Source organism: Mangrovibacter phragmitis, from assembly GCF_001655675.1.
GTDB classification, from domain to species: Bacteria; Pseudomonadota; Gammaproteobacteria; order Enterobacterales; family Enterobacteriaceae; genus Mangrovibacter; species Mangrovibacter phragmitis.
The window spans coordinates 171,782-276,204 of the sequence record NZ_LYRP01000047.1 but is presented as its reverse complement, the minus strand read 5'-3'; the positions used below and the strand labels follow the sequence as shown (position 1 = coordinate 276,204).

The following is a 104,423-nucleotide window of genomic DNA, read 5'->3' as shown; positions in this document are numbered from 1 at the left end:
GACGACGACGTTGATAGGCCGGGTGTGTAAGCGCAGCGATGCGTTGAGCTAACCGGTACTAATGAACCGTGAGGCTTAACCTTACAACGCCAAAGATGTTTTGGTGTGAGAGAGACGAAATTTTCAGCCTGTTGACGGATTAAGATTCATGGCCGTGAGGCGGTGAATGAAACAGAATCTGCCTGGCGGCAAGAGCGCGGTGGTCCCACCTGACCCCATGCCGAACTCAGAAGTGAAACGCCGTAGCGCCGATGGTAGTGTGGGGTCTCCCCATGCGAGAGTAGGGAACTGCCAGGCTTCAATTAAGAAGAACCCTCAGCGAAAGCTGGGGGTTTTTTGCTTTTGTATTTCAGGCCGTTCAGCTGTTCAGCCACAGTTTCACGCCCGGGAACAGTTCCCGTCAGGTTATTCCGCTGCAGTGCCGGGTTTTTTGCCTGCACACCACCGGGTCGAGCCGACCGAGGCGGCACATCCGCAGACCGTCGCTGTTTCCGCCAGAACCGCTGGTGCTTATTATTGTTGCCAATTTTTCTTACCCATTTAACCGAGTAAAAAATGCCCTGTCACAGGACAGGGCATCAGCAAACGCAATACGGATATTTTAATGAATAACCTGGGAAAGGAAGGCCCGGGTACGATCGGAACGCGGGTTAGAGAAGAATTCCTCAGGTGGTGCTTCTTCTACAATTTCGCCTCTGTCCATGAAAATAACGCGATTAGCAACTGTACGGGCAAACCCCATTTCATGGGTCACACAGAGCATTGTCATTCCATCTTCAGCCAGGCCAATCATGGTATCCAGCACCTCTTTAACCATTTCAGGATCCAGTGCTGAGGTTGGCTCATCAAACAGCATTATTTTAGGCTTCATACATAAGGACCGGGCAATAGCTACACGCTGTTGCTGGCCTCCGGATATTTGGCCGGGGAATTTATTAGCATGTTCAGCAATACGCACACGTTCGAGGTAATGCATGGCCAACGCTTCTGCTTCACGTTTGGGCATTTTTTTCACCCAAATCGGAGCGAGAGTGCAGTTCTGCAAGACGGTAAGATGCGGGAATAAGTTGAAGTGCTGGAATACCATTCCAACTTCGTTACGGACCCGCTCAATATTGCGGATGTCATCATTGAGCTCAATGCCATCAACAACAATGCGCCCTTGCTGATGTTCTTCCAGGTGATTTATACAACGAATCGTTGTTGATTTTCCTGAGCCTGAAGGACCACACAGAACAATACGCTCGCCTTGCTGGACATTAAGGTTAATATCTTTCAAAACATGAAACTGCCCGTACCACTTGTTAACATCTTCCAGCGTAATCATCGCGTCGGCAGGTAGAATAGTATTTTGACTCATGATTTTCCTTAGTGCGGTGTGCGCCCGGTATGGAAGCGCTTTTCCAGATACTGGCTATAGCGCGACATGCTGAAACAGAAGATCCAGTAGACCATTGCGGCGAAGACATAGCCTTCGGTTGACATCCCAAGCCATGCCGGGTCAACGGTGGCCTGCTGAACGCTACTGAACAAATCGAACAGGCCTATAATGATGACCAGGCTGGTGTCTTTGAATAATGCAATGATCGTGTTGACCAGCCCTGGGATCACCAGTTTTAAGGCTTGTGGAAGAATGACTAAAATGTGGGTTTTCCAGTATCCCAGCGCCAGGGATTCCGCAGCTTCGTATTGTCCTTTTGGCAAAGCTTGTAAACCGCCCCTGACTACTTCTGCAACATAGGATGACTGGAAAAGAACCACACCGACCAACGCCCTGATTAGTTTATCTATCGTTGTCCCTTCTGACATAAAGAGCGGCAGCATTACTGAAGACATAAACAGAACAGTGATGAGTGGTACGCCACGCCAGAATTCGATAAAAATAACAGACAGAATTCTGACTACAGGCATACGCGAACGGCGTCCCAATGCCAGAAGAATCCCCAGAGGGAGAGCACCGGCAATACCAATAGACGCAATAATCAAAGTCAGTGTCAGACCACCCCACTGGCGTGTTTCAATGCGGTTTAGCCCGAAGAAGCCACCATACATTAACCACCACACAACGACTGGATAAACAATTACCCATCCGGTGATGTAGCGGCCCCGCTGCGGCATGTTCTTCCAGAACATCGGAAGAATACTCAACAGGCCAATAATCAGTGCCGTATTAATACGCCAGCGCTGTTCATGCGGATAGAGCCCATACATAAACTGCCCGAAACGGGCATGGATAAACACCCAACAGGCACCTTCTTTAGTACAGTCACTACGTGTTGAACCTGCCCAGTTAGCATGAAAAATAGCCCAGTTGAGCAATGGTGGAATTAACTGCCACATTAACCACAGGCAGATAATAGTCAGCAGGCTATTACTCCAGGATGAAAACAGATTCTTACGCATCCATAGTAGTGTACGTCCGGACCAGGAAGCATCAGGACGAGAGTCTTTTGATAAAATAGCTTTACTCATCATGCGTCCTTAACGTTCCACCAGAGCAATGCGGCGGTTATAAATATTCATCAACAACGAAATACTCAGACTGATGATCAAATAGACCGACATTGTGATGGCAATAGTTTCTATAGCTTGTCCCGTCTGGTTGAGTACGGTTCCGGCAAAAAGCGATACCATGTCCGGATAACCAATCGCAGCTGCCAGTGAGGAGTTCTTCACTATATTCAGATACTGGCTGGTCAGTGGAGGGATAATGACACGCAGCGCCTGAGGAATAATGACCTGGCGCAGGGTTATTGGGTTGGGTAACCCAAGGCTACGCGCTGCTTCATGCTGTCCAAACGGAACCGACTGGATACCCGAGCGAATTATTTCCGCAATAAATGCCGATGTATAGACGGATAAAGCCAGAGTAAGTGCGGCCAGTTCAGGGATTAAAACCATCCCTCCGCGGAAATTGAATCCCCGCAATGCAGGAATATCCCAGTGAATTGCTGCACCAAAGATCAAATGAGTTAATAAAGGTAAAAATACTATCAGAACGAGGGCTACAGGCCAGGTGCGGCGAAGTTGCCCTGTTTTGATTTGGCGTGTGCGATTGAACCGGTACAGCCCATAGCTGACAATCAGCGCAACCAGTATAGCCAGCCCTGTGGCGATAAGGCCCTCTCCAATAATTGGGGAAGGCAGGTAAAGGCCACGGTTGCTAAGGAATACCAGATCAAACAGATCAAGTGCCTGGCGAGGACCCGGTAAATTACGTAATACCGCAAAGTACCAGAAGAAAATTTGTAGCAAAGGCGGAATATTACGGAAGGTTTCGATATATATCGTCGAGATCTTCCGTAACAACCAGTTATCTGAAAGGCGGGCAAGGCCAAGGAAAAAACCCAGAAAAGAAGCAAAAATGATACACAGTGCGGAAACCAGCAGTGTGTTGAGCAACCCAACGACAAAGACTCTGCCGTATGTATCCCCCTCTTGATAATCAATAAGATGCTGGACAATACCGAACCCGGCGCTTCTGTCCAGAAAAGCAAATCCGGAAGTGATTCCGCGGTTATTAAGGTTTGTGATGGTGTTGTGTATCAGGTAAATTGCGGCCGTGGCTACCAGAACAATTGCGATAATCTGGTACAGCCAGGCACGCACCGCAGGGTTAGAAAAGGAGAGTTCTCCTTTCGTTTTAAGGCGGCGATGAGACATAAACGAACCTCAGTAATACAATGCGACAGACGTGAGGGCACTACAAATGTAGTGCCCATTACTGCAAAAATTAACGTACTGGCGGGGCGTACTGGATACCGCCATTGTTCCAGAGGTTGTTAAGGCCGCGTTTGATTTTCAGTGGGCTACCTTCACCAACGTTGCGGTCAAATATTTCACCGTAGTTGCCAACCTGTTTAACAATGTTGAATGCCCATTTGTTGTCGAGCTTCAGGTCTTTACCAAAGTCGCCTTCAGCACCTAACAGGTGTGCCATATCCGGGTTGGAAGGATGGGCTGCTTTTTCATCAACGTTTTTGGAGCTGACACCCATTTCTTCTGCATCCAGCATAGCAAACAGTGTCCAGCGAACGATGGCAAACCAGTCGTCATCACCCCGACGAACAACAGGCCCCAGCGGCTCTTTAGAGATAACTTCAGGCAGAACAACCCATTCGCCAGGTTTGCTGAGTTTGATACGCAGCGCATAAAGCTGCGACTGGTCAGAAGCCAGCGTATCGCAGCGGCCAGACTCAAGCGCTTTCGCTGATTCATCAGAACGGTCAAACGTTACTGGTGTGTATTTCATGTTGTTGGCTTTGAAATAGTCAGCAACGTTCAGTTCTGTATCGGTCCCGGCCTGAATGCAGACTGTCGCACCGTCGAGTTCTTTCGCACTTTTTAATCCGGCTTTAGCGTGTGTGAGGAAGCCAATGCCGTCGTAATAGTTAACACCAGCAAAAACCATCCCCATGCCACCATCGCGGGAAGATGTCCAGGTGGTATTACGTGAAAGCAGATCCACTTCGCCAGATTGCAAAGCAGTGAAACGTTCCTTCGCTGTGAGTGGAGTATATTTTACTTTTGAAGCGTCGCCGAACACGGCAGCAGCAATACCACGGCAAATATCCACATCAATACCTGTGAACTTGCCGCTTGCATCAGCATATGAAAAGCCCGGTAAGCCATCACTGATACCGCACTGTACGAATCCTTTCTTTTTAACGGCATCCAGGGTTGCCCCTGCATGTGCCTGGTTGGCGATACCAAACAGCGCTCCTGCTGCTACCAGAGTGGCTAACGTCAATTTTTTCATAGTGGATCCTGTGTGGCTAAATTATCGTTATAAAAAGTGGCATCCATATTGATGCCATCATCCTGTCTGTGGCGATTGCCGAACTTAATAAAGCAAAGGTGATGCCAGGTTTTAAACTATTCAAAATGTGACAAAGCAATCACCCTGCGATGAGTGTAGGCATGAAATATAGGAAATGGCGCCCTGTCATGGTGCAAAAATGAAACTTACGCCACATAATGGCGCAAAAAAGTTTCATCGATGTGATGATATTAACGTAGAGAAACAATTTATAATGAAATGAATATTTGTGGGGAGTTAATATTAATAAGTACTACATTTTATGGTTATTTATCTGCTTCATGTAATCTAAAGTAACTTTATATTCTATTATTAGTTAACTGGTTGAAAGTTTGTCTTATCTATACAAACACCTGATGCATAAAAATGCACCTCCTTAATACAGCTTACCTTTGCATCATCTGTGCTCCATATACCGATAGTCTGCAACAGTCGCATCATCGTGAGTTCTGATTTTTCGTCATCGATATATTTAGTTTTTTGCTGGTGCGGGGAAACTGGCAACTGATGAGAGTTATCTGGCGGTTATATATAAATGAATTGTAATTCAGGTAACTAATAAATCTCACGCTACCGAATGTGTCGCCATGGGGGAATGTATTAAAGGAGTGTGTCAGATTAATAACCTTTATAAAATAATGGTTAATTATCTGGCAAGGGAAAGTATGCAGTTAGGGGATCTTTCTAAGGAGCGGATTTATAAATAAAAAGGTACCACCCCGTGAAGGGTAGTACCTTTTAAAACAACGGATTAACTGATTAAAATCAGTTCATGCCATATTTTTTCAGTTTTTTACGCAAGGTGCCGCGGTTGATACCCATCATCAGTGCTGCACGGGTCTGATTACCACGGGTGTATTGCATCACCATGTCCAACAATGGCTGTTCAACTTCAGCCAGTACCAGCTCATACAGGTCATTAACATCCTGACCATTCAGTTGAGCAAAATAGTTCTTCAGTGCCTGTTTAACCGAGTCACGCAGGGGTTTTTGGGTTACCTGATCCTGAGAGTTAACGGTAGAAACGGTCAGTACGTCAGAATTTACGCGTTGTTCGAACATAGTTCTGTCAGCTCTTTATTTCTGTTTACGCAAAATTTTCGAAGTATGCCTCCAACGCCTCCAGCTGTTCGCTGGCATCCTCTATGGCGTTGAATGTGCGCCGAAACTGGTCATTTGGAGCGTGTTCCTGGAGATACCAGGAAACGTGCTTACGTGCAATTCGGTAACCTTTCACATGGCCATAAAAGCCGTGTAACGCCCGAACATGCTCGCACAACAAGTGCTTTACCTCAGCCAGAGGCAGTGGCGCAAGCAACTCTCCAGTGTCCAGATAATGCTGGATTTCCCGAAAGATCCAGGGTCTTCCCTGAGCAGCCCGGCCTATCATCAGGGCATCAGCCCCTGTATAGTCCAGAACCGCTCTGGCTTTAAGCGGGTTTGTTATGTCACCATTCGCGATAACGGGAATGGAAACTGTCTGCTTAACCAGCCGAATATTGTCGTATTCTGCTTCGCCTTCAAACCTGCAGGCGCGCGTGCGTCCATGTATCGTCAGAGCCTGAACACCACAGTGCTCAGCCAGTTGGGCAATTTCTACACAGTTCTGGTGGTCTTTATCCCACCCAGTACGAATCTTTAACGTTACAGGTACCTCGACCGCATTAACCACTGCGGACAGGATACTTTTAACCAGCTCTGGGTACTGCAGTAGTGCTGAGCCTGCAAGTTTACGATTCACTTTTTTAGCCGGGCATCCCATATTGATATCAATAATCTGGGCACCATTTTGCACGTTAATGCGCGCGGCTTCTGCCATTTCATCAGGCACACTGCCGGCAATCTGTACGGTACGGATGCCGGGTTCATCAATATGAACCATACGTAACCGTGACTTGTCACTTGCCCAAACTTCCGGGTTAGAAGACATCATCTCGGAGACCGTAAGTCCGGCACCCATTTCGTAACACAGCGTTCTGAATGGTCGGTCTGTTATCCCCGCCATTGGTGCGGCGATTAACCGGTTCCGAAGCTGATATTGTCCGATTTGCATGAGTGAAGAAATGACCATACTGTGACTGCAAGGCGGCGTATATTACGCATTTTTTACGCGAGATGAAAGGCCAAACTTTGAACAATCCGCTGTTATAGATCAATGAATCTGTTTCTGGACATGAATGCTGGGTAAATTAGTGATATTAATCATACGATTACATTTTTATGGTTAAATTGTGCGCTTTGAATTTTTCTTAAAACTTCTTAAAAAGAGGGGATAAAAAGCGCTTTTGACCGGGATAATATGCTGGAAAATCGGGTGTGTGAGGCGAATTGGCGCAGAAAAATTGATTGATAATCAAACAGAAAAGCGTGGTGCAAAGCCACCACGCTGAGGGAATTCAAAGGCAGGTTCCTGTAATTCGGCACCACTCTTCTTTTTCAACAACCGGGTCAAGTGCGAACCGGTCGGTGTAGGCAGCGCAAACTGAACTTGCCTGGCTGGCAAGGATACCGGAAAGCCCAAGCACACCGCCTGTAATGGGCAGCACGCCGATAAGCGGGGCCAGTTCACGCAATGGGCCAGCAAGAATGTTTGCGACCACCACATCTGCTTTCAGGCCTTCTGGTTGATCGGCTGGTAAATACAGCGATAACCGGTCAGAAACGCCATTACGTTCAGCGTTGTCCCGGCTGGCCTGAATTGCCTGCGGGTCGATATCGATACCAATCGCTTTTGCAGCGCCCAGTTTGAGTGCGGCAATTGCCAGAATGCCAGAGCCACAACCAAAATCGATAACCGTTTTCCCGACCAGATCCAGTCCATCCAGCCATTGCAGGCACAATGATGTCGTGGGATGAGTACCCGTACCAAATGCCAGTCCCGGGTCCAGCAGTACGTTGACGGCGTCAGGATCCGGAATATCGCGCCAGCTTGGGCAAATCCATAAACGGTTACCAAACTTCATTGGGTGGAAGTTTTCCATCCACTCACGTTCCCAGTCTTTATCTTCCAGTTGTTCAATTTTATGGTGAAAACCGGATGCCAGCAGTGGGTGAACAGACAACTGTGCAATGACATCATTCATATCTGCTTCGGCATCGAACAACCCGATGACATCAGTATCACCCCACAGACGTGTTTCGCCCGGCAGGGGCTCAAAAACCGGGGTATCATGGGTGTCCTGAAAAGTGACCGAGACCGCGCCCGTTTCCATGATGGCGTCACCGAGTTCTTCAGCGGTTTCACCTGTAGCGTTAATCTTTAGTTGAATCCATGGCATGGCGTAACTCTTTATTTTTCCGGGTGGGTGTTCATACTGGCGGTGACTGCAGGGCGCCCAAAGCAATTACCTGCGAGAAAAGCCAGTAAACTTAATAATAGTGACGGGACAATCGGATGAAAGCCCAAGAACTGTATCTTCAGTGTGGCCAGCACAGCGTAAAGCAGGCCACCAACGATCATGGCTGATAAGGCTCCCGCAGAATTGGCCTTTTCCCAGTAAAGCCCAAGCACCAGGGGCCAAAGGAATACCGCTTCCAGCCCGCCAAATGCGAGGAGATTCAGCCAGATGATCATCTCTGGTGGATTCCATGCAGCCAGTAATAGCAGCGCACTGAGTACCAGTGTAATCCCGGTTGAGAGCTTTTTCAGTCGGGATTCGTTTTGTGACTGGTCAGGGCGGGTTCTGAGCCAGAGATCTTTAATGATCGTTGCTGATGACTGGAGGAGTTGAGCATTGATGGTCGACATAATCGCGGCCATTGGTGCTGCCAGAAAGATCCCCGCCAACGCAGGTGGCAGGACGGTAATCATCAATGTGGGGATAACCAGATCAGGTATTGTCAGGTCGGGTAAAATTGCGCGTCCCAGTGCGCCCGCGAGATGCATTCCCAGCATCAGCACCGCGACGACAATCGTGCCGATAATTATCCCACGATGAACGGCCTTGCTGTCTTTGTAAGAAATACAGCGCACCGCGGTATGGGGCAAACCTATAACGCCAAAACAGACCAGCACCCAGAATGAAGCCATAAATGTGGGTGACAGAATATTGTCTGCTCCCTTCGGAGATATAAGCTGCGGATTAATATGCGACAGCTTTTCCACCGCCATATGGAGTCCGCCTGCCTGGTGAACAACACCCACAAGCAACAAGATGGTACCCAGTAGCATCACGACCCCTTGCATCGCGTCATTTAATACACTGGCCCTGAATCCGCCAAATGCGGTATAGAGCGCAATAGTGACGCCAAAGATAAGAAGCCCTGTGTCATAAGGAATGCCTGCGGCGGTTTCCAGTAAGCGGGCACCACCAATAAACTGCACAGTCATTGCGCCTAAAAACGCGACAATCAGGCTGAGGCTTGCCAGCCACACCAGCAGGTGGCTTTGGTAACGGGCGTATAGCATGTCGTTGAGAGTCACGGCGTTGTAGCGGCGTGCGAGAATCGCAAATTTCTTACCGAGAATCCCCAGTGACAACCAGATAGCTGGCAACTGAATCATGGCCAGAAGCACCCAGCCAAGCCCATATTTGTAAGCAGCACCTGGACCCCCGATAAACGAACTGGCGCTGACATAGGTGGTCGTGAGCGTCATTGCGAGGACAAAACCGCCCATAGAGCGTCCTCCCAGGAAAAACTCATTCAAAAAGTTTCCCTGCTTACGCCTGCGGAATGCATAAATAGAAATAGCAAATACCAACACTAAGTAGCCGACAAGCGGGAGCAGAACTTCAGTCTTCATGGTTCTCCTCCAGCGAAATATCGCGGAATATGCGGGTGACCATCATCTTACATAGAAAAATAAATACCACGGGGACCACCAGGCAGGCGGCTTCAAACCAGTGCGGCAATCCCGTCACACCCTGAACGGAGTCGGGTAAATATCCCGCAGCAATCCACGCAGCCAAATAAAGAAGGGTTAGCCAGAGTGCCCAGCGGGCTTCTCTATGAGCCTGAACAAAACGCGCGTCCATCGTTATCCCTTGTAAAAGATCAAAGCCGGAATTGTACCTTATGGACGATGAGAGGAAATAAAAAAAGAAAAGGGCCGGTTTACCGGCCCTTCAGCTTCTTGCAGAGTATTATTTTTCCTGCAGACCGAGTTTTTTCTCCAGATAGTGGATGTTGGTACCACCATGCTGGAAGTTCTCGTCGCTCATAATACGTGATTGCAGATCAACGTTGGTTTTTATGCCATCAATGATCAGTTCCTGCAACGCATTGCGCATACGGGCAATCGCAACATCACGGGTTTCACCGAAGCAGATAAGCTTACCTATCATTGAATCGTAATAGGCTGGAACGGTATAACCTGCGTAAATGTGAGATTCCCAGCGCACCCCAAAACCACCTGGAGCATGAAAACGCGTGATCTTACCCGGGCTTGGCAGGAAGGTATTAGGATCTTCAGCATTAATACGGCATTCAACCGCATGTCCGCGAACCACAACTTCTTCCTGTTTAATGGATAACGGCTGGCCTGCAGCAATACGTAACTGTTCTTTGATCAAATCGACGCCAGTGATCATTTCGGTCACCGGGTGTTCAACCTGAATACGGGTATTCATTTCAATAAAATAGAACTCACCGTTTTCGAACAGGAACTCAAATGTGCCAGCGCCACGATAGCCGATGTCCACACAAGCTTTTGCACAGCGTTCGCCAATATAGCGACGCAGTTCAGGAGTAATGCCTGGTGCCGGAGCTTCTTCCACAACTTTCTGGTGGCGGCGTTGCATGGAGCAGTCGCGCTCAGCCAGATAAATTGCGTTACCCTGCCCATCGGCCAGTACCTGAATTTCCACATGGCGCGGATTTTCCAGGTATTTCTCCATATATACCATGTCGTTATTGAAAGCGGCTTTCGCTTCTGCACGGGTCATGGTGATGGACTGAGATAAGTCAGATTCTTTGCGCACAACACGCATGCCACGACCGCCGCCGCCGCCTGATGCTTTGATAATAACCGGGTAACCAATGCGTTTGGCAATGGCACGGTTTTTATCCATATCGTCGCCCAAAGGACCATCAGAACCGGGTACACAAGGCACGCCAGTTTTTTTCATAGCGGTGATTGCAGAAACTTTATCACCCATCAGACGAATAGTTTCTGCTCTCGGGCCGATGAAGATAAAACCTGACTGCTCAACCTGCTCTGCAAAGTTCGCGTTTTCAGACAGGAAGCCATACCCCGGGTGAATAGCGACTGCGCCGGTGATTTCAGCAGCAGCGATAATTGCCGGGATATTGAGGTAACTTTTAACTGAAGGCGCCGGTCCGATACAAACCGTTTCATCAGCCAGCAGTACGTGTTTTAAATCGCGGTCTGCGGTGGAATGCACAGCAACCGTTTTGATGCCCAACTCTTTGCAGGCACGCAGGATGCGTAATGCAATTTCACCACGGTTGGCGATGACAATTTTATCCAGCATGTTCGCCTCGTTATTCGATGACGACCAGCGGCTCGTCAAATTCAACCGGTTGACCATTTTCGACCAGAATGGCTTTCACAACGCCTGATTTATCGGCTTCGATCTGGTTCATCATTTTCATTGCTTCAACGATACATAATGTATCGCCAGCACTGACTTTCTGACCCACTTCTACGAAGTTTTTTGCATCCGGGCTTGGCGTGCGATAGAACGTCCCAACCATTGGGGAGCGTACGATATGACCACTGATCTCAGCAGAAGCTTCTTTTACTGTTTCAGCAACAGGGGCCACGGCTGATGAAAGTGCAGGTTGAGCGGCGGGCATGGCAACCGGAGCAGCATAAGCTTGCTGCATCATAGGAGCCGGGTTCACCACTGCGCGGCTGATGCGAACAGACTCTTCGCCTTCAGAAATTTCCAGTTCAGCGATGCCAGATTCTTCAACCAGCTCGATCAGTTTTTTAATCTTACGAATATCCATGAGTGCGTTCCGTACTCTTGTTAGTTTAATTGTGACAGACGTTTTACCGCTGTCTGTAGTGCATATGAATAGCCATCGGCGCCTAAACCGCAAATGACGCCAGAGGCAATATCAGATAGATATGAATGATGGCGGAAAGGTTCCCGCGCATGCACATTGCTGAGATGTATTTCTATGAACGGAATGTTCACAGCCAGTAATGCATCACGCAGTGCCACGCTGGTGTGCGTATATGCGGCCGGATTTATCAGGATATAGTCAACAGTATCTTTAGCCTGATGAATCCGCTCAATCAGCACATGTTCAGCGTTAGATTGCAGATGATCCAGTACAGCGCCCAGACTTTCTGCTTCTGCTTCCAAACGGGTCACTATCTCAGGCAACGTTTGTGAACCATACTTCTCAGGCTCACGTGTCCCCAGCATATTGAGATTAGGGCCATTCAAAAGCAAAATGTGAAAATTGTTCGCCATCGTGCTGCTATCTCCAGCAATTTTCCAGGTAATTTACAAAATATACCTTAAGGCTGTTGTTGTCACCCGAGAACGCTAAAATAACGCCCCAGAGTGAACCAAAGTCGCACATTATAATGATTTCGTGGCATTTGGCAGCTAAATACTGGTCTTATCAGGGAAGATAATCAACATACAATGAGTATGGGTACTGATGGGGGCCTGTGGCATCAGGCCCGGCGGGCTTATCGGCGACGAAACCACTGTCGAAATGTTTTGTATCGCCATATTAATAGCAAGAAGGCGGCACCTGCATACAACAAGGGCAGTGGTGATAAAATTTTTACTGACCAGATATAGTGAACCGGGGCAAGAATAGCGACCAGATACACTCCGTTGTGTAGTGTTTGCCATCGCCTTCCCATCCATTGTTGCAGTTTCCGCGTCGACGTTGCGGCCAGTGCCAGCAATATCAGCCAACATGCCATACCCAGTGTCAAATAAGGGCGATGTAGAATTTCCTCGCCAAGTAGTCGATATTGCGTAATACCAAGTTCCAAAAAAAGGTAGCTCAATAAATGCAGTGATGCCCAGGCAAAGCACCACAGGCCGGTTAGTCGCCTTACCCGAATGAGCAGTGGTTGTTTCAAATATTTCGCAAGCGGCGAAATCAGCAATGTAACCAATAAACATTTCAGAGCCATTCGGCCAGTAAAATGCTGAATATCCTTCGCCGCGTCGGCGCTTAGCCAGCCGTAATGTAGTGCAAAAAAAAGCCATATCAGTGGTAAAACAGCCAGCAAATGCAACAGGCCTTTGATGAGACGAATATGCTTAACTGTCAGGCGCACTTAAAAATTCTCCCGCAGATTCAGCCCGCGATAAAGTGAAGCAACCTGGTCCGCATAACCGTTGAACAATAGCGTGGGCTGGCGTTTGACATCCAGAATACCGCCGCTACCAATGAAGCGCTCCGTGGCCTGTGACCAGCGCGGATGGTCAACATGGGGATTTACATTGGCATAAAAGCCATATTCATCGGGTGCAGCCAGGTTCCAGGTGCAGGGCGGTCTTTCACGCGTCAGACGAATACTGACAATCGATTTTATTCCTTTGAAACCGTATTTCCAGGGAACAATCAGGCGAACAGGAGCACCATTTTGCGGCGGTAAGGCTTTGCCATAAACCCCGGTTGTCATTAAGGTCAGAGGATGCATTGCTTCATCAATACGCAACCCTTCCACATAAGGGTATGCCAGACCGCCGCCAATAAATCTGTCTTTTTGACCGGGCATTTGATCGGGAGCGTAGCGAGTGGTGAAGGCAACATACTTTGCATTGCTGGTGGGTTCAGCCAAAGCCAGTAGTTTGGCTAAAGGAAAGCCAATCCAGGGAACTACCATCGACCAGGCTTCCACACAGCGCATACGGTAAATTCGCTCTTCCAGTGGCAGTTTTTTATATAAGTCATCGTGATCAAGTGTGATTTTCTTTGCAACTTCACCGCTTATGGTTAGCGTCCATGGGTCGGTAATCAGTGTTCCGGCATTTGCTGCCGGGTCTGCTTTATCCAGACCAAATTCATAGAAATTATTATAGCCAGTGACTTTATCTTCCGGGGTTAATGTCAATTTTGCTTGCCAGGCCTCAGGGCGGGTAAAGGTTAGCGGTTTGCCTGAAGGCGCGGCTGGTCTGTCGTTACCTTTAAACCACGACAATACATCTGCCTGTGCTTTTGCCTGCAAGCCAGCAGTGGCTACACCAATACCCAACATTTTCAGAACCTGCCGGCGCTGCATAAAAAATACGCTTTCATGTGTAACATCGTTTTCACTGAGGTGTTTTTTCATTTTCATTATTGATTGCCTTTGTTGCCATGCAGGTGGGTTGTTATAAGCATGGCGGGCAGAATCAGATGAAGCCAGTTTCAAATATTCAACTTTCTGTTAAGACTTATTAGGCAGAGAATGTGTCTCTTGGCTGATTTGTCTGCGCCAATACCGAAGGAGTGAGAAAAACCCTGGAGAGAGCAGCGATATTTGCTAGTATGCAGGGTGTTTACGTGCATCTGTTTTCATGGCTGGCGCTCATTTCGAACGAGTTTGCATATTATCCAATTAACGAGGTGCCAGAAGGAGTTCACACAAGGATGCGACTGACAACAAAATTCTCTGCCATTGTGACATTACTGTCCGGGCTGGCGATGCTGGCTGTCCTGATAGGGTGTTCATGGAGTTTCTATACCGCGGTTCAGGTGAAGCTGAATCAGCGGGTGAGGGCGATCGCCACTATAGTTGATAACCGTCTGCTAGAGTATCCACCAGAAACTCAGTCACGCTTTTTCGATGAAATCATGACGCCTGTTGATGTGGTGAGAATGGTTATTCGCCAGGATGGTGTGCCTGTTTTTCTTCATGACCAGCCCGAAGGATATAACCCGGCAGGTCTTCCTCAGCAGTATAAATCTCTGAATGTTCCTCTGGTCAAACACCCTGGTATGACACTGACGCTGGTCTGGATGGATCCAATGGCCAATTACTTTCACTCTATTCTGGCGACCACACCATTATCTATTGCGGTGTTGTTCATCGTGATAATGGCGCTGCTCACGGTCTGGTGGATCAAGCGGCAGTTTCAGGGGCTGGAACATCTTGAAGCCCGGGCTATTCGTATTCTTAAGGGGGAACGCCGGGCAGGGATTCGGGGAACGATGGATGAATGGCCGCATAACCTGAGTAGTGCGCTGGATGTGTTACTGGCTGATATCCAAAATGCTGGTGAACAACAAGGCAGGGTGGAGAACCTGATTCGTGCGTATGCCGCGCAGGATTCCAGAACAGGCCTGAATAATCGCCTGTTTTTTGATAATCAACTGGCAACCTTGCTCGAAGGGCAGGATAACGTTCAGAGCCATGGTGTTGTTATGATGATTCGCCTGCCTGACTTTGAAATGTTACATGAGACCTGGGGAAAAAGTGTTGTTGATGATTATCTCTACAGCCTGGTCAACATGCTTTCAACATTTATTATGCGCTACCCTGGGGCATTACTGGCACGTTATTATCACAGTGATTTTGCTGTACTGTTACCCCACCGTTCACTAAAAGAAGCTGGAAGTATTGCCAGCCAGTTACTCAATGCCGTTGATGCTCTGCCGCCGACTCCCATGTTGGACCGTAACGATATGCTGCACATTGGGATTACCGCGTGGCGTAGCGGGCAAACAACTGAGCAGGTGATGGAACAAGTTGAGGTGGCTACCCGGGAAGCAATGCTTCATGGTGGCAATGGCTGGTCAACCTGGGATGAATCAACACCAGAAAAAGTACGAGGCAATGTGCGTTGGCGTACTTTGCTGGAAGGCGTTTTACAACGGGGTGGGCCACGGATTTACCAGAAACCCGCAGTGATGCAGGATGGTGTGGTGCACCATCGGGAACTGTTGTGCCGGATATTTGATGGGCAGCAGGAAGTGCTTGCGGCTGAATACATGCCAGTAGTGCAACAGTTTGGTCTTGCTGATTCCTGGGACCGGCAAATGATTAGCCGGGGAATTCAGTTGCTCCAGTTTTGGCCAGAAGAAACTTTCGCATTTTCAATTACAGTGGATTCTCTGCTTCGCCCTCCTTTTCAACGTTGGCTGCGTGACACGCTTATGCAATGCGAAAAATCGTTAAGGCGGCGAATTATTTTGGAACTCCCAGAGGCGGATGTGTGTCAACATATCGGTCGTCTGCAATCTGTTATTCGGTTAATCAAAGCCCTGGGTAGCAGAGTTGCCGTCAATCAGGCAGGTCTGACACTGGTCAGTACCACTTATATAAAGGAACTGAATGTGGAGTTAATCAAACTTCACCCCGGTCTGGTACGCAACATTGAAAAGCGCACTGAGAATCAATTGTTGATACGAAGTCTTGTGGAAGCGTGTACCGGCATGCAGACGCGAGTTTTTGCCACTGGTGTCAGGGCTCGCGGTGAGTGGCAAACGTTAGTTGATCGCGGTGTCAGTGGCGCACAAGGGGATTTTATTGCTGCAACACAGGCACTGGATACGAGCGTAAAAAAATATTTGCAAAGATACTCGGTTTAACCTGCCGTTTGTGATGTTTTCACGTAGAATAACGTCCGCTGAATCCTATGGGAGCCTCGGCTTGCCGGACGGAGTATCTCAGTAAACCGGACAATTTATGAACGGCCATGTAACAAAATATAAAGTTGCTTAGTGGCATTTTACTGGTACACCGGGAGCCAGATAGCAACTTTGTAAAGCCGGAAATGAATTGCACTATTTTTCACCGATGCAGAACGTTTTTGCGCCTTGTCGCTGCATCGAGTGGTTGGTAAAGTAAGCGGATTTTGTTTCCGCCCCAGCTTGCAGGATTATCCCTTAGTATGTTGAAAAAATTTCGTGGCATGTTTTCCAACGACCTGTCCATTGACCTGGGTACCGCGAATACCCTTATTTATGTAAAAGGACAGGGCATTGTGTTGAATGAGCCGTCTGTTGTGGCCATTCGCCAGGACCGTGCTGGTTCACCGAAGAGTGTGGCTGCTGTAGGCCATGATGCAAAACAAATGCTTGGCCGTACACCTGGCAACATTGCTGCTATTCGTCCTATGAAAGATGGTGTAATTGCAGATTTTTTCGTGACCGAGAAAATGTTGCAGCACTTTATTAAGCAAGTGCATAGCAATAGCTTTATGCGCCCCAGCCCGCGTGTACTGGTGTGTGTGCCTGTTGGTGCCACTCAGGTCGAACGACGTGCTATCCGTGAATCCGCACAGGGGGCTGGCGCACGTGAAGTATTTCTGATTGAAGAACCAATGGCGGCTGCAATTGGTGCGGGTCTTCCGGTTTCCGAAGCAACCGGTTCTATGGTTGTCGATATCGGTGGTGGTACCACTGAAGTTGCCGTCATCTCTCTGAACGGTGTGGTGTATTCCTCTTCTGTTCGTATTGGCGGTGACCGCTTCGATGAAGCTATCATCAACTATGTTCGTCGTAACTATGGTTCACTGATTGGTGAAGCCACAGCCGAACGTATTAAACATGAAATCGGTTCAGCTTACCCGGGCGATGAAGTTCGTGAGATTGAAGTTCGTGGGCGTAACCTTGCTGAAGGTGTGCCCCGTGGGTTTACGCTGAATTCAAATGAAATTCTTGAAGCCCTGCAGGAGCCTCTGACAGGTATCGTGAGTGCGGTTATGGTTGCGCTGGAACAGTGCCCGCCAGAACTGGCTTCTGATATCTCTGAACGCGGTATGGTATTAACAGGTGGTGGTGCATTGCTGCGCAATCTGGACCGCTTGTTAATGGAAGAAACGGGCATTCCTGTTGTTGTTGCTGAAGATCCTCTGACGTGTGTTGCTCGTGGCGGTGGTAAAGCGCTGGAAATGATCGATATGCACGGCGGTGATTTGTTCAGCGAAGAGTAATTAATGCTGAAAGGGGCAATCGCCAGATTGCCCTTGTTGCCAGCCCAGGAATACGCATAGCCTATGAAGCCTATTTTTAGCCGTGGCCCTTCGCTACAGATTCGCCTTTTTCTGGCCGTAGCGGTGGCGCTGGGCGTCATTGTTGCGGACAGCCGCCTGGGTATGTTTAGTCAGATCCGGGCCTATATGGATACGGCTGTCAGCCCTTTCTATTTTATCTCCAATGGCCCGCGGGCATTGCTGGATAGCGTTTCACAGACTCTGGCATCGCGAGATCAGCTTGAGCTGGAAAACCGTGCTCTGCGTCGGGAATTATTATTAAAGAATAGTGACTTGCTTCTGCTTGGGCAGTACCGGCAGGAAAACGCCCGTTTGCGTGAGTTACTGGGTTCCCCCTTGCGTCAGGATGAGCAGAAAATGGTGACGCAGGTGATTTCGGCGGGGACCGATCCATACAGTGACCAGGTCGTCATTGATAAAGGCAGCGTGAATGGGGTTTATGAAGGCCAGCCGGTTATCAGTGACAAAGGTGTTGTGGGGCAGGTTGTTGCTGTTGCGAAATTTACCAGCCGGGTATTGTTAATTTGTGATGCCACACATGCTTTACCTATTCAGGTATTGCGTAATGACATCCGTGTTATTGCGGCAGGTAATGGTTGCACAGATGATCTCCAGCTTGAACATTTACCTGCTAATACGGATATCAGGGTTGGGGATGTGTTAGTGACATCCGGTCTGGGCGGGCGCTTTCCGGAAGGTTATCCCGTGGCTGTTGTCTCTTCAGTCAAACTGGATACACAGCGGGCTTACACTGTTATTCAGGCACGTCCTACTGCTGGCCTGCAGCGTTTACGCTATTTGTTATTGCTGTGGGGAGCCGATCGCCAGGGGTTACATCCAATGACACCGGATGAAGTCCACCGTGTTGCGAATGAGCGCCTGATGCAAATGATGCCGCAAGTATTGCCAGCACCGGGGCAAATGGGGCCACCTGCGCCAATACCAGCACCAGCAACAGGCCTGTCACAACCACCGGCAGCTACTGAGCCTCAAAACAAGACACCATCCTTGCAGGGAGGCCAGTAGTGGCGAGCTACCGTAGTCAGGGGCGTTGGGTAATTGTTTTATCTTTTATCATTGCGCTGATACTGCAGGTTATGCCATGGCCGGAACAAATCATTGTTTTCCGGCCAGATTGGGTGTTGCTTATCCTTATTTACTGGGTACTGGCGTTGCCGCACCGGGTAAATGTTGGCACCGGATTTATAATGGGAGCCATACTTGATCTTATCAGTGGCTCAACACTGGGTATCCGGGCGCTCTCACTGAGCATTATTGCTTATCTTGTTGCGTTAAAATTCCAGCTGTTGCGCAATCTGGCGTTATGGCAACAAGCGTTAGTGATTGTTGTGCTCTCTCTGGCTGCTGATTTACTTGTCTTCTGGGCGGAGTTTTTGGTCATTGACGTAACATTTCATCCGGAAATTTACTGGAGCAGTGTGGTCAATGGTGTGCTTTGGCCCTGGATCTTTTTACTTATGCGCAAAGTGCGCCAGCAATTTGCCGTGCAGTAGCAGGTAATGATGACTACATTGTATCTCGCTTCAGGTTCACCTCGTCGCCAGGAATTGCTGACGCAACTTGGCGTTTCATTTGAACGCATTGTTACCGGTGTGGATGAAATCCGCCTACCGGGAGAAACTGCGCAACAATACGTGTCACGCCTTGCCCGGGATAAAGCCACTGCCGGGGTTGCCATGGCCTCCCGGGATTTACCGGTTTTAGGCGCAGATACCATTGTGGTATTAAATGGAGAAGTTCTTGAAAAACCGCAGGATCAAGCGCATGCCTGTGCTATGTTACAGTTACTCTCTGGGAAAACACATCAGGTTATGACTGCGGTTGCCATTGCGGATAGCACCAATCTGCTGGATTGTCTGGTAGTGACTGAGGTGACATTTCGCCCATTATCAGAGCGTGATATTGCTGAGTATGTTGCATCCGGTGAGCCAATGGATAAAGCTGGAGCGTATGGAATCCAGGGGCTGGGGGGGCGTTTTGTGATAAAAATTAATGGTAGTTACCACGCGGTGGTTGGCCTGCCTCTGGTTGAAACTGATGCATTAATAGCGACGTTTAGTGCGTTACGCGAAGGAAAAAGCAATCATGACGGCTGAGTTATTAGTCAATATTACCCCTTCTGAAACTCGGGTAGCTTACATAGATGGTGGAATTTTGCAGGAGATCCACATTGAACGTGAAGCGCGCCGGGGAATTGTAGGCAATATCTACAAAGGTCGCGTGAGTCGTGTACTTCCGGGCATGCAGGCGGCATTTGTAGATATTGGCCTTGATAAAGCAGCATTCTTACATGCCTCAGATATCATGCCGCATACTGAATGTGTTGCGGGTGAAGAACAGAAAAACTTCACAGTACGGGATATTTCAGAGTTAGTTCGCCAGGGGCAGGATCTGGTGGTCCAGGTAGTGAAAGATCCTCTGGGCACGAAAGGTGCCCGTTTGACGACAGATATCACACTCCCTTCTCGCTATCTGGTTTTCATGCCAGGTGCATCCCATGTCGGCGTATCACAGCGTATAGAAAGTGAAGAAGAACGTGAGCGGCTCAAACAGGTTGTAAGCGTTTATTGCGATGAAATGGGCGGTTTTATCATTCGCACGGCGGCAGAAGGCGTATGTGAGAAGGATCTGGCTTCTGATGCCGCTTATCTGAAACGCGTCTGGCGTAAAGTCATTGAACGCCGTAAACGACCTCAAACCCGCTGCCAGCTGTATGGCGAGTTAGCACTGGCTCAGCGAGTATTGCGTGATTTCGCTGATGCCTCACTGGACAGAATTCGCGTTGACTCTCGTCTGACATATGAAATGCTGCTGGAGTTTACGGCTGAATATATTCCGGACATGACGGCCAAACTGGAACATTACAGTGGTCGCCAGCCTATTTTTGATCTCTATGATGTTGAAAATGAAATCCAGCGTGCTCTTGAACGCAAGGTTGAACTGAAATCTGGTGGGTATTTGATAATCGACCAGACAGAAGCGATGACTACCATTGATATCAATACAGGCGCTTTTGTTGGGCACCGGAATCTTGATGACACCATTTTTAACACCAACATTGAGGCGACTCAGGCCATAGCCCGGCAATTACGCCTGCGAAACCTGGGTGGGATTATCATTATCGATTTTATCGACATGAGTAACGATGACCACCGGCGTCGTGTATTACACTCCCTTGAGCAAGCCCTGAGTAAAGATCGTGTTAAAACCAGTGTTAATGGTTTTTCTGCTCTTGGCCTGGTGGAAATGACCCGGAAACGTACACGGGAAAGTGTGGAACATGTTCTGTGCAGTGAATGCCCAACTTGCCATGGGCGCGGCACTGTTAAAACTGTCGAAACCGTCTGCTACGAAATTATGCGTGAAATTGTGCGCGTCCATCATGCCTATGATTCTGATCGTTTCCTGGTTTACGCTTCTCCGTCAGTTGCTGAAGCATTGAAAAGCGAAGAATCTCATGCGCTTGCTGAGGTAGAAATTTTTGTAGGTAAACAAGTTAAAGTTCAGATAGAGCCGCTCTATAATCAGGAGCAGTTTGATGTGGTCATGATGTAGCACTGCCGCCAGCAGACAAGGAGAGAAATGTGAAGCGACTGCCGGGCATCTTGCTGCTCACCTTTGCTGCACTGGTTGTCGTTATTGCGCTACTGGTCAGTGGGCTGCGCCTTGCATTGCCGCATCTGAATAATTGGCGGGAACCCATTCTTGCTAAAATTGAACAGGTTAGCGGTATTCCTGTAGAGGTCAGTGAAATCCATGCCTCCTGGCAGACATTTGGCCCCACCCTTGATATTCGTGATATCAATGTTCTGCTTAAAGACAAAGGGACGTTAACCATAAAGCGAGTCACGCTGGCGCTGGATATCTGGCAAAGCTTGTTACACGCTCGCTGGCAATTCCGTGATCTCACCTTCTACCAATTAAACGCAGTGACCAATACGGCCCTTTCCCATAACGGTGAAACCACCGACTTTGAGGTCAGTAAACTCAATGACCTGTTTTTACGGCAATTTGACCACTTCGATTTGCGCGACAGCAACATCAGCTTTTTAACGCTATCAGGCCAGCGGGCAAACTTACATATTCCACATTTAACCTGGTTGAACGGCAATAAACGCCATCGGGCTGAAGGAAAGATAAGTCTGTCCAGCTTTAACGGGCAACATGGGCTGGTCAATGTACGCATGGATTTACGTGATCAAAATGGCACGCTGAACTCCGGGAAAATCTGGATGCAGGCAGACGATGTCGATGTTAAGCCCTGGTTTGGTGAGTGGATGCGGGACAACATTAAGTTGAATCGTGCACGCTTCAGTATGGCGGCCTGGGTAAATATCAAAGATGGTGGGCTGGAGAGTGCGGACATCTGGCTACAGCAAGGGGGCGCGGAGTGGTCGGGCGAAAAATTCCGGCATGAGCTTTCGGTGCAGAGCCTGCTTACCCATATCTCTAAGCTGGGCACTGGCTGGCAAGTGCAGTTTCCGTTATCAGGCCTGAAACTGGATAACCAGTCATGGTCACAAGGGAGCATGGTGCTTGCCTGGCTACCTGGGAATACCAAAGAAACCGCAGAGTCTGCGTTTTCAGAGGGAGAGTTACGCATTCGTGCGAATCAGTTAACCCCGGATTACCTGGCTCCACTACTTCCGCTGGCGGAAACATTTGCTCCAAAATTTGTCGATGTCTGGCGTACCCTGCACCCGGCAGGAAATATAGACTCACTGGCTCTGGATATTCCCTTAGAGAAGCCCGAAACATTGCGCATGAAAGCGCAGTGGCACAACCTTTCCTGGAACCAGTGGAAGTTATTGCCAGGTGCGCAGCATGTTGCCGGCAATATTGTCGGAAGTCTGCAAAATGGCAGACTGAATCTGAACATTCATGATGCCCGTTTGCCTTATGAGCATGTCTTTCGTGCGCCACTGGAAATCTCACAAGGTAATGCCACTTTACGCTGGCAGGATGATGCTCAGGGGCTGCGTATTGACGGTAGCAATATCAATGTTCAGGCCAATGGCGTCCAGGCCCATGGTGATTTCAGTTATCAACACCCGGAAGGTGACCAACCCTGGCTTAAAATACTGGCCGGGATCACGGCGACTGACGGGGGGCAGGCATGGCGCTATTTTCCGGAAAACCTGATGGGCAAATCGCTGGTGGATTATCTCAGTGGTGCGATTAAAGCCGGTAAAGCGCAAAATGCGACACTGGTTTACTCAGGAAACCCACATTTCTTCCCATATTTGCATAACGAAGGTCAGTTCCAGGTTTTTGTTCCGCTTAAAGATGCAACCTTTGCTTTCCAGCCAGACTGGCCTGCACTTCAGCACCTTGATATTGATCTCGATTTTCGTAATGACGGTTTGTGGATGAAGGCACCTAAAGCGATTTTAGGTGGGGTAACGGCCAGTAATCTGGACGCCGTGATTCCGGATTATGCGAAAGAAAAACTGTTTATTGATGCTGATATCAACGGCGCGGGAGAATCTGTTGGGCCCTATTTCAAACAAACGCCCTTAGCGGATACCCTTGGCGCAACGCTTGATGAACTCAAACTGAAAGGAGATGTAAGTGCTCGCTTACATCTGGCTATTCCTTTAGATGGAGAAATGACGACGGCACAGGGAAATGTTTCACTGCGCAATAACACGTTGTCTGTTGTTCCCCTTAACAGCACATTGCATCACCTGACTGGCGAGTTCAGCTTTAAGAATGGCAATTTAACCAGTGGACCACTGCAGGCGACTTGGTTTAATCAGCCACTGACGGTTGATTTCACCACACAAGAGCAGGAAAAAGCGTATCAGGTGGATATTAACCTGAATGGCAACTGGCAAGCTGCCAGTACAGGCGTATTGCCTGATGCTCTTAGCCAGAGTTTAAAAGGTTCTTTTGGCTGGAAAGGGAATGTTGGAGTGACCTTACCTTACCGGGGTGATACAACCTGGCAGGTTGACCTTACAGGTGACTTGAAGAATGTAAGTAGTCACTTACCTGTTCCGGCCGCTAAACCTGCTGGCGAGTCTTTGCCATTGGTCATCAAAACGAAAGGAGATATGCACAGTTTTTCGCTGACTGGCAGCCTTGGGCAGACCACACACTTTAATAGCCACTGGTTGCTCAATAAAAAACTGACACTGGAGCGGGCTATCTGGGTGTCTGATTCGCGGAGTATTCCCCCATTACCTGAAAACCAGATGGTGGAGCTTAACCTCCCGCCACTTGATGGTGCTCAATGGCTGGCTGTCTTACAGGCCGGGACTGCAGAAAAAGTAAGCCACAGTGTGAGCTTTCCTGATGCGGTCACATTGCGAACGCCTTCCTTCCAGTTTGCCGGTCAGGCATGGAACAACCTTAATCTGGTGATGCATAACGCAACTGACAGCACTGTTGTTGACATAACCGGGCGTGAGATCAACGGCAAATTAACCCGGCGTGAAAATACTCCATGGGATGTGTCGCTGAACTACCTTTATTACAACCCGGTATTATCTGCGCTCAAGGTTGATAAAACTGCTGAAAATATGTTGGCGACCACGGGGAATACAATTGATTTTAGCCAGTGGCCTGATCTGAATATTCACTGCGCAGAGTGTTGGCTGATGGGGCAAAAATATGGTCGTATTAACGCAGATTTAGCGATTCAGGGTAATACGCTTACGTTAACACAAGGGCTTATTGATACAGGCTTTGCACGGTTGACGGCGAGTGGGGAGTGGGTTAATCAGCCTGGTAGTGAAAGAACATCTCTCAAAGGCGTCCTGAGCGGCAAGTCGCTTGACGAGGCGACAGGCTTCTTTGGGGTCGGTACTCCGTTACAGGGTGCTTCTTTCAAGACCGAATACGATCTGCACTGGCGCAATATTCCCTGGCGCCCTGATGTCGCCTCACTCAATGGGATAATTAAAACTAAACTGGGGAAAGGCAAAATAGCAGAGCTGGAAACCGGGCATGCAGGCCAACTTTTGCGACTGGTGAGTTTTGATGCCTTATTGCGTAAATTGCGCTTTGATTTCAGCGATACTTTTGGCAGTGGTTTTTATTTTGATTCCATCCGCAGCACAGCCTGGATTAAAGACGGTACGTTGCACACTGATGATACGCTGGTAGATGGGCTCGAAGCGGATATAGCGATGAAAGGCACTGTTGATTTGGTTAACCGGCAGTTGAACATGGAAGCTGCCGTGGCACCTGAAATTTCAGCAACTGTAGGGGTTGCAACGGCTTTTGCAGTAAACCCGATAGTTGGTGCTGCGGTATTTGCCGCCAGTAAAGTTCTGGGGCCTTTGTGGAGTAAAATTGCCTTGCTGCGCTACCAAATTACGGGCCCGATAGATAAACCGCGTATTAATGAAGTATTGCGGCAACCTCGTAAAACCGCCACGCAATGATTTGACGTTAGCGATGAATTACCGCAAGCTCAATAGATAAAACATTTCACCACCAGTCAGGTGGTCAGCATAAGAGTAATGAGTACGATGAGTCTGAATCTGGTAACCGAGCAGTTATTGTCCGCGAATGGATTAAGTCATCAAGACTTGTTTTCTGTCCTGGGTCAATTATCACAGCGTCGTCTTGATTATGGCGATCTCTACTTCCAGTCCAGCTATCACGAATCCTGGGTTCTGGAAGACCGTATTATTAAGGATGGTTCCTGGAATATTGACCAGGGCGTTGGTATTCGTGCCATCAGCGGTGAAAAAACTGGGTTTGCATATGCAGATCAAATAAGCCTTGAAGCATTGCAACAAAGTGCGCAAGCCGCGCGCAGCATCGTACAGGAGCAGGGAGAAGGGCAAACCAAAGCGTTTAGTGCCATAGCCACACCTGCTCGTTATATGCAGCTCGACCCTCTGCAGAGCATGAGCCGCGAAGAAAAACTGGATATTTTACGCCGTGTGGACAACGTGGCACGTTCTGCTGATAACCGTGTTAAAGAAGTGAATGCCAGTCTGACGGGGGTGTACGAGTTGATCCTGGTTGCCGCCACTGATGGTACTCTGGCAGCCGATGTACGGCCATTGGTCCGGTTATCAGTTAGTGTGCAGGTTGAAGAAGATGGCAAACGTGAGCGCGGCTCCAGTGGTGGCGGTGGCCGGTTTGATTATGCCTGGTTCCTTGAAGAAGAAGAAGGTACTGCCAGAGCTGATGCCTGGGCGCATGAGGCTGTTCGTATGGCGCTGGTCAACTTGTCTGCTGTGGCAGCTCCCGCAGGCACACTACCCGTGGTGTTAGGTTCCGGATGGCCGGGTGTGTTGTTGCATGAAGCTGTCGGGCATGGCCTGGAAGGTGATTTTAACCGCCGTGGGACTTCTGTATTCAGTGGTCAGATGGGCAAACTGGTGGCGTCTGAATTATGTACGGTCGTTGATGATGGCACGCTGGCAAATCGCCGTGGTTCTGTTGCCATTGATGATGAAGGAGTGCCTGGGCAGTACAACGTATTGATTGAAAACGGCGTACTCAAAGGGTTTATGCAGGATAAAATGAATGCCCGCCTGATGGACATGTCTCCAACGGGTAATGGCCGGCGTGAATCTTATGCTCACTTACCGATGCCACGTATGACAAATACCTATATGCTGGCAGGCAAATCCACGCCAGAAGACATTATTGCATCGGTTGAGTATGGCCTGTATGCCCCGAATTTTGGCGGTGGTCAGGTTGATATTACCTCCGGGAAATTCGTCTTCTCCACTTCAGAAGCCTATTTGATTGAGAAAGGGAAAGTGACGAAACCGGTGAAAGGCGCAACGCTTATCGGTTCTGGGATCGAAACGATGCAGCAGATCTCAATGGTTGGTAATGATCTGCGTTTGGATAACGGCGTCGGTGTCTGCGGTAAAGAAGGGCAGAGTGTACCTGTTGGTGTGGGGCAGCCCACACTTAAGGTGGATAACCTTACCGTTGGCGGAACGGCCTGATTCTGACACAGGCCGATAAATGTAGTCGTCGACATGTAAGCCGCCGCTTTAACTGGCGGCTTATTTTTTACCTCAGGTCTGTATGGCGGCCATGCATTTCCTGGTAAGTCTCTGCTACGTTCACAAAGTACTCCATCAGCCAGTTAATACAGACTTGTACTTTCAGGGGCAATTTATCTTTTTGGGTATATAACGCATAGACTGGTCGAGGATCTGACTGGTAGCGGGGCAGTAAGACTTCCAGATCACCTTGTTTTATTTCATCCAGAACCCACATAAGTGGCACATAAGCAATTCCTGCACCTTCACTCAGCCAACGCGTGAGAGTCATTGGATCATTGGTGACAAAACGCCCCTGAGGTGTCATACGGGTGGTAATTCCCTCGGGTGCGATTAGCTCAAATTCATTATCCGGGCGAACACTGTATTCCAGCCAGGAGTGGTTACTCAGGTCGGCGGGTTTTTCCGGTACACCGTGCTGATTGAGGTATTTCTTTGCGGCACAGATAACCATTGGCATTGCCCCCAGGCGGCGGGAAAACAGGCTGGAATCGCTCAATGCTCCAACCCGAATAACCACGTCAAGCCCATCGGCAATCAAGTCTGGTGCCGGGATACCTGTCACCAGATTAACAGACAAACCCGGGTACTCTTTCAGCATATTGGCTGTCATGACAGCCAGAATATTGTGTGCCATTGTAGAGGAACAACCAATACGCAGCGTCCCTATCGGCGTGTTATTGAAGGCATAAAGTTGTTCGTGCACTTCCCGCGCTTCGTGCAACATGCGGCGGCAGCCCTGGTAATAAATTTTCCCTGCTTCGGTCAGACCAATACTGCGGGTACTACGGTTAAGCAGCTTTACCTGCAGTTCATTTTCCAGTTTGGCAATAGTCTGGCTGATCGATGAGACACTCATTTGTAATTGTCTTGCCGCCGCGGTGAAACTACCCAGTTCAACTACTTTGGCAAAGACTGACATCCGTTTAAGTCGTTCCATTATTCACTCTGGCTTAAAAGTGATTTAGATCACAGATTATAGATAACAGCATAACAGTTACGTTAATATATTATTATTAAATTGAGCACTTCGTAGTTCCTGCCTGCAAATTCTTGATGTGGCTTCGAGGTGTTAACTACATCAATGGTATCGCCTGCTCCGTTCATATCAGGACAAAAATGACTTTATTTCCGGTTATTGTAGTATTCGGCCTTTCATTTCCGCCGATTTTTTTCGAGTTGCTATTATCGCTGGCACTATTTTGGGGGCTGCGTAGAGTACTGGTTCCTACTGGTATCTATGATTTTGTCTGGCACCCGGCATTGTTCAATACCGCCTTGTATTGTTGTCTATTCTGGTTAATAACCCGCCTGTTTGTTTGAGGTAGAAGTGAAAACACTAACAAAAAATCTGACCCGCACGGCAATCACCGTGGTGTTGGTTATTCTGGCCTTTATTGCTGTATTCCGGGTTTGGTCGTTTTATACCGAGTCGCCCTGGACACGAGATGCCCGCTTTAGTGCTGATATTGTGGCTATTGCACCGGATGTTTCCGGTTTGATTGAACATGTTGATGTTCATGATAACCAACTGGTGAAAAAGGGCCAGGTGCTGTTCGTGATTGATCAACCGCGTTATAAAGAAGCACTGGCAGAGGCTGAGGCGGATGTTGCGTACTACCAGGCTCAAGTAGAAGAGAAACGTCGTGAAGCCGCTCGTCGTAACCGCCTGGGGGTGGGTGCCGTGGCAAAAGAGCAAATCGACCAGGCGAACAACAGCCTGCAGACTATGGAACATCAGCTGGCTAAAGCCCGTGCAACAAGAGATGTGGCAAAACTCGACCTTGCGCGAACTGTTGTTTATGCGCCAGCAGATGGCTGGGTAACCAACCTGAATGTCTATGCCGGTGAGTTCATTACGCGTGGTTCTACCTCTGTAGCCCTGGTGAAAGAAAATTCGTTCTATGTTGTGGCTTACATGGAAGAAACCAAACTGGATGGTGTCCGGCCGGGATACCGTGTTGAGATCACCCCGCTGGGAAGTAATCAGGTATTACATGGTTCGGTAAACAGTATTGCTGCCGGGGTGACAAATGCCAGCAGTAGCCAGGATGCGAAAGGCATGGCGAGTGTCGATTCCAACCTCGAGTGGGTTCGTCTTGCACAAAGGGTACCTGTGCGTATTCAACTGGATAAGCAGTATGGCAATTTGTTTCCGGCAGGCACTACGGCAACGGTTGTTGTTACTGGCAAACATGACCGGAATACTGAGAACATGTCTTTTATCAGTAAGTTTTTCCGCCGTTTTCGTGAGTTTGGTTAATTATCATGGGCTTTTTCTCCATCTCCCAGATTCATTTGCGTTTTGCTTTCAAGCTCGCTACAGCCATTGTGCTGGCGCTGTTTGTGGGGTTTCATTTTCAGCTTGAAACACCTCGCTGGGCTGTATTGACTGCAGCCCTTGTTGCAGCAGGCCCAGCTTTTGCAGCAGGTGGAGAGCCATACTCCGGGGCTATTCGCTACCGGGGGATGCTACGTATTATCGGAACATTTATTGGTTGTTTTGCTGCGCTGGCTATTATCATTTTATTGATTCGGGCCCCGTTACTCATGTTGATAGTCTGTTGTATATGGGCGGGGTTTTGTACCTGGGTTTCTTCTCTGGTGCGTGTCGAAAATTCATATGCATGGGGGCTTTCCGGTTATACCGCACTGATCATTGTAATTACTATTCAAAAAGCACCATTGTTGACCCCGCAATTTGCCGTGGAGCGCTGCAGTGAAATTGTCATTGGGATAATGTGCGCAATAGTTGCTGACCTGCTATTTTCACCTCGCTCCGTTAAACAAGAAATTGATAAAGAGCTGGAGGAGATAGTTGTTGACCATTATCGGTTGATGCAACTGTGCATCGCGCACAGTTCCCGCGAAGAGGTTGATAAAGCCTGGAGTGATTTGCTGAGGCGCACCAATGCATTAAATGGGATGAGAAGTAATTTAAAAATGGAATCATCTCGTTGGGATAAAGCCACTCGCCGTTTGAATGTTATCCACTCGTTGTCGTTAACCATGATAACTCAGGCAGCCGAAACCTTTCTGATTCAGAATACCCGTCCTGAGGCAGTGCCTTCTGAGTTCCGTTACTTGTTTGAATTGCCTGTCGATTCAGCTGCTGATGTACACCGCAGGTTGAAACTCATGCGCCGTGTTATTTCAATCAGTGGTGATGATACACCGGTAACTATTTATACTTGGGTGGGCTCTGCAACACGCTTTTTACTGCTAAAACGCGGCGTCAACGCAAATACCAAAATCAGCGCAGTTGAAGAGGAAGTACTCAATGGGGAGCCGGTTGTTAAGCCGGTATCAGCTGAGCGCCATCACGCGATGATTAATTTCTGGCGTACGTCGGTGTCCTGTATTCTGGGAACACTGTTCTGGTTGTGGACGGGCTGGACATCCGGCAGTGGCGCAATGGTCATGATAGCTGTTGTCACTTCATTAGCAATGCGTTTACCTAACCCACGGATGGTTTGTCTTGATTTTGTTTATGGCATGCTTATGGCATTACCACTCGGCGCACTCTATTTCCTGTTTATTATCCCCTCGACACAGCAGAGTATGCTGTTGCTGTGCCTGAGCCTGGCCATTCTTGGGTTCTTTATTGGTATTCAGGTACAAAAGCGTATGTTGGGTTCAATGGCAACGCTGGCCGGGACTATCAATATTATTGTGCTGGATAATCCCATGAAGTTTGATTTTAATTTCTTCCTGGACAATGCGCTGGGGCAGTTGGTGGGTGTGGTGCTGGCCATGATCGTGATTTCTGTTATTCGGGATAATTCGCGTGAGCAAACCGGGCAGAATATTTTAAATCAACTGATGTCAGCAGCAGTGTCATCGCTCACCACCAATGTAGTACGTCGTAAGGAAAACCATTTACCTGCGTTGTACCAGCAACTGTTCCTGCTGTTGAATAAATTTCCGGGAGATATAGCCCGTTTTCGGCTGGCACTTAACTTGATTATCGCCCATCAGCGCCTGCGTGATGCCCCGGTTCCCGTGAATGATGAGCTGTCAGCTTTTCATCGGCAATTACGGCGAACGGCAGACCGTATTACATCGTCATCAAATAACTTCCGGCGGCGTGAATCCTTCCAAAGGTTGCTGCGTGAGTTAGCTATTTACCAGCAAAAACTGGAAAAGTGGGATGCTCCACTTAGTGTTACGGAACCAGTGCGCCGCCTGACAGAAATGTTGAATAAGTATCAGCATGCGCTAACAGAAAGTTACTCATAAAGGCATAACAACAACCCGGCATTATGCCGGGTTGTTGTTATAAACTACGAGAAGTGGGGCACCATGCCCCTGCATCATAGCTTATTTATATAATTCTGCAGTTGCATGCCAGCTATCACCTGAACGCGCCTCTATAACATGGTAAGCGGAAGCTCCTTGTTCAGCGGCTTTCTTATTTAGCATCTGGTGCATATCCATAGGTGAACTGGCTATGCCATCAACGCTGATTGTTCCTATAGGCTGGCGTGATTCAGCTTGCTCATCATTGAGTTGCGTTGCGGCAAAAGCGCCAAATGACAACATGGAAAGCAGGCTGGCTGTAGTGAGAGTTTTTGTCATGTTCATATCAGGTACCTCTGTTATCTGTTTTGTCTTGCTCATTATTCGTGAGCAGTGTCACAAAAAACAGTATAGTAGGGCCACGAAAAAAAGATAACAGACTAATCATTTCATAATGAACATTTATTGTATAAGAAAATATTTTTAGATTGTTGAGTCATAAAAATGGATTGGGAAGCGAATGTTTTTAGCTAAAGGTTATGTAAATCAATCGGATATAAATATTTAACCATTGATGCGGTTTAGTGCATGAGAACAGTCTGGTGGACAACGCACAAAATACAAAATAGTGGCAGGAAATTCCCAGGTAGTGATGCATAAGGTTCGACAGGTTTACGCGCCTTTGGCACTGGTACGGCAGCGTAAACCCATGTACTTACAGCTCTTGCTCGAACAGTACCAGAATCGCGTCGTAAAGTTCTTTTACCGTGAAGTTACTGGCTGGTGTTGTGAAAATCGTGTCGTCACCCGCAATGGTGCCCAGGATCCCTTCTGCTTTACCAAGAGAATCGAGCAGGCGGGCAATGAGTTGCGCAGCTCCGGGGCTGGTGTGAATAACTACCACAGCATCGTTGTAGTCGATATCCAGTACCAAATTTTTGAGTGGACTGGAGGTGGTTGGTACCCCAAGTTCTGCCGGTAAACAGTAGACCATTTCCATTTTTGCATTACGTGTTCGCACAGCGCCGAACTTAGTCAGCATACGGGAAACTTTCGACTGGTTGATATTTTCAAAGCCTTGCTCCTGGAGAGCCTGAACGATCTCTCCCTGAGAGCTAAATTTCTCTTCTTTAAGAAGCGCCTTGAAAGCTTTCACTAATTCTTCTTGTTTAGCAGAGGCTCGCATAATTTACCTTCATTCAGGCCAATAAGTGGCATCATTATGCAATTAATTGAATTTTTATGCAAATGCATCCTGGCGGCTGAATTAAATTGATGAAAGCCGCGGATTCTATCAAAAAATGTTATCCAGAAATATACCTGCATCACGTCTTAAAAATGCGCTATAAGGTAAAGTAAATGTTATCAAAATGATGTTGTTTTGATTCATTCAGTACAAGTTAAGAAAACAGTATTGAAGTGCCTGTTTAGGAAGTGACTTACTGTCCACCCCAGAAAAGTATACGGAGTAAACAAAACACCGTAATACTTAGTAAACTGGTGGCGTGAAGATTGTATTTACTTCATCTCTGGATTATGGTCGCAACCCCTATGGAGTTAAGGCACTTATTGCTAACCATAATAAGGAGTTTAGGATGAAAGTTGCAGTCCTCGGCGCGGCAGGTGGTATCGGCCAGGCGCTAGCCCTTCTGCTTAAGACCCAACTGCCTTCTGGTTCAGAGCTGACTTTGTATGATATTGCTCCGGTAACCCCGGGGGTGGCAGTTGATTTAAGCCATATTCCTACCGATGTGAAAATCACAGGTTTTGCTGGTGAGGATGCAACGCCCGCTCTGGAAGGCGCTGATATTGTATTAATTTCCGCGGGTGTTGCCCGGAAACCCGGCATGGATCGTTCCGATCTGTTCAATGTGAATGCCGGGATTGTGAAAAACTTAGTTCAGCAAATAGCGAAAACATGCCCAACAGCATGTATTGGCGTTATTACTAACCCGGTTAACACTACGGTTGCAATTGCGGCTGAGGTGCTTAAGAAAGCAGGTGTGTATAACAAAGATAAGCTATTTGGTGTGAGTACACTGGATATTATTCGTTCTAATACATTTGTTGCTGAACTCAAGGGTAAAAACGCGGCGGATGTGAATGTTCCGGTTATTGGTGGTCATTCAGGTGTGACCATTCTTCCGTTACTTTCCCATGTTCCTGACGTCAGCTTTACTGATGATGAAGTTTCGGCACTGACAACCCGCATTCAGAATGCAGGTACTGAGGTGGTTGAAGCTAAGGCGGGTGGTGGTTCTGCAACTCTCTCTATGGGTCTTGCTGCTGCGCGTTTCTGTCTGTCACTGGTACGGGCAATGAAAGGTGAAGCAGGAGTTGTTGAATGTGCCTATGTAGAAGGTGATGGCGAATATGCCCGCTTCTTCGCTCAGCCATTGCTGCTTGGCAAAAATGGCATTGTAGAGCGTCAGTCCCCGGGGGTTTTGAGTGCTTTTGAAAAACAAGCGCTGGAAGGGTTAATCGATACGCTGAAGAAAGATATTGAACTGGGTGTGGATTTTGTAAACCGCTAACGCAACTACATGGGCCGGCTCCCGGCCCATGTTTGTTTTTGTCAATTCGTTGCCGGGTATTCCTGGACTGTCACCATCAACGTCATTTTCTGTTCATTACGCATAATTTCAACGGGTATAACTGAGCCTGGACGGATTTCAGCCACTTGATCCATGGTCTCCAGTGCTGAAAGCGCAGGTTTATGGTTTACCGATAAAATCACATCGTTGATTTGAATACCTGCTTTTGCCGCAGGCCCATCTGGCGCCACATCATTAACGACTATACCCTGTATCTGGTCCAGCCCGGATGTTGCGGCTGTATGCATGGGCATCACTTCTCGCCCGGTGATACCTATATAGCCGCGAATGACCCGCCCATCACGAATTAGCTTATCCATGATGCGGGTTGCCAGGCGAGTAGGAATGGCAAATCCCAGGCCTTCAGGTGTCTCGCCGTCATTACTTTTATCAAATGAGAGCGTATTGATCCCCATTAGTTCACCCAGTGAATTAACCAGAGCGCCACCCGAGTTACCATGGTTAATCGATGCGTCGGTTTGCAGAAAGTTTTGCCTGCCACTTGGGTTAAGGCCGATTCGCCCGGTCGCACTAATGATACCCTGAGTAATGGTCTGCCCCAGGTTATAAGGGTTACCTATTGCCAGAACAACATCACCAATATGTGGCACCCTGTGTGGGTTGATGGGAATAACAGGCAGATTTGTTGCGTTAATTTTTAGTACAGCCAAATCAGTCAGGCTATCAGAACCTACTAATAGTGCCTCGAAAACCCGACCATCCTGTAAGGCAACGATGATTTGGTCAGCGTTATTAATAACGTGCTTATTGGTAAGGATATACCCTCTGGCATCCATTATGACCCCGGAACCCAGGGTGCGGATTTCCAACTGGTGATGTGTATTGCCATTACTACTACGGTTGTAAACGTTAACCACTGCTGGTGCCGCCCGGCGTACAGCCTGGTTATAACTAACCGGAGATTCATCTGCACTGGTGAACTGACTCACCGATGCAGGCACCATTGTGCGCAGCGAAGGCACGGTGAACACCAGAATGCCACCGACAAATAAACCAATTAGTGCTGACCGCAATAGCTTCAGAATCATGGATGTATATTGTGATTAATTGAGTAAACAGGATGGGAGCATATCATGAGTTTACCAGCCACCGCATTGCGGAGGCTGGTAATTATGTTACTTAGCGCAAAAGCAGATAAAGATTGGTATCACCACGTAAGATATTCAACGCAATAACCGATGGTTTATTTTCCATTACCTTACGCATCTCAGCAATGGAATGCACACGCTCACGGTTAACACCGACGATTAAATCATCTTTATTCAACCCGGCTTTTGCGGCAGCACTACCTTTGTCAACGGCATCAATATGCACACCTTTAGTTCCGTCTTTCAGGTGTCCATCACTGAGTGTTGCACCCTGTAATGCTGGTGATATTAACTCAGCACTGGCTGACGATGCTGTGCTCTTATCGAGTACGACCTCAACTGAAAGTGCTTTTCCTGCCCGTAACAACCCCAGTTTTACTTTGGTTCCTGGCTCTGTTGTGGCAATTTTTGCACGGAGCTCGGCAAAACTGCTGAGCTGTTTACCGTTCAGGCTGGTTATTACATCGCCCGCTTTGATTCCCGCTTTCGCTGAACCAGAACCTGGTAGTACTTCGTTTACGAACGCACCGCGCTGGACATTCAGGTTGAAGGCTTTAGCCAAATCAGCATTCAATTCGGTTCCTCTGATACCCAGTAACCCGCGCTGAATTTCCCCGGAGTGAATCAGTTGGGTTGCAAGCTTTATAGCCATGTTGCCCGGAATAGCGAAACCAATACCGATGCTGCCGCCGCCTGGAGCAAGAATGGCCGTGTTAATGCCTATCAGTTCCCCCTTCAGGTTTAGTAATGCACCACCCGAATTACCGCGGTTAATAGACGCATCTGTCTGAATGAAGTTTTCCAGACCTTCAATATTCAGCCCACTGCGCCCCAGAGCAGAAATAATGCCGGACGTCACTGTTTGCCCCAACCCGAAAGGGTTACCCACGGCAACGGCAAAATCCCCCACTTGCAGCGCATCGGAGTCAGCAACTTTAATTTGGGTGAGTTTTTCGGGATGCTGAATTTGTACGACTGCTATATCACTTTGCGAATCACTGCCAATCAGTTTGGCATCAAACGTGCGGCCATCGTTTAACTGGACACTGATTTTATCTGCATGCTCAATAACGTGGTTATTGGTAAGCACATAGCCTTTTGCTGCATCAATAATTACACCAGAACCTAAACCTTCGAAAGGCTGGGCTTGCGGGTCTGAACCATCATCACCAAAGAATTTTTTCAGTTCATCGGGCACTTGTGGGCTTTCTACTGCACTGCCTTCCACCTGAATGCTGACAACAGCCGGAAGCACTTTTTCAAGCATTGGCGCAAGGCTTGGAATCGCAGGTTGCCCAGGAATCTGTGAAGGCAAGGCGGCCAGCGAAGCCGCTGGAACAGACAATCCGATGCCAAGCGCTAACGCGACAGCACAAAAAAGTGGAGTTGTTTTTTTCATTAATACAGGCTCCCATTGGCTTGCTTGAAAACAGCTATCCTGAATAGATTGATAATATTGAATATACCTGGAATGAACAACTTGTATAACGTGTAAGCGCAATCACGCAAAAAAATAGGGTGCCGGAGCACCCTGTCATTTACAAATCGTTAGCTGCGTTTTGCTTTTTCGTTGCGCAAAAGCCCTGATGCGCCTTCAGAGTAATCTCGCGGTATTTGCACCGGAGCCTGATCATTATTGGCTTCTGAATCTTCAAGTCGATTGCGGAATGGGTTGGTTTCATCGCTCATTTCCGGTAACAAACTGGAAGAGCTTTTTGCCATGTGTTGATACAACTGGCGGTAATCACGCGCCATGTTATCCAGCAACTCGGCACTTTGGGCAAAATGGTTCACCAGTTCTTCCCGGTATTCTTCCAGTTCTGCTTTGTTTTTCTCCAGCTCATACTGTAATGCCTGCTGCTGGCGAAGCTTGCGGTTGCCAAAACGCATCGCGACGGCGCCAATAATGATACCGACGACTAACCCAATTAGCGCGTATTCCCAGGTCATGAACATCTCCCATTTATTGTTTGGTCGTAGGGTTAACTGCGAGGCTTACCTTCTGTTATGTCCGTGCCATCGCTTTATAACTGCCACTATAACCGTTAATTCATGAGAAGTGGAATCCTGCTGGTGTATCGCGTAGTGTAGAACGGCCTTTTTTTAGACAAAAGAGTAATGGCAACTCGTTTATTAGATTGCTAAGGAAGTAAGAATAACACCATGCAAACCCTCTCTCCGGCATCGCGTTACGAAATGGCGCTTCGCGATGGGCAGTTTCAGCCTGACAATGTTCAGCGCGATGCAATTACGCGTCTGGACGCAATTTACCAGGCATTGAGCGCACGGCAGGCGGTGCCTCATTCTGAGCCAAAAGGCCTGGCAGGAAAGATTACCCGATGGTTTAACCGCCAGCCAGTTGCTCCGCAACCTGTAACCGGCCTCTATATGTGGGGCGGCGTAGGGCGTGGGAAAACCTGGCTTATGGATATGTTTTTCCAGAGTATTCCGGGTGAAAGAAAGCTGCGGCTGCATTTCCACCGTTTTATGTTGCGTGTTCACGAAGAACTAACCCGTTTGCAGGGGCACAGCGATCCACTGGAAATTGTGGCTGACAGCTTCAAAGCGCAGGCAGACATACTCTGCTTTGATGAGTTCTTCGTTTCCGATATTACCGATGCGATGTTACTGGGTGGGCTAATGCAGGCTCTGTTTTCCCGGGGGATTACTCTGGTGGCAACATCGAATATTCCGCCAGAGAACCTGTATCATAATGGATTACAGCGCTCGCGTTTTTTGCCCGCTATTGCCGCAATTCAGGCGCACTGCGATGTGATCAATGTGGATGCCGGTGTGGATTATCGTCTGCGTGCGTTAACACAGGCACATCTATGGCTTTCGCCTTGTAATGCTGGCAACCTGGAACGGATGGGGCAATTATTTCAGACACTTTCAGGTTCACCATGGCATGAAGACCAGGGCGAGGTTCTGGAAGTCAATCATCGTTCACTTGCGACGCTTGGCAGTGCGAATCAGACGCTGGCGGTGACATTCGATACGTTGTGTGTGGATGCCCGCAGTCAGCATGACTATATCGCGCTGTCACATTTGTTTCATACGGTGATGCTGTACAACGTACCGGTGATGGATATACGGGCTGAAAATGCAGCCAGGCGTTTTATTGCACTGGTGGATGAATTTTATGAGCGCCAGGTGAAGCTGGTGGTTCTCGCGCAGGTGCCTTTGTTCGAGATTTATCAGGGGGAACATCTGAAGTTTGAATTCCAGCGCTGCCTTTCCCGGTTACAGGAAATGCAAAGTGAAGCGTATCTGCAGGCTCCGCACCGGCCATAACCTGTGCTGACTGCTGCTGAAAATCAGAAAAAAGGGTCGATCTTTACCAGTGACTTCTCTATAATCTTGCGACCCCACGTTACAACAAAGTTTTTTTCCCGAAACTTTAGAGTGCCGGTGAAAACTATCCGAGGGGGTAGGTTTACTGGACAATGTCGTGTGAACCTCAACTGATTTTAAGCGTTTGGGTGTTCACCAACGTGTAACTATTTATTGGGTAAGCTTTTAATGAAAACTTTTACAGCTAAACCAGAAACCGTAAAACGCGACTGGTATGTTGTCGACGCGACCGGTAAAACCCTGGGCCGTCTGGCTACCGAACTGGCTCGTCGCCTGCGCGGTAAGCATAAAGCGGAATACACTCCGCACGTTGATACTGGTGATTACATCATCGTTCTGAATGCAGATAAAGTTGCTGTTACCGGCAACAAGCGTTCTGACAAAATGTACTACCACCACACCGGCCACATCGGTGGTATCAAAGAAGCGACCTTCGAAGAAATGATTGCCCGCCGTCCTGAGCGTGTGATTGAAATCGCGGTTAAAGGCATGTTGCCGAAAGGCCCGTTGGGCCGTGCTATGTACCGTAAACTGAAAGTTTACGCAGGTAACGAGCACAACCACGCGGCGCAGCAACCGCAAGTTCTGGACATTTAATCGGGATATCAGGCAATGGCTGAAAATCAATACTACGGCACTGGTCGCCGCAAAAGCTCCGCCGCTCGTGTGTTTATCAAACCGGGCAACGGTAAAATCGTTATCAACCAACGTTCTCTGGAACAGTACTTTGGCCGTGAAACTGCTCGCATGGTAGTTCGCCAGCCGCTGGAACTGGTCGACATGGTTGAAAAACTGGATCTGTACATCACCGTTAAAGGTGGTGGTATCTCCGGTCAGGCAGGTGCGATCCGTCACGGTATCACCCGCGCTCTGATGGAGTACGATGAGTCTCTGCGCTCCGAACTGCGTAAAGCTGGCTTCGTCACTCGTGATGCTCGTCAGGTTGAACGTAAGAAAGTGGGTCTGCGCAAAGCACGTCGTCGTCCGCAGTTCTCCAAACGTTAATTGCTCTCTGCTCTGCAGATTGCATTGGCGAAAAACCCGGCCTGGCCGGGTTTTTTTATCTCTGCACAATGCTGTATTTACATGCCAGACAGTGTGTTTTTCTGTTAATTCCCACCACCCTTCACCACAAGTACAACAAAATCTGGTAAACTATCATCCAATTTTATGCCCCAAAGCTGGTATCTGTTTACGTTTTAGCCGGATTGCCTGGCGCAAGTGACTACAACAACAGACTCAGGGCTCCCGTAATCTGGCTGGCTGCTCCGCTGTAGCGGTTAGTGGCAGTAATTTTCTGAATATACTTGGAGGTTTTCATGGCTGTCGCTGCCAACAAACGTTCGGTGATGACGCTGTTTTCCGGTCCTACTGACATCTATAGCCATCAGGTGCGTATTGTCCTGGCGGAAAAAGGTGTAAGTTTCGAAATCGAGAATGTGGAAACGGATGATCTGCCTCAGGATCTGATTGACCTCAACCCGAATCAAAGTGTTCCTACTCTGGTTGATCGCGAACTGACGTTGTGGGAATCCCGTATCATCATGGAATATCTGGATGAGCGTTTCCCGCACCCGCCGTTGATGCCGGTTTATCCGGTCGCTCGTGGCGAAAGCCGTCTGTATATGCATCGTATTGAAAAGGACTGGTATAGCCTGATGAACATCATCATGGCAGGTACGGGTTCGGAAGTGGAAACGGCACGTAAACAGTTGCGTGAAGAACTAATGGCTATTGCGCCTGTCTTCGGTCAGAAGCCTTACTTCCTGAGCGATGAATTCAGTTTGGTAGATTGCTATTTAGCTCCGCTGTTGTGGCGTTTGCCTCTGATGGGCATTGAGATTGCCGGTGCTGGCGCTAAAGAACTTAAAGGTTATATGACCCGTGTCTTTGAGCGTGATGCATTCCTGGCTTCTTTGACGGAAGCAGAGCGTGAAATTCGCCTGCACACCCGGGGCTAATACCAATGGAAATGTCTCAGTTGTCACCTCGCCGTCCATATCTGCTGCGTGCCTTTTATGACTGGTTGCTGGATAACCAGTTGACGCCGCACCTGGTAGTAGATGTGACGCTGCCGGGTGTGAACGTACCCATGGAATATGCCCGGGACGGACAAATTGTGCTCAATATTGCGCCTCGTGCTGTCGGTAACCTGGAGCTGGGTAACGATGAGGTGCAGTTTAATGCCAGGTTTGGTGGTGTTCCTCGTACGGTTTCTGTCCCTGTATCTGCTGTTTTGGCTATCTATGCCCGCGAGAATGGTGCAGGCACGATGTTTGAGCCTGAACCGGCCTACGAGTTGGATGATGAAAGTGCAGTACAAGGGGCTGGGTCTGAGAGTGAATCATCCGATAACACTGTGATGTCAGTGATTGACGGCGATAAACCTGATGCCCCGGAAGAAGGTGATAATCCGGACAACGATCCTCCACCACGGGGTGGCCGCCCGGCATTACGGGTTGTGAAGTAACCACACTGGTTGGTTAATAGTGAAAACCGGGGACGATACCCCGGTTTTTTTACGCCTGTTGTTTTCCCCGCCGAAAATGTAAAAAAAGCCAGTCAGCGTGGACCGACTGGCTTTGACGGATGAGCTAATGCTCATTTGTTGCCGTGTTCGTTACACTTCCAGGAAGTTCATTATGCCATCAGCGGCTTTACGACCTTCTGCAATCGCAGTAACAACCAGGTCGGAACCCCGCACAGCATCACCGCCGGCAAAGATTTTCGGGTTGGTTGTTTGATATGGGTTGTCACTGTTTTCTGGTGCCAGAATACGCCCCTGACTATCCAGCTCAACACTGTGCTTTTCCAGCCATTCCATACGGTGCGGACGGAAACCAAATGCCATAATGACGGCATCTGCCGGAACCACATGTTCAGAGCCTGCAACGATTTCAGCACGACGGCGTCCTTTGGCATCTGGCTCACCCATTTCTGTGCGTACCATCTTCACACCGCACACTTTGCCATTACCATTGACTTCAATACCTAATGGTTGAACATTGAACTGGAATTCAACGCCTTCCTCACGCGCATTTTTAACTTCGCGTTTAGAGCCCGGCATGTTTTCTTCATCGCGGCGATAAGCGCAGGTGACATGAGTGGCGCTCTGGCGAACAGAGGTGCGTACACAGTCCATTGCGGTGTCACCACCACCGAGAACCACCACACGTTTGCTTTGCAGGTTAATGTAAGGTTGCTCAGCGTCTTCCTCAAAGCCCATCAACTTTCTTGTGTTGGCTATCAGGAATGGCAATGCATCAAATACACCTGTGGCATCCTCATTTTCGAGCCCGCCTCGCATAGACTGATAAGTCCCGACGCCCAGGAATACCGCATCATACTCATTCAGCAAATCGTCCATCTGGATATCTTTGCCCACTTCAGTATTCAGACGGAATTCAACGCCCATACCGGTGAAAATTTCCCGACGTGTACTCATGACTTCTTTGCCCAGTTTGAATGCCGGGATACCAAAAGTGAGCAGTCCACCAATTTCCGGATGACGGTCGAAGACAACGGCTTTCACACCATTACGTGTCAGCACATCGGCACATGCCAGGCCGGCAGGACCGGCACCAATGACAGCAACCCGCTTGCCAGTGGGTTTTACGCCACTCATATCTGGCCGCCACCCCATTTCGATGGCTTTATCATTGATATAGCGTTCAATATTACCGATGGTGACAGCACCAAACTCATCATTCAGCGTGCAGGAGCCTTCACACAGGCGATCCTGCGGGCAAACACGACCACATACCTCCGGGAGGCTGTTGGTCTGATGCGACAACTCAGCTGCTTCAACAATACGCCCTTCATTGGCAAGCTTCAGCCAGTTTGGAATGTAGTTATGTACCGGGCATTTCCATTCACAGTAAGGGTTGCCGCAGGACAGGCAGCGATCTGCCTGTGCTTTAGCCTGGCCTTCTGAGAAGGGTTCATAAATTTCTACAAACTCAATTTTTCGAATCTTGAGCGGCTTTTTCGGCGGATCAACGCGCTGCAGGTCGATAAATTGATAAACGTTTTGACTCATTGTATGACCTCTTACTGCGCCTGCACCCGCAGCTCGGCTGCGGAACGACTACGGTGACCCAATAATGCTTTTACATCACTGGATTTCGGTTTAACCAGAGCAAATTTTGCTGACCATACCGGCCAGTTCGCCAGAATCTCTTCACCACGGTGAGAGCCGGTAAACTGAACATGTTCAGTAATCATGCCACGCAGGTGTTCCTCGTGAATGGCAAGCTCATCAACATTCAGAACTTCAACCAGTTCAGGGTTGACGCGCTTACGGAACTCGCCATCTTCATCAAGAACATACGCGAAGCCCCCCGTCATACCAGCACCAAAGTTCACACCTGTCTTACCAAGAATGCAAACGATCCCGCCAGTCATGTATTCACAGCCATTATCACCAATGCCTTCTACAACAGTGATGGCACCAGAGTTACGGACCGCGAAACGTTCACCGGCACGCCCGGCGGCATACAACCGGCCGCCGGTCGCACCATACAGGCATGTGTTACCGATAATGCTGGCTTCATGGCTACGGTATGCTGAACCCACTGGCGGTCGAATTGAAATTAAGCCGCCAGCCATACCCTTGCCGACATAGTCGTTTGCGTCACCCGTCAGGTGCAGTTCAACACCACCCGCATTCCAGACACCAAAGCTCTGGCCTGCTGTCCCGGTAAAATACGCCACGATAGGGTCTGCCGCCAGGCCCTGGTCGCCATGATGGCTGGCAATATGGCCAGACAACGATGCACCAACAGAACGGTCAGTATTGCGAATATCGAACCAGAAGGTTTTACTTTGCTTGTTTTCGACATAAGGCATCGCCTGGTTAAGCAACTGGGCGTTTAAATCGCCTTTATCAAACGGCGGGTTCTGCTCTGTACAGTACAGTGCTTTACCTGGCAATGGCTCAGCCGTCTCCAGCAGGCGCGATAAATCCAGTTTTTGCTGTTTGGCAGTAAACCCATCCAGTACGCTGAGCAAGTCTGTACGGCCAATTAAATCAACCAGACGTGTTACACCCAGAGACGCCATGATTTCACGGGTTTCGCGGGCGATGAACTCGAAGTAGTTGGTCACTTTCCACGGTAAACCATGATAGTGATTACGGCGCAGTTTCTCATCCTGAGTCGCAACGCCAGTCGCACAGTTGTTGAGGTGGCAAATACGCAGGTATTTACAGCCCAGGGCAACCATAGGACCAGTACCGAAACCAAAACTTTCCGCTCCCAGAATCGCGGCTTTAACGATATCGACACCTGTTTTTAATCCGCCATCAACCTGCAGACGAATTTTGTGACGTAAACCATTTGCGACCAGCGCCTGTTGGGTTTCCACCAGACCTAACTCCCATGGGCAGCCAGCATATTTCACTGAAGAAAGTGGGCTTGCGCCTGTACCACCATCATAACCTGCAATAGTAATCAAGTCGGCATAGGCTTTTGCCACCCCGGTGGCAATCGTACCAACGCCCGGTTCAGACACCAGCTTGACGGAAATCATCGCCTTAGGATTGACCTGTTTCAGGTCAAAAATCAGCTGAGCCAAATCTTCGATAGAATAAATATCATGGTGTGGTGGTGGTGAAATCAATGTCACACCCGGCACTGAGTAACGCAAACGCGCGATATATGGGGTGACTTTATCACCAGGTAATTGCCCACCTTCACCCGGTTTGGCACCTTGCGCTACCTTGATTTGGATAACATCCGCATTTACCAGGTAAGCCGGAGTAACCCCAAAACGGCCAGAGGCAACCTGCTTAATACGGGAAACTTTGTTGGTTCCATAACGCGCCGGGTCTTCGCCACCTTCACCAGAGTTAGAGAACCCCCCCAGGCTGTTCATGGCTTCCGCCAGAGATTCGTGAGCTTCAGGGCTTAGCGCGCCAATGGACATCGCTGCGGTATCAAAGCGTTTGAACAGCTCGGTTGCCGGTTCCACATGCTCAATATTGACAGCGTCACCTTGTGGGGTGATTGACAGCAAATCACGCAACGTGGCAGCAGGGCGCTCATTAACCAGTTTGGCATACTCCTGGTAATCAGAATATTCACCGCTCTGTACTGCCTGTTGCAGTGTACGAACCACATCCGGGTTGTACGCATGGTATTCACCACCATGGACATACTTCAGCAAACCGCCTTGTTCCAGTGGTTTACGTGCCAGCCAGGCTCGCTTGGCCAGGTTAATAAGGTCTTGCTGGAAATCATTGAACCCGGCACCACCAATACGGCTGACCACACCCTGGAAGCACTGACTGGCGACATCATCATGCAGGCCAACAGCTTCAAACAGTTTTGAACAGCGGTAAGAGGCGATAGTAGAAATGCCCATTTTGGACATTATCTTGTACAGCCCTTTGTTGATCCCGTTACGATAATTAAGCATCGCTGTACGGTAATCTTTCTCCAGCACGCCACCATCAACCAGTTTCGCCAGTGATTCATAGGCCAGATAAGGGTAGATAGCTGTAGCGCCAAAACCTAGCAGGACAGCAAAGTGGTGTGAGTCCCGGGCACTGGCTGTTTCCACAATAATGTTGGCATCACAGCGCAGGCTCTGGTCTACCAGACGAGTCTGGATAGCGCCAACAGCCATTGGTGCAGGAACTGGCAAACGCTCTTTAGAGATATTTCTGTCTGAAAGGACCAGCAAAACGGTTCCTTCGCGAACCATTTTTTCTGCCTGGTCGCACAACGCTTTGATAGTTTCTTCCAGAGAGGCTTTGGCAGGATCAAAGGTAATATCCAGCGTATCTGCACGGTAATGTTCTTCATCCAGCGAAGTCAGTTGCCGGAAATCAGAATAAAGCAGAATCGGTGACTTAAAGCTCAGGCGGTGTGCCTGGCCTTCCGCTTCGCAAAAGACATTCATCTCGCGGCCAATACTGGTCGCCAGTGACATGACATGGGCTTCACGCAGCGGGTCAATTGGTGGGTTGGTCACCTGCGCGAATTGCTGACGGAAATAGTCATAAATAATGCGGGGTTTGCTGGACAGTACGGCAAATGGCGTATCATCACCCATTGAGCCAACCGCTTCCTGGCCATTTTCACCCAACACGCGAATCACCTGATCCAGTTCTTCACTGCTGTAGTTAAATTGTTTCTGATAGCTACCCAGCAAGTCATCGCTTAATTCACGAGCTCCGACCTGGTCATCAGGCAAGTCTTCAAACGGTACCAGGCGGCGCACGTTGCGCTCCATCCACTCTTTATACGGATGGCGGCTTTTCAGGTCATCATCGGTTTCTGCTGAGTGCAGGATACGGCCGATACGCGTATCGATAACCATCAGTTCACCTGGGCCAACACGCCCTTTTTCAACTACTTCGTCGGGCTGATAATCCCAAATACCCACTTCAGAGGCACAGGTGATTAACTTGTCGGTTGTGATGACATAACGCGCCGGGCGCAGACCATTACGGTCAAGGTTACAGGCGGCGAAACGCCCGTCAGACATCACAATCCCCGCCGGGCCATCCCAGGGCTCCATATGCATGGAGTTAAAGTCAAAGAACGCACGCAGTTCAGGATCCATATTCGGGTTGTTCTGCCAGGCTGGCGGAACCAGTAAACGCATGGCACGAATAATGTCCATCCCGCCACTCAGCAGCAGTTCCAGCATGTTATCCAGTGAACTTGAGTCTGAGCCAGTTTCGTTAACGAAGGGCGCGGCATCCTGCAGGTCTGGGATCAGTGGTGTTTTAAATTTGTAAGTACGTGCTTTTGCCCACTGACGGTTGCCTGTAATGGTATTAATTTCACCATTGTGTGCCAGGTAACGGAACGGCTGAGCCAGAGGCCAGCGTGGTACAGTGTTAGTTGAGAAACGTTGGTGGAACAGGCAAATAGCCGATTCCAGACGTAAATCAGCCAGGTCCAGGTAGAAACGCGGCAAATCAGCCGGCATACACAGACCTTTATAAATGTTCACCAGATTCGACAGGCTGCAAACGTAGAATTCTTTATCGTTGAGCAGGCGCTGTTCAATACGGCGACGGGCAACAAACAGGCGGCGTTCCATATCACGCGGGCGCCAGCCTGCGGGCGCGTTGACAAAGATTTGTTCGATACGAGGTAAAGAGGAGAGGGCGATTTCACCGAGCACACCTTCATTGGTCGGCACATCGCGCCAGCCAACAATTGAAAGTGTTTCCCGTTGCAATTCTTCTTCTACTACCTGACGGCTTGCCTGGGCCAGCGTATCGTCCTGGTTAAGGAACAACATGCCAACAGCATAGTTTTTCGCCAAACGCCATCCGCGCTCTTCCGCAACGATGCGGAAGAAGCGATCGGGTTTTTGTAGTAGCAAACCGCAGCCATCGCCGGTTTTACCATCGGCAAGAATTGCACCACGGTGCTGCATCCGGGCCAGTGCGTGGATTGCGGTACGCACTACCTTGTGGCTAGGTTCGCCTTCTATGTGGGCGATCAGGCCGAAACCACAGTTATCCCGTTCGAGGGATTTATCGTACAACATATCAGTGAACCTCCCCAGGCTCTACGGGATTCCCGAGACCGATTGCGTTAAGGCGTAACAGGGGACAGGCGACGGGGTGTGCATACTCAGTATGCGTGCCTCGCATGTCGCCCTCTTATCGACTCGACGTTTTACATCGGTGCACAAGTGTTGAGGACTTGCTTCAGAGGGAATCTCAATTACTGCATAAATATGATGAGCAGAGAACTCATCGAGAAAGCTTCCAGCGGACTTCCAAGTTAGCGAGAATCGCTACTCAGGTCAAATGGCATTCTTATTTATGCAAAAAAGAATGGAAAGTAACTTAACTATATAATATTAAATGGAAAAATAACTTTTTTACATTCAGTTTACCTAAGGGTGACCTTATGAGGAATGTGACCTGTATCACTGTGTAGTTGTGGGGGTGATGAGATTTGTCACTGGTTTTTTCTAAACTACCAGCATTTTTTACCTGGTGATGCTGTTTTTGTAATTGATGAAACTGTTTTTAGCTTGTGAAGAATTTTTGTCGAAAAATTAAATTCACATAAGGAAAAGTAATCGTCTGCGAAGTGAGTGAAAAAACGTTTATTGTGAATTGTTATTCATTTGAATAAAGGCAGCCAGGGCGCTTGATCCAGGTCATCGCCGTTGGTTGAGAAAAGTGGCAGTCTGTTGCCCTTACTAAGGGCGGCCTAACAGAATTATGCAGTTACAGAATTTAGTCAATATGTTTGGTGGTGATCTTTTTCGCCGCTACGGGCAAAAGGTACATAAATTGACTTTGCATGGCGGGTTCAGTTGCCCAAACCGCGATGGAACCATCGGGCGTGGGGGATGCACGTTTTGCAACGTCGCCTCTTTTGCTGATGAGGCGCAACAATATCATTCCATTGCAGAGCAACTCGCTGATCAGGCGCACCTTGTGAACCGTGCAAAACGCTATCTTGCTTATTTTCAGGCATACACCAGCACCTGGGCAGAGGTAGAAGTACTGCGTAATATGTACCAACAGGCAGTTGTACAGGCAAATATTGTAGGTTTATGTGTGGGAACACGCCCGGACTGTGTTCCGGAAGCTGTGCTGGATTTACTAAGTGGTTATGCGGCTCAGGGGTATGAAGTCTGGCTCGAGTTAGGGTTACAAACCGCACACGATAAAACATTGCATCGCATTAATCGTGGCCATGACTTTGCCTGCTACCAGCGAACAGCTCAACTGGCCCGCCAGCGCGGCCTGAAAGTCTGTTGTCACTTGATTGTGGGGTTGCCGGGTGAACAACATCAGCATTGTATGGAAACTCTCGAAAGAGTGGTAAACACTGGAGTGGATGGCATTAAGTTACATCCCTTGCATATTGTGAAAGGCAGTATCATGGCAAAAAGCTGGCAAGCCGGCAGGCTGGCGGGGATTACTCTTGAGGAATATACCCATACTGCCAGTGAAATGATCCGCCACACACCGTTGGATGTGGTCTATCACCGTATTTCAGCCAGCGCGCGTCGTCCGACACTGCTTGCTCCTTTGTGGTGTGAAAATCGCTGGACTGGAATGGTGGAAATCAACCGCTATTTGCTTGAACATGGCCCTCAGGGGGACGCATTAGGGACGCCCTGGAAACCGGCGCTTGCCTGAAAACATACTGTTATGTCATTTTTCGGTATCATGGTGGTAATTCTCAGTTAAGGAATGTTCCATGAATCAAATCCGTAAGCTGGCGCAATATTATGTAGACCTGATGATGAAATTGGGTCTGGTGCGTTTTTCATTGTTATTAGCGTTTGCGCTGGTGGTTCTGGCTATTGTTGTTCAGATGGCTGTCACTATGGTGTTGCGCGGTCAGGTAGAGAGTATTGATGTTATCCGCTCTATTTTCTTCGGGTTATTGATTACGCCCTGGGCGGTCTATTTCCTCTCTGTTGTAGTGGAACAAATTGAAGAGTCACGGCAGCGACTGACACGTCTGGTAGAAAAACTGGAAGAGATGCGTGAACGCGATTTGTCGCTTAATGTTCAGCTAAAAAACAATATCACGCAGCTTAATCAGGAGATTGCTGATCGCGAAAGGGCGGAAAAAGAACGTCAGTCTGTCCTTGACCAGCTCACTCTGGAAATAAAAGAGCGTGAACAAACGCAGATCCAACTGGCACAACAATCCTCTTTTTTGCGCTCATTTCTCGATGCATCACCAGACCTGGTGTTTTATCGCAATGAAAATCAGGAGTTTTCTGGCTGTAACCGGGCGATGGAGTTGTTAACCGGGAAAAGTGAGAAACAACTCATTGGCCTGCGTCCGGCCGATGTGTATTCCACTGAAGCGGCAGAGAAAGTGATTGAAACAGATGAGAAGGTCTTTCGCCACAATGTTTCACTCACCTATGAACAATGGCTGGATTACCCCGATGGGCGCAAAGCCTGCTTTGAAATCCGTAAAGTGCCTTACTACGACCGTGTAGGTAAACGGCATGGTCTGATGGGGTTTGGGCGTGACATTACTGAACGCAAGCGTTATCAGGACGCACTTGAGCGTGCCAGCCGGGATAAAACAACGTTTATTTCAACTATCAGCCATGAATTGCGCACGCCACTGAACGGGATTGTTGGGTTAAGCCGTATTCTGCTGGATACCGACCTGACACCGGAACAAGAGAAGTACCTGAAAACCGTTCATGTTTCTGCTGTCACTCTGGGTAATATCTTCAATGATATTATCGATATGGATAAAATTGAACGCCGTAAAGTGCAACTGGATAACCAGCCAATTGATTTTACCGGTTTTCTTTCTGACCTCGAAAATCTCTCCGGCCTGCAGGCCCAGCAAAAAGGGCTGCGTTTTGTAATGGAAGCCGCCCAGCCGTTACCGCATAAAATAGTCGCAGATGGTACACGCCTGAGGCAAATTCTGTGGAATCTGATTAGTAATGCAGTGAAATTTACCCGCAAAGGAGAAGTGCGGGTGCGGGTCAGCTATCAGGATGACCAGATAATGCGCTTTGAGGTTCAGGATTCGGGCATTGGTATTCCTCCAGGCGAGCAGGATAAAATTTTCGCTATGTATTATCAGGTAAAAGATGAACAGGGTGGAAAGCCGGCAACCGGAACCGGAATTGGCCTTGCGGTATCCCGACGTCTGGCAAAAAGCATGGGAGGAGACATCACCGTTTCCAGTAATCCAGGAGAGGGGGCATTGTTTACCCTGACAGTACATGCTCCTGCTGTTCATGACGAAGTGGATGAAGACGATGATGATGAGTTGCCATTGCCGGCACTCCATGTTCTGTTGGTAGAAGATATTGAGCTGAATGTGATTGTCGCCCGTTCTGTGCTGGAAAAAATGGGGAATTCTGTTGATGTGGCAATGACCGGTAAAGAAGCTTTGGCGACATTTATTCCTGGTGAATACGATTTAGTTTTATTGGATATTCAGTTGCCGGATATGACCGGGCTGGATATTGCCCGTAAATTAACCCAGACATTCACCCGGGATGAATTGCCTCCTTTGGTTGCGTTAACTGCCAATGTACTTAAAGATAAAAAAGAGTACCTGGATGCGGGCATGGACGATGTATTGAGTAAGCCATTATCTGTGTCTGCTTTAACCGCGATGATCAAGAAGTTTTGGGACGCACATACCGTGCAGGAGGATGGCGTGAATAATCTTGAAACTGATGATAAAAAACAAGCTATCCTGGATTTACCGATGCTCGAACAGTATATGGAGTTAGTCGGGCCAAAATTGATTCGTGACGGGCTGGCTATGTTTGAAAAAATGATGCCGGGTTATTTAAGTGTGCTGGAGTCCAACTGGACTGCACGCGACCAGAAAGGCATTGTTGAAGAAGGTCATAAAATCAAAGGTGCCGCAGGCTCGGTGGGGTTACGCCATATCCAGCAACTGGCACAGCAAGTTCAGTCTCCGGATTTACCTGCATGGTGGGATAACGTCGGAGAGTGGATAGATGAGATTCGGCACGAATGGCGCAACGATATTGCTGCGCTGGAAAAATGGGTTGCTGGTGCTGAAAAAAAATGACCCCGGATTAACCGGGGTGCGCGAATACTGCGCCAACACCAGGGAAACTGACGTCCCGCAGAGTATTGGTTTATGTTTTAACGAGGCGAGACGAGAAATTCCTTACACAACTCAGCCATAAGATAGCAAAACTTAAATTTGTTGTTACATGAATCAGTAAAATGTGTGAAGCATAGCGTCTTAATAGCATTTTATTTAACGATTTGACAGCAGTACAAAGAGAATTTGTATGAAAAAAATTGGTGTAGTTCTGTGCGGTGCGGGAGTCTATGACGGCTCGGAGATCCATGAGGCCGTCCTGACTTTACTGGCAATTGCTCGGGCAGGAGCAGAAGCCATTTGTTTTGCTCCAGATAAAACACAGTATGACGTGGTAAATCACCTTACCGGTGAGGTAATGCATGAAACGCGTAACTGCCTGGTTGAAGCTGCACGTATTACCCGCGGGCAGGTGAGCTCGCTCAGCCTGGCTCAGGCAGCGGAACTGGATGCTCTTATAGTTCCTGGTGGGTTTGGCGCGGCCAAGAACCTGAGTAACTTTGCTGTTGCCGGTGCAGAGTGCTCGGTTGACCCGGCACTGAAGGCTCTGGCGCGGGATTGCCATGCCGCGGGCAAACCTCTTGGTTTTATCTGTATTGCACCAGCCATGCTCCCTCACATTCTTGAAACTCCTGTGCGCCTGACTATTGGCACGGATGTTGATACAGCTGAATTAGTGGAAGAGATGGGAGGTGAGCACGTTCCTTGTCCGGTAGAGGATATTGTGGTGGATGAAGACCAAAAAGTGGTAACTACACCGGCCTATATGCTGGCGAAAAATATTGATGAAGCCGCACAAGGTATTGAAAAACTTGTCTCGCGTGTTCTGGTTCTTTGCCAATGAGTCGAGGCAGTAAAGGATTATTAGCGAGAGTTAAACGGTACATCTTATATAGTGTTTTGGGGCTCGCTGGTTTTTGGCTGTCATTAATACTGCTGTTTCGTATGTTGCCTGTCCCGTTTAGCGCTGTGATGGTGGAGCGCCAGGTATCGGCCTGGTTTTCGGGGAATTTTCACTATGTGGCGCATTCAACGTGGGAATCCATGGATAACATCTCTCCCTGGATGGCGATTGCGGTCATTGCGGCTGAAGATCAGAAATTCCCTGAGCACTGGGGGTTTGATGTTGACGCGATTCAGCAAGCGCTGGCTCATAATGAACGTCATGAAAACCGGATACGTGGTGCATCGACACTCTCTCAGCAAACAGCCAAAAATATGTTTTTGTGGGATGGGCGATCATGGCTGCGTAAAGGCCTGGAAGCCGGGTTGACCGTGGGAATTGAATTGTTGTGGGGTAAGCGCCGAATCTTAACGGTTTACCTGAACGTGGCTGAGTTTGGTGAAGGTATCTTCGGTGTTGAGGCCGCTGCACAACATTATTTCCATAAGACTGCAAGACAACTGACACCTGCAGAAGCCGCTTTGTTAGCCGCGGTATTGCCAAACCCGATTATTTATAAAGCCAGCGCGCCTTCAGGGTATGTCCGTGCCAGGCAACAATGGATACTCCGCCAGATGAGGCAACTGGGTGGGGAAAACTTTCTGGCAGAGCACAAACTGAATTAACCTGCAGTTAATTAATCTTCGTCAAAGCCCGCGTCGAACAATGCTATAACGGCAGCCAGCGCTTCTTCTTCCTGAGGTCCGGTTGCTTCCACTTCAATGTGCCCACCTTTGGCAGAATCCAGCATTAGCAGTGCAATCACACTGCTGGCTTCTGCTTCTGTTCCACTTTCATTGCGCAGCAACACTTCGGCATCAAAACTTTGTACCAGTTCAAAGAGCTTCATTGCCGGGCGCGCATGCATTCCTAAACGATTGGTGAGCTCAACAGTTTGTTTTACGGTCATGTTTTGCGTTTTTCCAACGTTCGATGGCGTGACTGGACGTTTTTACCGCGTGAGCGGAAATAGTCAGCTAATTGTTCTGCAACATAAACAGAGCGGTGCTTACCACCGGTACAACCAATAGCAACCGTCAGGTAGCTACGATTATTCGTTTCCAGCATGGGCAACCATAACTCGAGGTAGCTGCGAGTCTGGTAAATAAAGTTATGCACTTCGGTATGGCGATCCAAAAAAGCAGCGACGGGTTTATCCAGACCAGTCATGGGGCGTAATTTGGGATCCCAGTGGGGGTTTGGCAGAAAGCGAACATCAAAAACATAGTCTGCATCGATAGGAATACCGTGTTTAAAACCGAATGATTCAAACACCATGGTAAGCTCACGCTCGCGTTTACCCAGTAGCCTGGTTCGCAGCATTTCAGCCAGTTCATGCACTGACATTTCCGAGGTATCAACAATCAAATCAGCCCGGGAACGCAGCGGCTCCAGCAGATCATTTTCTTCATCAATCGCACTTTCCAGTGACAGATTTTTACTGGACAGCGGATGAAGACGCCTTGTGTCACTGTAGCGTCGAATCAACGTGTTACGGTCAGCATCCAGGAACAGAAGTTGCGGCGAAAATGTATCAGGCAAATTACGCATTGCCTGCTCAAAAATTTCCGGTGACTCGGGCATATTGCGTACATCAATACTGACTGCCGCAGATGTTTGCCGGTCAGATAATGTGCGGGCTAAATCGGGTAGCAACACAACTGGCAAGTTGTCTACACAGTAAAAACCCATATCTTCCAAAGCACGCAAGGCTACGGATTTCCCTGAACCTGAGCGGCCGCTGACAATCATCAGCACCATGAACAGTCTCTCCCCCAGTCTGAATATACCCGTTGTCGGTTTGCACAGGGTGGCTATATTTATCTCTCTCATCCCTGAGAGGCACCCTAATGACCGCTACCAGTAAAACACCCTTTACGTTACTGATGCAGATGAAGCCAGTGGCGTTTACGGTGTTAGCCTGCATGCATCCCCAATTTTCATGGGTATCATGTGATGTTAATTCATGATTACTGAGCCGGAATCAGGCTTCTGCATTTCCCGCATCAGTAATAATGTTAAACAGCTCTTCATCCGTTTGGGCCATACGGAGCTGACGACAAATCGTTTTGTCGGCCAGTTTTTTGGCAACCAACGACAAAGTGTGTAAGTGTGTTTTAGTTTGATCTGCCGGAACCAGCAGCGCGAATAAGAGATCAACTGGCTGATTATCAATGGCATCGAAAGGTATGGGTGTTTCCAGACGGATAAATACACCAACGGCACGTAATGTGTCTTCTTCCAGTTTACCGTGCGGGATAGCGATACCATTACCAATGCCGGTACTTCCCATACGTTCGCGGGTTAATACAGCATCAAAAACCGCTTGTGACGGAAGGCCTAACTGCTTAGCCGCCAGCTCACTGACGATTTCCAGAGCACGTTTTTTGCTCTGACAATGTACGTTATTACGCGTACATTCCTGGTTCAGGACAGCGCTGAGTTGCAGCGCGGAATCATTATTCATCATAGCTCCACCTGGTACCCTCTGTGCCAGCGGCCCGCTATCCTGCGATAACGGGCCGCTGAGATTCAGGGAAATACCTGGGTCATCAATGCTGTTTCAGTTTATCTTTGTGTTTAGTTAATTGACGTGCGAGTTTATCTATCAAACCGTCAATTGCGGCATACATATCCTGGCCTTCGGCACTGGCATGCAATTCACCGCCATTTACATGAAGTGTAGCATCCGCTGTTTGAGTGACTTTTTCCACTTTCAACACAATATAGACCTGGTTGATCCTTTCGAAATACTGCTCCAGTTTGGCGAACTTTGTGTTGACGAATTCGCGCATAGCTTCAGTAATCTCGACATTCTGTCCTGTGATATTGAGTTGCATATTGTCTTCCTTATCGGTTGAGTCAAACCAATTGTTTACGCTGGTTCGACGGCGGTATGGATAAAGACTCGCGGTATTTTGCGACAGTGCGCCGGGCCACCATGATACCTTGATCAGATAACATAGAAGTCAGTTTACTATCACTAAGTGGTTTTGCCGGGTTTTCTGCGGCAATCAACTTCTTCACCAGTGCGCGAATTGCCGTGGAAGAGGCTTCGCCCCCACCTTCAGTATTCACATGGCTGGAGAAGAAATATTTCAGCTCAAAAATGCCCCGTGGGCTGTGCAGGTATTTTTGCGTGGTAACGCGCGAAATCGTTGATTCGTGCATTTCCACCGCCTGAGCAATATCTGCCAGTACCATTGGCTTCATGTATTCTTCGCCATTTTCGAAAAAAGCCTGCTGCTGCTCTACAATACACTGGCTGACCTTGAGCAGTGTCTCATTTCGGCTTTCCAGGCTTTTGATTAGCCATTTCGCTTCCTGCAGATTACTGCGGATGAACTGACTGTCACTGTCATTACGAGCATTGTTGCACATAGAGGCGTAATGCTGGTTAATGGACAGGCGGGGAATACTGTCGGAATTCAGTTCAACTGTCCAGTGCCCTTTATGTTTGCGCACCAGTACATCCGGAATAACGTATTCAGGCTCAGTGGTGTGAATGGACTGCCCTGGACGAGGATCAAGAGACAGGATCAGCATCATCGCATCTTTCAGCACATCTTCTTTTAGACGCGTGATTTTCATCAGTGTCCGGAAGTCATGGTTTGCCAGAAGATCGAGATGCCCATTGATTATCTGCCGGGCTTCTTCAAGAAAAGGCGTTTCACGAGAGAACTGAGAAAGCTGGATAAGCAAACAATCACGTAAATCACGGGCAGCTACACCCACAGGATCAAACCGCTGAACTCGCTTGAGTACAGCCTCGATTTCATCCAGTGTTATGGTTTCATCGCCCATGCTTTCCAGAATATCTTCAACGGGAACGGTGAGATAGCCTGTTTCATCTACCGCATCGACAATCGACGTGGCAATTGCCCTGTCAGTATCAGAGAACGGTGTCAGTTCCACTTGCCACATCAGGTAATCCTGAAGTGTTTGTGTTGTCTCCCCCTGATAAACAGGCAGTTCATCATCAATGTAATCGGCACCGGTGCCGGAGGGGGTTCCTGCGGTATAGATCTCATCCCAGCTTGCATCCAGCGGCAGCTCTTCAGGCATATCTTTTTGCTCAAGCGCTTCACGGGTATCCAGCGACTCACTATCCTGAGCATCCTGAGTTTCCACTTCGTCATGAAAATCGGTTTGCTCAAGCAGCGGATTATTTTCCAACGCTTGCTGGAGTTCTTGCTGCAGTTCCAGCGTAGACAGTTGCAACAGGCGAATGGCCTGTTGTAACTGAGGCGTCATGGCAAGCTGTTGACTAAGCTTTAGTTGCAAACCTTGCTTCATATTCAGAGCATACTTCCTCAGGTCAATACGTTAATAATACCTGCCCTGGCAAAAAGAAAAACTCTCCTGATAAAGTGAAACGGTGACAGTGATAACGAATAGCGAACAAACCTGATGTGAGGTGTGCTCACTCTTTTTTACATCCTGTCACGCTTACCCTATCAGAGTCTGAACTCTTCCCCAAGATATACCCGCTTCACATGCTCGTCTTCGAGAATTTCACTGGGTGTGCCATGGGCAATAAGATGACCCTGGCTGACAATATAAGCCCGTTCACAAACCGCCAGCGTTTCGCGTACGTTGTGGTCGGTAATCAATACGCCCAGACCGCTATCACGCAGATGTTCGATAATACGTTTTATGTCGATAACCGAGATGGGGTCAACCCCTGCGAAGGGTTCATCCAGCAGAATGAACTTCGGATTAGCAGCCAGCGCCCGAGCAATCTCTACACGACGGCGTTCACCACCAGACAGTGATTGACCAAGGCTGTCGCGCAGATGTTCGATGTGAAATTCTTCCATCAACTCATTTGCCCGATCAACACGTTGTTCGCTGGAGAGATCATCGCGAATTTGTAACACAGCCATCAGGTTATCGTACACGCTGAGACGCCGGAAAATAGACGCTTCCTGTGGCAGATAGCCAATTCCCCTACGGGCACGGGCATGAAGTGGTAACAGGCTGATGTCTTCATCGTCAATGGTGATATTACCGGCATCGCGTGGAACAATACCCACTACCATGTAAAACGTGGTAGTTTTCCCCGCACCGTTTGGCCCCAGCAGGCCAACGATTTCTCCAGAGTTCACAGTTAAACTGACATCTTCTACGACCCGGCGCCCTTTATAGGCCTTCGCCAGGTTTTTCGCTGTAAGTGTTGCCATACCGAATTAGTTACTCTTTTTAGGGGCTGGTTTCTGGTCTTTTTTGTCCTGAAGTTGGGACGGAACCAGAACGGTAGTCACGCGTTTACCTTTATCACTAAACGCCTGCATTTTCTGTTCTTTCACCAGATAGGTAATTTTATCGCCAGTGATATTACTATCCAGTTGCTCCAGGTAAGCTTTGCCAGTCAGCACGACAAAATCATTTTGCAGCTCATAATGCATATGGCTGGCATGGCCTTTAACCGGCTTGCCGTTATCCTGCATTTGATAGAATGTGGCAGGGTTACCATAGCCATCAATCACTTCTTTACCTTTTTCGCCACCGGGACGTGTCACAACAACTTTGTCCGCGTTGATCTTTATGCTTCCCTGGGTGACAACAACATTACCGGTAAAGGTAACAATATTGCCCTGCATATCCAGAGACTGTTGATCTGATTCGATATGGATAGGCTTATCCGTATCGCCAGTTAACGCAAATGCCGGGAGGCTGGCGGCAAACAATGCACCGGCTACCAGAACGTTAAGGCTGAGTTTGTTTATTTTGAATTTCATAGGAAGTTCTAACCTTTTCAATCAGCTTGGCCGTTTTACTGCGTAAGTTGCCGCGCATTTTCAAACCACTGGAATTAAATGTGGTGCCATATAGCGTCACCAGATCATCGGAGGCAACATCCTGAGTTATCAGGTTTACCTGCGCGTTATCGGTGGTGATTTTACGTAACTGTGAGTCAGGCGTCAGTGCATCCAACTCGACATGCCCGTAAAGATAAAGCATCCGGTCATTGGTCAGTTTTGCTTTGTCTGCCCGGATAGACCAGGTCGCGACTTTGTTTGTATCGTATGAAGTCACTACGGGGTCAGTAAACCAGGTCAGCTCTTGATCTGAATAATATTCAACATGTTTTGCTATCAGACGATAATTGAGCGCGCCTTCTGGATTATATACAACCGTATCGGAGTGCTCACTCTGATAAGTGGGCTCGTTATCATTGACCTGCACTTGCGAATTATTGTCGGTATCGGCGAGGTTTATCCCCAGCAAAATTAAAACGGCCAGGGCAAGCAGGATAATGACCCAACGTCTGCTTTTACTCATATTGATTGCCCTGTAGCCTGCTCAAGTTTGCCTTGAGACTGTAACAGGATATCGCAAATCTCTCTTACTGCCCCGCGCCCACCAGAAATCGTCGTGACATAATCTGCACGGGGGAGCAGCAGTGGGTGAGCGTCAGCGACAGCCACACTTAAACCGACTTGTGACATCACTGGCCAGTCGATCAGATCATCACCAATATAAGCGACATCTTCCGGCTGTAACGAAAGGTGTGCAAGCAACGACTGGTAAGCGATTCGCTTATCACTTTGCCCTTGCCAAAGATGAGTGATGCCCAGTGTCTGGCAACGGTCTTCCAGTAACTTTGCCTTACGCCCAGTGATAATGGCAACTTCAATGCCTGATGTTAGGGCGCAACGAATGCCGTAACCGTCCCGCACATTGAACGCTTTCAATTCTTCACCATTGTTGCCCATATAAATGAGGCCATCAGACATCACGCCATCGACATCAAGGATAAGCAGCTTAATCCGCGCCGCTTTTTCTATCACTGAGTTATCGACCAGACCGTAGCACGTTTCAGTTACCGCTTGGGGGGTACTCATTACTTCATATCCTATTCAGACGACGCCAGCGCGCAGCAGATCGTGCATATGTAACACACCAGCCAGATGGTCGCCATCCGCAACCAGTACAGATGTAATATGCCTGGACTGCATTAAATTCAATGCATCAACAGCCAGTGTACCCGGCTTAACCCGAATACCGCCCGGAGTCATTACGTCTTTAATTGCCAGAGTATGCAGGTCTACGCCCATATCAAATACGCGGCGTAAATCGCCATCGGTGAAAATACCATGGATTGTCATCTGGTCATCACAGATAACTGTCATCCCCAGATTTTTTCGGGTGATTTCCAGTAAAGCATCGCGTAACGAAGCATGCTCACTAACATGGGGAATCTCATCACCCGTGTGCATAATATCATTAACACGCAGTAATAACTTGCGCCCAAGAGCTCCGCCTGGGTGCGATAGTGCGAAATCCTCGGCGGTAAACCCCCTGGCTTCCAGTAGAGCAACAGCCAGCGCATCACCCATAACTAATGTGGCGGTTGTGCTGGTGGTGGGGGCCAGGCCCAGTGGACAGGCCTCTTGCGGTACATGAATGCACAAGTGGATATCTGCGGCTTTCGCCATCGTGCTTTGTGGCCGCCCGGTCATGCTGATTAGTGGTACTTTCAGGCGTTTAAGTACTGGAATAAGCGCCAGTATTTCGTTGGATTCGCCTGAGTTAGAGATGGCAATAACAATATCGTTGTTGGTCACCATGCCTAAATCACCGTGGCTGGCTTCACCTGGATGAACAAAAAATGCGGGTGTACCTGTGCTGGCGAATGTTGCGGCCATTTTACGGCCAATATGCCCGGATTTACCCATTCCCATCACCACGACTTTTCCCTGGCAGGCAAAGATCTTCCTGCAAGCCTCTGTAAAGTCGCCATTGATATACTGGTCCAGTTGAGCCAGCCCTTCACGTTCAACCGCCAGCACGGTTTTCCCGGCGTGCTGGAAATCAAAGTTTGCATCCACGTTTTTGTGTGACATACCGTGTCCGTATTACTCGACGAAAGGAAAAAAACCGGCGAGGCGCAGAATTAACCAGGCAATGAAACCCGCTAATAACAACGCTCCCGCACATTTACTGATTTCACCTGAACGGCGCCAACAAAGTAGCGCAAACACCAGACTGACCAGCAATAACACGCCATAATCATACCGGATCATGAGCGGGTCGAGGTCGCTATGGTACCCGAGCGCAGGTAAACCCAGAACAATTGTGATGTTGAAAATATTGGCGCCGATTAAATTGCCAATAGCGATATTGTCTTCACCTTTTCTTGCTCCGGCTATTGCCGTTGCCAGTTCCGGCAGGCTGGTGCCGATTGCCAGTACAGTGATACCAACCAGGAACTCGCTGATGTTAAAGGCATTGGCAAGTACTGTAGCGTTGTCAATAACCATGTGGGTGGCTATCGGCATAATAATGAGCGCAACGCCCAGCCACAAAAGTGCAACGGGCAGAGAGCCTTCACAAGGCAGTTCTGCCAGTTGCTCCCGGGTCAGGTTGTCGTTTTCTTTATGATGGGCATGCTGAGCAAATTTGACTGTCAGCAGCAAGTAAATAGCGGCGATTATCAGTAAGACAATCCCTTCGCCACGAGTTAATTCACCATCCCACAGAATATACCCGGCAATGAACGTGACCAGCAGCATCAGTGGGATTTCTCTGCGTAGCAACGCTGAGTGGACTTTTAGGGGGTGTAACGTTGCTGCGAGCCCAAGAATGAGCAGAATATTTGTGATGTTTGAGCCAATTGCTGTACCTACGGCCAGGTCACCCTGGTCGCGTAACGTTGCCGATAACGCAACAATTATCTCGGGCAATGATGTGCCAACGGTAACGACAGTCATGCCGATGATTAAGGGAGAAACCCCTAGCCGATGGCAAAGTAAAGACGCAGAAAAGACCAGCCGGTCGGCGCTGTAAACCACCAAAAGTAAACCGATGATTAACAGAGACGTCGCTACAAACATGAAAAATCCTTTATTCAGTTACAATGACTGGTTCACTGCTCTGGCTTATGTGGGAACAGCACAGCATGAAACACTTGCCTAATTTTGACTATATGGCACCGAAAAGTAAAACGATGCCAGTTTTCGCTAACTGAACCGCGCAATATTCTGTAAGAATATCGCGCACAGCAGAAATCAATGCCGTGTTTAAATGTACAGGTGTATCTGAAGCTAAGAGTTTAAGGACATCAGATGAACCAGAGAGTGGATAACCTGGTCGATATTCGAGACGTGACCTTTTCACGCGGGAGTCGGCGTATTTTCGACAATATCTCGTTGGCTGTACCGCGTGGAAAGATCACGGCCATCATGGGGCCATCCGGGATTGGTAAAACAACCCTGTTACGCCTGATTGGTGGGCAGATAAAACCTGATGCCGGGCAAATTTTATTTGATGGTGACAACATTCCGTCACTGTCTCGTTCACGGCTATTTACCGTCCGTAAACGGATGAGCATGCTTTTTCAGTCAGGTGCGTTGTTTACAGACCTGAATGTGTTCGAAAATGTGGCTTATCCCTTACGCGAGCATACACACCTGCCTGAGCCATTATTGGTCAGTACAGTTATGATGAAGCTGGAAGCCGTAGGGCTACGCGGAGCGGCAGAGCTTATGCCATCAGAGCTTTCTGGCGGGATGGCCCGGCGGGCTGCGCTGGCACGCGCTATAGCGCTGGAACCTGAACTCATCATGTTCGATGAGCCGTTTGTGGGTCAGGATCCAATCACTATGGGGGTGTTGGTGAAGTTAATCTCTGAGTTAAATCGTTCACTGGGTGTGACCTGCATTGTCGTGTCCCACGATGTACCTGAAGTACTCAGTATTGCCGATGAAGCATGGATCGTTGCGGATCAACAGATTATCGCGCATGGCAGCCCTGAAGGGTTACGCCGTAATCCGGATCCTCGGGTTCGACAGTTTCTGGATGGTATTGCCGACGGCCCTGTGCCGTTCCGTTTTCCGGCTGGGGAATATCAACGGGATTTATTTGCAGGAGCGGAGGAGTAATCACGTGGTATTTCTGGATGCGCTGGCATCTCTCGGGCATAAGGGCATTAAGTTTTGTGCAACATTTGGTCGGGCAGGGATACTGCTCTTCAATGCACTGGTCGGAAAACCCGAGTTTCGCAAACATGCGCCGCTATTGATGCGCCAGCTCTACAATGTTGGCGTTATGTCTATGATAATCATCATCGTATCGGGGTTGTTTATCGGTATGGTGTTGGGCCTGCAAGGGTACCTGGTTTTAACCACATACAGCGCAGAAACCAGTCTGGGTATGCTGGTGGCATTGTCGCTACTGCGTGAGCTGGGGCCGGTTGTCGCTGCATTATTGTTCGCCGGTCGGGCTGGTTCCGCACTTACTGCCGAAATAGGCCTGATGAAAGCCACAGAACAGCTTTCCAGCATGGAAATGATGGCTGTTGACCCGTTGCGACGTGTTATTTCCCCGCGTTTTTGGGCGGGAGTCATTTCGTTACCGTTACTGACATTGATTTTTGTCGCTGTTGGCGTTTGGGGCGGTTCGCTGGTGGGCGTTAGCTGGAAAGGGATCGATTCCGGCTTTTTCTGGTCAGCCATGCAGAATGCTGTCGACTGGCGTCTTGACCTGGTCAACTGTGTTATCAAGAGTGTTGTGTTCGCCATTACTGTAACGTGGATTGCGTTATTTAATGGGTATGATGCTATCCCAACATCTGCAGGGATTAGCCGGGCAACTACACGTACTGTTGTGCACGCTTCTCTGGCTGTTTTGGGGCTGGATTTTGTGCTTACTGCACTGATGTTTGGGAATTAAGTTCATGCAAACGAAGAAATTTGAAATTTGGGTTGGCGCATTTATGCTGGTTGCGTTTGCCGCTATTCTTTTTATCTGCCTGCGCGTGGCGAATGTCACCTCCTTTCATACTGAGCCAACGTATCGTCTGTATGCCACTTTCGACAACATTGGCGGTCTGAAAGCACGCTCGCCAGTCCGTATTGGCGGCGTAGTGATTGGCCGGGTGGCAGATATTTCCCTGGATCCAAAGACCTATTTGCCCCGTGTGGCAATGGATATCGAACAGCGTTACAACCACATTCCGGACACCAGTTCGCTGGCTGTGCGTACTTCAGGCTTACTGGGTGAACAGTATCTGGCGCTGAATGTGGGGTTTGAAGACCCTGAACTTGGCACTGGTATTCTGAAAGATGGTGACACGGTGCAGGATACCAAGTCAGCTATGGTGCTTGAGGACTTGATAGGCCAGTTCTTGTATAAGGGCAACAATGGTAACGACAATAAGACGAGTGGCGATGCACAAGGAACGTCACACGGGAATAATGAGCCATCCCCGTCCGGGAAAACGAACTAAGTTTGGAGATATGTCATGTTTAAACGGCTGTTAATGGTTGCCATGTTGGTGATCGCTCCTTTAGCGGTAGCGGCGGATCAGTCTAATCCGTATGTTTTAATGAACCAGGCGGCGGAAAAGACATTTTCCAGGCTGAAAAATGAACAGGCGAAAATTCGCCAGAATCCGGATTATCTGCGTGAGATAGTCGACCAGGAATTATTGCCTTATGTCCAGGTTAAGTATGCCGGCGCATTAGTACTGGGGCGTTATTATCGTGAAGCCACTCCGGCGCAACGTGAGGCCTATTTCGCGGCTTTCCGCGAATACCTGAAGCAGGCTTACGGCCAGGCACTGGCAATGTATCATGGGCAAACCTACCAGGTCGCGCCGGAACAACCTATTGGTGATGCGACTATCGTGGCAATCCGCGTGACCATCATTGACCCGAATGGTCGTCCTCCGGTACGTCTCGACTTCCAGTGGCGTAAAAATAGCCAGACAGGGAACTGGCAGGCATATGACATGATTGTGGAGGGTGTCAGCATGATCACCACAAAACAAAATGAGTGGGGGGATTTGCTGCGCCAGAAAGGGATAGATGGCCTGACTGCGGAGCTTAAAGCCATTGCCAGTCATCCGATTACCCTGGAAGCGCAGAAATAATGGCAGGTGCTTTGCAGTGGCAACTGGATAGCGGCGTTCTGTCTCTGTTTGGTATTCTGGATCAGGGGTCGTTATTGCCACTCTGGTCACAGCGGCAGGTTGTTTGCCAGTCGTTATCTGAGATAGCGGTTGGCGAGCTGGTCAGGGTAGATACTGCGGGGCTGGCTATCTTACTGCATCTGGTAGCAATATCTCGTTCCCGGGGGCATGAGGTTGTGCTCACTGGCATGAACGAAAAGCTTGATATGCTGAGCAAGCTCTATAATTTACCAGAATCAGTATTTCCCTATACCCACTAATGTTTTCAGTGGGTTAGTTTCAAGGCCTTGCATTTTCTTACTGCAAGGCCTTTTTGCTTATTTCAGCGGCGAACACTTTCCTCTAAGATGTTTGGCTGGTTTTATTAATCGACGATGATGAAGAGCCCATGGAAAATCATGAAATTCAGACGGTGCTGATGAATACACTGCCCCTTCAGGAAGTCCACGTCACTGGTGACGGTAGCCACTTTCAGGTTACTGCAGTGGGTGAACTCTTCGCCGACATGAGTCGTGTGAAAAAACAACAAACGATTTATGGGCCTCTTATGGAATACATTGCGGATAACCGTATCCATGCTTTATCCATCAAAGCCTATACCCCGACAGAGTGGGAACGCGACCGTAAATTAAACGGATTCTGAGCTGCAACGATGCTGCAGTAACTGTGATTTTGAATATGTAGAGAGCTGTCCTGATGGATAAATTCCGCGTAGAAGGGCCAACATGCCTGAGTGGCGAAGTGACGATATCGGGGGCGAAAAACGCCGCGTTGCCGATTTTATTTGCCGCCCTGTTGGCTGAAGAGCCGGTTGAGATTCAGAATGTCCCCAAACTGAAAGACATTGATACCACAATGAAATTGTTGAGCCAACTGGGGACAAAGGTTGAGCGCAACGGGTCTGTCTGGATTGACGCCAGTAAAGTTAACATTTACTGCGCACCTTATGAACTGGTCAAAACAATGCGGGCATCTATTTGGGCATTAGGTCCTTTGGTTGCTCGTTTTGGCCAGGGGCAGGTGTCTTTACCGGGTGGTTGTGCAATTGGCGCTCGTCCGGTTGATTTACATATCTCAGGTCTGGAGCAACTGGGTGCAGAAATCAAACTGGAAGAAGGGTATGTAAAAGCCAGTGTCAATGGTCGCCTGAAAGGGGCGCACATTGTTATGGATAAGGTCAGTGTTGGTGCAACGGTCACGATTATGTCTGCGGCAACGCTGGCTGAAGGCACTACGGTTATTGAAAATGCGGCCCGCGAGCCAGAAATTGTCGATACGGCCAATTTTTTGAATACGTTGGGAGCAAAAATCACAGGCATGGGTACTGACCGTATCACTATCACGGGTGTTGAACGCCTGGGTGGTGGTGTATATCGCGTCTTGCCTGATCGTATTGAAACAGGCACTTTCCTGGTGGCTGCTGCCATTTCTGGTGGAAAAGTGATGTGCCGTAATACCCGCCCGGACACTCTGGATGCAGTATTAGCTAAATTGCGTGAAGCGGGTGCTGCTATTGAAACAGGTGAAGACTGGATATCTCTGGATATGCACGGCCAGCGTCCTAAAGCCGTAAATGTCCGTACTGCGCCACATCCTGGTTTTCCGACAGATATGCAGGCCCAGTTTACACTGCTCAACCTGGTTGCCGAAGGCACCGGTGTCATCACCGAGACCATCTTTGAAAACCGGTTTATGCATGTGCCTGAGTTGATTCGTATGGGCGCACATGCCGAAATTGAAAGCAACACTGCGATTTGCCATGGTGTGAACAAATTGTCGGGTGCCCAGGTTATGGCGACTGATTTGCGTGCATCGGCAAGCCTGGTGCTTGCCGGATGTATTGCTGAAGGCGTTACGGTGGTTGACCGCATTTACCACATCGATCGTGGTTATGAGCGTATTGAAGACAAACTTCAGGCGCTGGGTGCTAAAATTGAACGTATTCGCGCTGAATAACGTAATAAACCGGGGAGTTCCCCGGTTTTTTTAACGTTGGCGAATGAGCCGGGTTCTGTCAATGAATTGTGCGGTATGCGGGTCATAGTAGCGGGAGGGCCAAATCTCCCATGGGTTCACATTCAGCGCATCGGCTATCAACATTTCTCCCCTGGGCCAGGGGCGTGTCAGAGCATTGGCGAGAGTCGAAGAACTCAGTCCGGCCTTACGTGATTCGGCGGCCATTGACGTTCCCTTCTTGCGCAACGCGGCAATAATGTCAGCCGGGTGCCAGTCAACAAACTTACTTTCCATGTTTTCTCCCTGTCGCTATTGGGTTGCATTGGCTACTCAGTGGAAGCCTGGGTTATATAGCACAGGAGATTCTTGAAAGTTCTTAATATTGAGGCTTGCAGTTTGTTTTGTGTAGCCGCGCTCAGCTTTTTGTAATGCGTTGCATAAGAGCCCAAAAGAAGAAAAAGGATCCGGGCACTGTGGCGCAGATCCTTTTTAACTAAGCCAATATGGTGTGGTTTAGTGGTTGCGTTGTACGGCGATGTGTGCGAGGCCAGTTAGTGCTGCTTTCCAGGGGGAGTCAGGAAGTATTGCCAGCGCCTCAATGGCTTTATCCGCTTCCTGCTCGGCTCGCAGGCGTGTCCAGGCGAGTGAACCACACATTTCCATTGCTTCCAGTACATGTTCCAGAAGATGCCTTCCATTACCTTGCTCAATGGCCTGACGAATCATAGTGGCCTGTTCTGGTGTGCCATGTTGCATGGCATGTAACAGCGGAAGAGTGGGTTTCCCTTCGTTGAGGTCATCTCCCACATTTTTACCCAGCGTTGCGCCGTCAGCACTATAATCAAGCAGATCATCAATAAGCTGGAAGGCTGTACCAATATAGCGGCCATAATTTTGCAGGGCGAGTTCTTGTTCGGGCGTTGCACCAGCAAGAATGCCGGAACACTGAGAAGCAGCTTCAAACAGGCGTGCTGTTTTACTGTAAATAACCCGCATGTAGCTTTCTTCTGTAATATTCGGGTCGTTGACGTTCATTAGCTGAAGTACTTCCCCTTCAGCAATAACGTTGACGGCCGCCGACATCACTTCCAGTATTTTGAGTGAGCCCAGTTGCGTCATCATCTGGAATGCGCGGGTGTAGATAAAATCACCAACCAGAACGCTGGCTGCATTACCAAAAGCGGCATTTGCTGTCGCCTTACCACGGCGCATATCTGATTCATCAACAACGTCATCATGGAGCAACGTAGCGGTATGAATAAATTCAATTAAGGCCGCAATAGTGACATGCGCGTTGCCGTCATAACCCAGAGCACGGGCAGAAAGCACCGCTATCATTGGACGAATGCGTTTCCCGCCACCACTGACTATGTAGTATCCCAACTGGTTGATTAGCTGAACGTCAGAGTTGAGCTGATCCAGAATTGTCGCGTTTACGCCCGCCATATCTTGCGCGGTTAACTCGGTTATTTTCTCTAAATTCATCGCAAAAGTCTGGCTGTTGCCCGGTTTATCCCGTTCGACGGAACATGTTATTGGGTATCTGTCTGGTCATCAAATACAGATTGTACTGAAAAAATGCGCTTAATAAATGGAACATTGTGCGTAGTGTTTTTTTTCTACACGAATTGATGATGGTACTTGTCAAATGTCCTGGATTTGCGTAATATTCGCGCCCTATTGTGATTATTTATAGCGCGCACTGAAAACACAGAGGTGTGTGCGGAAAGCGGAGTTTTTTATGTACGCGGTTTTCCAAAGTGGTGGTAAACAACACCGAGTAAGCGAAGGTCAGACCGTTCGCCTGGAAAAGCTGGACATCGCAACTGGCGAAGCAGTTCAATTCGACCAGGTTCTGATGATTGCCAATGGCGAAGAAGTTAAAATCGGCGTTCCTTTTGTTGAGGGCGGCGTAATTAAAGCTGAAGTTGTTGCTCATGGTCGTGGCGAGAAAGTTAAAATCGTTAAGTTTCGTCGTCGTAAACACTATCGTAAGCAGCAGGGCCACCGTCAGTGGTTCACTGATGTGAAAATTACTGGCATCAGCGCTTAATAGGGGAGCAGATTAAATGGCACACAAAAAGGCTGGCGGCTCAACACGTAACGGTCGCGATTCTGAAGCTAAACGTCTGGGCGTAAAACGTTTCGGCGGTGAAGCAGTTCTTGCTGGCAGCATCATCGTTCGTCAGCGTGGTACTAAATTCCACGCAGGCAGCAACGTAGGTTGCGGTAAAGATCATACTCTGTTCGCTTTGTCTGACGGTAAAGTCAAGTTCGAAGTTAAAGGTCCGAAAAACCGTAAATTTGTAAGCATTGTTGCTGAATAAGTTTTTCGCGTTCCGGTAACGGATTGAAGCCCCGCAACACGTTGCGGGGCTTTTTACATTCTGACACAGGGGAAAGCGCCAGGGGCTTTAAATGAAACAACAGGCAGGAATTGGCATCGCTTTGGCCCTGACAACAGCGATGTGCTGGGGCGCATTACCTATTGCTATGAAACAGGTACTGGAGGTGATGTCTCCTCCTACTGTTGTATTTTATCGTTTTCTGATGGCTGGCACCGGACTGGGCCTGATTTTGACACTGAGAGGGAATTTACCCCCGCTCAGAATTTTCAAACGCCGCCGCTGGTTAGTATTACTGGCTATAGCAACAGGTGGGCTGTTTGGGAACTTTATTTTTTTTAGTTCCTCTTTGCAGTATCTGAGCCCTACAGCATCACAGGTCATTGGACAACTTTCTCCGGTAGGAATGATGGTTGCCAGTGTTGTTATCCTGAAAGAAAAGATGCGTGGTACCCAAGTTGTTGGTGCACTGATGCTGCTTTCCGGGTTGATTATGTTTTTTAACTCCAGCCTGGTTGAAATATTTACCCGTCTGACAGACTACACATGGGGCGTAATATTTGGCGTTTCTGCAGCCTGTGTCTGGGTCAGTTATGGGGTGGCGCAGAAAGTGTTACTACGGCGTCTGGCATCCCAACAGATTCTGTTTTTATTGTACACTTTATGTACAATAGCATTGCTCCCATTGGCTGACCCAATGGTTATAAAGCAATTGAGTGGGTGGCAACTGAGTTGTCTGGTGTTTTGTGGCCTGAATACACTGGTGGGTTACGGCGCACTGGCTGAAGCAATGGCACGCTGGCAGGCAGCACAGGTGAGTGCATTTATTACACTGACACCTTTATTTACATTGCTGTTTTCAGATTTATTAGCCCTGGCATGGCCAGATTTCTTTGCTGTGCCAATGTTGAATGTCATGGGTTATATCGGCGCATTTGTCGTTGTGGCGGGCGCAATGTATTCCGCGATTGGGCATCGCCTTTGGGGGCGTTGGCGTAAGCGCCAGCCGGTGGTACCTGTGCCCCATTCGGGCGAATGATCTACGGAGAAGTAAAATGAAGTTTGTTGATGAAGCAACGATCCTCGTGGTCGCAGGTGATGGCGGCAATGGGTGTGTTAGCTTCCGTCGTGAAAAGTACATCCCGAAAGGTGGCCCGGATGGTGGCGATGGTGGTGATGGTGGTGATGTCTGGCTGGAAGCTGACGAGAACCTGAATACCCTTATCGATTATCGCTTTGAAAAATCATTCCGTGCTGAGCGGGGCCAGAATGGTCAAAGCCGTGACTGTACCGGTAAACGAGGAAAAGATGTTTCCGTTCGTGTACCTGTTGGTACCCGGGTTATTGATAAAGGTACCGGGGAAGCAATGGGTGATATGGTTTCCCACGGTCAACGTTTGCTGGTCGCAAAAGGGGGCTGGCATGGTTTGGGGAACACGCGCTTTAAATCCTCTGTAAACCGTACACCCCGCCAGAAAACGAATGGTACGCCAGGTGAGAAGCGCGAACTCGACCTTGAGCTGATGTTGCTGGCTGATGTTGGCATGCTGGGTTTACCTAATGCGGGTAAATCTACATTTATTCGTGCCGTATCCGCGGCAAAACCGAAAGTAGCTGATTATCCCTTTACCACTCTGGTTCCAAGCCTGGGTGTTGTTCGAATGGATAACGAAAAAAGCTTTGTGGTTGCTGATATTCCGGGGCTGATTGAAGGTGCGGCTGATGGCGCAGGGCTGGGAATTCGTTTCCTCAAACACCTGGAACGTTGCCGTGTTTTATTGCACCTGATTGATTTGGCACCTATTGATGGTTCTGATCCGGTCGAGAATGCACGCATCATTATTGGTGAGCTGGAGAAATACAGTGCCACTTTGGCGGCAAAGCCACGCTGGCTGGTATTCAATAAAGTTGACTTGCTTGATAGTGAAGAAGCAGAACAGCGGGCTAAAGAAATTGCTACCGCCCTGGGCTGGGAAGAGAAGCATTACCTGATATCTGCGGCGACACGTGATGGTGTCAATGCGTTATGTTGGGATGTGATGCATTTCATTATCGAAAACCCGGTTGTTCATGAAGAAGTGGCTCAGGAAGCTGAGAAAGTTGAATTTATGTGGGACGATTACCACCGTAAACAACTGGAAGAAGTGCAATCTGAAGCCGAAGAGCCCTGGGACGATGACGATGACTGGGATGAAGATGATGACGAAGGTGTAGAGATAATCTACGAACGTTAATCTCCACGTAGCTTTGCAGGTAAGGCCGGGTTTCCCGGCCTTACTTTTTTGCTTCACTGCGCAGTGGGCGTAGTTTCAATCAATATGATCCGGGAACCAGCAACCTGCATTCAAACCCTGGCTATCAGTACGGTTATCTATCAGCAATTTTCCCCGGTGCAGTTGCACAATACGCCGCACGATGTTGAGCCCAAGCCCGCTGCCACCATAGCGTTGATCCAGGCGACGAAATGGTTCCGTAATAGTTTTTCGGTGAGCTTCGTCGATGCCCGGCCCTTCATCCAGCACTTGAAGATGTGCGCCATTGTTTTCTTCCTGTAAGCGGATTTCGATACAACTCCCTTGAGGGCTATACCGCCAGGCATTTTCCAGTAGATTACGGAGCAGCAGGCGTAATAGCACCGGGTCCCCCTGCACAGAGAGACCAGTATCTTCCGGCCAGATAATCCGTTGATTATGCCTCTCAGCCATCTCTGTCATTTCCTCCTGAAGTGGTTCGATAATATCTTTCCACCACTGGTGCGTATCATAATGCCCACTGGCTAAGGCTTGTCCTGCCCGGGATAGCATTAACAACTGTTCGATGACATGCATCAGTTGGTCCAGTCGCTGGATCAGCGAATCAGCCTGTTTATTTCCGGACTGGGCCATAAGCTCAAGATGAAGGCGAATACCAGCCAGTGGGGTACGTAATTCGTGGGCGGCATCGGCGGTAAATAATCGTTCCTGCTGAATGGTACTTTCCAGACGGGACAGTAATTGATTGAGGGCCGTGGTGACTGCTACCATCTCTTCCATCTCGGAAAACATGGGTAATGGGCTAAGGTTGTCGGCGGAACGGTTAACAAGACTACGACTGAGTTTGTTGAGTGGCTGGATAATCCAGGACACTGCCAGAAAAGAAAAAAACAGTGTAAAGCCAACCATAACCAGTGAAGGAACTAATAATGAGGCTATGGCTTCGTGGATCTCTTTTTCAACATGGTGATTACGTGTACGGGCAGACAGCGTTTCATTGACCAGGAACCCAATTTGCTCCTGGCTTTCGTGCCACAGCCATAATACGCTGACAAGTTGAAAGAAAAGAAAAATTAACGCCAGCATTGCCATTAAACGCCGACGCATACTGTTCATACCCGGTTCTCCAGACGATAGCCAACGCCACGAACAGTTTTGATGCGTTCTTTACCCAGCTTGCGTCGCAGATTATGAATGTGAACCTCAAGGGTATTTGAGCCAGGATCGTCCTGCCAACTATAGAGATCCTGCTGAAGTGTTTCCCGGTGAACAGTTTGGCCAACTCGCATAATCAGACGGGTCAGCAAAGCAAACTCTTTGGGGGTGACTTCCACAGCGTTACCTTGCAGCAACACTTGTTGAGTCTGGAGGTTTAATGTGAGGTCATCATGTTGCAACAGATTGTCACTGTGCCCCTGGTAACGGCGAATAAGAGCCCGGGCACGGGCTTGTAATTCGGCCAGCGCAAAGGGTTTTACCAGGTAGTCATCTGCGCCTGCATCAAGACCACTGACCCGGTCTTCCAGTGCATCCCTTGCAGTCAGAATCAATACCGGAGTTTTTAGCCCTCTTCGGCGCCATTGGCTGAGTAGTGTTGCTCCGTCTTTATCGGGTAGCCCAAGATCCAGAATCACCAGACTGTATTCACCACTTTGAATCAGCGCGTCGGCATCATTTGCTGTCGCTGCAGTATCTACAGCGTATCCGTCACCATTCAGTGCCAGAGCCAGTCCTTCTTGTAGCAGTAAATCATCTTCAACAATGAGTAATTTCATAATTAGTTATTCTGATAGAGGTCTTTGTAGAGTCGGCTTTCAAAGCGTACCAGCGGTATCCTTCTGTTACGTTGGTCGCCGGGTTCAACGGCATAACCAGAAAGATATTGAACAAATGCCAGTTTTTGCCCGGATGCCGTTGTAATGAACCCTGCAAGGTTATACACCCCTTGCAATGATCCTGTTTTGGCTGAAACCTTCCCATCCACTCCTGCTTCATGCAGCCCGGCCCGGTATTGCAGCGTGCCATCATGGCCGGCCAGTGGCAGCATTGAGATAAAGTTTAGCTGATTATCATTTTTGGCAATAAATTGTAGCACTTGCATCATGGTTGAAGGCGAAATCAGGTCATGGCGTGATAAACCTGAACCATCCACCAGAATAGTGTTACCTAAATCGATACCAGCCTTCTGCTTCAGGATTTGGCGAACAGCATCTGCGCCTGCCCGCCAGGTTCCCTGAACCCCCAGGGTTTCCCGCCCAATAGTGCGAAAAACAGTATCAGCAATCATGTTGTCAGATTTTTTTAGCATCATGCGTAGTAAATCATGGAGGGGAGCAGACTGCGTGGAGGCTAAAACCTGCCCTGGCTGGTTTACTCGAGTTTGGCGAATCAGTGTTCCGCTCACGGTTATTCCCGCACTATTCAACTCATCTTTGAGTATTTCACCGGCATAGCTGGCCCCGTCCTGTACAGCGAACGCGAGAGGTAATGGGTCTTCACGCTGGGTCAGGCAACCTGTTAATGTGTAGCGATTCAGGTCACCTGTGACGACATCCAGTTCACAATATTTGGCATCTGCAGAACCATGGGCAAGTGTTCGCACATTAGAAAACACATGAACAGGGTAATACGATGCCAGGCGCACCGTAGCCGTTTCATTGGGACGTGGACTGGAAAGGGATACGGAAAAACAATTTTTATCGACGATAGCCGCAGATGGCGGAGCGCTGAAGCATTGCGTTATATCATTCCATGGCCAGCCGGGGGCTTTATCGTGGCTGGCGAATACCGATGTATCAATTAAGATATTTCCCTGAATTTTTGTAATTCCCGCCTTTTTCAGGCTGGCTACCATATTGTGTAATTGCTGCCTCTTCAATGTCGGGTCGCCGGTGAACCTTGCTATAAGGTCTCCTTGCAAAATCCCGTCATTGATGTTTCCATGGCTTTCAAGGGTTGTTGTGAAACGGTAATCAGGGCCGAGCGATAACAGGGCTGCGAGAGCCGTTATCACTTTCTGAGTACTGGCGGGCAGTGCCATTTGTTGGCCATGGTAATCAATAAGCGGCGTATCTGAGCCCGCTTTTTGCACCAGAAGCGCGAGGTTAGCGCCTGGTGGGAGTTGTTTGACGTATTCATCAATATTTGCAGCCTGAGCTTCTAAGGCGAAGGATAAAACCAGCCCAACAGCTAAATGTAAAAATCGCATAATTTTTGGCATTAAAACCTGGAAACGTGCCGTCATACTACGGTGCAATCCCCTGTAAAGTAAACGATGACCCCCGGGGAACTTCAGGTTAAAATACGTATCAAAATGCGAAATACGACTAGCCTGAAGCTTTGCTTCGGGGTAGTTTTCTTTTGTTTCTGGCCCGGTGAATGCAGAGTTTCTTCGGGCAGTACTCCGGTTGTGCGGCCAATTGTGGCCCTTGTGTCCGGGGCGTTTTTTATAATGAGGTATAATATGCAAGCTATTCCGATGACTTTACGTGGCGCCGAAAAATTGCGCGAAGAGCTTGAGTTTCTGAAGGGCGTTCGCCGTCCGGAGATCATCGCAGCCATCGCCGAAGCGCGTGAGCACGGTGATTTAAAGGAAAATGCCGAATACCATGCTGCGCGTGAGCAACAAGGCTTTTGTGAAGGCCGTATCAAGGATATTGAAGGCAAGCTGTCTAATGCACAGGTTATCGATGTGACCAGGTTGCCTAACAATGGTCGTGTTATCTTTGGTGCAACGGTAACTGTACTGAATCTTGATACCGAAGAAGAGCAAACTTACCGTATCGTTGGTGATGACGAGGCCGATTTTAAAAAGAATCTTATCTCTGTTAACTCACCAATTGCTCGTGGGCTGATTGGTAAAGAAGCCGATGATATCGTAGGAATTAACACCCCTGGTGGGTTAGTTGAATTTGAAATCATCAAGGTAGAATACCTCTGATTTCTGCTACGCTGGATATAACGGTTTTGTAAAGAATGGAAAAGGCCGCAATGCGGCCTTTTAACCATGAAAGGAGCGTGTCATTTTGCTCAGCCTGCGTTATAAAAATGCAGATGATTATTGCACTTTTTGTTAACGAGGCAGCGAAATTTTGCGTTCCTGGGATGGGCGATAAAGCACCAGCGTTTTACCGATGACCTGTACATTACAGGCTCCGGTTTCCCGCACGATGGCTTCCACTATCAAAGTTTTCGTTTCACGATCTTCTGTGGCAACTTTAACCTTGATCAGTTCGTGGTGCTCCAGCGCTTGTTCAATCTCGGCCAGCACCCCTTCGGTCAGACCGTTATTGCCAAGCAGGACTACCGGCTTGAGCGGATGCGCGAGACCTTTCAGGTGCTGTTTTTGTTTTGTACTCAGATTCATCGTTTTTTGCTTACGTTGGGATTGAAAACGGGACATTCTACCGCCATCTCCTGATTATAGCCAAATCGCCGTGCGCTTTTTGATATTGCTCGCGGAAGATGAACCCGACTGGATTATAAAATGACAGGTAAAAAGCGTTCTGCCAGCTCTAGCCGCTGGTTGCAGGAACACTTTAGCGATAAATACGTTCAGAAGGCACAGAAAAAAGGGTTACGATCCCGTGCCTGGTTTAAACTTGATGAAATACAGCAAGGTGACAAACTTTTTAAGCCGGGTATGACGGTTGTCGACCTTGGTGCGGCGCCTGGTGGGTGGTCGCAATATGTGGTAAGTCAAATCGGCGGGAAAGGTCGTATCATTGCCTGCGATCTTTTACCTATGGATCCAATCGTCGGTGTGGACTTTCTTCAGGGTGATTTTCGTGATGAATTAGTCCTGAAAGCGCTTCTTGAACGTGTGGGTGATAAAAAAGTTCAGGTTGTCATGTCCGATATGGCACCCAATATGAGCGGAACACCTGCTGTTGATATTCCCCGAGCTATGTATTTGGTGGAACTGGCGTTAGAAATGTGTCGTGATATTCTGGCACCAGGTGGTAGTTTTGTAGTGAAGGTTTTTCAGGGCGAAGGTTTCGATGAGTACCTGCGGGAAATTCGCTCCCTGTTTACGAGTGTTAAAGTTCGTAAGCCGGACGCTTCGCGTGCTCGCTCACGTGAAGTGTACATTGTAGCGACCGGGCGTAAACTATAGTACCCTGACGCTGTTTGTTAACACAGTTGTAATATGAGGTTAATCCCTTGAGTGACATGGCGAAAAACCTAATACTCTGGCTGGTCATTGCCGTTGTGCTGATGTCAGTATTCCAGAGCTTTGGGCCCAGCGAGTCTAATGGCCGCAGGGTGGATTACTCTACCTTCCTGTCTGAGGTCAATCAGGATCAGATTCGTGAAGCGCGTATCAACGGACGTGAGATTACCGTTACCAAGAAAGATAGTAACCGATACACGACTTATATCCCCGTAAACGATCCCAAACTTCTTGATAACCTGCTTACCAAGAACGTCAAGGTTGTTGGTGAACCACCAGAAGAACAAAGCCTGCTGGCAACGATCTTTATTTCATGGTTCCCAATGCTTTTGCTTATTGGTGTCTGGATATTTTTTATGCGCCAAATGCAGGGCGGAGGTGGCAAAGGTGCCATGTCGTTCGGCAAGAGTAAGGCGCGAATGCTGACGGAAGATCAGATTAAAACTACTTTTGCCGATGTCGCGGGTTGTGACGAAGCGAAAGAAGAAGTTGGTGAACTGGTGGAATATCTTCGTGAGCCAAGCCGCTTCCAGAAATTAGGCGGTAAGATCCCGAAAGGTGTGCTGATGGTTGGCCCTCCAGGTACTGGTAAGACATTGCTTGCCAAGGCTATTGCCGGTGAAGCAAAAGTACCGTTTTTCACCATTTCAGGTTCTGACTTTGTTGAAATGTTTGTGGGTGTGGGTGCATCCCGTGTCCGTGACATGTTCGAACAGGCTAAAAAAGCAGCTCCTTGCATTATCTTTATCGATGAGATCGATGCGGTGGGGCGTCAGCGTGGTGCTGGTTTGGGTGGCGGTCATGATGAACGTGAACAGACACTGAACCAGATGCTGGTCGAAATGGATGGGTTTGAAGGCAATGAAGGTATTATCGTCATTGCAGCGACTAACCGCCCGGATGTTCTGGACCCAGCTTTGTTGCGTCCTGGGCGTTTTGACCGCCAGGTTGTCGTTGGGCTGCCTGATGTACGTGGTCGTGAGCAAATCCTTAAAGTGCATATGCGCCGTGTGCCGCTGGCTCCGGATATCGATGCGGCTATTATTGCCCGTGGTACACCGGGTTTTTCCGGTGCGGACCTGGCTAACCTTGTGAACGAAGCCGCTTTGTTTGCCGCCCGTGGTAATAAACGCGTTGTGTCCATGGTTGAATTTGAAAAAGCGAAAGACAAAATCATGATGGGCGCTGAACGACGCTCAATGGTGATGACTGAAGCTCAGAAAGAATCAACCGCATATCATGAAGCGGGCCACGCTATTATTGGGCGTCTGGTGCCGGAACACGACCCGGTACATAAAGTAACGATTATTCCTCGTGGTCGGGCATTAGGTGTGACTTTCTTCCTGCCTGAAGGCGATGCAATCAGTGCCAGCCGTCAGAAACTGGAAAGCCAGATCTCGACACTCTACGGTGGACGTCTGGCAGAAGAGATAATTTACGGTGTTGAGCATGTGTCAACTGGTGCGTCCAACGATATTAAAGTCGCGACCAACCTTGCTCGTAACATGGTCACTCAGTGGGGCTTCTCAGAGAAACTGGGGCCATTGCTGTATGCGGAAGAAGATGGCGAGGTGTTCCTTGGCCGCAGTGTGGCTAAAGCGAAACACATGTCAGACGAAACAGCTCGTATTATCGACCAGGAAGTGAAGTCACTGATTGAGCGTAATTACAACCGTGCCCGTCAAATCCTTAACGATAACATGGACATCCTCCATGCTATGAAAGATGCGTTAATGAAATATGAAACTATTGATTTACCGCAGATTGATGATTTGATGGCCCGGCGTGATGTGCGCCCACCAGCTGGCTGGGAAGACCCTAATGCCAGCAACAACACTGACAATTCCTCTGGTACGCCAACAGCGCCAAAACCAGTGGACGACCCGGATATCAATAAACCCGGAAATCCCATGTCAGAGCAGGCTGGTGATAAATAATCCCATTTTGCTGTAATCTGTAAACCCCGGCTTGTCCGGGGTTTTTCTCATCCGTAACGCGTTTTCTGAAGGTAATCACATGAAACTCTTTGCTCAGGGGACTTCACTTGATCTCTCGCATCCTCATGTCATGGGGATTTTAAATGTCACGCCAGATTCCTTTTCTGATGGCGGTCAGCACAACACCCTGAATGAAGCCGTAAAACATGCCAACCTGATGATTAACGCCGGGGCGACCATTGTTGATGTGGGGGGCGAGTCTACCCGGCCTGGTGCCGCTTTAGTGAGTGTGGAAGAAGAACTTGCCCGTGTTATTCCGGTTGTTGAGGCGCTGGCACAGCGTTTTGAAGTGTGGGTGTCGGTGGATACTTCTCGGCCTGAAGTTATTCGGGAGTCCGCACGAGCAGGTGCACATCTGATTAACGATATCCGCTCACTTAAAATGCCTGGAGCAATAGAAGCGGCGGCAGAAACTGGGCTGCCAGTTTGTCTGATGCACATGCAGGGTGAACCTCGCACTATGCAGGATGCTCCGCATTATGATGATGTCTTTCAGGATGTAGAGCATTTCCTGATGGAACAAATTGCACGCTGTGAAGCTTCAGGCATCGCGAAAGACAAATTGTTACTCGACCCCGGCTTCGGTTTCGGTAAAAATCTGGGGCACAATTATCAGTTGCTGGCGCGTTTATCTGAACTGCATCATTTCGGTTTGCCACTGTTGGTGGGGATGTCCCGTAAATCGATGGTTGGGCAACTCCTGAATGTGGGGCCGGATCAGCGCCTGAGCGGTAGCCTTGCATGTGCGGTTATCGCCGCTATGCAAGGGGCACATATTATTCGTGTTCACGATGTAAAAGAAACTGTTGAGGCGATGCGGGTTGTGGAAGCGACGTTGTCAGCGAAGGAAAATAGACGCTATGAGTAACCGTAAATATTTTGGTACCGATGGGATTCGCGGCTGTGTTGGTCAAGCCCCTATTACACCTGACTTTGTTCTGAAACTGGGCTGGGCTGCGGGTAAAGTGCTGGCACGCCACGGTTCACGAAAAGTGATTATTGGCAAAGATACCCGCATATCGGGCTATATGCTGGAATCCGCACTGGAAGCCGGGCTGGCAGCTGCCGGTTTGTCTGCCTCGTTTACCGGTCCCATGCCGACACCGGCAGTGGCATATTTAACCCGTACTTTTCGGGCTGAAGCTGGCATTGTCATTTCGGCATCCCATAACCCGTATTATGACAACGGTATCAAGTTTTTCTCTACAGAAGGTACCAAGTTGCCAGATGAGGTAGAAGAAGCTATTGAAGCCGAACTGGAAAAAGAGATTACTTGCGCGGAATCGGCCATGCTGGGTAAAGCCAGCCGTATTGTTGATGCTGCCGGCCGTTATATTGAGTTCTGCAAAGGTACCTTCCCAAACGAACTGAATTTGAACGGCCTTAAAATGGTTGTCGATTGTGCTAATGGTGCAACATACCACATTGCGCCAAATGTTTTTCGTGAGTTGGGGGCCAACGTAATTACCATGGGTTGTGAACCCAATGGGCTGAATATCAATGAAAAATGCGGTGCGACAGATGTTGCAGCGCTTCAGTCCAGAGTGATTGCGGAAAACGCAGATCTTGGGCTGGCTTTTGATGGCGATGGCGACCGCGTGATCATGGTCGACCATCTCGGAAACCGTGTTGATGGTGACCAAATCCTCTACATTATTGCCCGTGAAGGCTTGCGCCAGGGCAAACTCCAGGGAGGGGTGGTCGGCACGCTGATGAGCAATATGGGGCTGGAACTGGCACTGAAACAGCTGGGTATACCATTTGCACGGGCAAAGGTCGGTGACCGCTATGTGCTGGAGAAAATGCAGGAAAAAGGTTGGCGTATTGGCGCGGAGAACTCTGGCCACGTCATTCTGTTGGATAAAAGTACCACAGGAGACGGTATTCTTGCCGGTCTTCAGGTTCTGGCTGCTGTCGTGCGCAATCATATGAACCTGCATGATTTGTGCAGTGGTATGTCACTCTTCCCGCAGATTCTGGTTAATGTCCGTTATACCGCGGGGAGTGGTGACCCACTGGAGCACGATAGCGTGAAACAAGTCACAGCGGAAGTCGAGCGCACTTTGGGTAAACGCGGGCGAGTCCTGTTGCGTAAATCAGGTACAGAACCGCTAATTCGTGTGATGGTGGAAGGCGAAGATGAAGCGCAGGTGACTCAACTGGCTAACCAAATAGCCGATGCAGTGAAAGCGGTCTGAAAATACGACACTGCCGGTAGGGGCGATTCTCGCCTCACCGGCTGAAATCTGCGCGTGTTGCCGCTTTTTTCTGCAATTGAATCATTGCGAAGAAAATGGTCTTGCACAGTGCATGCGCTTTGGTTAGTATTCACACCCGCTTCAGTGGGGAATGACAAATACCCACGTCTTTTTGGTTAGAAGCATTGGCATGCGGAAATCCGCAAGGAACAGGTTAATTATGTACGAAGCTCTTTTAGTCGTTTTCCTTATTGTAGCCATCGGCCTTGTTGGCTTGATTATGCTGCAGCAAGGTAAAGGTGCTGATATGGGTGCCTCCTTTGGCGCAGGCGCTTCTGCAACTCTGTTTGGTTCAAGCGGTTCTGGTAACTTTATGACCCGCATGACTGCCGTGCTGGCGACACTGTTTTTTATTATCAGCCTTGCGCTGGGTAATATCAACAGCAACAAAACCACCAAGGGAAGCAGCTGGGACAATCTGAGTCAGCCCGCTCAAACTGAGAAGACTACTCAACCGGCAGCGCCAGCGCAGCCGAGCAGCGATATCCCGCACTAAGTTGTCGTATCATCGTACTTTTTGTGCGAAATAAGTGCCGAGGTGGTGGAATTGGTAGACACGCTACCTTGAGGTGGTAGTGCCCGATTGGGCTTACGGGTTCAAGTCCCGTCCTCGGTACCAAATCCCAGCGAAGTTTGCTTTTTTTGTGTTAAAGGCGTAGTATTTGCCACGTTTTCGGACGCGGGGTGGAGCAGCCTGGTAGCTCGTCGGGCTCATAACCCGAAGGTCGTCGGTTCAAATCCGGCCCCCGCAACCAATTTCCCTGAGAGTTGTTTTTCAAATATACTGTGAAGAGCGACAGTTCTTTTCACAATGGAATTTTGAAAAAAATTCTCATGGAAATAGTTCCAGGTCGCAGTCGCGGCTTGTAGGGTTCAGTTATATAAAGCCCCGATTTATCGGGGTTTTTTGTTATCTGACGAGAGAATAACTGGGCTTAGCGCCCTTTTTTTATGTCTTGGGGGTGGGCTTGTCCACATTAGAGCAAAAGTTAACAGAGATGATTACTGCACCAGTAGAGGCTCTGGGCTACGAACTGGTTGGTATTGAGTTTGTTCGCGGTCGTACGTCTACGTTGCGCATCTACATTGATAGTCCGAATGGTATCACTGTTGATGATTGTGCTGATGTTAGTCATCAGGTAAGTGCAGTAATGGATGTAGAAGATCCAATCACTGTTGCTTATAACCTCGAAGTCTCCTCTCCTGGCCTTGACCGTCCGATGTTTACTGCCGCGCATTACACGCGTTTTCTCGGTGAGGAAGTCACATTGGTGTTGCGTATGGCAGTGCAGAACCGTCGTAAATGGCAGGGCATCATCAAACAGGTTGATGGTGAGATGGTTACCGTTACGGTCGATGGCAACGATGAAGTGTTCGCACTGAGTAATATTCAGAAAGCGAACCTGGTCCCCCACTTTTAATAGTCTGGCTTGAGGCGAACCCAGGATGAACAAAGAAATTTTGGCTGTTGTTGAAGCTGTTTCTAATGAAAAAGCGGTTCCGCGCGAAAAAATTTTTGAAGCGCTGGAAACAGCCCTTGCAACAGCGACCAAGAAAAAATATGAGCAAGAAATCGACGTCCGCGTCAGCATTGACCGGAAAAGTGGCGATTTTGACACTTTCCGCCGCTGGCTGATCGTTGAGGAAGTTACCCAGCCTACGCGTGAAATCACGCTGGAAGCCGCGCAGTTCGAAGATCCTGCGCTGAATCTGGGTGACTATGTAGAAGACCAGATCGAGTCAGTGACTTTTGACCGCATCACCACGCAAACTGCCAAACAGGTTATCGTGCAGAAAGTGCGCGAAGCAGAGCGTGCAATGGTGGTTGATCAGTTCCGTGAACATGAAGGCGAAATCATCACCGGTATGGTGAAGAAAGTGAATCGCGAAAATATCACGCTGGATCTGGGTAATAACGCAGAAGCCGTCATTCTTCGTGAAGATATGTTGCCGCGTGAAAACTTTCGCCCGGGTGACCGTGTGCGTGGGGTGCTGTATTCCGTGCGTCCTGAATCACGTGGTGCGCAGTTATTTGTGACTCGTGCTAAGCCGGAAATGCTGATTGAGTTGTTCCGCATTGAAGTTCCGGAAATCGGCGAAGAAGTCATCGAAATTAAAGCTGCGGCTCGTGACCCGGGTTCTCGCGCAAAAATTGCGGTGAAAACCAATGATAAACGCATCGACCCTGTTGGCGCATGTGTTGGGATGCGAGGGGCACGCGTACAGGCAGTATCAACTGAACTTGGCGGCGAGCGTATTGATATCGTGCTGTGGGATGATAATCCTGCTCAGTTCGTTATCAATGCAATGGCGCCTGCTGATGTCGCTTCCATTGTGGTTGATGAAGATAAACACACAATGGATATTGCGGTAGAAGCGGGTAACCTGGCGCAGGCTATTGGTCGTAACGGTCAAAACGTTCGTCTTGCTTCTCAACTGAGTGGCTGGGAACTGAATGTCATGACGGTAGAAGACTTACAGGCTAAGCACCAGGCTGAAGCACACGCCGCCATTGATACGTTCACCAAGTATCTCGATATCGATGAAGATTTCGCGACTGTTCTGGTAGAAGAAGGCTTCTCCTCACTGGAAGAGCTCGCGTATGTCCCGATGAAAGAGTTGCTTGAAATCGATGGGCTTGATGAAGCTACTGTAGAAGCATTACGTGACCGCGCGAAAAACGCGCTGACCACGCTGGCGTTGGCGCAGGAAGAAAGCCTCGGTGATAAGAAACCTACCGACGATCTGCTTAACCTTGAAGGTATGGATCGTGCGCTGGCCTTTAAACTGGCTACGCGTGGTATTAGTACGCTGGAAGATCTCGCCGAACAGGGCATTGATGACCTGTCAGATATTGAAGGCTTAACCGATGAGAAAGCCGGGGCGCTGATTATGGCCGCCCGAAATATTTGCTGGTTCGGCGACGAAGCGTAATAAACTGTAGCAGGAAGGAACAGCATGACAGATGTGACTATTAAATCGCTGGCCGCGGAGATTCAGACTCCAGTGGATCGCCTGATACAGCAATTTGCTGATGCCGGGATCCGCAAATCGTCTGAAGATTCGGTGACAGCGCAAGAAAAACAAGCTTTGCTGGCATTTTTGAACCGTGAGCATGGTTCAGGGCCAGACAAGTTAACATTGCAGCGCAAAACGCGCAGCACTTTGAGTATTCAGGGTACCGGTGGTAAAAGTAAATCGGTACAAGTGGAAGTCCGCAAAAAGCGCACCTTTGTAAAACGTGATCCGCAAGAAGCTGAGCGTCTTGCCGCGGAAGAGCAAGCGCAGCGTGAGGCGGAAGAGCTGGCCAGTCGTGAAGCAGAGGAATCTGCTAAACGTGTGGCTGAGGAAAAGGCCAAACGCGAAGCGGAAGAGAAAGCCAAACGCGATGCCGATGAACATGCGAAGCGTGAGGCCGCGGAACAAGCGAAACGTGAAGCTGCGGAAAATAGCAAAGTGAGCAATCAACAATCCGAACAACAGAAAGCCGTACAGGCTGAGAAAGCCCGTCGTGAAGCAGAAGCAGCAGAGCTGAAACGTAAGGCTGAAGAAGAAGCCCGCCGCAAAATTGAGGAAGAGGCTCGCCGCGTTGCAGACGAAGCCCGTCGCATGGCGGAAGAGAATGCCGACAGTTGGCGTAATACTGACGAAGAAACGGAAAGCAGCGACTATCACGTTACAACGTCTCAGCATGCTCGTCAGGCTGAAGATGATAATGACCGTGAAGTTGAAGGTGGCCGTGGCCGTGGTCGCAACGCTAAAGCTTCACGTCCTAAGAAAGGTAACAAACACGCCGAATCCAAAGCTGACCGTGAAGAAGCGCGCGCCGCCATTCGTGGTGGTAAAGGCGGGCGTCAGCGTAAAGGCAGCGCTCTGCAACAAGGTTTCCAGAAACCTGTTCAGGCAGTTAACCGTGATGTCATGATTGGTGAAACCATCACTGTTGCGGAACTGGCTAACAAAATGGCGGTGAAAGGCTCTCAGGTCATCAAAGCAATGATGAAAATGGGTGCAATGGCAACCATCAACCAGGTGATTGACCAGGAAACCGCGCAGCTTGTTGCTGAGGAAATGGGGCACAAAGTTATCCTGCGCCGTGAAAACGAGCTGGAAGAAGCAGTAATGAGTGACCGTGATACTGGTGCTCAGGCAGAACCGCGTGCACCTGTTGTGACTATCATGGGTCACGTTGACCACGGTAAAACGTCTCTGCTGGACTACATTCGTTCAACGAAGGTTGCCTCTGGTGAGGCCGGCGGTATTACTCAGCATATCGGTGCTTATCACGTTCAGACCGACAACGGCATGATTACTTTCCTGGACACCCCAGGCCACGCAGCGTTTACCGCAATGCGTGCTCGTGGTGCTCAGGCAACAGATATTGTGGTGCTGGTTGTTGCAGCAGACGATGGCGTGATGCCGCAAACTATTGAAGCTATCCAGCACGCTAAAGCGGCGAAAGTCCCTGTAGTTGTTGCTGTGAACAAGATTGATAAACCAGAAGCAGATCCGGATCGCGTTAAGAACGAACTGGCTCAGTACGGCATCATTCCAGAAGAATGGGGTGGTGAATGCCAGTTCGTTCATGTTTCTGCAAAAGCAGGCACCGGTGTTGATGAGCTACTGGATGCTATCTTGCTGCAATCTGAAGTACTGGAACTGAAAGCTGTACGTAATGGTATGGCGAGCGGTGTGGTTATCGAATCCTTCCTGGATAAAGGACGTGGCCCGGTAGCAACTGTGCTGGTTCGTGAAGGTACGTTGCATCGTGGCGATATTGTCCTGTGCGGTTTCGAGTATGGCCGTGTTCGTGCAATGCGTAACGAACTGGGCAAAGATGTTGAAGAGGCGGGTCCGTCAATTCCAGTAGAAATCCTGGGCTTGTCTGGTGTGCCTGCAGCGGGTGATGAAGCTACAGTTGTCCGTGATGAGAAAAAAGCGCGTGAAGTGGCGCTGTATCGTCAGGGCAAATTCCGTGAAGTTAAACTGGCTCGTCAGCAGAAATCTAAACTGGAAAACATGTTTGCTAACATGACTGAAGGTGAGGTTTCTGAGGTTAATATCGTACTGAAAGCCGACGTTCAGGGCTCTGTTGAAGCAATTACCGATTCTCTGGTCAAGCTGTCCACAGATGAAGTGAAAGTGAAAATTGTGGGCTCTGGTGTTGGTGGGATTACTGAGACCGATGCGACGCTGGCTGCTGCATCCAACGCGATTGTTGTAGGCTTTAACGTCCGTGCTGATGCCTCTGCCCGCCGTGTTATTGAAGCTGAAAGCATCGACCTGCGCTACTACTCCGTTATCTATAACCTGATTGACGAAGTTAAACAGGCTATGAGCGGTATGCTGGCTCCGGAATACAAACAGCAAATTATCGGCCTGGCTGAAGTTCGTGATGTGTTCAAATCACCGAAGTTTGGCGCGATTGCGGGTTGTATGGTTACGGAAGGTGTGGTTAAACGCCACAACCCAATTCGTGTTCTGCGTGATAACGTGGTTATCTATGAAGGCGAGCTGGAGTCTCTGCGTCGCTTTAAAGATGACGTTAACGAAGTCCGTAATGGTATGGAATGTGGTATCGGCGTTAAGAACTACAATGATGTTCGCACCGGCGACATGATTGAAGTCTTCGAAATAATCGAAGTTCAACGTACCATTTCCTAATCCCTTTCTGGGCTCGGTAAGATTATTAAGGGGGGCCTGGTGCCCCCCTGATTTGTCTGGAGAAACTATTATGGCGAAAGAGTTTGGTCGCCCGCAGCGCGTATCGCAGGAAATGCAGAAAGAAATCGCAATCATTCTGCAGCGCGAAATTAAAGATCCGCGTGTAGGTCTGATGACAACAGTCTCAGGCGTTGAAGTATCCCGTGATTTAGCTTATGCAAAAGTTTATGTCACCTTCCTGAATGATCAGGATGAAGCAGCAGTAAAAGCTGGCGTGAAAGCGCTGCAGGATGCATCTGGTTATATTCGCATGTTGCTGGGTAAGGCAATGCGTTTGCGCATTGTTCCGGAGCTGACATTCATCTACGACAACTCTCTGGTTGAAGGGATGCGTATGTCTAACCTGGTCAGCAGTGTGGTTAAACAGGATGAAGCGCGCCGTTCCCATTCGGAAACGGATGACAGCAACAAGGAGGATTGATGAGTCGTCCTCGTCGGCGTGGGCGTGATGTCCATGGTGTTTTATTGCTGGATAAACCGCATGGACTGTCATCAAATGATGCGCTGCAAAAAGTAAAACGCCTCTTTAATGCTAATCGGGCAGGTCACACAGGGGCGCTGGATCCACTGGCTACGGGCATGCTGCCTGTTTGTCTTGGTGAAGCAACCAAGTTTTCCCGTTATCTGTTAGATTCAGACAAGCGTTACCGTGTAATTGCCCGGCTTGGGCAGCGTACCGATACTTCTGATGCAGACGGAACTGTGGTTCAGGAGCGCCCGGCCACCTTCAGTGAATCTGATCTTCTTCAGGCGCTGGAAAGCTTTCGCGGTGAAACAGAACAAGTGCCATCCATGTTCTCTGCACTCAAGTACCAGGGGCGGCCTTTGTATGAATATGCTCGCCAGGGTATCGAAGTTCCCCGGGAGGCGCGTGCTATTACTGTGTATGAATTGCTGTTTATCCGCCACGAAGGTAATGAACTGGAGCTGGAAGTACACTGCTCTAAAGGAACTTACATTCGCACAATCATTGATGATCTTGGCGAAAAACTGGGTTGTGGTGCGCATGTTGCCTTTTTGCGGCGTTTAGCTGTCAGTAAATACCCGGTCGAGCGCATGGTGACCCTTGAGCACCTGAATACACTGGTCGCGAAAGCCCAGGAAGAAGGCTCGGGTATTGAGGCGGTACTGGACCCTCTGCTGATGCCAATGGACAGCCCGGCAGCCGACTTCCCCCAAGTGAATCTGCAGCCCGCTGTTGCGGCGTATTTCAAACAAGGGCAGCCGGTCAGGGTTGCTGGGGTACCTTCTGACGGTCTGGTTCGCGTTACCGAAGGCGAGACTGGTGAATTTATCGGTATGGGTGAAATTGATGACGAAGGCCGTGTTGCGCCGCGTCGTTTGGTTGTTCATTATCCGGTATAGTCTCACCTTGCGATAACCTGTCCGCGCAGGTAGAATAGCGCGGCTCTGGGGCTGCTGAATTAGAGATCGGCACCCTTTTTTCTTATTTAATTACTGGAGTTCAAAATGTCTCTAAGTGTTGAAGCTAAAGCTAAAATCGTTTCTGAGTTTGGTCGTGGTGCTAACGACAGCGGTTCAACTGAAGTTCAGGTTGCCCTGCTGACTGCACAGATCAACCACCTGCAAGGTCACTTTGCAGAGCACAAAAAAGATCACCACAGCCGTCGTGGTCTGTTGCGCATGGTTTCTCAGCGTCGTAAGCTGCTTGACTACCTGAAACGTAAAGATGTTGCACGCTATTCTTCCCTGATCGAACGTCTGGGTCTGCGTCGCTAATATTTGCGAGTTTCTGAAAAAGGGGCCTCCAGAGGCCCCTTTTTTCAACTCAAAAGCAGCAATTCACCAGAAAGTAATGTATTGTTGCTTTTAATAGTCTTTATTGCTGAGGTTCGCGCGGCTAATGAAAGCACATATAATTTTTCTGTGTTTTCATTAGTCGCGAGGGAGCATAAAGGCTGGTAATCACAACAGCACTTTGTTGTGCTGTCACTCGTCTAAAGAAAGGATACTATTTTGCTTAATCCGATCATTCGTCAATTCCAGTATGGTCAACATACCGTCACCATCGAAACTGGCATGATGGCTCGCCAGGCAACTGCGGCCGTGATGGTCAGCATGGATGACACCGCCGTTTTCGTCACCGTTGTTGGTGCTAAAAAAGCGAAACCCGGCCAGGATTTCTTCCCTCTTACAGTAAACTACCAGGAACGTACTTACGCGGCTGGCCGTATTCCAGGCGGTTTTTTCCGTCGTGAAGGTCGTCCAAGTGAAGGCGAAACGCTGATTGCGCGTCTGATTGACCGCCCGGTTCGTCCGCTGTTCCCGGAAGGTTTTGTTAACGAAGTTCAGGTTATTGCGACGGTTGTTTCTGTTAACCCGCAGGTTCACCCTGATATCGTTGCTATGATTGGTGCTTCTGCTGCTTTGTCTCTGTCTGGTATTCCATTCAATGGCCCAATTGGTGCGGCGCGTGTTGGTTATATTAATGACCAGTATGTTCTGAACCCAACTGCCGATGAACTGAAAAGCAGTAAACTGGATTTAGTGGTTGCAGGTACTGATAACGCTGTGCTGATGGTTGAATCTGAAGCTGAACTGCTGAGTGAAGACCAGATGCTGGGTGCGGTAGTCTTTGGTCACGACCAGCAACAGATTGTTATCGAAAATATCAAAGCGCTGGTTGCTGAAGCGGGTAAACCGCGTTGGGACTGGCAGCCAGAAGCCGTTAACGAAGCATTGAATGCGCGCGTTGCTGCTCTTGCTGAAGCGCGTCTGAGCGATGCATACCGCATTACTGACAAGCAGGAGCGTTATGCTCAGGTTGATGTCATTAAATCTGAAGTCATTGCTGCTTTGTTGGCAGAAGATGAAGCCCTGGACGAAAATGAACTGGGTGAAATTCTGCATGCGCTGGAAAAAACCATTGTCCGTAGCCGCGTACTGGCTGGGGAACCGCGCATTGATGGCCGTGAAAAAGACATGATTCGTGGCCTGGATGTGCGCACAGGCGTTCTGCCGCGTACTCACGGTTCAGCACTGTTTACCCGTGGTGAAACTCAGGCGCTGGTTACTGCAACTTTAGGGACTGAACGTGATGCGCAAAACATCGATGAATTGATGGGTGAGCGCACTGATCGTTTCCTGTTCCACTATAACTTCCCTCCATACTCTGTGGGTGAAACCGGGATGGTAGGTTCGCCAAAACGCCGTGAAATTGGTCATGGTCGTTTGGCTAAACGTGGTGTGGCAGCTGTTATGCCTGCTGCAGACCGTTTCCCATACACTGTGCGTGTTGTTTCTGAAATCACTGAGTCCAATGGTTCTTCTTCCATGGCTTCTGTCTGCGGTGCGTCTTTAGCACTGATGGATGCAGGTGTGCCGGTGAAAGCTGCTGTTGCGGGTATCGCAATGGGTCTGGTGAAAGAAGGCGATAATTTCGTTGTCCTTTCTGATATCCTGGGCGATGAAGATCATCTTGGCGATATGGACTTTAAAGTAGCGGGTTCTCGTGAAGGTATTACTGCTTTGCAGATGGATATCAAAATCGAAGGTATCACCCGTGAAATCATGCAGGTTGCTCTGAACCAGGCTAAAGGTGCGCGTCTGCACATTCTGGGTGTGATGGAACAGGCAATCAATGCTCCGCGTGGTGACATTTCTGAATTTGCACCGCGTATCCATACGATTAAGATCAACCCTGATAAGATCAAAGACATTATCGGTAAAGGTGGCTCTGTAATCCGCGCTCTGACTGAAGAAACCGGTACAACCATTGAAATTGAAGATGACGGTACTGTGAAAATCGCAGCAACTGATGGTGATAAAGCAAAACATGCTATTCGTCGCATCGAAGAAATTACTGCTGAGATTGAGGTTGGTCGCATCTATAATGGTAAAGTTACGCGTATCGTTGATTTCGGTGCGTTTGTAGCGATTGGCGGCGGTAAAGAAGGTCTGGTGCATATTTCTCAGATTGCCGACAAGCGTGTAGAAAAAGTGACAGACTACCTGCAGATGGGCCAGGAAGTTCCGGTTAAAGTACTGGAAGTTGACCGCCAGGGCCGTGTGCGTCTGAGCATGAAAGAAGCGGTTGAGCAACCAAAAGCGCAGGAGCAGGAAGAAAAATCTGCTCCGGATGCCGCGGTTGACACTCAGGCAGAGTAATCTCGCTCTATGGCATATTAATATCCGATACCGTCTGTAAACATGTTGCCCGCCAGTGCCGCACTGGCGGGCAACAAAAACAGTATCTGGAATGCGGAGTTGACTCTTCATGGTGACATGAAGAGTTGTTTCATTCAGGGCAGGAAGCCATGTTATACAACCGGGTAACAGGACGTTCATCCATTTGTTGTCTTCGGGAGTAGGAAATGAAGCCTTTTTTGCGCTGGTGTTTCGTTGCGACAGCCCTGACGCTGGCGGGATGCAGCAACTCTGCCTGGCGTAAGGATGAAGTGCTTGCTGTTCCTTTACAGCCAACACTACAGCAGGAAGTTATCCTGGCGCGGATGGAACAAATTCTTGCCAGTCGGGCTTTAACCGAGGATGAACGCGCACAGCTTTTATATGAGCGCGGAGTGTTGTATGATAGTCTCGGTCTGAGAGCTTTAGCGCGGAATGATTTTTCTCAAGCGCTGGCAATCCGACCAGATATGCCTGAGGCTTTTAATTATCTCGGGATTTATTTAACGCAGGCGGGCAATTTTGATGCCGCTTATGAAGCGTTTGATTCTGTACTTGAGCTTGATCCAACTTACAACTATGCGTATTTAAACCGTGGTATCGCGCTGTATTACGGCGGTAGGTACCGGTTAGCGCAAGATGATCTGCTGGCGTTTTATCATGACGATCCTAACGATCCTTTCCGTAGCCTGTGGCTTTACCTTGACGAAAGCAAGTTAAACAAACAACAGGCAAAAGACGCGTTAAGACAACGCTTCAACGAATCGGACAAGGAACAATGGGGATGGAATATTGTCGAATTCTACCTTGGTGACATCAGTGAAAGCACACTGATGGACAGACTCAAGGCAGATGCAACGGATAACACCTCGCTCGCTGAGCATCTCAGTGAAACCAACTTCTATTTAGGTAAGCATTACCTAAGTCTGGGGGATAAGGACAGTGCTGAGGCATTGTTCAAATTAGCGCTTGCTAACAACGTTCATAACTTTGTCGAGCATCGCTATGCATTGTTGGAATTATCGCTCTTGGGCCAGGAGCAAGATGACCTGGCAGAATCGGACCAGCAATAGCTGACGAATTTTTTCAGCCCTTTTTATCGAGTCTTCACCTTCAGGGGTGAGGGCTGTTTTGTTCGTCAATTCAACAAATTTGAGCCGGTTCACACTTTTCAATGAAAATTGCAGATCGTTTTCACGATGAGTTATGTAGACTGGCCGCCATTGACACTGAGGCACTTGTACTACATGGCTGATATTGAAACCACCTTTTCCGAACTGGGCCTGAAAGCCCCAATCCTTGAAGCACTGAGCGACCTGGGTTATGAAAAACCTTCGCCGATTCAGGCTGCCTGCATCCCGCACTTACTGGAAGGGCGTGATGTTCTGGGGATGGCCCAAACCGGGAGTGGCAAAACCGCAGCGTTTTCGCTGCCGTTACTGAACAATATTGATCCTGAGTTGCGCGCACCGCAAATCCTGGTTCTGGCTCCAACGCGTGAGCTGGCCGTTCAGGTTGCAGAAGCGTGCAATGATTTTTCTAAACATATGCGTGGCGTGAATGTCCTGGCCCTTTATGGTGGCCAGCGTTATGACGTTCAGCTGCGCGCTTTGCGCCAGGGGCCACAAATCGTTGTGGGTACACCTGGTCGTCTGTTAGACCACCTGAAACGCGGCACTCTTGATCTTTCCCAACTGAAAGGTCTGGTTCTGGATGAAGCAGATGAAATGCTGCGCATGGGCTTCATCGAAGACGTTGAAACCATCATGGCAGAAATTCCTGCAGGTCATCAGACCGCACTGTTTTCTGCAACTATGCCAGAAGCGATTCGCCGTATTACACGTCGTTTCATGCAAGACCCGCAGGAAGTGCGGATCCAGACCAGTATTACTACGCGTCCTGATATCAGCCAGAGTTACTGGACTGTCTATGGCATGCGTAAAAACGAAGCGCTGGTTCGTTTCCTGGAGGCTGAAGACTTTGATGCGGCGATTATTTTCGTGCGTACCAAGAATGCGACTCTTGAAGTGGCCGAAGCCCTGGAACGCAATGGTTACAACAGTGCTGCACTGAACGGTGATATGAACCAGGCTCTGCGTGAACAAACGCTGGAGCGCCTGAAAGATGGCCGCCTGGACATTCTGATTGCAACAGACGTTGCTGCACGCGGTCTGGATGTTGAACGTATCAGCCTGGTCGTTAACTACGACATCCCGATGGATGCTGAGTCTTACGTTCACCGTATTGGCCGTACTGGCCGTGCTGGTCGCGCTGGCCGTGCTTTGCTGTTTGTTGATAACCGTGAACGTCGCCTGCTGCGTAACATTGAACGCACTATGAAGCTGACCATCCCGGAAGTGGAACTGCCGAATGCTGAGTTACTGGGAGAGCGCCGCCTGGCTAAATTCTCTGCCAGTGTTCAGCAGCAACTGGAAAGCAGTGATCTCGATCTGTACCGTGCGCTGTTAAGCAAACTGCAGCCGGGTGAAGAAGCTGATATGGAAACGCTGGCCGCAGCATTGCTGAAAATGGCTCAGGGTGAGCGTCCGCTGATTCTGCCGCCGGATCCGGTTATTGAGCGCCGTCCGCGTCGTGAATTCCGTGACCGTGACGATCGTGGTGATCGCCGTGGCGAGCGTAGTGAACGTGGTGATCGTCCGCGTCGTGAACGCCGTGATGCTGGTGAAATGGAACTTTACCGTATCGAAGTAGGCCGTGACGATGGTGTTGAAGTTCGTCATATCGTTGGCGCAATTGCAAATGAAGGCGATATCAGCAGCCGTTACATCGGTAACATTAAACTGTTTGGTTCACATTCCACCATTGAACTGCCAAAAGGCATGCCGGGTGACGTATTACAGCACTTTACCCGTACGCGTATTCTCAACAAACCGATGAATATGCAGCTATTAGGTGATGCACAGCCACAGCCGCGTGGTGAACGCCGTGGTGGTGGTGGTGGTCGTAGCTTTGGTGGCGAACGCCGCGAAGGTGGCCGTGGTGAAGGCCGTCGCTTCGGTGGTGGTGAGCGCCGTGAAGGTGGTCGTCCATTTAACGGTGAACGTCGTGATAACCGTGACAGTCGCGCACCGCGTCGTGAGCGTGATGACTCAACAGGTCGACGCCGCTTCAGCGAAGCATAATTCAGCGTAGCTACTGATATTCAGGCCCTGCGTAAGCAGGGCTTCAAATTGATGAAAAAGAAGGAAAAAGTGTGGTTTTCCCTTCTTTTTATTTAGTAGCCGAAAATCAATAAATTGATTTTCCTGGTTTTTTATTGGTGACATCCTCTCGTTCTATGCGGACATGAGGTTTGTCATCAGACTGAGGCCCTGCGTAAGCAGGGCTTTTTTTTGCTATTTTTCCTGCTTTATACTCACTTTAGCGAAATAACCGACCGTAAACTTTTCTTTACATTTTACATTTTGCATTTCACTATGCTTTGGCCAATTCAGGCAAGGTTATTTCAGCGTGTACTCATGTACTGGTACAATGTTCCATATAATTACTGGCCTAAAAATGGGCCCAATGGAGCTTGTATGGCAACACTCACAACATCATCTTCAGCCTCTGTGTCTGTTTGGGGCGGCGTGATGCTTATCGCGGGTACCATCATTGGTGCTGGTATGTTTTCTCTGCCCGTTGTGATGTCTGGTGCCTGGTTTTTTTGGTCTCTGGCGGGGCTGGCTTTCACCTGGTTTTGCATGCTGCATTCAGGGCTGATGATTCTTGAAGCAAATCTCAATTATCGCCCGGGAGCGAGTTTTGATACCCTGACACGGGACTTACTGGGTAAAAAGTGGAATTTGCTCAATGGCCTGTCCATCGCGTTTGTTCTGTATATCCTTACTTATGCATATATTTCTGCAAGTGGTTCTATTCTGCAGCATACTTTTTCTTCTTTATCCCTGAATATCTCAGCACGTTTTGCCGGAACCGGTTTTGCACTGTTGATTGCTTTTATTGTCTGGCTGAGCACAAAAGCGGTGAACCGGGTAACCGCCATTGTGTTGGGGGCAAAAGTGATTACGTTCTTTCTCACTTTTGGCACACTGCTTGGGCATGTCCAGCCAGCGATATTGCTTAACACCGCAGACAGCAACCCACATTATGCGCCGTATTTGTTGATGACCCTGCCATTCTGCCTTGCTTCATTTGGTTATCACGGAAATGTCCCAAGCCTTGTGAAGTACTATGGGAAAAATCCTGCGGCTATCGTGCGTTGCCTGGTGGGGGGAACGCTTATCGCGCTGGGCCTGTATGCTATCTGGTTACTGGGAACGATGGGGAATATCCCGCGCCATAACTTCATTGATATCGCTGCAAAAGGCGGCAACATTGATGTGCTGGTTCAGGCTCTGGGTAGTGTACTGAACAGTAAAAACCTGGGGTTGCTGTTGGTGGCGTTTTCCAACTTTGCTGTGGCAAGTTCATTTCTGGGGGTGACTCTGGGGTTGTTCGATTATCTGGCTGATCTGTTCAGCTTCGATGACACGTCGTCAGGCCGCCTGAAAACAGCTGGGCTGACCTTCCTGCCGCCGGTTGCCGGGGCGTTGTGCTGGCCAAACGGTTTTCTCTATGCGATTGGTTATGCTGGCCTGGCGGCAACGGTTTGGGCGGCAGTCGTTCCGGCTCTGTTGGCACGAAAATCACGCAAGCGCTTCCCGGATGCGCCGTTTCGGGTGTGGGGAGGAAAACCGCTCATTATACTGGTGCTTTGCTTTGGCATCGTGAACGCGGCGGTTCATATTCTGTCCAGTTTTAATGTGTTGCCTGCTTATCAGTAAACCGAAAAAACGCAGGGTTGCCCCTGCGTAAGTCCACTATTACAGACTCGCTTTGACTTCCATTGCCAGTTCAAAGGAGTGCAGGCGAGCCTGGTTATCAAAGATTTGCCCGTTAACCATAATTTCATCGGCCTGGGTTTCCCGCAATAAACTTAACAGGCCATGGCGCACTTTGGTTTTATCGCCAACCAGAGACATACTCAGTGCCTGTTGAACACCATATTGCTCCGCCGGGCTCCAGAAATTAGCGATATTCTGGATTGGCTGAGGTAATTTGCCTGTTTCGCCACGGCGTAATTTTACAAATGCCTGCTGCATTGAAGTAAACAAAAACTCAGCGTCGCGGTTGCTGTCGGCAGCAATAATATTAATGCACACCATGGCCCGGGGTTTTTCAAGACGCCTGGAAGGTACGAAGTTGCTGCGGTAAAGCTGCAGGGCCTGGAACAGCATATCGGGGGCAAAATGCGATGCGAAAGCAAAAGGCAACCCGAGTTTTGCCGCCAACTGAGCGCTATAAAGGCTGGAGCCTAAAAGCCATACCGGGATACGCAGCCCATAGCCGGGTACAGGGTGTACGGCAGAAGCATTTTCACTGGCATCGAACCAGTTTATTAATTCACAGACATCTTCCGGGAAGCTGTCCAGTTCGCTATTCATATGGCGACGTAATGCTGCCATTGTTCGGTGATCACTCCCTGGCGCACGGCCTAACCCCAGGTCGATACGCCCCGGGAAGAGCGTTTCCAGCGTACCAAATTGCTCTGCAATAACCAGTGGAGAATGGTTCGGTAGCATAATACCGCCAGACCCCAAATGAAGGGTGGTGGTATTGGCCGCAAGGTAGCCAATAAGCACGGAGGTTGCTGCACTGGCTATACCAGACATGTTGTGGTGTTCTGCCAGCCAGTAGCGGTGGTAGCCGAGTTTCTCAGCAAGCTTTGCCAGCTCAAGAGAGTGGCTGAAGGCTGTACCTGCTTCTGCGCCTTCAGGTACAGGGGCAAGGTCAAGAACAGAAAACGGTACACTGGCGTAATCAGACATAAGCACTCGCTTTTATCGCATCGTTGAGAACAAAAGAACGACTCCGGGCAGATGGTTTTAGCATCTGCCCGTTCATGTAATTTTAATACTGCATTAAAGATTGATGATGCGCGTTAACAATGCGAGCTGTTTCAGACTTCGAGGTTAAGACCTGCCAGGCGTTTCCAGTAACCGTTACAATCGTGGTGGTTTTCCAGTACCAGGGGTTTTTCACCCTGCTCATTGGCGCGGAAGTGTTTGAGCACATCCAGCGTTCCCAATCCCATTGGCGACAACCGGACAATATCTACCAGACCTTGCATACCGGCTAATTCATTACCAAGGTTGTACACATAACCACTCATGGTCTGAATACCATTGAGCACGAAAACTTGCTGGTCTTCCTGTGAGCGCATATTGCGGCCAACCGGGTATTTGATACAGCAGGTCTCACACTCATCCTTTGCCCGGTTTTCTGAACGGGCAGTAAAACAACGAGCAGAATATGCCAGCGGCAGGTGACCATAGCTGAGTACTTCCACTTCGAACTGATTACGAATACCCAGCGTATCGCACTGCTCAAGTAATTTAATCAGCCAGTCACGGGAAAGTTCAACTGGCATACACCAACGTACCATCCCCTGATTAAGTAAAATACGCAGCGTGACAGCGTTATAGCAGTTGAGCGCATGCCCGGCGACAAAAGGCAGTTTGTGTTCCGCTGCAAGGTTGACTGTACCGAAATCATTGGCCTCAATCATAAACTCGCCGTTATCGACATAGCGCTTCAATTCGCCCAGCTCTGAAGGTGCCTGAACGAGAGCGAGTGTGGATAACACTACTTGCTTCCCGCTACCAGCCAGCATTTTTGCCAGCGCCATCCAGTCACCTTGCTTTGTTGCCCGGCGCTTACTACAAACAGCTTCACCCAGATAAATAATATCCGCTTCACTTTTTTGTGCGGCAGTATAAAACGTTTCCAGTGTTTCTTTCGGCCAGTAATACAGCACAGGCCCTAATGAATATTTCATCTTTGCTCCTGTTACTGCCATTTCCGGTGATAGGCGCCAAGGGTTGTCTGGGTACCTTCTGCCATTGCGCCAAGCGCCTGCATCCATGCATCTTGTGGCACGAAGTTCTCGGGATCTGCGCTGCAGCGGTCAATCGCCTGGCGCCACACTTTGGCAACCTGAGTAACATAAGCCGGGCTGCGCTGGCGGCCCTCGATTTTGACGGATGCTATACCCATGGACATCAGTTCAGGCAGGAGAGACAAAGTATTCAGGCTGGTGGGTTCTTCCAGCGCGTGATACAAATCGCCATCGACCCGGTAGCGCCCTTTGCACAAGGTTGGGTAGCCCGCATTTTCGTTTTCCTGGTAGCGGTCTATCAGTACGTCGTTCAACCGGGATTCCAGCCCTTGCGGTGTCTGTTGCCAGCGCACAAAACGCGCGGGTGAGCAGGCACCTACGGTATTCGGTGATTCGCCTGTCAGGTAGGAGGAGAGATAGCAACGCCCTTCAGCCATAATACACAGGCTGCCAAATGCGAAGACCTCCAGTGGAACAGGGGTAACGCGGGCGAGTTGTTTCACCTGGTGAATAGACAACACCCGAGGCAGCACAACACGGCTGACGGCGAAGTTATCGTGATAAAAGCGAATGGCGGCTTCATTGGTGGCTGATGCCTGAACAGAAACATGGCGCTCAACGCCTGGGTAGCGACGGGCTGCGTAATCCAGCATTGCCAGGTCGGCCAGAATTAGGGCGTCTGCACCCAGTTGGGCTGCCATATCTACCGCTTTTTCCCAGCGGGTGTAACCATCGGGATGCGCAAACGTATTGATAGCAATATGTAGTTTACGTTTATGGCGATGCACAAACTCCACTGCTTCTTGTAACCGCTTTTCGGTAAAGTTTAACCCGGCAAAATGGCGGGCGTTGGTATCATCTTTCAGGCCAATATAGACCGCGTCGGCACCATTTTCGATGGCCGCCTTCAGAGCCGGTAAATTCCCGGCCGGACAAAGCAACTCCATAGCGTTTCCTGGATTGTCTGGTAACCATCAACGTTACCGGGCTGACCGTAACTGGACAGCAAGAATTGTTAACGAAGTGCGATTCTAGTTAACCTTTACACGATACATTTTGATTTAAGGCAGCTAAAGTCGTATTCATAGCTCCAGACACTGGTAATGAAACCTGTGTAATAGTTGATTTGAGCCGCTATCTCGCCAGCCTGATGTGGCAGAATAGGCGGTAATATTGTGTTAAGGAGTGAAAGCCCGTGTTGGAAAAATTGCGTACAAATCTGGTGCGTCTTGGTCCTGCGTTGTTGCGCCAGCCGGTAAAGCTGACGCCATTTGCGTTGAAACGTAAAGTTCTGGAACAAGTTCTTGGCTGGCAGTTTCGTCAGGCGCTGGAGGAAGGCGAGCTGGACTTTCTGGAAGGTCGCTGGCTGAGTATCGAGGTGCGTGATATCGGGCTGCAGTGGTTTACTTCGTTGCAGGCGAACCAGCTGGTGGTGCGTGAACAGGCAGATGCTGATGTGAGTTTTATTGCCGATGCCAACGATCTGTTACTGGTCGCAGCACGTAAGCAGGATCCTGATACACTCTTTTTCCAGCGCCGTTTGGTGATTGAAGGCGATACCGAACTTGGCTTATATGTTAAAAATTTGATGGATGCTATAGAGCTGGATGCAATGCCTAAGCCGTTGCGGGTTCTGCTACTTCAACTCGCTGACTTTGTCGAAGCTGGCCTTGAAAAAGCGCCCGCAATCAAACAGACCTCAGTAGGTGAGACATGCTAATTCGTGTGGAAATTCCCATTGATGCCCCTGGCATTGATGCACTGCTTCGCCGGGCATTTGACGGTGATGCAGAAGCGCAACTGGTTCACTCCCTGCGTGAAGATGGATTGCTGACATTGGGTCTCGTCGCAACCGATGACGAAGGCCAGGTGGTTGGCTATATTGCGTTCAGCCCGGTAGATATCGCTGGGGAAGACCGGCAATGGGTCGGGCTGGCCCCGCTGGCAGTCGATGCACCATTTCGTGGCCAGGGGCTTGGTAAGCAACTGGTCTATGAAGGGTTGGACTCGTTAAACGAATTTGGTTATGCCGCTGTTGTTGTGCTTGGTGAGCCTGGGTTTTACTCACACCTGGGCTTTAAAAAAGCCGCACAGTTCGACTTGTATTGCCGTTGGCCTGAGACAGAAAATGCTTTCTTGGTTTATCCTTTGGCGGAAGAGGCTCTGGCGGGTATTTCTGGGCGGGTTGATTATCACGAACACTTTAATCACTTTTAATCTCCAGGCGTGTGCAAGCCCGCCAGAAGATTAACCAGTTTCGTGTTGTCGGTAAGCAGGTGCTCTTTTTCAGCCCGGGTAAATTGTTTTACCCGGTATTCTGCACGCAGTGCCAGTGACTTATCACCTATCGGGTAACTGAATACCAGGCTTAACTTACCCGCACCCCGCAACGCTTTTGCGCCTTTACCGCGCTGATGCTGGCTAAAACGGCGTTCGACATCCGTTGTAATGCCTGTGTAGAGGCGGTTATTTTGCGTGTGAATAAGATACAGGAACCAGACAGACATCGTATTAAGTTGTAAAGGAGTGTCAGGCTACCTTACCACGAATTGGGCGACCGGTCAGTGGCCGCCAGAATCACGTCGCAGGTTTAAACAAACAGGAGTCGCGATGGAGTCTCTGAGTGTTATCAGCCGGTGGCTGAAGAAGCAGCATGTCGTCACTTTTTGTGTCTCAAATGAAAGTGGTATCTGGTGCGCTAATGCATTTTTTTATTTTGATGAACAGCGTGTGGCGTTTTACCTGCTGAGTGATCCCGCCTCCCGCCATGGTGAGATGATTGGTCAAAGCAGGCCGGTGGCGGGTACCGTGAATGGTCAGACCAAAAGTGTCGCGCTGATTCGTGGCCTGCAGTACAGCGGAACTATTCGTTTGGTTGATGAAGCTGATTCAGGCCCATTGCGTGAGCCTTATTACCGGCGTTTCCCAATCGCCAGAGTCCACAAAGCACCGATTTGGGAAATTCTGGTTGATGAACTCAAATTCACCGATAACACCCTGGGGTTTGGTAAGAAATTATTCTGGTTCCGTGACCCTGAGGCTGCACAGCAGGCAGGTCTTGACCAGTGAATGTATTACTCACCGGCGCCAGTGGTTTAGTTGGCAGCCATTTGCTTGAACTGCTGGTTGCCAGCCCGCATATTTCTCATATCGTTATTGCCGCGCGCCGTTCACTACCTTCCCACCCGAAAGTGACTTGCATTGCAGCCCCTGAATTAGCAGACGCCCTGAATCAGGTCGCAACACCGGTCGACCTGGTTTTCTGTTGCCTTGGCACAACGCGCCATGATGCGGGCAGCACTCAGGCTTTTTACGCGGTGGATCATGATTTGGTGGTACTGACCGGGAAAACCGGGCTACGTCTTGGTGCTGAAAAAATGTTGGTGGTCAGCGCCATGGGGGCCAACCCGCGCTCATGTATCTTCTATAATCGAACAAAAGGTCTCGCAGAGTATGCTTTGATTGAACAGGCCTGGCCTGAACTGGTCATTGCCCGTCCATCCATGCTACTGGGCAGTCGCCGTAAAAAACGCTGGACAGAAACGTTGAGCACACCGTTTTTTAAATGCCTGCCAGGCTCCTTGCGGGCTATCAGAGCCGCAGATGTCGCCCGGGCTCTGATGTTTAATGCATTATCCGATAATAAGTCTGCCGTTGTTGTCAGGGACTCCGCTCAACTCAGCCAGGACGCAAAGCATTACACAGTTTAAACAGATTGTTCCTGCCTGGTATCCTGGCATAGCAGGCCGCGGGACGTTTTAATCACTACATATTTTTTTGAGGTTCTTATGGCAACGCAATCCGCGCCTGCTGAACGGGTGTCTGCATTTGCATGGTGGAAACCCGCCTTGTTTTTCCTGGTAACGGCTGTCGGTCTTTGGTATGTAAAATGGCAACCCTATTATTTTAAAGCGTTTACTGCGGCTGAAACCCACAGTATTGGGCATTCCATTATTGCTCAGGCTGAAACACATCCCTTCCAGTCGGCCATTGATTACTCTGTGGTGTATTTTTTGGCCGTGTGGAAAGCGGCTGTACTTGGTGTATTGCTGGGGTCATTGATTCAGGTTTTGCTCCCCCGTAACTGGTTACTGAAAACACTGGGTCAAACTCGTTTTGGCGGAGCTCTGTTTGGGGCGTTATTCGCAATACCCGGTATGATGTGTACTTGCTGTGCGGCACCAGTGGCAGCAGGCATGCGCCGTCAGTCGGTTTCCATGGGCGGCGCTTTGGCATTCTGGATGGGAAACCCATTGCTTAATCCGGCTACGCTGGTCTTTATGGGATTTGTACTGGGCTGGCAATTTGCGTTGATACGTGTTGTTGCCGGGTTGGTTACCGTGCTGGGTGTGGCGTGGATGGTACAACAGTGGGTGAAGGAGCCTGATATACTCAGTGCCCGCGCTAAATCAAATGCGCTGTTGGATAACATACCCAGCCAGCAAACAGGGGGGTTCTTACGCCGGTGGGCATCAGCGTTATGGTGGCTGTTCTGGAGTACCATTCCGGTATATATCCTTGCTGTATTCATTCTGGGAGCCGCCCGTGTCTGGCTGTTCCCTCATGCAGACGGCATTATTGAAAACAACCTGTTCTGGGTTGTGGCAATGGCAATTGCCGGGTGCCTGTTTGTGATTCCGACGGCGGCTGAAATTCCTGTTATTCAAACGCTGATGGCCGCAGGGATGGGAACAGCTCCGGCGATGGCGTTGTTGATAACGTTACCTGCAGTAAGCCTGCCATCACTGGTTATGTTGCATAAAACATTCCCGGCAAAAGCGCTCTGGCTCACGGGGCTGATGGTGATTGTTTGCGGGAGTGTACTGGGGGGGCTGGCACTGATGTTCTGAGTTGTTCTGGTCAGTTACCGGCACTTTGCAAAACAACAAAGCCCTGCGTATACAGGGCTTTATTTTCCTGGCTATAGCGATATCTCTGGCCAGACGTGCACACCGCCAGAGTGGGAAGCTTATTATTTCAGGGGCGTAAACGCAGTAGTGACATGTTTAACACCACTGACCCGACTGGCAATATCTGCAGCCGCTTTTGCTTCAGCATCTGTTACCAGCCCCATCAGGAAGACTTCGCCATTTTCAGTGGTTACTTTCACGTTCGATGATTTCACCGTATCACTTGCCAGCAATTGTGAACGTATTTTGGTGGTTATCCACGTATCCATGGAAATTGTGCCCAGGCTGATTGGCTGCATAATCCGGATTTCGTTATAGACTTCCGTTGCACCTTCCACACCCATGGCAATTTTCTTCGCTTCTTCAGACAGTGCTTGCGTCGGTGCCTGGCCTGTCAGCAGCAATTTCCCCTGGTATGCCATGACATTGACGCGAGCTTCTTTTTTCAACTGTTCATCTTTGCTCAGGGCATTACTGGCACGTAACTCCAGCGTGCCATCATCCACTTGAGTACCTACAGTTCGCGGATCGGTAGCGGTTTTTGTTGCGACGGCTGCACTTCCCACGACTACAGCGCCAACACAGCCTTGTAACAGTAGAGCGGAAATAAGGACTGCCAGCGGCGTTAATGCCTTCATGAGTACTCCTTAGTCGTCCTGGTGAGGAAATAATGTGTTATCGATCAGATCACATAAGCAATTCACCGTCAGCATATGCATTTCCTGAATACGTGCACTGCGATGAGAGGGTATACGAATTTCAACATCTTGCGGGCCCAGCAGACCGGCAAGTTCACCACCGTCATAACCGGTCAATGCCACAATTGACATATCACGGGTGACAGCCGCTTCAACTGCTTTCACGATATCTCTGCTGTTGCCACGAGTCGAAATCGCTAATAAAACATCGCCATGATGGCCTAAAGCACGAACTTGCTTGGCATAGATCTCATCATGCAAACGGTCATTACCTATGGCGGTCAGGACCACATTATCAGCATTTAGTGCAATAGCAGGTAAACTGGGGCGCTCCGTTTCAAAGCGGTTTATCATACTGGCGGCGAAATGCTGCGCATTCGCCGCAGATGTGCCATTACCGCAGCACAGCACTTTATTGCCGTTCAGTAAACATTGAACAATGGAGAGTGCGGCGCGTGAAATTGCATCTGGCAGCGCTTCTGCAGCCGCAATCTGTGTTTGAATACTTTCGGTAAAACAGGCTTTAATTCTGTCCAGCACAATAGATCCTGATGCAATGGCTTTTAATTGTCGCAGGCGGAGAATGCATTAGGTATCCATTCCGCCCGGTCATTCGTGAAGGCTAACACATCAAAACGGCAATCCACAGTATCAAAACTCTGGTTTTGTTGCGCCAGCCATAAGTTGGCAGTTTGTAACAGTTTACGCCTTTTTTGGCGAGTGATACTGGCTTGCGCACCACCATATAGTGCTGACTGGCGATAGCGCACTTCAACAAAAACCAGGCACCCGCCCTGTTGCATAATAAGGTCTATCTCACCTCTGCCAAAACGCACATTGGCTGCAATAAAATGTAATCCTTGCTGCTCCAGCCAGCGGCGCGCCCTCTGTTCCCAGAGCGCGCCTTTCTGTTGTGTGGCACTTAATTGACGGGAACCACGTTGCCTTGTTGGTACATAAGCCATGGCAATTTCCGTTTGATAACACAATCGCTATTGGCGGTCAGGTTGCCAGTATTCCCCATAACCTGGTATCCGGGCACCTGACGTATTTGCGAAAAGTGGCTGGCCAGCGTCCAGGCATCGACACCCATAGCATACAGGCGGGCAAGTGAGTAATCGTTATTCACACTGCCGAGCGCTTGCTGCATCAGGGTATTATTGCCCCCGGACAACATCGGAATGTCACTGAATTGCAGACCGCTCATTTCCAGACGGAAGTCTGGCCCGGTACCGCCCTGGGCACTGCGTGAACTGGCATACAACACTGCACCGCCATTACGGCTGCCTGAACCCATGGTTATCATCGGTTTGAGCAGTGCCAGCTCAGGTTGAGTCGCCACAATATATACTGCGTCTACTTTTCCCGAGGTTCCGGCAGTGATGTCTGCATCTGAAGGCGCTGCCGGAATGGTTAACCCACCAATGGTCACACTCTTCTGCTGTGGCAGGCTCGCCTGAACGGGACGGCCAGTCAGCGTAATACCTGAATTGCGGTTAATGCTCATTTTCAACTCATTTACTGAACCGAACTGTTGCTCAAGTACTACACCACCACCCAGTTGTTGCCACGCCGTGGCAAAAGCTTTACTGATACGCGAACCAAAACTATTGCGTGGAATCAGTACCAGCGGGTTACGTTGCCCGGATTGCCAAATATGTCGCGCAGCATCTGCGGCTTCGTTTTCTGGCGACAACGCGAAGTAACAGACATTTGCCTGATTCTGCACATCTTCCGGTTGGTTAAGAGCCAGCATATTTAAAGTGGTATTGATTTTAACTGCGGCTTTAACATTTTCTTTCAGCAATGGACCGATAATGATACTGGCACCGTCTTTTTGGACCTGAGCCATGATCTGATCAATGGATTGCGCACTGGTGTCATACACTTTTAATTCAGCGGATGGATTTGCTGGGGTGCTATTAATAGCCTGGGTATCAGCAGATGGCGTTGTGCTGGCTACAACGGGTGTGTCTGGTGTGGTGGTGTCAGTTGTAGCCGTAGTGCCGGTTTGTGTGGCGGTAGCTGTTTCACCGGTCAGATTATCAACGGATGCTGCAGATGGGCTGACAACCCCCCCGTTTGCACTTGCCGCTGTGTCTGCGGTGGTGCCCGGAGTGGTTTGCACACCATTTGCCTCAGTGTTGCTGGCAGAGGCAGGTACAGATTGCGGCGCAATCTGGGTAACTGGCGTTGTACCTGCATTTTTGGCCGCCTCGAAACCTTGCTCAATCGTACGACCAAAAATGGCCGCCTGGCCGCTCAGTGGCAGCAACAAGGCAATTTTTTGAACTGACGTAGGCTGGAATGACTGCACGTTTGCCAGTGGGGTTGGTAGCATTTTTGCTGCCGGGTTGTCCGGGTAACGTGTCTGCCAGTCTTTGATTGCAGCCTGTAGCATGGTGGCATCATTACGGTTATCGAACCACATATGCTGCAAGTCGAGCCAGCCACGTAAGGTCTGTTCACCGGTATTGATAACCAGTGCATTAGCTTGTTCCCTGGTCATTGAAGAAAGGGCCTGCCAGGTTGCATCAATATTTTGCTGTTTTGCCTTCCCCTGCAGTCCGGGTTCCTGAGCAATTAACGCCCGGAGTAACTCAATAGAAGGCGTGCCGTGGTTAAGCGCAATTTGCGCCTGCCAGTAACGTTGC

At 49.2% G+C, this 104,423-nt stretch carries 100 protein-coding genes, 2 tRNA genes, 2 rRNA genes and 1 pseudogene (1 of these 105 cut by a window edge); 58 read left to right on the top strand and 47 right to left on the bottom strand.

Annotated elements, in window-relative coordinates:
* Positions 1 to 83: ribosomal RNA gene (locus A9B99_RS20275) — 23S ribosomal RNA — on the top strand; the annotation flags it as partial.
* 98 nt (positions 84 to 181) lie between these two features.
* Positions 182 to 297, top strand: a 5S ribosomal RNA gene (gene rrf, locus A9B99_RS20270).
* Positions 298 to 601: 304 nt separating this feature from the next.
* On the opposite strand, the gene A9B99_RS20265 is transcribed toward rrf, so the two are convergent.
* From A9B99_RS20265 to msrP, 14 genes are all read right to left on the bottom strand, one after another.
* Positions 602 to 1,360, bottom strand: coding sequence for an amino acid ABC transporter ATP-binding protein (locus A9B99_RS20265; protein WP_064600716.1), 759 nt, complete (start codon positions 1,358 to 1,360; stop codon positions 602 to 604).
* Between the two features lie 8 nt (positions 1,361 to 1,368).
* Positions 1,369 to 2,472: an amino acid ABC transporter permease gene (locus tag A9B99_RS20260; protein WP_064600714.1), complete on the bottom strand. Its 1,104-nt coding sequence runs from the start codon at positions 2,470 to 2,472 to the stop codon at positions 1,369 to 1,371.
* A 9-nt stretch (positions 2,473 to 2,481) separates the two neighbouring features.
* A complete protein-coding gene (locus A9B99_RS20255) occupies positions 2,482 to 3,663 on the bottom strand; it encodes an amino acid ABC transporter permease (protein WP_064600712.1) in 1,182 nt (393 codons plus the stop codon).
* A 70-nt stretch (positions 3,664 to 3,733) separates the two neighbouring features.
* Positions 3,734 to 4,759 carry an amino acid ABC transporter substrate-binding protein gene (locus A9B99_RS20250; protein WP_064600710.1) on the bottom strand — a complete coding sequence of 342 codons (1,026 nt, stop codon included), beginning with the start codon at positions 4,757 to 4,759 and terminating at the stop codon, positions 3,734 to 3,736.
* Positions 4,760 to 5,584: 825 nt separating this feature from the next.
* Positions 5,585 to 5,881, bottom strand: a complete 297-nt coding sequence (gene fis, locus A9B99_RS20245) for a DNA-binding transcriptional regulator Fis (RefSeq protein ID WP_000462905.1) — start codon at positions 5,879 to 5,881, stop codon at positions 5,585 to 5,587.
* A 25-nt stretch (positions 5,882 to 5,906) separates the two neighbouring features.
* The gene (gene dusB / locus A9B99_RS20240; RefSeq protein WP_064600708.1) at positions 5,907 to 6,872 is read right to left on the bottom strand and encodes a tRNA dihydrouridine synthase DusB; all 966 of its coding nucleotides are present in this window, start codon (positions 6,870 to 6,872) and stop codon (positions 5,907 to 5,909) included.
* 343 nt (positions 6,873 to 7,215) lie between these two features.
* A complete protein-coding gene (prmA, locus tag A9B99_RS20235) occupies positions 7,216 to 8,097 on the bottom strand; it encodes a 50S ribosomal protein L11 methyltransferase (protein ID WP_064600706.1) in 882 nt (293 codons plus the stop codon).
* A gap of 11 nt (positions 8,098 to 8,108) precedes the next feature.
* On the bottom strand, positions 8,109 to 9,563 hold the full coding sequence (panF, locus tag A9B99_RS20230) for a sodium/pantothenate symporter (RefSeq protein WP_064600704.1): 1,455 nt from the start codon (positions 9,561 to 9,563) through the stop codon (positions 8,109 to 8,111).
* Positions 9,553 to 9,795, bottom strand: a complete 243-nt coding sequence (locus tag A9B99_RS20225) for a YhdT family protein (protein ID WP_064600702.1) — start codon at positions 9,793 to 9,795, stop codon at positions 9,553 to 9,555. Before A9B99_RS20225 ends, panF begins: the two co-directional genes overlap by 11 nt.
* 108 nt (positions 9,796 to 9,903) lie before the next feature.
* Positions 9,904 to 11,253, bottom strand: coding sequence for an acetyl-CoA carboxylase biotin carboxylase subunit (accC, locus tag A9B99_RS20220; RefSeq protein ID WP_064600700.1), 1,350 nt, complete (start codon positions 11,251 to 11,253; stop codon positions 9,904 to 9,906).
* Between the two features lie 10 nt (positions 11,254 to 11,263).
* Positions 11,264 to 11,734: an acetyl-CoA carboxylase biotin carboxyl carrier protein gene (accB, locus tag A9B99_RS20215; protein ID WP_064600698.1), complete on the bottom strand. Its 471-nt coding sequence runs from the start codon at positions 11,732 to 11,734 to the stop codon at positions 11,264 to 11,266.
* A gap of 20 nt (positions 11,735 to 11,754) precedes the next feature.
* Positions 11,755 to 12,207 (bottom strand): type II 3-dehydroquinate dehydratase, encoded by a 453-nt coding sequence (gene aroQ / locus A9B99_RS20210; RefSeq protein WP_064600696.1) that lies wholly within the window; start codon positions 12,205 to 12,207, stop codon positions 11,755 to 11,757.
* A 224-nt stretch (positions 12,208 to 12,431) separates the two neighbouring features.
* Positions 12,432 to 13,037 (bottom strand): protein-methionine-sulfoxide reductase heme-binding subunit MsrQ, encoded by a 606-nt coding sequence (gene msrQ / locus A9B99_RS20205; protein WP_074388845.1) that lies wholly within the window; start codon positions 13,035 to 13,037, stop codon positions 12,432 to 12,434.
* A complete protein-coding gene (gene msrP, locus A9B99_RS20200; RefSeq protein ID WP_064600692.1) occupies positions 13,038 to 14,042 on the bottom strand; it encodes a protein-methionine-sulfoxide reductase catalytic subunit MsrP in 1,005 nt (334 codons plus the stop codon). It abuts the gene before it with no gap.
* A 293-nt stretch (positions 14,043 to 14,335) separates the two neighbouring features.
* Here msrP and csrD point away from each other — a divergent pair, with 293 nt between their 5' ends.
* From csrD to tldD, 8 genes are all read left to right on the top strand, one after another.
* Positions 14,336 to 16,276 carry an RNase E specificity factor CsrD gene (gene csrD, locus A9B99_RS20195; RefSeq protein WP_064600745.1) on the top strand — a complete coding sequence of 647 codons (1,941 nt, stop codon included), beginning with the start codon at positions 14,336 to 14,338 and terminating at the stop codon, positions 16,274 to 16,276.
* 302 nt (positions 16,277 to 16,578) lie between these two features.
* The gene (mreB, locus tag A9B99_RS20190) at positions 16,579 to 17,622 is read left to right on the top strand and encodes a rod shape-determining protein MreB (RefSeq protein ID WP_000913396.1); all 1,044 of its coding nucleotides are present in this window, start codon (positions 16,579 to 16,581) and stop codon (positions 17,620 to 17,622) included.
* A gap of 63 nt (positions 17,623 to 17,685) precedes the next feature.
* Complete coding sequence (mreC, locus tag A9B99_RS20185) at positions 17,686 to 18,708, top strand: rod shape-determining protein MreC (RefSeq protein ID WP_064600690.1); 1,023 nt, start codon at positions 17,686 to 17,688, stop codon at positions 18,706 to 18,708.
* Positions 18,708 to 19,196, top strand: a complete 489-nt coding sequence (mreD, locus tag A9B99_RS20180; RefSeq protein WP_064600688.1) for a rod shape-determining protein MreD — start codon at positions 18,708 to 18,710, stop codon at positions 19,194 to 19,196. Before mreC ends, mreD begins: the two co-directional genes overlap by 1 nt.
* Before the next feature lie 9 nt (positions 19,197 to 19,205).
* Positions 19,206 to 19,799, top strand: a complete 594-nt coding sequence (locus A9B99_RS20175) for a Maf family protein (RefSeq protein WP_064600686.1) — start codon at positions 19,206 to 19,208, stop codon at positions 19,797 to 19,799.
* Positions 19,789 to 21,258: a ribonuclease G gene (gene rng, locus A9B99_RS20170; protein WP_064600684.1), complete on the top strand. Its 1,470-nt coding sequence runs from the start codon at positions 19,789 to 19,791 to the stop codon at positions 21,256 to 21,258. The genes A9B99_RS20175 and rng overlap by 11 nt, the downstream gene beginning before the upstream one ends.
* A gap of 29 nt (positions 21,259 to 21,287) precedes the next feature.
* Positions 21,288 to 25,094, top strand: a complete 3,807-nt coding sequence (gene yhdP / locus A9B99_RS20165) for an AsmA2 domain-containing protein YhdP (protein WP_064600683.1) — start codon at positions 21,288 to 21,290, stop codon at positions 25,092 to 25,094.
* Positions 25,095 to 25,181: 87 nt separating this feature from the next.
* A complete protein-coding gene (tldD, locus tag A9B99_RS20160; RefSeq protein WP_064600682.1) occupies positions 25,182 to 26,627 on the top strand; it encodes a metalloprotease TldD in 1,446 nt (481 codons plus the stop codon).
* A gap of 67 nt (positions 26,628 to 26,694) precedes the next feature.
* Here the strand turns inward: tldD and aaeR are convergent, their stop codons facing one another.
* On the bottom strand, positions 26,695 to 27,627 hold the full coding sequence (gene aaeR, locus A9B99_RS20155; RefSeq protein WP_064600681.1) for an HTH-type transcriptional activator AaeR: 933 nt from the start codon (positions 27,625 to 27,627) through the stop codon (positions 26,695 to 26,697).
* 179 nt (positions 27,628 to 27,806) lie between these two features.
* Here aaeR and aaeX point away from each other — a divergent pair, with 179 nt between their 5' ends.
* From aaeX to aaeB, 3 genes are read left to right on the top strand one after another with little or no spacing between them, the layout of a single operon-like run.
* Positions 27,807 to 28,010: a p-hydroxybenzoic acid efflux pump operon protein AaeX gene (gene aaeX / locus A9B99_RS20150; RefSeq protein WP_036104992.1), complete on the top strand. Its 204-nt coding sequence runs from the start codon at positions 27,807 to 27,809 to the stop codon at positions 28,008 to 28,010.
* A gap of 7 nt (positions 28,011 to 28,017) precedes the next feature.
* The gene (gene aaeA / locus A9B99_RS20145; RefSeq protein WP_064600680.1) at positions 28,018 to 28,950 is read left to right on the top strand and encodes a p-hydroxybenzoic acid efflux pump subunit AaeA; all 933 of its coding nucleotides are present in this window, start codon (positions 28,018 to 28,020) and stop codon (positions 28,948 to 28,950) included.
* Between the two features lie 5 nt (positions 28,951 to 28,955).
* Positions 28,956 to 30,926, top strand: coding sequence for a p-hydroxybenzoic acid efflux pump subunit AaeB (gene aaeB, locus A9B99_RS20140; protein WP_064600679.1), 1,971 nt, complete (start codon positions 28,956 to 28,958; stop codon positions 30,924 to 30,926).
* 81 nt (positions 30,927 to 31,007) lie between these two features.
* On the opposite strand, the gene yhcN is transcribed toward aaeB, so the two are convergent.
* Positions 31,008 to 31,271: a peroxide/acid stress response protein YhcN gene (gene yhcN, locus A9B99_RS20135; RefSeq protein ID WP_064600678.1), complete on the bottom strand. Its 264-nt coding sequence runs from the start codon at positions 31,269 to 31,271 to the stop codon at positions 31,008 to 31,010.
* A 370-nt stretch (positions 31,272 to 31,641) separates the two neighbouring features.
* Complete coding sequence (gene argR / locus A9B99_RS20130) at positions 31,642 to 32,112, bottom strand: transcriptional regulator ArgR (protein ID WP_064600675.1); 471 nt, start codon at positions 32,110 to 32,112, stop codon at positions 31,642 to 31,644.
* A 409-nt stretch (positions 32,113 to 32,521) separates the two neighbouring features.
* Between argR and mdh the strand changes: the two genes are divergently transcribed.
* Complete coding sequence (gene mdh, locus A9B99_RS20125) at positions 32,522 to 33,460, top strand: malate dehydrogenase (protein ID WP_064600673.1); 939 nt, start codon at positions 32,522 to 32,524, stop codon at positions 33,458 to 33,460.
* Between the two features lie 41 nt (positions 33,461 to 33,501).
* Here mdh and degS read toward each other — a convergent pair whose 3' ends face one another.
* The 3 genes from degS to zapG form a co-directional block, all read right to left on the bottom strand.
* Positions 33,502 to 34,569 carry an outer membrane-stress sensor serine endopeptidase DegS gene (degS, locus tag A9B99_RS20120; protein WP_064600671.1) on the bottom strand — a complete coding sequence of 356 codons (1,068 nt, stop codon included), beginning with the start codon at positions 34,567 to 34,569 and terminating at the stop codon, positions 33,502 to 33,504.
* Positions 34,570 to 34,660: 91 nt separating this feature from the next.
* Positions 34,661 to 36,028: a serine endoprotease DegQ gene (gene degQ / locus A9B99_RS20115; protein ID WP_064600669.1), complete on the bottom strand. Its 1,368-nt coding sequence runs from the start codon at positions 36,026 to 36,028 to the stop codon at positions 34,661 to 34,663.
* 149 nt (positions 36,029 to 36,177) lie between these two features.
* The gene (gene zapG, locus A9B99_RS20110; protein WP_064600666.1) at positions 36,178 to 36,579 is read right to left on the bottom strand and encodes a Z-ring associated protein ZapG; all 402 of its coding nucleotides are present in this window, start codon (positions 36,577 to 36,579) and stop codon (positions 36,178 to 36,180) included.
* Positions 36,580 to 36,792: 213 nt separating this feature from the next.
* Between zapG and zapE the strand changes: the two genes are divergently transcribed.
* The 5 genes from zapE to sspB all read left to right on the top strand — a co-directional run bounded on the left by zapE (position 36,793) and on the right by sspB (position 40,453).
* Positions 36,793 to 37,923 (top strand): cell division protein ZapE, encoded by a 1,131-nt coding sequence (zapE, locus tag A9B99_RS20105; protein ID WP_064600664.1) that lies wholly within the window; start codon positions 36,793 to 36,795, stop codon positions 37,921 to 37,923.
* A 228-nt stretch (positions 37,924 to 38,151) separates the two neighbouring features.
* Positions 38,152 to 38,580 carry a 50S ribosomal protein L13 gene (rplM, locus tag A9B99_RS20100; RefSeq protein WP_036104968.1) on the top strand — a complete coding sequence of 143 codons (429 nt, stop codon included), beginning with the start codon at positions 38,152 to 38,154 and terminating at the stop codon, positions 38,578 to 38,580.
* Between the two features lie 15 nt (positions 38,581 to 38,595).
* Complete coding sequence (gene rpsI / locus A9B99_RS20095) at positions 38,596 to 38,988, top strand: 30S ribosomal protein S9 (protein ID WP_000829818.1); 393 nt, start codon at positions 38,596 to 38,598, stop codon at positions 38,986 to 38,988.
* Between the two features lie 314 nt (positions 38,989 to 39,302).
* Positions 39,303 to 39,944, top strand: a complete 642-nt coding sequence (gene sspA, locus A9B99_RS20090; RefSeq protein WP_064600662.1) for a stringent starvation protein SspA — start codon at positions 39,303 to 39,305, stop codon at positions 39,942 to 39,944.
* A gap of 5 nt (positions 39,945 to 39,949) precedes the next feature.
* Positions 39,950 to 40,453, top strand: a complete 504-nt coding sequence (gene sspB, locus A9B99_RS20085) for a ClpXP protease specificity-enhancing factor (protein WP_064600660.1) — start codon at positions 39,950 to 39,952, stop codon at positions 40,451 to 40,453.
* Positions 40,454 to 40,603: 150 nt separating this feature from the next.
* Here the strand turns inward: sspB and A9B99_RS20080 are convergent, their stop codons facing one another.
* Together A9B99_RS20080 and gltB are read right to left on the bottom strand one after the other, a co-directional pair.
* Entirely contained in the window at positions 40,604 to 42,022 is a 1,419-nt protein-coding gene (locus tag A9B99_RS20080) for a glutamate synthase small subunit (protein ID WP_064600658.1), read from the bottom strand.
* A gap of 11 nt (positions 42,023 to 42,033) precedes the next feature.
* Positions 42,034 to 46,494: a glutamate synthase large subunit gene (gltB, locus tag A9B99_RS20075; RefSeq protein WP_156519108.1), complete on the bottom strand. Its 4,461-nt coding sequence runs from the start codon at positions 46,492 to 46,494 to the stop codon at positions 42,034 to 42,036.
* A gap of 688 nt (positions 46,495 to 47,182) precedes the next feature.
* On the opposite strand from gltB, the gene mnmL reads away from it, so the two are divergent.
* The 4 genes from mnmL (at position 47,183) to mtgA (ending at position 52,118) form a co-directional block, all read left to right on the top strand.
* Positions 47,183 to 48,112 (top strand): tRNA modification radical SAM protein MnmL/YtqA, encoded by a 930-nt coding sequence (gene mnmL / locus A9B99_RS20070; RefSeq protein WP_064600655.1) that lies wholly within the window; start codon positions 47,183 to 47,185, stop codon positions 48,110 to 48,112.
* A 61-nt stretch (positions 48,113 to 48,173) separates the two neighbouring features.
* On the top strand, positions 48,174 to 50,510 hold the full coding sequence (gene arcB, locus A9B99_RS20065; RefSeq protein WP_064600653.1) for an aerobic respiration two-component sensor histidine kinase ArcB: 2,337 nt from the start codon (positions 48,174 to 48,176) through the stop codon (positions 50,508 to 50,510).
* A gap of 229 nt (positions 50,511 to 50,739) precedes the next feature.
* The gene (gene elbB, locus A9B99_RS20060) at positions 50,740 to 51,393 is read left to right on the top strand and encodes an isoprenoid biosynthesis glyoxalase ElbB (RefSeq protein WP_064600650.1); all 654 of its coding nucleotides are present in this window, start codon (positions 50,740 to 50,742) and stop codon (positions 51,391 to 51,393) included.
* Positions 51,390 to 52,118 carry a monofunctional biosynthetic peptidoglycan transglycosylase gene (gene mtgA / locus A9B99_RS20055; protein WP_064600648.1) on the top strand — a complete coding sequence of 243 codons (729 nt, stop codon included), beginning with the start codon at positions 51,390 to 51,392 and terminating at the stop codon, positions 52,116 to 52,118. The genes elbB and mtgA overlap by 4 nt, the downstream gene beginning before the upstream one ends.
* Before the next feature lie 11 nt (positions 52,119 to 52,129).
* Here the strand turns inward: mtgA and npr are convergent, their stop codons facing one another.
* The 11 genes from npr to A9B99_RS20000 all read right to left on the bottom strand — a co-directional run bounded on the left by npr (position 52,130) and on the right by A9B99_RS20000 (position 60,332).
* Positions 52,130 to 52,402 (bottom strand): PTS phosphocarrier protein NPr, encoded by a 273-nt coding sequence (gene npr, locus A9B99_RS20050; protein ID WP_064600646.1) that lies wholly within the window; start codon positions 52,400 to 52,402, stop codon positions 52,130 to 52,132.
* A complete protein-coding gene (rapZ, locus tag A9B99_RS20045) occupies positions 52,399 to 53,253 on the bottom strand; it encodes an RNase adapter RapZ (RefSeq protein WP_036104937.1) in 855 nt (284 codons plus the stop codon). Before rapZ ends, npr begins: the two co-directional genes overlap by 4 nt.
* A 223-nt stretch (positions 53,254 to 53,476) precedes the next feature.
* Positions 53,477 to 53,962: a PTS IIA-like nitrogen regulatory protein PtsN gene (gene ptsN / locus A9B99_RS20040; protein ID WP_064600644.1), complete on the bottom strand. Its 486-nt coding sequence runs from the start codon at positions 53,960 to 53,962 to the stop codon at positions 53,477 to 53,479.
* 82 nt (positions 53,963 to 54,044) lie between these two features.
* A complete protein-coding gene (gene hpf / locus A9B99_RS20035) occupies positions 54,045 to 54,332 on the bottom strand; it encodes a ribosome hibernation promoting factor (protein WP_036104930.1) in 288 nt (95 codons plus the stop codon).
* 22 nt (positions 54,333 to 54,354) lie between these two features.
* On the bottom strand, positions 54,355 to 55,788 hold the full coding sequence (rpoN, locus tag A9B99_RS20030) for an RNA polymerase factor sigma-54 (protein ID WP_064600642.1): 1,434 nt from the start codon (positions 55,786 to 55,788) through the stop codon (positions 54,355 to 54,357).
* Between the two features lie 161 nt (positions 55,789 to 55,949).
* Positions 55,950 to 56,675, bottom strand: a complete 726-nt coding sequence (gene lptB, locus A9B99_RS20025) for an LPS export ABC transporter ATP-binding protein (protein ID WP_064600641.1) — start codon at positions 56,673 to 56,675, stop codon at positions 55,950 to 55,952.
* A 6-nt stretch (positions 56,676 to 56,681) separates the two neighbouring features.
* Positions 56,682 to 57,233 (bottom strand): lipopolysaccharide ABC transporter substrate-binding protein LptA, encoded by a 552-nt coding sequence (lptA, locus tag A9B99_RS20020; RefSeq protein WP_064600639.1) that lies wholly within the window; start codon positions 57,231 to 57,233, stop codon positions 56,682 to 56,684.
* Positions 57,202 to 57,777, bottom strand: a complete 576-nt coding sequence (lptC, locus tag A9B99_RS20015; protein WP_064600637.1) for an LPS export ABC transporter periplasmic protein LptC — start codon at positions 57,775 to 57,777, stop codon at positions 57,202 to 57,204. The genes lptA and lptC overlap by 32 nt, the downstream gene beginning before the upstream one ends.
* Positions 57,774 to 58,340, bottom strand: coding sequence for a 3-deoxy-manno-octulosonate-8-phosphatase KdsC (kdsC, locus tag A9B99_RS20010; protein ID WP_064600635.1), 567 nt, complete (start codon positions 58,338 to 58,340; stop codon positions 57,774 to 57,776). Before kdsC ends, lptC begins: the two co-directional genes overlap by 4 nt.
* 15 nt (positions 58,341 to 58,355) lie before the next feature.
* A complete protein-coding gene (gene kdsD / locus A9B99_RS20005) occupies positions 58,356 to 59,342 on the bottom strand; it encodes an arabinose-5-phosphate isomerase KdsD (protein WP_064600633.1) in 987 nt (328 codons plus the stop codon).
* Between the two features lie 12 nt (positions 59,343 to 59,354).
* Positions 59,355 to 60,332, bottom strand: a complete 978-nt coding sequence (locus A9B99_RS20000) for a calcium/sodium antiporter (protein ID WP_064600631.1) — start codon at positions 60,330 to 60,332, stop codon at positions 59,355 to 59,357.
* Positions 60,333 to 60,563: 231 nt separating this feature from the next.
* On the opposite strand from A9B99_RS20000, the gene mlaF reads away from it, so the two are divergent.
* The 7 genes from mlaF (at position 60,564) to murA (ending at position 65,365) form a co-directional block, all read left to right on the top strand.
* Positions 60,564 to 61,379 carry a phospholipid ABC transporter ATP-binding protein MlaF gene (gene mlaF / locus A9B99_RS19995; RefSeq protein ID WP_064600629.1) on the top strand — a complete coding sequence of 272 codons (816 nt, stop codon included), beginning with the start codon at positions 60,564 to 60,566 and terminating at the stop codon, positions 61,377 to 61,379.
* Between the two features lie 4 nt (positions 61,380 to 61,383).
* Positions 61,384 to 62,169, top strand: coding sequence for a lipid asymmetry maintenance ABC transporter permease subunit MlaE (gene mlaE / locus A9B99_RS19990; protein WP_064600627.1), 786 nt, complete (start codon positions 61,384 to 61,386; stop codon positions 62,167 to 62,169).
* A gap of 4 nt (positions 62,170 to 62,173) precedes the next feature.
* Positions 62,174 to 62,725 carry an outer membrane lipid asymmetry maintenance protein MlaD gene (gene mlaD, locus A9B99_RS19985; RefSeq protein ID WP_064600625.1) on the top strand — a complete coding sequence of 184 codons (552 nt, stop codon included), beginning with the start codon at positions 62,174 to 62,176 and terminating at the stop codon, positions 62,723 to 62,725.
* 15 nt (positions 62,726 to 62,740) lie between these two features.
* Positions 62,741 to 63,370: a phospholipid-binding protein MlaC gene (mlaC, locus tag A9B99_RS19980; protein WP_064600623.1), complete on the top strand. Its 630-nt coding sequence runs from the start codon at positions 62,741 to 62,743 to the stop codon at positions 63,368 to 63,370.
* Positions 63,370 to 63,669 (top strand): lipid asymmetry maintenance protein MlaB, encoded by a 300-nt coding sequence (gene mlaB, locus A9B99_RS19975; RefSeq protein ID WP_064600621.1) that lies wholly within the window; start codon positions 63,370 to 63,372, stop codon positions 63,667 to 63,669. Before mlaC ends, mlaB begins: the two co-directional genes overlap by 1 nt.
* Positions 63,670 to 63,797: 128 nt before the next feature.
* Positions 63,798 to 64,052 (top strand): BolA family iron metabolism protein IbaG, encoded by a 255-nt coding sequence (gene ibaG, locus A9B99_RS19970; protein WP_064600619.1) that lies wholly within the window; start codon positions 63,798 to 63,800, stop codon positions 64,050 to 64,052.
* 53 nt (positions 64,053 to 64,105) lie between these two features.
* Positions 64,106 to 65,365, top strand: coding sequence for a UDP-N-acetylglucosamine 1-carboxyvinyltransferase (murA, locus tag A9B99_RS19965; RefSeq protein WP_064600617.1), 1,260 nt, complete (start codon positions 64,106 to 64,108; stop codon positions 65,363 to 65,365).
* Between the two features lie 30 nt (positions 65,366 to 65,395).
* Here the strand turns inward: murA and sfsB are convergent, their stop codons facing one another.
* Together sfsB and ispB are read right to left on the bottom strand one after the other, a co-directional pair.
* The gene (gene sfsB, locus A9B99_RS19960) at positions 65,396 to 65,659 is read right to left on the bottom strand and encodes a DNA-binding transcriptional regulator SfsB (RefSeq protein WP_064600615.1); all 264 of its coding nucleotides are present in this window, start codon (positions 65,657 to 65,659) and stop codon (positions 65,396 to 65,398) included.
* A gap of 219 nt (positions 65,660 to 65,878) precedes the next feature.
* Positions 65,879 to 66,850 carry an octaprenyl diphosphate synthase gene (ispB, locus tag A9B99_RS19955; protein WP_064600613.1) on the bottom strand — a complete coding sequence of 324 codons (972 nt, stop codon included), beginning with the start codon at positions 66,848 to 66,850 and terminating at the stop codon, positions 65,879 to 65,881.
* 256 nt (positions 66,851 to 67,106) lie between these two features.
* On the opposite strand from ispB, the gene rplU reads away from it, so the two are divergent.
* The 4 genes from rplU to cgtA all read left to right on the top strand — a co-directional run bounded on the left by rplU (position 67,107) and on the right by cgtA (position 69,944).
* Entirely contained in the window at positions 67,107 to 67,418 is a 312-nt protein-coding gene (rplU, locus tag A9B99_RS19950; protein ID WP_036104882.1) for a 50S ribosomal protein L21, read from the top strand.
* A 16-nt stretch (positions 67,419 to 67,434) separates the two neighbouring features.
* The gene (gene rpmA, locus A9B99_RS19945; protein ID WP_036104873.1) at positions 67,435 to 67,692 is read left to right on the top strand and encodes a 50S ribosomal protein L27; all 258 of its coding nucleotides are present in this window, start codon (positions 67,435 to 67,437) and stop codon (positions 67,690 to 67,692) included.
* A gap of 91 nt (positions 67,693 to 67,783) precedes the next feature.
* Positions 67,784 to 68,749 carry a DMT family transporter gene (locus tag A9B99_RS19940; protein ID WP_064600611.1) on the top strand — a complete coding sequence of 322 codons (966 nt, stop codon included), beginning with the start codon at positions 67,784 to 67,786 and terminating at the stop codon, positions 68,747 to 68,749.
* 16 nt (positions 68,750 to 68,765) lie between these two features.
* Positions 68,766 to 69,944 (top strand): Obg family GTPase CgtA, encoded by a 1,179-nt coding sequence (cgtA, locus tag A9B99_RS19935; RefSeq protein ID WP_064600609.1) that lies wholly within the window; start codon positions 68,766 to 68,768, stop codon positions 69,942 to 69,944.
* A 75-nt stretch (positions 69,945 to 70,019) separates the two neighbouring features.
* On the opposite strand, the gene pmrB is transcribed toward cgtA, so the two are convergent.
* Genes pmrB through dacB form a run of 3 tightly spaced genes read right to left on the bottom strand, consistent with a single transcriptional unit; the run spans position 70,020 to position 73,170 of the window.
* A complete protein-coding gene (gene pmrB / locus A9B99_RS19930; RefSeq protein ID WP_064600607.1) occupies positions 70,020 to 71,078 on the bottom strand; it encodes a two-component system sensor histidine kinase PmrB in 1,059 nt (352 codons plus the stop codon).
* Positions 71,075 to 71,737: a two-component system response regulator PmrA gene (pmrA, locus tag A9B99_RS19925; protein WP_064600605.1), complete on the bottom strand. Its 663-nt coding sequence runs from the start codon at positions 71,735 to 71,737 to the stop codon at positions 71,075 to 71,077. The genes pmrB and pmrA overlap by 4 nt, the downstream gene beginning before the upstream one ends.
* 2 nt (positions 71,738 to 71,739) lie before the next feature.
* Positions 71,740 to 73,170: a serine-type D-Ala-D-Ala carboxypeptidase gene (dacB, locus tag A9B99_RS19920; protein ID WP_064600741.1), complete on the bottom strand. Its 1,431-nt coding sequence runs from the start codon at positions 73,168 to 73,170 to the stop codon at positions 71,740 to 71,742.
* Between the two features lie 255 nt (positions 73,171 to 73,425).
* On the opposite strand from dacB, the gene greA reads away from it, so the two are divergent.
* Complete coding sequence (gene greA / locus A9B99_RS19915) at positions 73,426 to 73,902, top strand: transcription elongation factor GreA (protein ID WP_064600603.1); 477 nt, start codon at positions 73,426 to 73,428, stop codon at positions 73,900 to 73,902.
* A gap of 132 nt (positions 73,903 to 74,034) precedes the next feature.
* Here the strand turns inward: greA and yhbY are convergent, their stop codons facing one another.
* Positions 74,035 to 74,328: a ribosome assembly RNA-binding protein YhbY gene (gene yhbY / locus A9B99_RS19910; RefSeq protein WP_036105139.1), complete on the bottom strand. Its 294-nt coding sequence runs from the start codon at positions 74,326 to 74,328 to the stop codon at positions 74,035 to 74,037.
* A 120-nt stretch (positions 74,329 to 74,448) separates the two neighbouring features.
* On the opposite strand from yhbY, the gene rlmE reads away from it, so the two are divergent.
* The 18 genes from rlmE (at position 74,449) to mtr (ending at position 94,047) form a co-directional block, all read left to right on the top strand.
* Positions 74,449 to 75,078: a 23S rRNA (uridine(2552)-2'-O)-methyltransferase RlmE gene (gene rlmE / locus A9B99_RS19905; protein ID WP_036104859.1), complete on the top strand. Its 630-nt coding sequence runs from the start codon at positions 74,449 to 74,451 to the stop codon at positions 75,076 to 75,078.
* A 56-nt stretch (positions 75,079 to 75,134) separates the two neighbouring features.
* Entirely contained in the window at positions 75,135 to 77,072 is a 1,938-nt protein-coding gene (ftsH, locus tag A9B99_RS19900) for an ATP-dependent zinc metalloprotease FtsH (RefSeq protein WP_064600601.1), read from the top strand.
* Between the two features lie 79 nt (positions 77,073 to 77,151).
* Positions 77,152 to 78,000: a dihydropteroate synthase gene (gene folP / locus A9B99_RS19895; RefSeq protein ID WP_064600599.1), complete on the top strand. Its 849-nt coding sequence runs from the start codon at positions 77,152 to 77,154 to the stop codon at positions 77,998 to 78,000.
* Positions 77,993 to 79,330: a phosphoglucosamine mutase gene (gene glmM, locus A9B99_RS19890; RefSeq protein WP_064600597.1), complete on the top strand. Its 1,338-nt coding sequence runs from the start codon at positions 77,993 to 77,995 to the stop codon at positions 79,328 to 79,330. Before folP ends, glmM begins: the two co-directional genes overlap by 8 nt.
* Before the next feature lie 220 nt (positions 79,331 to 79,550).
* Complete coding sequence (gene secG / locus A9B99_RS19885; protein WP_064600595.1) at positions 79,551 to 79,886, top strand: preprotein translocase subunit SecG; 336 nt, start codon at positions 79,551 to 79,553, stop codon at positions 79,884 to 79,886.
* 36 nt (positions 79,887 to 79,922) lie between these two features.
* A tRNA-Leu gene (locus A9B99_RS19880) sits at positions 79,923 to 80,009 on the top strand.
* A 59-nt stretch (positions 80,010 to 80,068) separates the two neighbouring features.
* Positions 80,069 to 80,145, top strand: a tRNA-Met gene (locus A9B99_RS19875).
* A gap of 213 nt (positions 80,146 to 80,358) precedes the next feature.
* A complete protein-coding gene (rimP, locus tag A9B99_RS19870) occupies positions 80,359 to 80,811 on the top strand; it encodes a ribosome maturation factor RimP (protein WP_064600739.1) in 453 nt (150 codons plus the stop codon).
* A 25-nt stretch (positions 80,812 to 80,836) separates the two neighbouring features.
* Complete coding sequence (gene nusA / locus A9B99_RS19865) at positions 80,837 to 82,324, top strand: transcription termination factor NusA (protein WP_064600593.1); 1,488 nt, start codon at positions 80,837 to 80,839, stop codon at positions 82,322 to 82,324.
* Between the two features lie 24 nt (positions 82,325 to 82,348).
* On the top strand, positions 82,349 to 85,054 hold the full coding sequence (gene infB / locus A9B99_RS19860; RefSeq protein ID WP_064600591.1) for a translation initiation factor IF-2: 2,706 nt from the start codon (positions 82,349 to 82,351) through the stop codon (positions 85,052 to 85,054).
* A 70-nt stretch (positions 85,055 to 85,124) separates the two neighbouring features.
* Complete coding sequence (gene rbfA / locus A9B99_RS19855; protein ID WP_064600589.1) at positions 85,125 to 85,535, top strand: 30S ribosome-binding factor RbfA; 411 nt, start codon at positions 85,125 to 85,127, stop codon at positions 85,533 to 85,535.
* Positions 85,535 to 86,479: a tRNA pseudouridine(55) synthase TruB gene (truB, locus tag A9B99_RS19850; RefSeq protein WP_064600587.1), complete on the top strand. Its 945-nt coding sequence runs from the start codon at positions 85,535 to 85,537 to the stop codon at positions 86,477 to 86,479. Before rbfA ends, truB begins: the two co-directional genes overlap by 1 nt.
* A gap of 105 nt (positions 86,480 to 86,584) precedes the next feature.
* Entirely contained in the window at positions 86,585 to 86,854 is a 270-nt protein-coding gene (rpsO, locus tag A9B99_RS19845) for a 30S ribosomal protein S15 (RefSeq protein WP_064600585.1), read from the top strand.
* Positions 86,855 to 87,091: 237 nt separating this feature from the next.
* The gene (gene pnp / locus A9B99_RS19840) at positions 87,092 to 89,242 is read left to right on the top strand and encodes a polyribonucleotide nucleotidyltransferase (protein WP_064600584.1); all 2,151 of its coding nucleotides are present in this window, start codon (positions 87,092 to 87,094) and stop codon (positions 89,240 to 89,242) included.
* A gap of 206 nt (positions 89,243 to 89,448) precedes the next feature.
* Entirely contained in the window at positions 89,449 to 90,333 is an 885-nt protein-coding gene (gene nlpI / locus A9B99_RS19835) for a lipoprotein NlpI (RefSeq protein ID WP_064600582.1), read from the top strand.
* Between the two features lie 101 nt (positions 90,334 to 90,434).
* Positions 90,435 to 90,515, top strand: coding sequence for a protein YrbN (yrbN, locus tag A9B99_RS23960; protein WP_110027122.1), 81 nt, complete (start codon positions 90,435 to 90,437; stop codon positions 90,513 to 90,515).
* Positions 90,508 to 92,403, top strand: coding sequence for a DEAD/DEAH family ATP-dependent RNA helicase (locus A9B99_RS19830; protein ID WP_064600580.1), 1,896 nt, complete (start codon positions 90,508 to 90,510; stop codon positions 92,401 to 92,403). The genes yrbN and A9B99_RS19830 overlap by 8 nt, the downstream gene beginning before the upstream one ends.
* Before the next feature lie 396 nt (positions 92,404 to 92,799).
* Positions 92,800 to 94,047, top strand: a complete 1,248-nt coding sequence (gene mtr / locus A9B99_RS19825; protein WP_064600579.1) for a tryptophan permease — start codon at positions 92,800 to 92,802, stop codon at positions 94,045 to 94,047.
* A 39-nt stretch (positions 94,048 to 94,086) separates the two neighbouring features.
* Here the strand turns inward: mtr and A9B99_RS19820 are convergent, their stop codons facing one another.
* From A9B99_RS19820 to ubiU, 3 genes are all read right to left on the bottom strand, one after another.
* A complete protein-coding gene (locus A9B99_RS19820) occupies positions 94,087 to 95,091 on the bottom strand; it encodes a luciferase-like monooxygenase (RefSeq protein ID WP_064600578.1) in 1,005 nt (334 codons plus the stop codon).
* Positions 95,092 to 95,222: 131 nt separating this feature from the next.
* Positions 95,223 to 96,101, bottom strand: a complete 879-nt coding sequence (locus A9B99_RS19815) for a U32 family peptidase (RefSeq protein WP_064600577.1) — start codon at positions 96,099 to 96,101, stop codon at positions 95,223 to 95,225.
* An 11-nt stretch (positions 96,102 to 96,112) separates the two neighbouring features.
* The gene (gene ubiU / locus A9B99_RS19810) at positions 96,113 to 97,108 is read right to left on the bottom strand and encodes a ubiquinone anaerobic biosynthesis protein UbiU (RefSeq protein ID WP_064600575.1); all 996 of its coding nucleotides are present in this window, start codon (positions 97,106 to 97,108) and stop codon (positions 96,113 to 96,115) included.
* Positions 97,109 to 97,356: 248 nt separating this feature from the next.
* Between ubiU and ubiT the strand changes: the two genes are divergently transcribed.
* Together ubiT and A9B99_RS19800 are read left to right on the top strand one after the other, a co-directional pair.
* Entirely contained in the window at positions 97,357 to 97,881 is a 525-nt protein-coding gene (gene ubiT / locus A9B99_RS19805) for a ubiquinone anaerobic biosynthesis accessory factor UbiT (protein ID WP_064600573.1), read from the top strand.
* Positions 97,875 to 98,378 (top strand): GNAT family N-acetyltransferase, encoded by a 504-nt coding sequence (locus A9B99_RS19800; protein WP_064600571.1) that lies wholly within the window; start codon positions 97,875 to 97,877, stop codon positions 98,376 to 98,378. The genes ubiT and A9B99_RS19800 overlap by 7 nt, the downstream gene beginning before the upstream one ends.
* Here A9B99_RS19800 and A9B99_RS19795 read toward each other — a convergent pair.
* Positions 98,365 to 98,668 (bottom strand): annotated as a pseudogene (locus A9B99_RS19795) (GIY-YIG nuclease family protein). The gene A9B99_RS19800 and the pseudogene A9B99_RS19795 sit on opposite strands and share 14 nt — an antisense overlap.
* A 103-nt stretch (positions 98,669 to 98,771) precedes the next feature.
* Here A9B99_RS19795 and A9B99_RS19790 point away from each other — a divergent pair.
* The 3 genes from A9B99_RS19790 to A9B99_RS19780 all read left to right on the top strand — a co-directional run bounded on the left by A9B99_RS19790 (position 98,772) and on the right by A9B99_RS19780 (position 101,011).
* Positions 98,772 to 99,230 carry a YhbP family protein gene (locus tag A9B99_RS19790; protein WP_064600567.1) on the top strand — a complete coding sequence of 153 codons (459 nt, stop codon included), beginning with the start codon at positions 98,772 to 98,774 and terminating at the stop codon, positions 99,228 to 99,230.
* Entirely contained in the window at positions 99,227 to 99,871 is a 645-nt protein-coding gene (locus tag A9B99_RS19785; protein WP_064600565.1) for an NAD(P)H-binding protein, read from the top strand. Before A9B99_RS19790 ends, A9B99_RS19785 begins: the two co-directional genes overlap by 4 nt.
* Positions 99,872 to 99,949: 78 nt before the next feature.
* The gene (locus tag A9B99_RS19780) at positions 99,950 to 101,011 is read left to right on the top strand and encodes a permease (RefSeq protein WP_064600563.1); all 1,062 of its coding nucleotides are present in this window, start codon (positions 99,950 to 99,952) and stop codon (positions 101,009 to 101,011) included.
* 122 nt (positions 101,012 to 101,133) lie between these two features.
* Here the strand turns inward: A9B99_RS19780 and dolP are convergent, their stop codons facing one another.
* The 4 genes in view from dolP to A9B99_RS19760 are tightly spaced (at most 23 nt apart) and all read right to left on the bottom strand, a layout consistent with a single transcriptional unit that may run on beyond the window.
* On the bottom strand, positions 101,134 to 101,709 hold the full coding sequence (gene dolP, locus A9B99_RS19775; RefSeq protein WP_064600561.1) for a division/outer membrane stress-associated lipid-binding lipoprotein: 576 nt from the start codon (positions 101,707 to 101,709) through the stop codon (positions 101,134 to 101,136).
* Positions 101,710 to 101,718: 9 nt separating this feature from the next.
* Positions 101,719 to 102,309 (bottom strand): DnaA initiator-associating protein DiaA, encoded by a 591-nt coding sequence (gene diaA, locus A9B99_RS19770; RefSeq protein WP_064600559.1) that lies wholly within the window; start codon positions 102,307 to 102,309, stop codon positions 101,719 to 101,721.
* A 23-nt stretch (positions 102,310 to 102,332) separates the two neighbouring features.
* Positions 102,333 to 102,734, bottom strand: a complete 402-nt coding sequence (locus A9B99_RS19765; RefSeq protein ID WP_064600557.1) for a YraN family protein — start codon at positions 102,732 to 102,734, stop codon at positions 102,333 to 102,335.
* Positions 102,692 to 104,423, bottom strand: partial view of a penicillin-binding protein activator gene (locus tag A9B99_RS19760; RefSeq protein ID WP_064600556.1) — the 3' portion only. It continues 404 nt past the right edge of the window; 1,732 of the gene's 2,136 nt are visible here — the last part of the coding sequence; the start codon falls outside the window, past its right edge — the gene reads right to left on this strand; its stop codon occupies positions 102,692 to 102,694. The genes A9B99_RS19765 and A9B99_RS19760 overlap by 43 nt, the downstream gene beginning before the upstream one ends.

Coding starts and splice junctions, on each gene's coding strand:
- A9B99_RS20265 (WP_064600716.1), bottom strand. CDS start 1,360: ATGAGTCAAAATACTATTCTACCTGCCGACGCGATGATTACGCTGGAA.
- A9B99_RS20260 (WP_064600714.1), bottom strand. CDS start 2,472: ATGAGTAAAGCTATTTTATCAAAAGACTCTCGTCCTGATGCTTCCTGG.
- A9B99_RS20255 (WP_064600712.1), bottom strand. CDS start 3,663: ATGTCTCATCGCCGCCTTAAAACGAAAGGAGAACTCTCCTTTTCTAAC.
- A9B99_RS20250 (WP_064600710.1), bottom strand. CDS start 4,759: ATGAAAAAATTGACGTTAGCCACTCTGGTAGCAGCAGGAGCGCTGTTT.
- fis (WP_000462905.1), bottom strand. CDS start 5,881: ATGTTCGAACAACGCGTAAATTCTGACGTACTGACCGTTTCTACCGTT.
- dusB (WP_064600708.1), bottom strand. CDS start 6,872: ATGCAAATCGGACAATATCAGCTTCGGAACCGGTTAATCGCCGCACCA.
- prmA (WP_064600706.1), bottom strand. CDS start 8,097: ATGCCATGGATTCAACTAAAGATTAACGCTACAGGTGAAACCGCTGAA.
- panF (WP_064600704.1), bottom strand. CDS start 9,563: ATGAAGACTGAAGTTCTGCTCCCGCTTGTCGGCTACTTAGTGTTGGTA.
- A9B99_RS20225 (WP_064600702.1), bottom strand. CDS start 9,795: ATGGACGCGCGTTTTGTTCAGGCTCATAGAGAAGCCCGCTGGGCACTC.
- accC (WP_064600700.1), bottom strand. CDS start 11,253: ATGCTGGATAAAATTGTCATCGCCAACCGTGGTGAAATTGCATTACGC.
- accB (WP_064600698.1), bottom strand. CDS start 11,734: ATGGATATTCGTAAGATTAAAAAACTGATCGAGCTGGTTGAAGAATCT.
- aroQ (WP_064600696.1), bottom strand. CDS start 12,207: ATGGCGAACAATTTTCACATTTTGCTTTTGAATGGCCCTAATCTCAAT.
- msrP (WP_064600692.1), bottom strand. CDS start 14,042: ATGAAAATGAAAAAACACCTCAGTGAAAACGATGTTACACATGAAAGC.
- csrD (WP_064600745.1), top strand. CDS start 14,336: ATGCGACTGACAACAAAATTCTCTGCCATTGTGACATTACTGTCCGGG.
- mreB (WP_000913396.1), top strand. CDS start 16,579: ATGTTGAAAAAATTTCGTGGCATGTTTTCCAACGACCTGTCCATTGAC.
- mreC (WP_064600690.1), top strand. CDS start 17,686: ATGAAGCCTATTTTTAGCCGTGGCCCTTCGCTACAGATTCGCCTTTTT.
- A9B99_RS20175 (WP_064600686.1), top strand. CDS start 19,206: ATGACTACATTGTATCTCGCTTCAGGTTCACCTCGTCGCCAGGAATTG.
- rng (WP_064600684.1), top strand. CDS start 19,789: ATGACGGCTGAGTTATTAGTCAATATTACCCCTTCTGAAACTCGGGTA.
- tldD (WP_064600682.1), top strand. CDS start 25,182: ATGAGTCTGAATCTGGTAACCGAGCAGTTATTGTCCGCGAATGGATTA.
- aaeR (WP_064600681.1), bottom strand. CDS start 27,627: ATGGAACGACTTAAACGGATGTCAGTCTTTGCCAAAGTAGTTGAACTG.
- aaeX (WP_036104992.1), top strand. CDS start 27,807: ATGACTTTATTTCCGGTTATTGTAGTATTCGGCCTTTCATTTCCGCCG.
- aaeB (WP_064600679.1), top strand. CDS start 28,956: ATGGGCTTTTTCTCCATCTCCCAGATTCATTTGCGTTTTGCTTTCAAG.
- yhcN (WP_064600678.1), bottom strand. CDS start 31,271: ATGAACATGACAAAAACTCTCACTACAGCCAGCCTGCTTTCCATGTTG.
- argR (WP_064600675.1), bottom strand. CDS start 32,112: ATGCGAGCCTCTGCTAAACAAGAAGAATTAGTGAAAGCTTTCAAGGCG.
- mdh (WP_064600673.1), top strand. CDS start 32,522: ATGAAAGTTGCAGTCCTCGGCGCGGCAGGTGGTATCGGCCAGGCGCTA.
- degS (WP_064600671.1), bottom strand. CDS start 34,569: ATGATTCTGAAGCTATTGCGGTCAGCACTAATTGGTTTATTTGTCGGT.
- degQ (WP_064600669.1), bottom strand. CDS start 36,028: ATGAAAAAAACAACTCCACTTTTTTGTGCTGTCGCGTTAGCGCTTGGC.
- zapG (WP_064600666.1), bottom strand. CDS start 36,579: ATGACCTGGGAATACGCGCTAATTGGGTTAGTCGTCGGTATCATTATT.
- zapE (WP_064600664.1), top strand. CDS start 36,793: ATGCAAACCCTCTCTCCGGCATCGCGTTACGAAATGGCGCTTCGCGAT.
- rplM (WP_036104968.1), top strand. CDS start 38,152: ATGAAAACTTTTACAGCTAAACCAGAAACCGTAAAACGCGACTGGTAT.
- rpsI (WP_000829818.1), top strand. CDS start 38,596: ATGGCTGAAAATCAATACTACGGCACTGGTCGCCGCAAAAGCTCCGCC.
- sspA (WP_064600662.1), top strand. CDS start 39,303: ATGGCTGTCGCTGCCAACAAACGTTCGGTGATGACGCTGTTTTCCGGT.
- sspB (WP_064600660.1), top strand. CDS start 39,950: ATGGAAATGTCTCAGTTGTCACCTCGCCGTCCATATCTGCTGCGTGCC.
- A9B99_RS20080 (WP_064600658.1), bottom strand. CDS start 42,022: ATGAGTCAAAACGTTTATCAATTTATCGACCTGCAGCGCGTTGATCCG.
- gltB (WP_156519108.1), bottom strand. CDS start 46,494: ATGTTGTACGATAAATCCCTCGAACGGGATAACTGTGGTTTCGGCCTG.
- mnmL (WP_064600655.1), top strand. CDS start 47,183: ATGCAGTTACAGAATTTAGTCAATATGTTTGGTGGTGATCTTTTTCGC.
- arcB (WP_064600653.1), top strand. CDS start 48,174: ATGAATCAAATCCGTAAGCTGGCGCAATATTATGTAGACCTGATGATG.
- elbB (WP_064600650.1), top strand. CDS start 50,740: ATGAAAAAAATTGGTGTAGTTCTGTGCGGTGCGGGAGTCTATGACGGC.
- mtgA (WP_064600648.1), top strand. CDS start 51,390: ATGAGTCGAGGCAGTAAAGGATTATTAGCGAGAGTTAAACGGTACATC.
- npr (WP_064600646.1), bottom strand. CDS start 52,402: ATGACCGTAAAACAAACTGTTGAGCTCACCAATCGTTTAGGAATGCAT.
- rapZ (WP_036104937.1), bottom strand. CDS start 53,253: ATGGTGCTGATGATTGTCAGCGGCCGCTCAGGTTCAGGGAAATCCGTA.
- ptsN (WP_064600644.1), bottom strand. CDS start 53,962: ATGATGAATAATGATTCCGCGCTGCAACTCAGCGCTGTCCTGAACCAG.
- hpf (WP_036104930.1), bottom strand. CDS start 54,332: ATGCAACTCAATATCACAGGACAGAATGTCGAGATTACTGAAGCTATG.
- rpoN (WP_064600642.1), bottom strand. CDS start 55,788: ATGAAGCAAGGTTTGCAACTAAAGCTTAGTCAACAGCTTGCCATGACG.
- lptB (WP_064600641.1), bottom strand. CDS start 56,675: ATGGCAACACTTACAGCGAAAAACCTGGCGAAGGCCTATAAAGGGCGC.
- lptA (WP_064600639.1), bottom strand. CDS start 57,233: ATGAAATTCAAAATAAACAAACTCAGCCTTAACGTTCTGGTAGCCGGT.
- lptC (WP_064600637.1), bottom strand. CDS start 57,777: ATGAGTAAAAGCAGACGTTGGGTCATTATCCTGCTTGCCCTGGCCGTT.
- kdsC (WP_064600635.1), bottom strand. CDS start 58,340: ATGAGTACCCCCCAAGCGGTAACTGAAACGTGCTACGGTCTGGTCGAT.
- kdsD (WP_064600633.1), bottom strand. CDS start 59,342: ATGTCACACAAAAACGTGGATGCAAACTTTGATTTCCAGCACGCCGGG.
- A9B99_RS20000 (WP_064600631.1), bottom strand. CDS start 60,332: ATGTTTGTAGCGACGTCTCTGTTAATCATCGGTTTACTTTTGGTGGTT.
- mlaF (WP_064600629.1), top strand. CDS start 60,564: ATGAACCAGAGAGTGGATAACCTGGTCGATATTCGAGACGTGACCTTT.
- mlaD (WP_064600625.1), top strand. CDS start 62,174: ATGCAAACGAAGAAATTTGAAATTTGGGTTGGCGCATTTATGCTGGTT.
- mlaC (WP_064600623.1), top strand. CDS start 62,741: ATGTTTAAACGGCTGTTAATGGTTGCCATGTTGGTGATCGCTCCTTTA.
- mlaB (WP_064600621.1), top strand. CDS start 63,370: ATGGCAGGTGCTTTGCAGTGGCAACTGGATAGCGGCGTTCTGTCTCTG.
- ibaG (WP_064600619.1), top strand. CDS start 63,798: ATGGAAAATCATGAAATTCAGACGGTGCTGATGAATACACTGCCCCTT.
- murA (WP_064600617.1), top strand. CDS start 64,106: ATGGATAAATTCCGCGTAGAAGGGCCAACATGCCTGAGTGGCGAAGTG.
- sfsB (WP_064600615.1), bottom strand. CDS start 65,659: ATGGAAAGTAAGTTTGTTGACTGGCACCCGGCTGACATTATTGCCGCG.
- ispB (WP_064600613.1), bottom strand. CDS start 66,850: ATGAATTTAGAGAAAATAACCGAGTTAACCGCGCAAGATATGGCGGGC.
- rplU (WP_036104882.1), top strand. CDS start 67,107: ATGTACGCGGTTTTCCAAAGTGGTGGTAAACAACACCGAGTAAGCGAA.
- rpmA (WP_036104873.1), top strand. CDS start 67,435: ATGGCACACAAAAAGGCTGGCGGCTCAACACGTAACGGTCGCGATTCT.
- A9B99_RS19940 (WP_064600611.1), top strand. CDS start 67,784: ATGAAACAACAGGCAGGAATTGGCATCGCTTTGGCCCTGACAACAGCG.
- cgtA (WP_064600609.1), top strand. CDS start 68,766: ATGAAGTTTGTTGATGAAGCAACGATCCTCGTGGTCGCAGGTGATGGC.
- pmrB (WP_064600607.1), bottom strand. CDS start 71,078: ATGAACAGTATGCGTCGGCGTTTAATGGCAATGCTGGCGTTAATTTTT.
- pmrA (WP_064600605.1), bottom strand. CDS start 71,737: ATGAAATTACTCATTGTTGAAGATGATTTACTGCTACAAGAAGGACTG.
- dacB (WP_064600741.1), bottom strand. CDS start 73,170: ATGCGATTTTTACATTTAGCTGTTGGGCTGGTTTTATCCTTCGCCTTA.
- greA (WP_064600603.1), top strand. CDS start 73,426: ATGCAAGCTATTCCGATGACTTTACGTGGCGCCGAAAAATTGCGCGAA.
- yhbY (WP_036105139.1), bottom strand. CDS start 74,328: ATGAATCTGAGTACAAAACAAAAACAGCACCTGAAAGGTCTCGCGCAT.
- rlmE (WP_036104859.1), top strand. CDS start 74,449: ATGACAGGTAAAAAGCGTTCTGCCAGCTCTAGCCGCTGGTTGCAGGAA.
- ftsH (WP_064600601.1), top strand. CDS start 75,135: ATGGCGAAAAACCTAATACTCTGGCTGGTCATTGCCGTTGTGCTGATG.
- folP (WP_064600599.1), top strand. CDS start 77,152: ATGAAACTCTTTGCTCAGGGGACTTCACTTGATCTCTCGCATCCTCAT.
- glmM (WP_064600597.1), top strand. CDS start 77,993: ATGAGTAACCGTAAATATTTTGGTACCGATGGGATTCGCGGCTGTGTT.
- secG (WP_064600595.1), top strand. CDS start 79,551: ATGTACGAAGCTCTTTTAGTCGTTTTCCTTATTGTAGCCATCGGCCTT.
- nusA (WP_064600593.1), top strand. CDS start 80,837: ATGAACAAAGAAATTTTGGCTGTTGTTGAAGCTGTTTCTAATGAAAAA.
- infB (WP_064600591.1), top strand. CDS start 82,349: ATGACAGATGTGACTATTAAATCGCTGGCCGCGGAGATTCAGACTCCA.
- rbfA (WP_064600589.1), top strand. CDS start 85,125: ATGGCGAAAGAGTTTGGTCGCCCGCAGCGCGTATCGCAGGAAATGCAG.
- truB (WP_064600587.1), top strand. CDS start 85,535: ATGAGTCGTCCTCGTCGGCGTGGGCGTGATGTCCATGGTGTTTTATTG.
- rpsO (WP_064600585.1), top strand. CDS start 86,585: ATGTCTCTAAGTGTTGAAGCTAAAGCTAAAATCGTTTCTGAGTTTGGT.
- nlpI (WP_064600582.1), top strand. CDS start 89,449: ATGAAGCCTTTTTTGCGCTGGTGTTTCGTTGCGACAGCCCTGACGCTG.
- yrbN (WP_110027122.1), top strand. CDS start 90,435: ATGAAAATTGCAGATCGTTTTCACGATGAGTTATGTAGACTGGCCGCC.
- A9B99_RS19830 (WP_064600580.1), top strand. CDS start 90,508: ATGGCTGATATTGAAACCACCTTTTCCGAACTGGGCCTGAAAGCCCCA.
- mtr (WP_064600579.1), top strand. CDS start 92,800: ATGGCAACACTCACAACATCATCTTCAGCCTCTGTGTCTGTTTGGGGC.
- A9B99_RS19820 (WP_064600578.1), bottom strand. CDS start 95,091: ATGTCTGATTACGCCAGTGTACCGTTTTCTGTTCTTGACCTTGCCCCT.
- A9B99_RS19815 (WP_064600577.1), bottom strand. CDS start 96,101: ATGAAATATTCATTAGGGCCTGTGCTGTATTACTGGCCGAAAGAAACA.
- ubiU (WP_064600575.1), bottom strand. CDS start 97,108: ATGGAGTTGCTTTGTCCGGCCGGGAATTTACCGGCTCTGAAGGCGGCC.
- A9B99_RS19800 (WP_064600571.1), top strand. CDS start 97,875: ATGCTAATTCGTGTGGAAATTCCCATTGATGCCCCTGGCATTGATGCA.
- A9B99_RS19790 (WP_064600567.1), top strand. CDS start 98,772: ATGGAGTCTCTGAGTGTTATCAGCCGGTGGCTGAAGAAGCAGCATGTC.
- A9B99_RS19780 (WP_064600563.1), top strand. CDS start 99,950: ATGGCAACGCAATCCGCGCCTGCTGAACGGGTGTCTGCATTTGCATGG.
- dolP (WP_064600561.1), bottom strand. CDS start 101,709: ATGAAGGCATTAACGCCGCTGGCAGTCCTTATTTCCGCTCTACTGTTA.
- A9B99_RS19765 (WP_064600557.1), bottom strand. CDS start 102,734: ATGGCTTATGTACCAACAAGGCAACGTGGTTCCCGTCAATTAAGTGCC.